This window comes from Tsuneonella flava (assembly GCF_002870965.1).
Lineage (GTDB): Bacteria > Pseudomonadota > Alphaproteobacteria > Sphingomonadales > Sphingomonadaceae > Tsuneonella > Tsuneonella flava.
On sequence record NZ_PHSO01000003.1, the window covers coordinates 55,944 to 171,286 of the forward strand.

General features: G+C 62.1%; 105 protein-coding genes, 1 tRNA gene and 1 pseudogene (2 of these 107 cut by a window edge). 54 read left to right on the plus strand and 53 right to left on the minus strand.

Translation table 11 applies throughout. The annotated features are described in order from the left end of the window. Positions 1–38, minus strand: partial view of a glycerol kinase gene (locus tag CV013_RS02900; protein ID WP_102153897.1) — the 5' portion only. 1,423 nt of this gene lie to the left of the window's left edge; the window shows 38 of its 1,461 coding nt (coding positions 1–38); it begins with the start codon at positions 36–38; the stop codon falls past the left edge of the window. Between the two features lie 73 nt (positions 39–111). Here CV013_RS02900 and CV013_RS02905 point away from each other — a divergent pair, with 73 nt between their 5' ends. The 5 genes from CV013_RS02905 to CV013_RS02925 all read left to right on the plus strand — a co-directional run bounded on the left by CV013_RS02905 (position 112) and on the right by CV013_RS02925 (position 6,294). Beyond that, positions 112–984, plus strand: coding sequence for an MBL fold metallo-hydrolase (locus tag CV013_RS02905; protein ID WP_102153898.1), 873 nt, complete (start codon positions 112–114; stop codon positions 982–984). Then, complete coding sequence (locus tag CV013_RS02910) at positions 969–1,652, plus strand: DUF4230 domain-containing protein (RefSeq protein WP_102153776.1); 684 nt, start codon at positions 969–971, stop codon at positions 1,650–1,652. Before CV013_RS02905 ends, CV013_RS02910 begins: the two co-directional genes overlap by 16 nt. 96 nt (positions 1,653–1,748) lie before the next feature. Further along, complete coding sequence (gene nadA, locus CV013_RS02915; protein WP_102153777.1) at positions 1,749–2,735, plus strand: quinolinate synthase NadA; 987 nt, start codon at positions 1,749–1,751, stop codon at positions 2,733–2,735. Between the two features lie 91 nt (positions 2,736–2,826). Further along, the gene (locus CV013_RS02920) at positions 2,827–4,953 is read left to right on the plus strand and encodes a prolyl oligopeptidase family serine peptidase (RefSeq protein ID WP_102153778.1); all 2,127 of its coding nucleotides are present in this window, start codon (positions 2,827–2,829) and stop codon (positions 4,951–4,953) included. A gap of 24 nt (positions 4,954–4,977) precedes the next feature. Next, positions 4,978–6,294, plus strand: a complete 1,317-nt coding sequence (locus CV013_RS02925; protein ID WP_102153779.1) for a DUF2254 domain-containing protein — start codon at positions 4,978–4,980, stop codon at positions 6,292–6,294. Between the two features lie 6 nt (positions 6,295–6,300). Here the strand turns inward: CV013_RS02925 and CV013_RS02930 are convergent, their stop codons facing one another. Further along, positions 6,301–7,215 (minus strand): DMT family transporter, encoded by a 915-nt coding sequence (locus tag CV013_RS02930; protein ID WP_102153780.1) that lies wholly within the window; start codon positions 7,213–7,215, stop codon positions 6,301–6,303. Positions 7,216–7,268: 53 nt separating this feature from the next. On the opposite strand from CV013_RS02930, the gene CV013_RS02935 reads away from it, so the two are divergent. Continuing rightward, positions 7,269–8,378: an alkene reductase gene (locus CV013_RS02935; RefSeq protein WP_102153781.1), complete on the plus strand. Its 1,110-nt coding sequence runs from the start codon at positions 7,269–7,271 to the stop codon at positions 8,376–8,378. A gap of 16 nt (positions 8,379–8,394) precedes the next feature. Here the strand turns inward: CV013_RS02935 and CV013_RS02940 are convergent, their stop codons facing one another. After that, a complete protein-coding gene (locus tag CV013_RS02940; RefSeq protein WP_102153782.1) occupies positions 8,395–8,751 on the minus strand; it encodes a hypothetical protein in 357 nt (118 codons plus the stop codon). Next, a complete protein-coding gene (gene lipB / locus CV013_RS02945) occupies positions 8,748–9,419 on the minus strand; it encodes a lipoyl(octanoyl) transferase LipB (RefSeq protein WP_408057000.1) in 672 nt (223 codons plus the stop codon). The genes CV013_RS02940 and lipB overlap by 4 nt, the downstream gene beginning before the upstream one ends. 67 nt (positions 9,420–9,486) lie before the next feature. Between lipB and CV013_RS02950 the strand changes: the two genes are divergently transcribed. Continuing rightward, positions 9,487–10,314: a glycerophosphoryl diester phosphodiesterase membrane domain-containing protein gene (locus CV013_RS02950; protein ID WP_102153783.1), complete on the plus strand. Its 828-nt coding sequence runs from the start codon at positions 9,487–9,489 to the stop codon at positions 10,312–10,314. 208 nt (positions 10,315–10,522) lie between these two features. Beyond that, the gene (locus CV013_RS02955; protein WP_102153784.1) at positions 10,523–10,885 is read left to right on the plus strand and encodes a hypothetical protein; all 363 of its coding nucleotides are present in this window, start codon (positions 10,523–10,525) and stop codon (positions 10,883–10,885) included. An 86-nt stretch (positions 10,886–10,971) separates the two neighbouring features. On the opposite strand, the gene CV013_RS02960 is transcribed toward CV013_RS02955, so the two are convergent. Beyond that, positions 10,972–11,589 (minus strand): class I SAM-dependent methyltransferase, encoded by a 618-nt coding sequence (locus CV013_RS02960; protein WP_408057006.1) that lies wholly within the window; start codon positions 11,587–11,589, stop codon positions 10,972–10,974. Positions 11,590–11,713: 124 nt separating this feature from the next. Between CV013_RS02960 and CV013_RS02965 the strand changes: the two genes are divergently transcribed. Continuing rightward, positions 11,714–13,078 carry an MFS transporter gene (locus CV013_RS02965; RefSeq protein ID WP_408057001.1) on the plus strand — a complete coding sequence of 455 codons (1,365 nt, stop codon included), beginning with the start codon at positions 11,714–11,716 and terminating at the stop codon, positions 13,076–13,078. A 67-nt stretch (positions 13,079–13,145) separates the two neighbouring features. Here CV013_RS02965 and arsC read toward each other — a convergent pair whose 3' ends face one another. The 3 genes from arsC to CV013_RS02980 form a co-directional block, all read right to left on the minus strand. After that, positions 13,146–13,490, minus strand: coding sequence for an arsenate reductase (glutaredoxin) (arsC, locus tag CV013_RS02970; RefSeq protein WP_102153786.1), 345 nt, complete (start codon positions 13,488–13,490; stop codon positions 13,146–13,148). Between the two features lie 468 nt (positions 13,491–13,958). Further along, positions 13,959–14,501: a (2Fe-2S)-binding protein gene (locus CV013_RS02975; RefSeq protein ID WP_102153787.1), complete on the minus strand. Its 543-nt coding sequence runs from the start codon at positions 14,499–14,501 to the stop codon at positions 13,959–13,961. A 40-nt stretch (positions 14,502–14,541) separates the two neighbouring features. Beyond that, positions 14,542–15,300 (minus strand): class II aldolase/adducin family protein, encoded by a 759-nt coding sequence (locus tag CV013_RS02980; RefSeq protein ID WP_102153788.1) that lies wholly within the window; start codon positions 15,298–15,300, stop codon positions 14,542–14,544. A gap of 112 nt (positions 15,301–15,412) precedes the next feature. Here CV013_RS02980 and CV013_RS02985 point away from each other — a divergent pair, with 112 nt between their 5' ends. Beyond that, entirely contained in the window at positions 15,413–16,750 is a 1,338-nt protein-coding gene (locus CV013_RS02985) for an MATE family efflux transporter (protein ID WP_102153789.1), read from the plus strand. A gap of 26 nt (positions 16,751–16,776) precedes the next feature. Here CV013_RS02985 and CV013_RS02990 read toward each other — a convergent pair whose 3' ends face one another. From CV013_RS02990 to CV013_RS03005, 4 genes are read right to left on the minus strand one after another with little or no spacing between them, the layout of a single operon-like run. After that, positions 16,777–17,754: a DUF2891 domain-containing protein gene (locus CV013_RS02990; protein WP_102153790.1), complete on the minus strand. Its 978-nt coding sequence runs from the start codon at positions 17,752–17,754 to the stop codon at positions 16,777–16,779. Between the two features lie 35 nt (positions 17,755–17,789). Beyond that, entirely contained in the window at positions 17,790–18,731 is a 942-nt protein-coding gene (locus CV013_RS02995) for a DUF979 domain-containing protein (protein ID WP_102153791.1), read from the minus strand. After that, entirely contained in the window at positions 18,728–19,405 is a 678-nt protein-coding gene (locus tag CV013_RS03000; protein WP_102153792.1) for a DUF969 domain-containing protein, read from the minus strand. The genes CV013_RS02995 and CV013_RS03000 overlap by 4 nt, the downstream gene beginning before the upstream one ends. Next, a complete protein-coding gene (locus CV013_RS03005) occupies positions 19,405–22,992 on the minus strand; it encodes a hydantoinase B/oxoprolinase family protein (RefSeq protein ID WP_102153793.1) in 3,588 nt (1,195 codons plus the stop codon). Before CV013_RS03005 ends, CV013_RS03000 begins: the two co-directional genes overlap by 1 nt. An 88-nt stretch (positions 22,993–23,080) precedes the next feature. Between CV013_RS03005 and CV013_RS03010 the strand changes: the two genes are divergently transcribed. The 3 genes from CV013_RS03010 to CV013_RS03020 all read left to right on the plus strand — a co-directional run bounded on the left by CV013_RS03010 (position 23,081) and on the right by CV013_RS03020 (position 26,428). Beyond that, entirely contained in the window at positions 23,081–24,571 is a 1,491-nt protein-coding gene (locus tag CV013_RS03010) for a flavin-containing monooxygenase (protein ID WP_102153794.1), read from the plus strand. A 33-nt stretch (positions 24,572–24,604) separates the two neighbouring features. Then, a complete protein-coding gene (locus CV013_RS03015) occupies positions 24,605–25,369 on the plus strand; it encodes a competence/damage-inducible protein A (protein ID WP_102153795.1) in 765 nt (254 codons plus the stop codon). Between the two features lie 90 nt (positions 25,370–25,459). Further along, entirely contained in the window at positions 25,460–26,428 is a 969-nt protein-coding gene (locus CV013_RS03020) for a polysaccharide deacetylase family protein (protein ID WP_102153796.1), read from the plus strand. A gap of 9 nt (positions 26,429–26,437) precedes the next feature. Here CV013_RS03020 and CV013_RS03025 read toward each other — a convergent pair whose 3' ends face one another. Beyond that, entirely contained in the window at positions 26,438–27,211 is a 774-nt protein-coding gene (locus CV013_RS03025) for a COG4705 family protein (protein WP_223805146.1), read from the minus strand. A gap of 147 nt (positions 27,212–27,358) precedes the next feature. Between CV013_RS03025 and CV013_RS03030 the strand changes: the two genes are divergently transcribed. Next, positions 27,359–27,883, plus strand: coding sequence for a helix-turn-helix transcriptional regulator (locus tag CV013_RS03030; RefSeq protein ID WP_223805147.1), 525 nt, complete (start codon positions 27,359–27,361; stop codon positions 27,881–27,883). 148 nt (positions 27,884–28,031) lie between these two features. Here CV013_RS03030 and rplA read toward each other — a convergent pair whose 3' ends face one another. From rplA to CV013_RS03055, 6 genes are all read right to left on the minus strand, one after another. Next, entirely contained in the window at positions 28,032–28,724 is a 693-nt protein-coding gene (rplA, locus tag CV013_RS03035; RefSeq protein ID WP_102153798.1) for a 50S ribosomal protein L1, read from the minus strand. A gap of 4 nt (positions 28,725–28,728) precedes the next feature. Further along, positions 28,729–29,160: a 50S ribosomal protein L11 gene (rplK, locus tag CV013_RS03040; protein ID WP_102153799.1), complete on the minus strand. Its 432-nt coding sequence runs from the start codon at positions 29,158–29,160 to the stop codon at positions 28,729–28,731. Positions 29,161–30,070: 910 nt separating this feature from the next. Continuing rightward, positions 30,071–30,607 carry a transcription termination/antitermination protein NusG gene (gene nusG, locus CV013_RS03045; protein WP_102153800.1) on the minus strand — a complete coding sequence of 179 codons (537 nt, stop codon included), beginning with the start codon at positions 30,605–30,607 and terminating at the stop codon, positions 30,071–30,073. 23 nt (positions 30,608–30,630) lie between these two features. Continuing rightward, on the minus strand, positions 30,631–30,825 hold the full coding sequence (gene secE / locus CV013_RS03050) for a preprotein translocase subunit SecE (protein WP_102153801.1): 195 nt from the start codon (positions 30,823–30,825) through the stop codon (positions 30,631–30,633). Between the two features lie 269 nt (positions 30,826–31,094). After that, complete coding sequence (locus CV013_RS15500) at positions 31,095–31,244, minus strand: hypothetical protein (protein ID WP_157935727.1); 150 nt, start codon at positions 31,242–31,244, stop codon at positions 31,095–31,097. Between the two features lie 164 nt (positions 31,245–31,408). After that, a tRNA-Trp gene (locus CV013_RS03055) sits at positions 31,409–31,484 on the minus strand. Between the two features lie 75 nt (positions 31,485–31,559). Here CV013_RS03055 and aat point away from each other — a divergent pair. Then, a complete protein-coding gene (gene aat / locus CV013_RS03060; protein WP_102153802.1) occupies positions 31,560–32,258 on the plus strand; it encodes a leucyl/phenylalanyl-tRNA--protein transferase in 699 nt (232 codons plus the stop codon). A 35-nt stretch (positions 32,259–32,293) separates the two neighbouring features. Here the strand turns inward: aat and CV013_RS15965 are convergent. The 4 genes and pseudogenes from CV013_RS15965 to CV013_RS03080 form a co-directional block, all read right to left on the minus strand. Continuing rightward, positions 32,294–32,698: pseudogene (locus CV013_RS15965) on the minus strand (DUF2155 domain-containing protein); the annotation flags it as partial. A 2-nt stretch (positions 32,699–32,700) separates the two neighbouring features. Beyond that, the gene (locus tag CV013_RS03070) at positions 32,701–33,099 is read right to left on the minus strand and encodes an NADH:ubiquinone oxidoreductase subunit NDUFA12 (RefSeq protein WP_102153902.1); all 399 of its coding nucleotides are present in this window, start codon (positions 33,097–33,099) and stop codon (positions 32,701–32,703) included. A gap of 48 nt (positions 33,100–33,147) precedes the next feature. Next, complete coding sequence (locus tag CV013_RS03075; protein ID WP_321196961.1) at positions 33,148–33,669, minus strand: DUF192 domain-containing protein; 522 nt, start codon at positions 33,667–33,669, stop codon at positions 33,148–33,150. Beyond that, positions 33,666–34,238 carry a regulatory protein RecX gene (locus CV013_RS03080; protein ID WP_102153804.1) on the minus strand — a complete coding sequence of 191 codons (573 nt, stop codon included), beginning with the start codon at positions 34,236–34,238 and terminating at the stop codon, positions 33,666–33,668. The genes CV013_RS03075 and CV013_RS03080 overlap by 4 nt, the downstream gene beginning before the upstream one ends. Positions 34,239–34,381: 143 nt before the next feature. Here CV013_RS03080 and CV013_RS03085 point away from each other — a divergent pair, with 143 nt between their 5' ends. Continuing rightward, positions 34,382–36,121 carry a fatty acyl-AMP ligase gene (locus CV013_RS03085; protein ID WP_102153805.1) on the plus strand — a complete coding sequence of 580 codons (1,740 nt, stop codon included), beginning with the start codon at positions 34,382–34,384 and terminating at the stop codon, positions 36,119–36,121. An 86-nt stretch (positions 36,122–36,207) separates the two neighbouring features. Here CV013_RS03085 and CV013_RS03090 read toward each other — a convergent pair whose 3' ends face one another. The 3 genes from CV013_RS03090 to CV013_RS03100 are packed head-to-tail and all read right to left on the minus strand — an operon-like array spanning position 36,208 to position 38,473. After that, on the minus strand, positions 36,208–36,513 hold the full coding sequence (locus CV013_RS03090) for a polyhydroxyalkanoic acid system family protein (RefSeq protein WP_102153806.1): 306 nt from the start codon (positions 36,511–36,513) through the stop codon (positions 36,208–36,210). Further along, on the minus strand, positions 36,513–37,265 hold the full coding sequence (locus tag CV013_RS03095) for a hypothetical protein (protein WP_102153807.1): 753 nt from the start codon (positions 37,263–37,265) through the stop codon (positions 36,513–36,515). Before CV013_RS03095 ends, CV013_RS03090 begins: the two co-directional genes overlap by 1 nt. Further along, positions 37,265–38,473, minus strand: a complete 1,209-nt coding sequence (locus tag CV013_RS03100; protein WP_102153808.1) for a toxic anion resistance protein — start codon at positions 38,471–38,473, stop codon at positions 37,265–37,267. Before CV013_RS03100 ends, CV013_RS03095 begins: the two co-directional genes overlap by 1 nt. 158 nt (positions 38,474–38,631) lie before the next feature. Here CV013_RS03100 and CV013_RS03105 point away from each other — a divergent pair, with 158 nt between their 5' ends. Continuing rightward, positions 38,632–40,200 (plus strand): TIGR00341 family protein, encoded by a 1,569-nt coding sequence (locus CV013_RS03105; protein ID WP_102153809.1) that lies wholly within the window; start codon positions 38,632–38,634, stop codon positions 40,198–40,200. A gap of 120 nt (positions 40,201–40,320) precedes the next feature. Here the strand turns inward: CV013_RS03105 and ygiD are convergent, their stop codons facing one another. Next, a complete protein-coding gene (gene ygiD / locus CV013_RS03110; protein ID WP_223805236.1) occupies positions 40,321–41,151 on the minus strand; it encodes a 4,5-DOPA-extradiol-dioxygenase in 831 nt (276 codons plus the stop codon). A 31-nt stretch (positions 41,152–41,182) separates the two neighbouring features. Next, positions 41,183–42,418 carry an RsmB/NOP family class I SAM-dependent RNA methyltransferase gene (locus CV013_RS03115; protein ID WP_223805237.1) on the minus strand — a complete coding sequence of 412 codons (1,236 nt, stop codon included), beginning with the start codon at positions 42,416–42,418 and terminating at the stop codon, positions 41,183–41,185. 55 nt (positions 42,419–42,473) lie between these two features. Here CV013_RS03115 and CV013_RS03120 point away from each other — a divergent pair, with 55 nt between their 5' ends. Together CV013_RS03120 and CV013_RS03125 are read left to right on the plus strand one after the other, a co-directional pair. Beyond that, positions 42,474–42,632, plus strand: a complete 159-nt coding sequence (locus CV013_RS03120) for a DUF1674 domain-containing protein (RefSeq protein ID WP_109862132.1) — start codon at positions 42,474–42,476, stop codon at positions 42,630–42,632. Beyond that, positions 42,632–42,889, plus strand: coding sequence for a helix-hairpin-helix domain-containing protein (locus CV013_RS03125; RefSeq protein WP_102153811.1), 258 nt, complete (start codon positions 42,632–42,634; stop codon positions 42,887–42,889). The genes CV013_RS03120 and CV013_RS03125 overlap by 1 nt, the downstream gene beginning before the upstream one ends. Before the next feature lie 254 nt (positions 42,890–43,143). Here the strand turns inward: CV013_RS03125 and CV013_RS03130 are convergent, their stop codons facing one another. The 4 genes from CV013_RS03130 to CV013_RS03145 are packed head-to-tail and all read right to left on the minus strand — an operon-like array spanning position 43,144 to position 48,917. Next, positions 43,144–44,556 carry a cytochrome P450 gene (locus CV013_RS03130; protein WP_102153812.1) on the minus strand — a complete coding sequence of 471 codons (1,413 nt, stop codon included), beginning with the start codon at positions 44,554–44,556 and terminating at the stop codon, positions 43,144–43,146. Positions 44,557–44,592: 36 nt separating this feature from the next. Next, a complete protein-coding gene (gene hemH, locus CV013_RS03135; protein ID WP_102153813.1) occupies positions 44,593–45,624 on the minus strand; it encodes a ferrochelatase in 1,032 nt (343 codons plus the stop codon). After that, entirely contained in the window at positions 45,621–47,930 is a 2,310-nt protein-coding gene (locus tag CV013_RS03140; RefSeq protein ID WP_102153814.1) for a molybdopterin cofactor-binding domain-containing protein, read from the minus strand. The genes hemH and CV013_RS03140 overlap by 4 nt, the downstream gene beginning before the upstream one ends. 3 nt (positions 47,931–47,933) lie before the next feature. After that, positions 47,934–48,917, minus strand: a complete 984-nt coding sequence (locus CV013_RS03145) for an Mrp/NBP35 family ATP-binding protein (RefSeq protein WP_102153815.1) — start codon at positions 48,915–48,917, stop codon at positions 47,934–47,936. Positions 48,918–48,993: 76 nt separating this feature from the next. Between CV013_RS03145 and hflK the strand changes: the two genes are divergently transcribed. The 3 genes from hflK (at position 48,994) to CV013_RS03160 (ending at position 52,709) form a co-directional block, all read left to right on the plus strand. Further along, the gene (hflK, locus tag CV013_RS03150) at positions 48,994–50,187 is read left to right on the plus strand and encodes an FtsH protease activity modulator HflK (RefSeq protein WP_223805148.1); all 1,194 of its coding nucleotides are present in this window, start codon (positions 48,994–48,996) and stop codon (positions 50,185–50,187) included. Continuing rightward, entirely contained in the window at positions 50,187–51,035 is an 849-nt protein-coding gene (gene hflC, locus CV013_RS03155) for a protease modulator HflC (protein ID WP_102153816.1), read from the plus strand. The genes hflK and hflC overlap by 1 nt, the downstream gene beginning before the upstream one ends. 135 nt (positions 51,036–51,170) lie before the next feature. Continuing rightward, positions 51,171–52,709, plus strand: coding sequence for a Do family serine endopeptidase (locus tag CV013_RS03160; RefSeq protein WP_190276502.1), 1,539 nt, complete (start codon positions 51,171–51,173; stop codon positions 52,707–52,709). Positions 52,710–52,817: 108 nt separating this feature from the next. Here the strand turns inward: CV013_RS03160 and CV013_RS03165 are convergent, their stop codons facing one another. The 5 genes from CV013_RS03165 to CV013_RS03185 form a co-directional block, all read right to left on the minus strand. After that, on the minus strand, positions 52,818–53,525 hold the full coding sequence (locus CV013_RS03165; protein WP_102153817.1) for a class I SAM-dependent methyltransferase: 708 nt from the start codon (positions 53,523–53,525) through the stop codon (positions 52,818–52,820). A gap of 116 nt (positions 53,526–53,641) precedes the next feature. Further along, positions 53,642–55,840 (minus strand): transglycosylase domain-containing protein, encoded by a 2,199-nt coding sequence (locus tag CV013_RS03170; RefSeq protein WP_102153818.1) that lies wholly within the window; start codon positions 55,838–55,840, stop codon positions 53,642–53,644. Positions 55,841–55,934: 94 nt separating this feature from the next. Next, positions 55,935–56,606, minus strand: a complete 672-nt coding sequence (locus tag CV013_RS03175; RefSeq protein WP_102153907.1) for a glutathione S-transferase family protein — start codon at positions 56,604–56,606, stop codon at positions 55,935–55,937. Positions 56,607–56,684: 78 nt separating this feature from the next. Then, positions 56,685–57,122, minus strand: coding sequence for a hypothetical protein (locus CV013_RS03180; protein ID WP_102153819.1), 438 nt, complete (start codon positions 57,120–57,122; stop codon positions 56,685–56,687). A gap of 146 nt (positions 57,123–57,268) precedes the next feature. After that, positions 57,269–57,652, minus strand: coding sequence for a hypothetical protein (locus CV013_RS03185; RefSeq protein WP_223805149.1), 384 nt, complete (start codon positions 57,650–57,652; stop codon positions 57,269–57,271). 147 nt (positions 57,653–57,799) lie between these two features. On the opposite strand from CV013_RS03185, the gene CV013_RS03190 reads away from it, so the two are divergent. The 6 genes from CV013_RS03190 (at position 57,800) to CV013_RS03215 (ending at position 62,932) form a co-directional block, all read left to right on the plus strand. Then, positions 57,800–59,230, plus strand: a complete 1,431-nt coding sequence (locus CV013_RS03190) for an NAD-dependent succinate-semialdehyde dehydrogenase (RefSeq protein WP_102153820.1) — start codon at positions 57,800–57,802, stop codon at positions 59,228–59,230. A gap of 81 nt (positions 59,231–59,311) precedes the next feature. After that, the gene (locus tag CV013_RS03195) at positions 59,312–60,424 is read left to right on the plus strand and encodes an S-(hydroxymethyl)glutathione dehydrogenase/class III alcohol dehydrogenase (RefSeq protein ID WP_102153821.1); all 1,113 of its coding nucleotides are present in this window, start codon (positions 59,312–59,314) and stop codon (positions 60,422–60,424) included. Positions 60,425–60,438: 14 nt separating this feature from the next. Then, a complete protein-coding gene (locus CV013_RS03200) occupies positions 60,439–60,813 on the plus strand; it encodes a VOC family protein (RefSeq protein WP_102153822.1) in 375 nt (124 codons plus the stop codon). Between the two features lie 111 nt (positions 60,814–60,924). Then, positions 60,925–61,425: a prolyl-tRNA synthetase associated domain-containing protein gene (locus CV013_RS03205; protein ID WP_102153823.1), complete on the plus strand. Its 501-nt coding sequence runs from the start codon at positions 60,925–60,927 to the stop codon at positions 61,423–61,425. Then, positions 61,425–62,264 carry an S-formylglutathione hydrolase gene (gene fghA / locus CV013_RS03210; RefSeq protein WP_102153824.1) on the plus strand — a complete coding sequence of 280 codons (840 nt, stop codon included), beginning with the start codon at positions 61,425–61,427 and terminating at the stop codon, positions 62,262–62,264. The genes CV013_RS03205 and fghA overlap by 1 nt, the downstream gene beginning before the upstream one ends. A gap of 296 nt (positions 62,265–62,560) precedes the next feature. Continuing rightward, entirely contained in the window at positions 62,561–62,932 is a 372-nt protein-coding gene (locus CV013_RS03215; RefSeq protein WP_123639866.1) for a hypothetical protein, read from the plus strand. A 207-nt stretch (positions 62,933–63,139) separates the two neighbouring features. On the opposite strand, the gene rpoC is transcribed toward CV013_RS03215, so the two are convergent. Beyond that, positions 63,140–67,474, minus strand: a complete 4,335-nt coding sequence (gene rpoC / locus CV013_RS03220; protein ID WP_102153826.1) for a DNA-directed RNA polymerase subunit beta' — start codon at positions 67,472–67,474, stop codon at positions 63,140–63,142. Between the two features lie 71 nt (positions 67,475–67,545). Next, on the minus strand, positions 67,546–71,718 hold the full coding sequence (gene rpoB, locus CV013_RS03225; RefSeq protein ID WP_102153827.1) for a DNA-directed RNA polymerase subunit beta: 4,173 nt from the start codon (positions 71,716–71,718) through the stop codon (positions 67,546–67,548). Between the two features lie 559 nt (positions 71,719–72,277). Here rpoB and CV013_RS15930 point away from each other — a divergent pair. The 6 genes from CV013_RS15930 to rplL all read left to right on the plus strand — a co-directional run bounded on the left by CV013_RS15930 (position 72,278) and on the right by rplL (position 75,905). After that, the gene (locus CV013_RS15930) at positions 72,278–72,403 is read left to right on the plus strand and encodes a hypothetical protein (RefSeq protein WP_267907952.1); all 126 of its coding nucleotides are present in this window, start codon (positions 72,278–72,280) and stop codon (positions 72,401–72,403) included. Between the two features lie 27 nt (positions 72,404–72,430). Then, positions 72,431–72,961, plus strand: a complete 531-nt coding sequence (locus CV013_RS03230; RefSeq protein WP_102153828.1) for a DUF2975 domain-containing protein — start codon at positions 72,431–72,433, stop codon at positions 72,959–72,961. Beyond that, complete coding sequence (locus CV013_RS03235; protein WP_102153829.1) at positions 72,961–73,194, plus strand: helix-turn-helix domain-containing protein; 234 nt, start codon at positions 72,961–72,963, stop codon at positions 73,192–73,194. The genes CV013_RS03230 and CV013_RS03235 overlap by 1 nt, the downstream gene beginning before the upstream one ends. 317 nt (positions 73,195–73,511) lie before the next feature. Further along, positions 73,512–74,396 carry an OmpA family protein gene (locus CV013_RS03240; protein WP_102153830.1) on the plus strand — a complete coding sequence of 295 codons (885 nt, stop codon included), beginning with the start codon at positions 73,512–73,514 and terminating at the stop codon, positions 74,394–74,396. A gap of 547 nt (positions 74,397–74,943) precedes the next feature. Continuing rightward, on the plus strand, positions 74,944–75,459 hold the full coding sequence (rplJ, locus tag CV013_RS03245) for a 50S ribosomal protein L10 (protein WP_102153831.1): 516 nt from the start codon (positions 74,944–74,946) through the stop codon (positions 75,457–75,459). A gap of 68 nt (positions 75,460–75,527) precedes the next feature. Then, on the plus strand, positions 75,528–75,905 hold the full coding sequence (gene rplL, locus CV013_RS03250) for a 50S ribosomal protein L7/L12 (RefSeq protein ID WP_102153832.1): 378 nt from the start codon (positions 75,528–75,530) through the stop codon (positions 75,903–75,905). Between the two features lie 181 nt (positions 75,906–76,086). Here the strand turns inward: rplL and CV013_RS03255 are convergent, their stop codons facing one another. From CV013_RS03255 to CV013_RS03265, 3 genes are all read right to left on the minus strand, one after another. Beyond that, positions 76,087–77,832: a cation:proton antiporter domain-containing protein gene (locus CV013_RS03255; protein WP_102153833.1), complete on the minus strand. Its 1,746-nt coding sequence runs from the start codon at positions 77,830–77,832 to the stop codon at positions 76,087–76,089. Positions 77,833–77,836: 4 nt separating this feature from the next. Next, the gene (locus CV013_RS03260; protein WP_102153834.1) at positions 77,837–78,334 is read right to left on the minus strand and encodes a c-type cytochrome; all 498 of its coding nucleotides are present in this window, start codon (positions 78,332–78,334) and stop codon (positions 77,837–77,839) included. Positions 78,335–78,409: 75 nt separating this feature from the next. Then, positions 78,410–78,943: an acyloxyacyl hydrolase gene (locus CV013_RS03265; protein WP_102153835.1), complete on the minus strand. Its 534-nt coding sequence runs from the start codon at positions 78,941–78,943 to the stop codon at positions 78,410–78,412. Positions 78,944–79,050: 107 nt separating this feature from the next. Here CV013_RS03265 and CV013_RS03270 point away from each other — a divergent pair, with 107 nt between their 5' ends. The 4 genes from CV013_RS03270 to CV013_RS03285 all read left to right on the plus strand — a co-directional run bounded on the left by CV013_RS03270 (position 79,051) and on the right by CV013_RS03285 (position 83,913). Continuing rightward, positions 79,051–80,442: an MATE family efflux transporter gene (locus tag CV013_RS03270; RefSeq protein WP_102153909.1), complete on the plus strand. Its 1,392-nt coding sequence runs from the start codon at positions 79,051–79,053 to the stop codon at positions 80,440–80,442. 165 nt (positions 80,443–80,607) lie between these two features. Beyond that, entirely contained in the window at positions 80,608–80,895 is a 288-nt protein-coding gene (groES, locus tag CV013_RS03275) for a co-chaperone GroES (RefSeq protein WP_102153836.1), read from the plus strand. A 55-nt stretch (positions 80,896–80,950) separates the two neighbouring features. Beyond that, the gene (groL, locus tag CV013_RS03280; protein WP_102153837.1) at positions 80,951–82,600 is read left to right on the plus strand and encodes a chaperonin GroEL; all 1,650 of its coding nucleotides are present in this window, start codon (positions 80,951–80,953) and stop codon (positions 82,598–82,600) included. A gap of 263 nt (positions 82,601–82,863) precedes the next feature. Continuing rightward, a complete protein-coding gene (locus CV013_RS03285; RefSeq protein WP_232806557.1) occupies positions 82,864–83,913 on the plus strand; it encodes a serine hydrolase in 1,050 nt (349 codons plus the stop codon). A gap of 193 nt (positions 83,914–84,106) precedes the next feature. Here CV013_RS03285 and CV013_RS03290 read toward each other — a convergent pair whose 3' ends face one another. Then, complete coding sequence (locus CV013_RS03290; protein WP_102153839.1) at positions 84,107–84,307, minus strand: hypothetical protein; 201 nt, start codon at positions 84,305–84,307, stop codon at positions 84,107–84,109. A 228-nt stretch (positions 84,308–84,535) separates the two neighbouring features. On the opposite strand from CV013_RS03290, the gene polA reads away from it, so the two are divergent. From polA to CV013_RS03305, 3 genes are read left to right on the plus strand one after another with little or no spacing between them, the layout of a single operon-like run. Beyond that, a complete protein-coding gene (polA, locus tag CV013_RS03295; protein ID WP_102153840.1) occupies positions 84,536–87,382 on the plus strand; it encodes a DNA polymerase I in 2,847 nt (948 codons plus the stop codon). A 9-nt stretch (positions 87,383–87,391) separates the two neighbouring features. Continuing rightward, positions 87,392–88,774, plus strand: coding sequence for a sensor histidine kinase (locus CV013_RS03300; protein ID WP_190276448.1), 1,383 nt, complete (start codon positions 87,392–87,394; stop codon positions 88,772–88,774). A gap of 57 nt (positions 88,775–88,831) precedes the next feature. Next, positions 88,832–89,908, plus strand: a complete 1,077-nt coding sequence (locus tag CV013_RS03305) for a mechanosensitive ion channel family protein (protein WP_102153842.1) — start codon at positions 88,832–88,834, stop codon at positions 89,906–89,908. Between the two features lie 119 nt (positions 89,909–90,027). Here the strand turns inward: CV013_RS03305 and CV013_RS03310 are convergent, their stop codons facing one another. Next, entirely contained in the window at positions 90,028–92,364 is a 2,337-nt protein-coding gene (locus tag CV013_RS03310; RefSeq protein ID WP_102153843.1) for a CDC48 family AAA ATPase, read from the minus strand. 489 nt (positions 92,365–92,853) lie between these two features. Between CV013_RS03310 and CV013_RS03315 the strand changes: the two genes are divergently transcribed. The 4 genes from CV013_RS03315 (at position 92,854) to CV013_RS03330 (ending at position 96,397) form a co-directional block, all read left to right on the plus strand. Continuing rightward, on the plus strand, positions 92,854–93,576 hold the full coding sequence (locus CV013_RS03315; RefSeq protein WP_102153844.1) for a CoA transferase subunit A: 723 nt from the start codon (positions 92,854–92,856) through the stop codon (positions 93,574–93,576). A gap of 40 nt (positions 93,577–93,616) precedes the next feature. Beyond that, positions 93,617–94,462, plus strand: coding sequence for a hypothetical protein (locus CV013_RS03320; protein ID WP_123639867.1), 846 nt, complete (start codon positions 93,617–93,619; stop codon positions 94,460–94,462). Between the two features lie 11 nt (positions 94,463–94,473). After that, positions 94,474–95,109, plus strand: coding sequence for a CoA transferase subunit B (locus tag CV013_RS03325; RefSeq protein ID WP_102153846.1), 636 nt, complete (start codon positions 94,474–94,476; stop codon positions 95,107–95,109). Positions 95,110–95,176: 67 nt separating this feature from the next. Then, complete coding sequence (locus CV013_RS03330) at positions 95,177–96,397, plus strand: spinster family MFS transporter (RefSeq protein ID WP_102153847.1); 1,221 nt, start codon at positions 95,177–95,179, stop codon at positions 96,395–96,397. Positions 96,398–96,401: 4 nt separating this feature from the next. Here the strand turns inward: CV013_RS03330 and metK are convergent, their stop codons facing one another. The 6 genes from metK to hisS all read right to left on the minus strand — a co-directional run bounded on the left by metK (position 96,402) and on the right by hisS (position 103,736). Then, entirely contained in the window at positions 96,402–97,616 is a 1,215-nt protein-coding gene (gene metK, locus CV013_RS03335) for a methionine adenosyltransferase (protein WP_102153848.1), read from the minus strand. 55 nt (positions 97,617–97,671) lie between these two features. Continuing rightward, positions 97,672–99,294, minus strand: a complete 1,623-nt coding sequence (lnt, locus tag CV013_RS03340) for an apolipoprotein N-acyltransferase (RefSeq protein ID WP_321196962.1) — start codon at positions 99,292–99,294, stop codon at positions 97,672–97,674. A gap of 19 nt (positions 99,295–99,313) precedes the next feature. Continuing rightward, positions 99,314–100,111 (minus strand): DUF4167 domain-containing protein, encoded by a 798-nt coding sequence (locus tag CV013_RS03345; RefSeq protein WP_102153911.1) that lies wholly within the window; start codon positions 100,109–100,111, stop codon positions 99,314–99,316. A gap of 167 nt (positions 100,112–100,278) precedes the next feature. Beyond that, on the minus strand, positions 100,279–101,121 hold the full coding sequence (gene prmC, locus CV013_RS03350) for a peptide chain release factor N(5)-glutamine methyltransferase (protein ID WP_102153849.1): 843 nt from the start codon (positions 101,119–101,121) through the stop codon (positions 100,279–100,281). After that, positions 101,118–102,188 (minus strand): peptide chain release factor 1, encoded by a 1,071-nt coding sequence (gene prfA / locus CV013_RS03355; RefSeq protein WP_102153850.1) that lies wholly within the window; start codon positions 102,186–102,188, stop codon positions 101,118–101,120. Before prfA ends, prmC begins: the two co-directional genes overlap by 4 nt. 321 nt (positions 102,189–102,509) lie before the next feature. Continuing rightward, positions 102,510–103,736, minus strand: coding sequence for a histidine--tRNA ligase (gene hisS / locus CV013_RS03360; protein WP_102153851.1), 1,227 nt, complete (start codon positions 103,734–103,736; stop codon positions 102,510–102,512). Positions 103,737–103,853: 117 nt separating this feature from the next. On the opposite strand from hisS, the gene CV013_RS03365 reads away from it, so the two are divergent. The 3 genes from CV013_RS03365 (at position 103,854) to ppa (ending at position 107,136) form a co-directional block, all read left to right on the plus strand. Next, positions 103,854–105,815 (plus strand): M61 family metallopeptidase, encoded by a 1,962-nt coding sequence (locus CV013_RS03365; RefSeq protein ID WP_102153852.1) that lies wholly within the window; start codon positions 103,854–103,856, stop codon positions 105,813–105,815. A gap of 16 nt (positions 105,816–105,831) precedes the next feature. Continuing rightward, positions 105,832–106,497: a DUF1345 domain-containing protein gene (locus tag CV013_RS03370; RefSeq protein ID WP_102153853.1), complete on the plus strand. Its 666-nt coding sequence runs from the start codon at positions 105,832–105,834 to the stop codon at positions 106,495–106,497. 99 nt (positions 106,498–106,596) lie between these two features. Continuing rightward, the gene (gene ppa, locus CV013_RS03375) at positions 106,597–107,136 is read left to right on the plus strand and encodes an inorganic diphosphatase (RefSeq protein ID WP_102153854.1); all 540 of its coding nucleotides are present in this window, start codon (positions 106,597–106,599) and stop codon (positions 107,134–107,136) included. 21 nt (positions 107,137–107,157) lie between these two features. Here the strand turns inward: ppa and CV013_RS03380 are convergent, their stop codons facing one another. The 3 genes from CV013_RS03380 to CV013_RS03390 are packed head-to-tail and all read right to left on the minus strand — an operon-like array spanning position 107,158 to position 110,385. Beyond that, on the minus strand, positions 107,158–108,597 hold the full coding sequence (locus CV013_RS03380; RefSeq protein WP_223805151.1) for a mechanosensitive ion channel family protein: 1,440 nt from the start codon (positions 108,595–108,597) through the stop codon (positions 107,158–107,160). Positions 108,598–108,601: 4 nt separating this feature from the next. Next, positions 108,602–109,960, minus strand: a complete 1,359-nt coding sequence (locus CV013_RS03385; protein ID WP_102153855.1) for a TldD/PmbA family protein — start codon at positions 109,958–109,960, stop codon at positions 108,602–108,604. A gap of 44 nt (positions 109,961–110,004) precedes the next feature. Continuing rightward, entirely contained in the window at positions 110,005–110,385 is a 381-nt protein-coding gene (locus tag CV013_RS03390; RefSeq protein ID WP_102153856.1) for a hypothetical protein, read from the minus strand. Between the two features lie 226 nt (positions 110,386–110,611). Here CV013_RS03390 and lptB point away from each other — a divergent pair, with 226 nt between their 5' ends. The 6 genes from lptB to CV013_RS03420 all read left to right on the plus strand — a co-directional run. Continuing rightward, a complete protein-coding gene (gene lptB, locus CV013_RS03395; protein ID WP_223805152.1) occupies positions 110,612–111,391 on the plus strand; it encodes an LPS export ABC transporter ATP-binding protein in 780 nt (259 codons plus the stop codon). 26 nt (positions 111,392–111,417) lie between these two features. Then, positions 111,418–112,899, plus strand: a complete 1,482-nt coding sequence (gene rpoN, locus CV013_RS03400; protein ID WP_102153858.1) for an RNA polymerase factor sigma-54 — start codon at positions 111,418–111,420, stop codon at positions 112,897–112,899. Between the two features lie 197 nt (positions 112,900–113,096). Beyond that, positions 113,097–113,792 (plus strand): response regulator transcription factor CtrA, encoded by a 696-nt coding sequence (gene ctrA, locus CV013_RS03405; RefSeq protein ID WP_102153859.1) that lies wholly within the window; start codon positions 113,097–113,099, stop codon positions 113,790–113,792. 151 nt (positions 113,793–113,943) lie between these two features. Beyond that, entirely contained in the window at positions 113,944–114,645 is a 702-nt protein-coding gene (trmB, locus tag CV013_RS03410; protein WP_102153860.1) for a tRNA (guanine(46)-N(7))-methyltransferase TrmB, read from the plus strand. A 101-nt stretch (positions 114,646–114,746) separates the two neighbouring features. Beyond that, positions 114,747–115,328, plus strand: a complete 582-nt coding sequence (locus CV013_RS03415) for a YfiR family protein (RefSeq protein ID WP_102153861.1) — start codon at positions 114,747–114,749, stop codon at positions 115,326–115,328. 3 nt (positions 115,329–115,331) lie between these two features. Beyond that, positions 115,332–115,343, plus strand: partial view of a diguanylate cyclase domain-containing protein gene (locus tag CV013_RS03420; protein ID WP_102153862.1) — the beginning only. The gene runs 1,221 nt beyond the window's last position; the window shows 12 of its 1,233 coding nt (coding positions 1–12); its start codon is at positions 115,332–115,334; its stop codon lies off the right edge, out of view.

Consider the following 115,343-nt stretch of genomic DNA (forward strand, 5'->3'; position numbering starts at 1 on the left):
GTCGTCCCCGAATCGAGCACCAGAACATAGTCGGTCATAAGCGGCATCTCTCCTCGGCCTTGCAAAAAGGCTCGGGGTGACATGGCGCAGGCTTGCCCCCATATGCAAGCGATGGCTGGACCTCCTCCCAAACCGTGGCCCACCGGGCTGGTCGAACATCCCGAATCGCTAGTGCGGCGCGTACTCGCACCCAATCCGTCTCCTTATACCTACACCGGAACGCAGACGTATCTGGTGGGCGACGACAGCCGGATCGCGGTGATCGACCCCGGCCCGGACGAGCCGGACCATATCGCCGCCTTGCTTTCCGCGATTGGCGATGCCGAAGTCGCCGCGATCATGTGCACCCATACCCACCGCGACCATTCGCCCGCTGCCCGCCCTTTGGCAGAGCGGACCGGCGCACCGATTGTCGGCTGTGCGCCGCTGGTACTCGACGACAGCGGACCGCGGGCCGACGCATCGTTCGACAAGCTGTACGAACCCGATCGCGTGCTGGCCGATGGCGAGGCGATGACCGGCCCCGGCTGGACACTTACCGCCGTTGCGACGCCGGGGCACACATCGAACCACCTTTGCTTTGCGCTCGAACAATCGGGCGCGCTGTTCACCGGGGATCACGTCATGGCCTGGTCCACCAGCGTGGTCGTGCCGCCCGATGGCGACATGTCGGCCTATATGGCCAGCCTCGAAAAACTCTATGCCCGAGAAGATCGCGTCTATTACCCGGCGCACGGTCCCGCAGTGGAGCGGCCACGGCAACTGGTGCGCGGGATGATCGGGCATCGCCGCCAGCGCGAAAACCAGATCGTGCGCCTGCTGAGCGAAAACGCGCAAAGTCCGCATGAACTGGTGGCGGCGATGTACAAGGGGCTTGATCCCAAACTGAATGGCGCAGCGCGAATGAGCGTAACCGCTCACCTGATCGATCTGGAACAGCGAGGCGTAGTTAGCCGTTCGGAGGATATATGGCAGACGAACTAACCCGCGAAGAGACCCGCCCTGACACCCCCGTACAGCGCCAGCAATCGCTGGCCCGAGTGCAGGCTATGCCCTGGCTGATCGTCATCGTGTTGCTGGCTGCGGTCGCATTCCTCACCTGGCGGGCCTATTTCTACAGCGAAGAAGGCGACCCCGTCGGCAGCGCGATGCTCGCCTTCGAAAAGCAGAATTCGCTCAATGTCTTCTCCAGCCGTTTCGAAGTGGTCGCGGAAAGCGAAGATGCGCGCGGCGTGCTGGGGATCGACCTGCTGAAAAGCAGGCAAGCGACTATCCTGCCTGCCACCGTCACCTACACGCTCGACCTGTCGCACGTGGGGCGCGACAGCTTTGCATGGGATGCATCGAACGAAACGCTCGACGTCGTATTGCCCGCGCTGAAGATTTCGCGACCCAATCTGGACGAAGCAGCAGCGCGGGAGTTCACCGACGGCAACTGGGTCACCGCCGGGGCACAGCGCGCACTGTCGAAAAACAATTCGTTGCAAGCCGAACGCAAGGCCGCTGCATTTGCCAAGAACCCGCAGGTTCTGGCTCTCGCCCGGCAAGCAGCGAAGGAAGCCGTGCGGCAGAATCTGGCCATCCCGATGCAGGTTGCCGGATATGGCGATGTGAAGGTGAAGGTCCGCTTCGAAGGCGAGAAACAATCCTGAAGCTATAAGACACAGAGAACGCCCGCGCGGAAGCCCCCTCGCCTCTGCGCCCATTCGAGCTATAAGCGCCGCAAACGCATCGCAACGGGACACGATATGACTGCCGAAACCAAGCTGCCCACGGGCGAAGATCTGCTCGCTGAAATCGATCGTCTGCGTAAAGAGCGCAACGCGGTGATCCTCGCCCACTATTATCAGTCGCCGCAGATCCAGGATCTGGCCGATTTCGTCGGCGACAGTCTGGAACTGAGCAAGAAGGCGGCGGAAACCGATGCCGATGTGATCGCGTTCTGCGGGGTCAAGTTCATGGCCGATACCGCCAAGATCCTCAGCCCGGAAAAGATCGTGGTCCTGCCCGATATGGACGCAGGCTGTTCGCTGGAAGACAGTTGCCCGCCGGAAAAGTTCAAGGCTTTCCGCGAAGCGCACCCCGATCACATCGCGCTGACTTACATCAACTGTTCGACCGAAGTGAAAGCGCTGAGCGATGTGATCGTCACCAGTTCCAGCGCAGAAACGATCATCAGCCAGATTCCTGAAGATCAGAAGATTATCTTCGGCCCGGATCGCCATCTGGGCGGATACATGAGCCGCAAGTTCAACCGCGAAATGCTGCTGTGGCCGGGCGTATGCATCGTCCACGAGGCATTCAGCGAAACCGAACTGCTCAAGCTGAAGGCGCAGCATCCCGGTGCACCGGTTGCTGCACACCCCGAATGCCCGCCAACCATCGTCGATCATGCCGACTATGTCGGATCGACCAGCGGAATCCTGCAATTCGCTCAGACCTTCGAAGGCGACACGCTGATCGTGGCGACCGAACCGCATATCATTCACCAGATGGAAAAAGCGCTGCCGGAAAAGACATTCATCGGTGCGCCAGGTGCGGACGGCAACTGCAGCTGCAATATCTGCCCCTACATGGCGCTGAATACGCTGGAGAAGCTCTATACCGCGCTGCGCGATCTCGAACCCCGGATCGAAATCGAGGAAGGGCTGCGCCTGGCGGCCAAGCGTAGCCTCGACCGGATGCTGGAAATGGCCAGCGGCACCATTGGCAAGGGCGACCTCGGCAAAGTGTAAGCGGCGGATGGGCTGCGGGGGCTGGCCAATGCCGCCCCCACGCCTTAGGAAGTTTCGCCTGATACCAATGCATTGACGAAGGGCCGCATTTATGAAGCCGACTTCCCGCCGTATCCTTGCCCTTGCCGGAGTGGCCGCCGTCGCTCCCCTGCTGATCGCCGCCACTGCCCAGAGCGGCGATCCTTACGTCTGGCTGGAGGATATTCACGGCGAGAAGGCACTGGCCGCAGTCGATAAATGGAACGCGGAAACGATGGCCGCGCTCACCGCCGCGCCGACTTATGAAAAGGACCGCGTCGAAGCTAAGGCGATCATGGACGACGATGCCCAGATCGCTGAACCGGGTCAGGTGATGGGGGATGTCGTCACTAACCTGTGGCAGGATGCCCGGCATACCCACGGCCTGTGGCGCGAAGCCAGTCTGGCGTCGTTCAAGGCAGGCAAGCCCGAATGGAAAACCCTGATCGATCTCGACGCGCTGTCGAAAGCGGAAAACCAGAAATGGGTGTGGCACGGGGCCGATTGCCTTGCGCCGGAATACAAACGCTGCCTGATCTCGCTCAGCCCCGGCGGATCGGATGCCGATGTCGTGCGCGAATGGGATCGCACCACCGGCAAGTTCGTCGACGGCGGGTTCGAATTGCCGCAAGCCAAGAGCGGCGTGACCTGGCAGGATAGCGATACCCTGCTGGTCGGCACCGACTGGGGCGCGGGATCGATGACCGATTCGGGCTATCCCCGTGTGCTCAAGCGGTGGAAACGCGGCACTCCGCTGTCCAGCGCCACCACGGTGATGGAAGGCGCGCCGTCGGATATCTCGGTCGGCAGCTTTGCGATCATGGATGGCGATAAACGCTATGTCTTCGTCACCCGCGCGACCAGCTTTTACACAGGTCGTGCATGGGTGGAAGGTGCTGGCGGCGCGCTGATGCCCGTACCAATGCCCGACACTGCCGATCTGCACGGCATCATCGGCGGAAAGCTGCTGGCATATCTCAACAAACCGATGGGCGAGTTCAAGGCTGGATCGGTCATTTCATGGCCCATCGCCCCGATTGCGGAAGGTAAGGCCCCGGCTCCTTCGCTGGTATTTGCGCCGACCGACAAGCAAGCGGTGCAGTCGGTTTCAACCACCGATCACGCGGTATGGATCAACCTGCTCGACAATGTTTCTGGCAAGTTGCTGGCGCTCAAACCCGATAGCGATGGCGGGTGGACGCAGACCGTTGCCAGCCTGCCGGACAAAGCGACGATCGCGCTGGATGCAGGTGACGACAAGAGCGACACAGTGTTCGCTACAGTGCAAAGCTTCACTGTGCCGCCGACGCTTTATGCCGTTGGCGCCGATGGCAAAGCCAATGCAGTGCAGTCGCTGCCGGCCAAGTTCGATGCCAGCAAGATCGATGTCGAACAGTATTTCGCGACTTCGAAAGACGGCACGAAAGTCCCTTACTTCCTCGCTCGCAAGAAAGGCGCGACAAAGCCTGCGGCAGCGTTCATCCATGCCTATGGCGGTTTCCGCGCGGCACAGTTGCCGACATACCTGACCACGCAACCCTATCGCGCCGGGCCGGTGGCGATGTGGTGGGTGGACGAAGGGCAGGTCTATGTCCTCGCTAACATCCGTGGTGGCGGCGAATATGGTCCTGGCTGGCACGACTCAGCGCTGCGTCAGAACCGGCAGCGCGCATATGACGATCTCTATGCCGTGGCAGAGGATCTCGTCGCGCGCGGGCTGACGACAAAAGGCAAGATCGCGGTGTCGGGCCGGTCCAACGGCGGGCTGATGGCGGGCGTCGCCGTGACGCAGCGGCCCGATCTGTTCGGCGCAGCGATCATCGGTTCGCCGCTGCTCGACATGAAGCGGTATTCGCACTTGCTCGCAGGAGCATCGTGGATGGCGGAATACGGCAACCCCGATGTGCCGGGCGACTGGGCCTTTATCCGCAAATATTCGCCGTATCAGGCCGTGAAGAAAGGCACCAAATATCCGCCGGTGTTCTTCTATTCCTCCACCGAAGATGACCGGGTCCATCCCGGCCATGCGCGCAAGATGGCGGCTAAGCTGATCGATTACGGCAATCCGGTCTATTTCCACGAATATCGCCTGGGCGGGCATTCGGTGGGCGGCGATCACGGGGAAGACGCGGTGCGCGCCGCACTGATCCACGCTTATCTCGACCGGGTATTGATAAAGGGCGACAAGTCGGCACCGTAAGGCGTCCGATGCGTTGAACGGGGGATGACAGCACAAATCCGCTGGCTCTGGAGTCGGCTCAACGCGAACTACTGGTTTTACCCGGCACTGTTTTCGGTGTTTTCCGCGGTGCTGGCGTTCACGCTGATCTGGCTGGATCGGAACGGTTTCGCGGATTGGCTCAATACCATGTCGATCATTGTCCCGGCGCGGCCCGACGGGGCGACCAATATGCTCAGCGTCATCGCCGGATCGATGATCGGCACGGCCGCGACGGTATTTTCGATCACAATCGCCGCGGTTGCTTACGCCAGCGGCAACTATGGTCCGCGCCTGCTGACCAATTTCATGGAAGACAAGGGCAATCAGCTTTCGCTGGCGACCTTTATTGCCACCTTCGTCTATTCGATCATCGTTCTGCGTTCGGTCCGGGCGGAAGACGAAGTTGCAGCGAACGCGGCCGATGCGGCATCGACCGCTCTGCCGGGATTCGTCCCGCAGCTATCGCTTCTGGTCGCATTTGCGCTGATGGCGATTTCGGTCGCAGTGCTGGTATTCTTCCTCAACCACATTCCCAGCTCGATCCGCATCAATACCGTGCTCGAAGGGATCGGCGAACGTCTGCTCAAGCAGGTGCGCGCCGAATTCCCCCAGCGAAGCTGCGAGGCGGAGCCGGATGAGCAGCCCGGTGGTCAACCGCTGCGAGCCGAAGGCACCGGCTATGTCCAGATGATCGATTTCGATGAACTGGGCGAAATCGCGGAGGAATACGGATGCGCGATCTCTCTCAAAGTGCGGACGGGGGATTTCGTGCATCCCGGTGTCACGCTGGCGGAGCTCGATGGCGGTGAACCCGATGAGGATCTGACCGATAAATTGCACTCCGCACTGATTCTGGGTGCGACCCGCACGCCCAAGCAAGACCCCGACTTCCTGATCGACGAACTGGTCGAAATCGCCCTGCGCGCGCTCAGCCCCGGTATCAACGATCCCTTCACTGCGATCACGGCTCTGCACTGGCTGGGCGCCGCCACCGCTGAGCTGGGGAATCGCGATTTGCGTAAGAACGCGCGGCAGGAAGCGAACGAAAAGTGGGTCTATCCCCTGCCCGATGGCTTCGCCCATTTCGTGCGGCGCGGGTTCGGCGCGGTTCGCAGCGCGGTTGCCACCAGCCCGCGTGCATCGCTGGTGATGTTCGACGTGCTGGCCAACGCAGCCAGCACGATCGACGAAACCAAACGCATCGATCTGTTACGCGGGGAAGCGGCCTTGCTGCTGGAACAGGCCCGCACCGCCTTGCAAGGGCCCGATTTGCAGGACGTGGAAGATCACCACAAGGCGTTCCGGGCGCGGTTCGGCTAGACGGTCTTACACCCGCACACGCGGCGCAGCCGGGGCCTGTGTGCGGGCCAGCACCAGCGCGGCAGCCACCAGCACCATCCCGGCGATATCGGGCGCGCCCAGCGTTTCGCCAAATGCAAGCCAGCCTACTGCCGCAGCAATCGCGGGCTGCGTCAGCAGAGCCATCCCGATAATCAGCGGCGAAAAATTCCTGAGCGAATAGACCAGCAGCCCCTGCCCCACGATCTGGCTGGATATGGCCAGCGTCACCACCGGGGTCCACCCTGCGGGGCCGGGCAAGACCGGTTCGCCCAGCGCCAGCGCCACGATCAGCAACAGCGGCGTGGCGGCGAGGCTGACGAGCAGGAGCACACTCCACTGTCCCATTGTCGCCCGCGCGCGCTGCGCCGGGATCAGGTAGAAGGCATAGCACAGCCCCGCGAACAGACAGAACAGATCGCCCGTCAGCGTCTTGGCCGAAATTTCCAGACTGCGCCCCATCAGGATCGCAGCCCCGCCGATGGCCGCTGCCAGCGCCAGCCCTTCGCGGGTATTGGGCAGGCGGCGCAAGGCGACAATGCCCCACACCATCAGGATGATGCTGCCCGCGTTGCCGAACAGCGTGGCATTGCCCAGCCGGGTGCGTTCGATCCCGGTGTGCCAGCTCGCCAGATCGAGCGCGAAGAACGTGCCCGCAGCGAGGACGAGAGCCACCATCCGGCGGTTCACCTTCCCTGGCAGGCGTGTGCGCCAGGCCAGCACAGCGAGCACCGGCAAAGGCAGCAGCATACGCCAGAACCCGGCGGCAACCGGGCCGGTATCGCTCAGCCGCACCAGCCAGGGGCCGAGCGCCAGCACGATATTGCCAGCGATCAACGCAACGAAGTGTCGCACGTCGGGCTGAAAGGCATTCTTGTCTGTCGTGCTGCTTGTCGAGTTCATGAGTCGCCCCTAGCTCCGTTGCAGAACGAAACCAGCAAAAAGGATGGCCATCGATGCACGATGCCCTGTTTACGCCGATCAAGGTAGGCGCAATCGAAGCGAAGAACCGCATTTTCATGGCCCCGCTTACCCGCGGGCGGGCCACTGTTCCCGGCTTTATGCCGAATGCGATGATGGTCGATTATTACCGGCAGCGCGCCGGTGCCGGGCTGATTATCAGCGAAGCCACCGGCATCAGTCGCGAAGGTCTGGGCTGGCCTTCCGCCCCCGGTATCTGGAATGCGGAACAGGTCGAAGGGTGGAAACCGGTGACTCAGGCGGTGCACGATGCAGGCGGCAAGATCATTCTGCAGATGTGGCACATGGGGCGTCTGGTCCACCCCGATTTCCTCGATGGCAATCCGCCGGTCAGCGCCAGCGCGACCACCGCGCCCGATCATGCCCACACCCCCACCGGCCGCAAACCATACGAACAGGCCCGCGAAATGAGCGTGGCCGACATTACCCGTGTGGTCGACGATTACCGCAAGGCCGCTGCCAATGCGAAAGAAGCCGGATTCGATGGTGTCCAGTTGCACGGCGCAAATGGCTATCTGATCGACCAGTTCCTGCGCGATTCATCCAATTTGCGGACCGATGAATATGGTGGCCCGGCAGAAAACCGTGTGCGGTTCCTGCGTGAAGTGCTCGAAGCACTGATCGGCGTGTGGGGCGCGGATCGGGTCAGTGTGCGGCTGTCGCCCAACGGCGATTCGCAAGGGGTAGACGATAGCGATCCTGCGACCACTTTCGCCGCTGCCGCACAAGTGTGCCAGGATCTGGACCTGTCGTTCGTCGAACTGCGCCAGCCAGGGCCGGATGGCACATTCGGCCGGACCGACGTGCCGAAACAGGATGGCGTGATCCGCCAGATCTACACCGGCCCGCTGGTGCTCAACAGCGACTATACCGCCGAAGAGGCAGAAGCAGACGTAACGAGCGGCCGCTGCGAAGCGATCAGCTTTGGCCGCCCTTATATCTCCAACCCCGATCTCGCCGCGCGGATCGCTGCCGGGGCAGAATGGGCGCCGAACAAGGGGGCACCGCAAACCTGGTATTTGCCCGGTGCGGAAGGCTACATCGATTATCCGACGATGGAAGAAGCTGCCGCTGCAGCATCCTGACAAGCGATTGCTACGATCAGTCCTGCGTAGCGGCCGGATTGCCCAGCGATATGCTGGGCTCCGGAGCTGCAGAAGCGGACGGCTTTGCGGATGGCGTGGCAGATGGCGTGGGCGACGCGCCGCTGTCTGCCGCTGCACCGGAGGCGGTGTCGCTGCCGGCTCTGGCGCTGCCTTTATCCGACGGACTCTCCTTCAACGGAGGCGACTGCGATTTCACTTCGTCGAGTGGCAACATTTCGTCACTGATCGAACCGGGCAGGATCTCGCCCACCGCCGTCTGACGCTCTTCATTCGAAGCAGCGCTCTGTTTTTCGCCACAAGCGGCGAGCAGAGCGAGGAGTGGCAGAGCAAAAAGTGCGGGCTTGAGCGTCATCGTGTTTCCGTATCGCATGTGCCGAGCCTGGCAAGAAAGCCACCGGCTTCGGCCAGCAATGCCTCATCGAAGGCACCGGGCGCAAGCGCGATACCCAGTCGCTCCATACTGGTGACACCGAATTCGTCGATCCCACATGGCACGATCCCGGTGAAATGGGTGAGATCGGGCGCCAGATTGACCGAAAAACCATGCATTGTGACCCAGCGCCGCACCCGCACGCCGATCGCCCCGATCTTCGCTTCGCGCCCGTCGATATCGCGGGTCCAGATGCCCACCCGGCCATCGGCGGGCCAGGCTTCCACCCCCAGCCGGGCGAGAGCGGCAATCACCCATTGTTCCAGCCCGTGCACGAAACAGCGCACGTCTTTCCCGCGCCGATTGAGATCGAGCAGGATATAACCAATCCGCTGGCCCGGCCCGTGATAGGTGTAGCGTCCGCCCCGCCCGGCTTCGACGACATCGAATCGCGGATCGAGCAATTCGTCTTTCGCGGCGCTGGTTCCAGCAGTGTAAACAGGGGGATGTTCCAGCAGCCAGATCAGTTCGCGCGCCTGCCCGGCGGCAATCGCACGGTTGCGCGTTTCCATCTCCTCCAGCGAATCGCGATAGGGGATCGGAGCGTCTGACACGCGCAACTCGATCTCGGGCGGAAGATAATTCATCATCAGAGATTGCGTGGCGATGCCCGCAGCGGTTATCAAGGGGCAAGACGCGAAACAGGGAAGACCACGAATGAAATTCGACATGAGCAAAGCATGGGAAGACGCGACCCGGCTGATTTCGGCCAATCGCGATGTCATGCTGGTGGTCGCGGGTGTGTTTTTCTTCCTGCCATATTTCGCATTTGCCCTCCTGATGGGCAATCGCATGACCGAGGTGGAAGCGAGCATGGCCAGTAATGGCGATCCGGAGGCAGCGATGCAGGCGATGACTGCGCTGTACGGTTCGATCTGGTGGGTGATAATTCTGGTCACTATCGTACAGGGGATCGGCATGCTGGGCCTGCTGGCTCTGCTGACCGACCGCCGCCGCCCCACTGTGGGCGAAGCGCTGGCCATCGGGGCGAAGCTGTTCGTGCCCTATCTTGTCGCTCAACTGCTGGTCGGGTTCGCGATGGGTCTGCTGATGATCGTGCCGATTGCCATCGGGGCCGCCGGTTCGGTCGCCGCCGCTGTCATTGTCGGGCTCGCGCTGGTGGTGCTGGCGATTTATGTATTCGTGAAGTTCGTGATGGTCGCCCCGGTGATCGCAATCGAACGGGTATCCAACCCGATTGCCGCGCTGCGCCGCTCGTGGCGCCTGACCAAAGGCAACAGCCTGCGGATTTTTCTGTTCCTGATGCTGCTGATGCTGGCCATCGCAGTGGTCGGTTCGGTGATCGGACTGATCGTGGGCCTGATCCTCGCGATTGGCGGCCCCGAAGTCGCGACCATCGGGCAGGCGATCATTTCCGGCCTGATGAACAGCGTGTGGATCACTCTGCTGCTGGCCGTGCTGGCCGCGATCCATCACCAGCTGACCGGTGGGTCGCCCGAAGCGGTCAGCGAAACTTTCGACTGATCGGCAACCGCCCATACCTTGCGCCCGGCGGAGATGTCCAAAGGGCGCAGAGTTTACCTACCGACCGATAGCCGGATCGGCAGAGCGCACCACGCGCACTTCAGACGATAGCGCCAGATTACCAGACACGCACTGGCGCGACGGTCAGACCAGGCGGCGCGGGCCAATTCCACTGTGAATGACCGGCAGCTATAGGGCGTAACCTCGTATGCTTGCTATGACGGTAATGGGGTGGGAAGCGGACATTGCCGAGCTGCCATTTTCCAGGCATTATCTGCCAATGACGCTCTATCGGAAAGGACAGCTTTTTTTGGGCTGGGTCCTCTGTGTCATGTTCACATTTCCGATTTGGATGTCACTACTGCAACGCGCGTTCGGCAACGCTGGAATGATAGCAGGGATGGCCTTCTGGCTTGGTCACGGTATTATCATGATGGTTGCCTTCCGGTGCCCCAATTGCGGACTATCACCGTTTCTGAGCAACAAGGGTTTCATCGCGATTTCGACACCTTGGCCAAGAAAGATTTGTGGGCATTGCGGTCGGGATCATCAGGAGAACGATGTCTGCTAAGGAGTCGATTCCCGACAGGCCGCTTTCCGGGCCAGAATGCCGGTGAGCAGACATTGACCGAACCCGGCGAATTGTCTCCCCGCAACTTAGTCTTTCCAGCCCCAGAACAACTGGCACGGCAGTACGTTGAGCGGTTCGAACCCACTGTCGATGTGCTTGAAATGCTTCGCCATGAAATCGCGCGCCGCCGCGGAAAACTGATAGACCAGGAACGCGCCGCCGGGGCGGATCACGCGATAGGTGGCGGCGGCAATCGCCGGGCCAACGCCATCGGGCAGGGTCGAGAACGGCAGGCCCGACAGGACATAATCCGCCTGATCGAACCCGTGCGCCTTCACGATATCTTCGACATCTTCGGCTGAGCCGAGCACTGCACGGAACCGGCTGTCGGAAATCGTGCGGTTGAGATAATCGATGTATAGCGGGTTGGTATCGATCACGATCAGCGTGCCATCGCGTCGCAGACGTTCCAGCACCGGCAGGCAGAACGTACCCACACCCGGCCCATATTCGACGAACAGCTTGCATTCGTCCCATTTCACCGGGGCCAGCATCTTGGCGATGGTAAAGCGCGACGACGGGATAATCGAACCGACCATGCGCGGGTGTTCGATAAAGCCGCGAAAGAATACTCCCCACTGGCCAAGATAGCGACTCAGCTTGCGGCCGAGGCCTTCTTCACGGCGCAGCGCCAACTCGTTCACTTCGTTCAAGGTTTATTGTGTCCCGTATCTGCGACCCTGCAAACGACGGGCCGATCGGATAGGTTCGCACTTGCAAATTCGCGCGCGCATTGCAAGCGCTGCCAACCACGGGTAGCCCAGCGATATGCGCGAAGACGCCCCACAGCCACCGCCTCCACCCGTCCCGATGGCCCGGCATATTCCGCCTGCGCGGATGGCATTGCTGTTCATGGTGATGCTGGTGACGGCAGCGGGCAACACCGCGATGCAATCGGTGATGCCATCGATCGGCACCGAACTGGGCGTTGCCGATGTGTGGATCAGTCTTGCTTATACCTGGTCGGCATTGCTGTGGGTGATCTGTGCGCCGATGTGGGCCCGCCGGTCGGACCATCGCGGGCGCAAGGCGATGATGGCCATTGGCCTGATCGGCTTTATCGCCAGCTTCGCCCTGTGCGGCATGGTTTTGTGGTTCGGGCTGGCAGGCGCTTTGCCGGCATTGTGGACTTTGCTGCTGTTTGCTGCGGCGCGCAGCCTCTATGGCGGGTTCGGCTCTGCCGCGCCGCCTGCGGTGCAGGCCTATGTCGCCAGCCGCACACCGCGCGCGGAACGGACACAGGCAATGGCGGTGATCGCTTCCAGCTTCGGGCTGGGCACAGTGATCGGGCCTGCACTGGCACCGTTGCTGGTGTTCCCGACGACCGGGCTGGTCGGCCCGTTTCTGGTATTCGCCATCATAGGCATCGTCGTGCTGATCGCCTTGCGCCTGCGCCTGCCCGACGACGCGCCGAGTTATGCCGCGCGCGGATCGGTCACCGCCGCGCCGTTCAGCGCCAGCGCCAATCCCGGCATGGGCAAAGACACGTCGGACGACGAAGACAGCAACGATACCACCCCGATCCCGCATCTGCGGTGGGGCGATGTGCGCCTGCGCCCATGGATGGTGTCGGGACTGCTGGGCGGCCACGCACAGGCGATGACGTTGGGGATCATCGGGTTTTTCATTCTCGACCGGCTGCATCTGCGGGCCGATCCCGGTGCCGGGGCCAGTTCGATCGGCATCGTGCTGATGTGCGGCGCCGGGGCAACTTTGCTGGCACAATGGGGGCTGATCCCGATGCTGCGGCTCGGCCCGCGCGCATCGACGATGTGGGGCATGGCACTGGCGACGGCGGGGGTAATCATCTTCGCCGCGGCGGACACTTTGCAGCCGATCACGCTGGGCTTCTCCATCGCCTCGCTCGGGTATGGGCTTTACCGGCCCGGTTTCACCGCCGGGGCATCGCTGGCGGTCACCCGGCGCGAACAGGGGCAGATTGGCGGCGTGGTCGCGTCAGTCAACGGCGCGGCCTATGTGATTGCCCCGGCCATCGGAGTGTGGCTGTACGGCCACCACCAATGGCTGGGCTTCACGACGATCTGCGCGCTGTGCCTCAGCGTGTTCGTAGTCGGTTGGCGCTGGCTGGAGCCGGACGCGATACTGGAGGCCCGCCACGAAGAGGCGGACTGACGCGCCCCTCGGCCTGCCCCCCACTGCTCTGCATCACGGCGACAGAGCGGGAGGCCGCCAGGGGCAGTTACAAAATCTCTTCGATTTTCTCCGGCGGCCGGCACAGGCGCACGCCCTTGCCCGTTTCCACCAGCGGGCGCTCGATCAGTCTGGGATCGGCCACCATCGCATCGAGCACGGTATCGTCATCCGCATCGGTCAGGCCACGCTCTTTCGCGTCGGTGCCGGTGGTCCGCAGGCCATCGCGCGCCGCCATCCCGGCATCGCGATAGAGCTGCGCCAGCTTTTCCCGCGTGGGCGGGTTTTTGAGGTACTGGATCACTTCCACCTCCACCCCATCGCGGGCTTGCAGGGTTTCCAGCGCGAGGCGCGATTTGCTGCAATTGGGATTGTGCCAGATGGTGGCTTTCATGCGCGGTTCTCCTTCTCCGCACGCCCTTAGCGAAGCGCCATTTTCACGCAAAGGCGATAATATCTATTGCTATTGCGATTTAATAGCAATAATAAGAACCGCACTACCTGCTTGCCTGCATTCGGGATGCGTGTGGAAATTTGACGCTACCACGCGATACTCCGTCCCGCAGGCAACCCGCGATGGTGCCGTTCCTAGTCCCGGTGCGGTATCATCGCGGGTATTGCCGCCACAACGCACAAAGGTGCCTGTCGGCACTCCGCGTAACGAAACAGGTGCGAAACGGGTGAGACTGTAAACGAATAATGGCGGGCACGGCATTCATGAAATGTCGCCTATCCCGCCAGGGCCGCTGTAGGAAAGCGTTCGTTTCGCGAAAGCTCTGCCCCAGCAGTCTGCAGCTCCCAGTTCGCCCCCGCTAGTCCGCAGCTGGCGATCCGGTCTGCCCGGCTCGGCGCTATGCGCCAGTCAGTCTTTCGGCGGAGCCATCGCGGGCACCGCCTTGCCCGCATCCTGTGTGCTGATGCCGGGTGCCGGGGCCGCGCTGATCGTTTCTTCGCGGCGGGCGACGCGCCCCGCCCGCTGGATCGCCCGCACCAGCCGGGGATAGACGCCGCAACGGCACAGGTTGGGCACCGCCGCGCGAATATCCTCTTCGGTCGGATTGGCGTTCGCCTTCAGCAGCGCCGCCGCCGCCATCACGATACCGGGGGTGCAGAATCCGCACTGGATCGCCTGTTCGGCCACCAGCGCCTGCTGCACCGGATGCGACCGATCGCGGGCCAGCCCCTCTATCGTAGTGATATAGCGACCTTCCGCCTCGGCAATGGTAATCAGGCAGCTACGCAGCGCCTCCCCATCGACGATCACTGTGCAGGCATGGCAATCGCCCACCCCGCACCCGTATTTGGTGCCAGTGAGGTTGGCCGCTTCGCGCAAGGCGTGAAGCAGCGGTGTCTTGGGATCGAGATCGAAGCGCACCGGGCGCCCGTTGACTGTCATGCCAGGCATGGCGCCATCTCTATCCGTTCAAGCCCCCGCGATACCAGCCCTATTCGCGCCAGCTTGGGTCGATCCGGTCGATCTTGCGTTTCCACGCGGCGAAATCGGCCGCGCCCGGCCCGCCGGGCAAGCTGACCTGTCCCAGATCGCGCTGATGCACATCGATCACATGCTGGGGCACATCGATCGGATCTCCCTGCGCCAGAGTCGCCACCTGAATTTCGCACGCCCGCTGCAGCGCCCATGCCTGCACGAACATTTCGGGCAATGTCCGCCCCAGCACCACCGGCCCATGATTACGCAGCATCAGCACGCGTTTCTGGCCAAGATTGGCGAGCAGGCGCTCGCCTTCCTCTGCCCGCACCGTCACCCCTTCGAAATCGTGGTAGCCGATCTGCCCCTGAAAATTGCAGGCATAGAAACTGATCGGCAGCAGACCGCCCTTATGGCTCGATACCGCCATCGCTTCGGTCGTGTGGGTGTGGCAGATCGCGTGCGCCCAATCGAGATGGCGATGGAAATAGGCGTGCTGCGTGAAGCCCGCCTTGTTGACCGGGTAATTGCCCGACAGCACGTTGCCGTCGATATCGATCTTCACCAGATTGCTGGCGGTTACTTCATCGTAAAGCAGCCCGAACGGGTTGATGAGGAAGGCGTTGTCTTCCCCCGGCACTTTCACGCTGATGTGATTGTAAATCGATTCCGACCAGCCGAGCAGATCGAAAATGCGATAGCACGCGGCCAGATCCTGCCGCGCTTCCCATTCAGCGTCGCTGCATTCCATGCGGGATTTCAACTGAGTGGCCACGGCGTCTCTCTCCTTGTGCGCTTATTCGGTTTTCGCTCGATACTTATCCTACCACGGGTGACAGACACAAGCGGCTTGGCCCGGCGGCGGCCACACGCTATCGCGCCTGACAATGAGCAAGGCGGCCAGACTGACACGGGGAAGCATTCGGGGCCACCTGGTAACGCAGACCGTACCGATGATTATCGGATCGGCGGCGATGATGTCGGTCGGACTGGTCGATGCCTATTTTATCGGCCACCTCGGCAGCGCCGAACTGGCGGCGGTATCGTTTATCTTCCCGATCACGATTGCGCTCGCCAGCTTGGGCGTCGGGGTGATGGTGGGGATCAATTCGGTCGTCTCGCGCGCCATTGGCGGGGGTTACATGACCCTTGCCGCCGAACGTGCCCATGCCGGGGCCGCCTTCGCACTGGTGCTGGGCGCGGCGATGGGGCTGGCGCTCTATTTCCTGCTCGATCCGCTGTTCTCTCTGATGCAGGCATCCGATGCGCTGATGCCGCTGATCCGCCAGTACATGGTGCCCTATTCGATCGGGGTGCCGCTTCTGCTGTTCCAGATGGGGCTCAACGGCGTGTTGCGGGCACAGGGGGAAGCGAACCGGGCATCGATTATCGCCATCGGTTATTCGGTGGCCAACTGGGCGCTCGATCCGCTGCTGATCAATGGCGGGTTCGGCATCCCTGCGATGGGGGTGGCCGGGGCGGCGTGGGCCACTGTGCTGGGCTGGGTGATCGGCATCGTGCTGGCGCTGTGGCTGATCCGCAGCACGGCATTGCCCATCGGGTTCAAACTATTGCGCGATGCCCCGCTGGGCGCGTCGATCCGCGAAATTATGAAGGTCGCCGCGCCTGCTTCGTTTTCGAATGCGATCAACCCGATTGGCCTGTCCGTCCTGACCGCGCTGCTCGCGACGCAGGGCGATGCCGCTGTCGCCGGGTATGGCGCGGCAGGCCGGTTGCAAAGCTTCGCTACGGTGCCGTTGCTGGCCCTGTCCGCCTCCATCGGCGCTATCGTCGGGCAGAACTGGGGCGCCAACCAGCCTGAACGGGCGCGGCTGGCGATGCTGGAAGCGGGTGTGTTCTGCGTCGGATATGGCCTGTTGCTCGCGGTGGTATTGTTCGCGGCGGGCCAGTGGTTCGCGCAGATTTTCACCAGCGATCCGGCGGTGATCCACGAATTCGACAGCTATCTGCGGATCGCCGCATGGGGCTATGCCGGGTTCGGATTGCTGATCGTGGCCAATGGCGCGCTCAACGCCGTGGGCAAGGCGACCTATTCGCTGGTGCAAAGCGCGGCGCGGGTGTTCTTTGTCATGCTGCCGGTGGCATGGGTCTTGCGGCCGACGTGGGGGCCGGCTGCGATCTACACCGCCGAACTGGCGGCCAACATATTGGGCGGGGCGCTGGCGGCGGTGGTCGTGTGGCGCATGTTGCGCCAGCGGGGATAGCTGTACTGCGCTGCGCTTCGCCGCAGTCAGCTTTCCAGCGCCAGCAGCGCGAAACTGGCCAGCCAGTGGCTGCCCATATAATCTTCCCCGATATGCGGCAGGCTGGCGGCGATATGCGCCTGCGCCACCGGCTCGAACCGATCAGGCTCTCCCAATGCCAGCCCGATCTGTCGCCAGCACCATGCCCGGCTCAGGTTCAGCCCATCGAGATGCGCGATCTTGCCATCGGTCCGGTCCGACACATGCACCGGTTCGAACAGCATCGCCGGTTCGCCGCGCTGGGCATCGGGCAGAAACGCCGCGAACCATTGCGCGAACGCGTCCCCCTCCATCACCCGGCTCATCAGCAGCGCCGCAGTTAGCGCCGGCGACAGGAATTCGTCGCCGCCAGGTTCCCAACCGCGATAATCGCGCCGGTCGGCAAACCAGTCCATTGCCCGCTGCCGGATCAGTGCCGCCAGATCGGAATCGCGGGTCTCTGCCCATTCCAATGCCAGCACCAGAGCGAAGGCGGTGTTGAAATGTGTGCCGACAGTGATCGTATATGTTAGTTTGGGCAGGTAATCAGTGAAATTGGCGGCAAATCGACGTGCAAGCGGTGAAAGCGCATCGCCCCACCCCGCCGAATGGCGGTCCGCTTCGGCCTGAAGCGCCAGCATCCAGCCCCAGCCATAGGGGCGTTCGAACCCGCTGGCGTAAGGCCGGTCGAGCCGGGCAATCTCACCTGCCACTTTGTCGGGCACGAACATCGCATCGGCCAGCACACGGATATCGGTCGCCTCCGGGATATCGGGATAAAGGCGCGCAATCTTAAGCACTTGCCAATATCCGTGGACGCAGGAATGCCAATCGAAACTGCCGTGAAAGATCGGATGAATCTCCGCCGGTGGCAGGACATCTTCCGGCCCGGACATCACCAGATCGAGCTTGTACGGCCACCGCCGCGTGAGGTGGCTCAGCGTCATCCGGGCGAACTCGCGCGCTTGCGATCGACCGATTTTCATTTGCATTTTAGGAGGTGAAGAAGGTGGTGAAACGATCATAAAAACGACACCAGATAGAGCAGCGCGATATTCGCCAGCAGCAAGGGGACGGCGGTGGGAATCTGCGCTTTTATCACGGCATTCTGGTCCTTTAGCTCCAGCAAAGCGGCGGGCACGAGATTGAAATTGGCCGCCATCGGCGTCATCAGCGTGCCGCAGAACCCGGCCAGCATCCCAATCGCCGCCACTTTGATCGGATCGCCCGACCAGATTCCCACCAGCACCGGCATCCCGACCCCGGCAAACATCACCGGAAACGCAGCGAAGGCATTGCCCATCACCATCGTAAACCCAGCCATTCCAAGGGCATAGACCGCTACCGCGCCCAGCCTGCTGCCGTCGGGAATGATCCCTTGCGCGATCCCGCCCACGACTTCGCCCACTCCGGCCAGCGCGAAAACCGCACCCAGACTGGCCAGCATTTGCGGCAGCACCGCCGCCCAGCCGACCGAATCCATCAACCGGACTCCTTCCGCCAGCGGAGTCAGCGGTCGCGGCCTGAACCACGCGTAACATGCTGCCAATGCAAGCAAAACGCCCAGAGTCAGGCCAACGAGCGTGACCTGTTTGCTGTCGAAAACAGCCGGGATATACTTGAAAGCCAATGTACCAACCAACGCCACCACGGGGATAATCAGCGCGGGCAAAAACACCCGATTGCCCCGTGCCTTAGCCTCCGCCTCACGCTCGGTATCGGTGGTGGTCGCCCGCGTGCCACGCCCCATCAGCTTGAATCCGGCGACAGCCACCAGCCCCAGCACCAGCACACCGTTGCCGATATCACCCAGCAGATCGCCTGCCCAGAAGCTGGTCGCCAGCAAGCCATAGAACGCGGCATTGCCCCACCGCTTGGGATTGCCTCTGTCGCTTGCACTCAGCAACGCGAAGGCAAGAAATGCAGCGCCGCCAACGGCATAGACGAAGTTGAGCCCGATCATGGCTGCACCTCGGTAGCAGCGGCGCTTTCGCGTTTCAGCTTGCGGTCGAACCGCCAGAGGCGCGACCCGTGGATCAGCGTGGCACAAATCGCTGTGGGAATAGCCCATATCGCCAGATGCAGCGGCTCAACCTCTATCCCGAACCCTTCCAGTACCCCTTTCATCAGCAGGATCGAACCGATAGCGATGAAGATATCTTCCCCGAAAAACAGGCCGATATTGTCGGTCGCAGCGGCCAGTGCAGGCACCCGGTCACTATCCGGGTCCGCACCCTGCCGCTCGGCAGCGGCCTGCGCCATCGGGGCTACGAGCGGGCGGACCGTCTGTGCCGGCCCGGCAATCGAAGTCAGGCCCAGCGCTGCGGTCGCCTGCCGAAACAGCAGGTATCCGATCAGCAATCGTCCGACTGTCGCGCCTTTCAGAGCCGAAACCGCCGTGCGGGCGCGTTGCTGCAATCCGTGGCGTTCGAGTATGCCGATCACCGGCAGCACGAGATAGACCACGCTGACATAGCGCGCATCGTTGAACGCCTTGCCGAATGCAGCCAGCACATCGACCGGATTGAGCCCTGCGGCCAGACCGGTAACCAGCGCCGACAGCGCCACCACCAGCAAAGTGTTCAACCGCAAGGCAAACCCGGCGACGATCACAGCAATACCCAGCAGAACCCACATCAGCGCGCACTCCCCCAACCGCCACCACCGGGCGTTTCGATCACGAACACGTCCCCCACTGCCATCTCCGCCGATGCAGTCGAGTGAAGTGCTTCGACCGTGCCATCGGCCCGTTCGATGCGATTTGCCCCCAGCGCACCATCATCGCCGCCTTCCAGCCCGGCAGGCGCCACTATACGGCGATTGGCGAGGATATTGACATGCATCGGTTCGCGGAACGCAATCCGCCGTACCGCACCGTTGCCCCCCTGCCATTCACCTGCGCCGCCCGACCCCGAGCGGATTGCAAACTGTTCCACCAGAACAGGAAAGCGCGCTTCCAGCACTTCGGGATCGGTCAGGCGCGAATTCGTCATATGCGTTTGCACCACGTCCGCCCCGGCAAAGTCCGGCCCTGCGCCCGATCCCCCCGCGATCGTTTCGTAATACTGGCGACGATCGTCCCCGAAAGTGAAGTTGTTCATTGTCCCCTGACTGCCCGCCTGCGCGCGCAATGCGCCCAGCAGGGCGTCGGTAATCACCTGACTGGTTTCGACATTCCCCGCGACCACTGCCGCTGGATATTCGGGACTGAGCATCGAACCATCGGGAATGATAGTTGTGATCGGACGCAGGAACCCGTCGTTCAGCGGGATCGCGCTGTCGAACAGGGTACGGATGGCATAGAGGCACGCCGCGCGCACCACGGGGCGCGGGGCGTTGAAGTTATCCGATAGCTGATCGCTCGTACCGGTAAAATCAATCGTAGCACTGCGCGCTTGCCGATCCACTGAAACTGCGACCTCCACCGCAGCACCGTTGTCCATCGCCACCCGATGATGGCCATCGGCCAGATCGCCAAGCAGATCGCGCACGGCATTGTCGGCAAAGACCAGCAGATGTTCCATATAGGCGCTGACGACATCCGCCCCATAATCGGCCACCAGCCTCAGCAACCCATCGGCTCCGCGTCGGCAAGCAGCCACTTGGGCGGACAGATCCGCAATGTTCTGGTCGATATTGCGCGCCGGATACTCTCCCGCCGCCAGCAAAGCGCGCATCTCATTCTCGCGCAACTGCCCCTCGCTCACCAGCAGAACATCGTCGAGCACGATGCCTTCCTGTTCGATGGACGTACTGCCCGAAGGCATCGATCCCGGCGCGATGCCGCCAATGTCGGAATGATGCCCCCGCGCCGCGACGAAGAAACGCGGCGCCCCTTCGCCTTCGACAAACACCGGCGCAATCACAGTAATATCGGGCAAGTGAGTGCCCCCGGCATAAGGTGCGTTGAGTGCATAGGCATCGCCCGGCTTCATCGATGCACCGCGATTGGCGATGACTGTCCGCACACTGTCGCCCATCGATCCGAGGTGGACCGGAATATGCGGGGCATTGGCGATCAGATTGCCCGCTGCGTCGAATACCGCACAACTGAAATCGAGCCGCTCGCGAATATTGACCGAGCTGGCCGAATGCTGAAGCGCCGCGCCCATCTCTTCAGCCAGCCCCATGAACAGCCCGCCGAAGATTTCGAGCCGAACCGGATCGGCCTCTGTGCCCACCGCTTCGGTGTGAGCGGCGGCATCGCGGGTCATTACCAGCGATCCGCAGTCCGCCAGTCGAGCCGACCAGCCCGGTTCTACCGACAGCGTAGCCACCGGATCGATCACCAGCGCGGGGCCGGTAATCTGCTGATCCGGCGCAAGGTCTTCACGGCGATACACCGGCGCAGACTGCAGTTCCCCGGCCATATAGCAATCCGCCATCGCGGCAGGTTCCGCATCTGCCGCACCGTGGGCGAAGTGCAGCGGATCGCCATGCTCGGTCGGCGCAACTGCTTCGATCCGCAGTGTTTCGAGCACAAGCGGCGCGCTCGTGTCATATCCGAAACGTGCCCGGTGGGCGGCCCTGAAAGCATCGCGCATGGCGGCCATATCGTCCAGCGGAACGGCAATCGCGCTATCGCCCGCGGCGAGCCGGATATGCGCTTCGCCCCGGATTTCGATCCGTCGGGCCGCGATACCCTGTTGCTCCAGTTCGCTACGCGCTTCGTCCGACAAACGGGCGGTGGCTTCCTCAAGCTTACCGGCACAGTCTTCCAACGACACCGCCAATGTCGCTTCGCGCATAGCCCGCCGATCCGCCAGGCCCATACCATAGGCAGACAGCACCCCCGACAGCGGATGCACAAGCACTGTGCCGATCCCCAGCGCATCGGCCACGAGGCAGGCATGTTGCCCACCCGCTCCGCCAAAGCAACTCAGCGCGAACCGCCCCACATCGTGACCGCGGGCGACAGAGATCGAACGGATCGCCCCGGCCATGCTGGCCACCGCGACAGCGATGAAGCCTTCCGCTGCTTCCTGCCTGCTCATCCGGCGGCCAGTGGCGGACTCCACCTGATCCAGCACCGCGTCCATCCGTGCCTCGGCGGCAACACAGTCGAGCGGTTCGTCAGCCTTCTCTCCGAATACCGCGGGAAAGAACGCAGGCTGCAACTTGCCCAGCAGCAGATTGCAGTCGGTCACGGTCAGCGGCCCGCCTTGTCGATAACAGGCCGGTCCCGGCTGCGCCCCTGCGCTTTCCGGTCCGGCAAGGAAGCGCGCCCCATCGAACCGGCACACCGATCCGCCGCCAGCGGCCACGGTGTGAATCCGCAGCATCGGTGCACGCACCCGCACACCGGCCACGCGGTTTTCGTTGTCGCGCTCGTACTCCCCGGCGAACAGCGAGACATCGGTCGATGTGCCCCCCATGTCGAAACCGATGACACGGTCGAACCCGGCGGCCCTGGCGGTCTGTGCCATCCCGACAATCCCGCCTGCCGGACCGGAGAGAATGGCATCCTTGCCGCGCAACGCACTGGCCGCAGCCAGTCCGCCATTCGATTGCATGAACAAAGGATCGTGGCCTGCGCCCAGCGCCTCGGTCAACCGATCGACATAGTCCCGCAGAACCGGCGAGAGATAAGCATCGACCGCCGTGGTATCGGCGCGTCCGATCAGCTTGGCCAGCGCCGACACACGGTGGCTGACCGCAATTTCGGTAAAGCCCGCCTCTGCCGCCAGTTCTGCCAGCGACTCCTCGTGCGCGGTGTAGCGATACCCGTGCATCAGAGCGATCGCCACGGCCTTCAGGCCCCGCGCCCGCGCTGCCTTCAATTCCGCCAGCGCTGCCGCGCGATCAAGCGGTTGCAACACCTCGCCATCGGCGGTGACACGCTCCGCTATCTCCAGCACTTCAGCGGGTAATGGTTGGGGTTTTTCAATCCGACGCGCGAAGATGTCTGGCCGCTCCTGCGTCCCTATTGCCAGTGCATCGCCGAACCCCTGAGTAATCGCCAGCAACACCGGTTCGCCCTTGCGTTCGAGCAAGGCGTTGGTCGCGATTGTCGTGCCGATACGGATATCGGCGGACGGCAGCGACCCTTCGCGTACCCCGATCAGCCGTCGCATCGCTTCGATAGCGGCGTCGCGATAGTGGGCCGGGTCTTCGGACAGCAGCTTTGCTGTATGCACCACACCATCGGTATCGCGTGCGACGACATCGGTGAACGTCCCCCCGCGATCGATCCAGAAATGCCAGCGAGCGGAGGAATCGGTCATGTCCCACGCTATGCAGCAATCCGCCGTGCAGATTCAATTGCACGATGCAACCAATCGAGTTACCTTCTCCTCGATAGGGAGAGACACAATGGCCAAAACGGCTTGCGACCACGATGTATTGATCGTTGGCGCCGGAATTTCCGGCATCGGCATGGCGGCGCATCTGGAAATGATGTGTCCGGGGCGCGATTACGCCATTCTGGAAGCGCGCGATAACCTTGGCGGGACATGGGATTTGTTCCGCTATCCCGGCATCCGTTCCGATAGCGACATGCATACTCTCGGCTTCGTGTTCGAACCGTGGCGGCATGAGAAATCGATTGCCGATGGCCCGTCGATCCTCGAATACCTGCATCGTATCGTTGACGAGCGCGGCATCCGTCAGAAGATTTCGCTGGGCACCAAGGTCGTTTCCGCCAACTGGCATTCGGATCGTGCGTGCTGGGAACTGACCGTCGACCGGGGCGGATCGCGCCAGACGGTTACTGCCAACTGGCTCTATCTTGGCACGGGATATTACGACTACGACGATCCCTATGATGCGGGCTTCGATTTCTCCGCATTTCAGGGGCAGGTGGTCCATCCGCAGTTCTGGCCGGACGATCTCGATTACGTCGGCAAGAACGTGGTCGTAGTAGGTTCGGGCGCGACAGCAGTCACTCTGGTCCCTTCGATGGCGGACAAGGCAGCCAGCGTGACCATGCTTCAACGCACGCCGACCTGGATGTTCTCGCGCCCGGCGAAGGATGCTCTGGCCAATTTCCTTCGCAAGATTTTGCCGGAAGAAACCGCCTACAAGATCACCCGCTGGAAAAACGTGTTCATGCAGGACAAGAGCTTCAAAACGGCGCGCAACAAGCCGGAGAAGGTCAAGCAGTTCCTGCAAAAGAAGATTCAGAAGGCGCTGGGCGATCATTACGATCCCGCCGCCTTCACTCCGCCATACGATCCGTGGGACCAGCGCCTCTGCCTGGTGCCCGACAACGATCTGTTCGAGGCGATGAAACGCGGCAAGGCGCAAATCGTCACGGCGCATATCGACAGCTTCGACGCCACGGGCGTGAAGCTGAAAGACGGACGGCACCTGCCCGCCGATATTATCGTGACAGCCACCGGCTTGCGACTGGCAGTTGCCGGCAAAATCGCCGTCAGTCAGGATGGTGCGCCGGTCGATTTCGCACAGCGGTTCTATTACAAAGGATGCATGTTCTCCAACCTGCCGAATCTGGCAGTTGTGTTCGGGTATCTCAACGCAAGCTGGACGCTGCGGGCCGACATCAATTCCGAATATGTCTGCAAAGTGCTCAATCACATGGATGCCGTCGGCGCCAATGTCGCCACACCTTATCTCGCGGAAAATCATGGGCTGGAGGAAGAGGATCTGTTCGATTTTTCCAGCGGCTATATCCAGCGCGGCAAGCATCTGATGCCCAAGAGCGCCACCACTTTACCCTGGCGGCTCAATCAGGATTACCGCGTCGACAAGAAGGCACTGGCCGAAGCGCCTATCGACGACGGCATCCTTCGGTTCGATCATGTCGACCAGCGCGCGCAGCAGCAGTTGGAAGCGGCAGAGTAGGCAAGCGGCCTGATTTGGGTTAGCGCATCGGGCATGACTGCTGCCGAACGCATCTGGACCGCCGGACTTGTTATCATCGGGGATGAAATCCTGTCGGGCCGCACGCACGACAAGAACATCGCTCAGATTGCCACCTGGTTGCAGGTGCAAGGCATCCGCCTGTCGGAAGTGCGCGTGGTGCCCGACATCGAAGAACGGATCGTGGAAGCGGTCAACGCCCTGCGCGCTGCCAACGATTATCTGTTCACCACCGGTGGCATCGGGCCAACGCACGACGACATCACCGTCGATGCGATTGCCCGGGCGCTGGATGTGCCGGTTGTGATCCATCCGGAAGCACGGGCCATGCTCGAACGGTATTATGCAAGCAAGGGCACCGAACTGACCGATGCGCGCCTGCGTATGGCGCGGGTGCCGCAAGGGGCCGAACTGATACCCAACCGCATGTCGGGCGCACCCGGCATTCGCATCGGCAACCTGTTTATCATGGCAGGGGTGCCGCACATTACCGCCGGGATGCTCGATTCGCTGACCGGAACACTGGAAGGCGGAGCGCCGTTGCTGACCGAGACGGTCGGCTGCTGGGTCGCAGAAAGCGAAGTGGCCGACCTGCTGCGCGAAGTGGAGCAGGCCCACGACAACGCGCAGATCGGCAGCTACCCCTTTTTCCGCGAAGGGCGTACCGGGGCCAATTTCGTAATCCGTTCGACCGACGCAGACACTCTCAAAAGCTGTGTCGACAGCCTGTGCGACGGACTGGCCACCGCAGGGCACGATTTCACCCCCGGCGGGATTTGAAGGTGGCGCAAACCCTCGCTTAACGACTATACGCTAGTCCCCTGCTACCGAGGTTTGGAGAACGAACGGGGCGGCAAGCCTATTTGCGCTATGACTGTGGTCTATCTCACTATCGACACCGAGTACTCCTCGGCATTAGCAGCAGAGCCCGGCGCTGTGTCGCGGGAGGAGAACTTCCGCCGCATGATCGCTGGCGACGTGGCCGGGGGCGAAGCGGGCATTACCTATCAGATGGATGTGCTCGAACGGCATGGCCATCGTGGCGTGTTCTTCGTCGACCCGATGCCTGCGCTGGTCTGGGGCGTACAGGCGATTGCCGATGTGGTTGGCCCGATTGTGGCGCGGGGCCACGATGTCCAGCTCCACTGCCACCCGGAGTGGCTGGCGCTTGCGGGCGATGCCAATCCGCTAGGCAATCGCACCGGCCGCAACATGCACGAGTTTACTTTGGCCGATCAGGTGGAGATCCTGACCTATGCCCGCGATACGCTGATCGCCGCCGGGGCACCTGCGCCAGTCGCCTTTCGTTCAGGCAACTATGGTGCCAACAACGATACGTTGCGGGCGCTGGCCCGGATCGGGATCGCTTACGATACCAGCCATTGCCCCGGTTTCGCCGCCTCCGACTGTCAGATCGCGCTGGGCAGCGAAGACCGGCGCCCTCTCCGCCATTGCGGCGTGATCGAGGTGCCGATCGGTTGTATCGAAGCGGTCAACGGCGACTTGCGCCATGGCCAGCTGACCGCGCTTTCCCTGCGCGAGATGACCGCCGCTATCCGCCACGCGCGCGATCACGATATCGCCAGCCTCACGCTGGTGTCGCACAGCTTCGAACTGCTGTGCCGCGACCGGTTGCGGGTCAACCGCATCCTCTGCCGCCGGTTCGACCGGTTGTGCCACGCCATCGAAACGATGCGCGGCGTATCTGTGGCGACTTACACCTCGCACCCTCCGCAGGTCAGCAAGCGACAGACCCCTGCGCCTGTCCTGCCGCACGACAGCGTTCGTACCACGCTGCGTATCGCCGAACAGGCGCTGTCGAACGCGCTTTACAGCTAGGCTCAGGACTTAGGCGAGCCGTTCCTGATCGCTGATCGTTTCCGCCCGTTGCGGCAACACCGCGACCAGCAGGGCGATAGCGATCACCAGAACTGCCGACGCAGCAACCCGGCTCAGTTCCAGGCCGCCATGCGCCACCGGTTTATCGAGGAAATCCCCGACGACCGCTCCCAGCGGACGGGTCAGGACGAATGCCGACCAGAACAGCGCCACCCGGCTGATCGAGGTAGCGAAATTGGCGGTCGCCACCAGTGCCAGCAATCCGCCGAAAATCGCCGCAGCCCCCAGATATCCCAGCGGTCCGTCTGCCACCCAATCGCCGAGCGCCGTGCCCAGCGTTTGGGAGAAGGTGATCGTGATCCAATAGAACAGCTCTGCTCGCGGATGATGCACCGAAGCCGCCGATATCGAACCCAGGCTGCGGTGCCACGCAGCGAGCGAGGCCAGCACCAGAAACAGCAGCACCAGCGATCCACCGGGATAGCCGATGCCCAGCGAGCGATCGGCAAAGTCGGCCAGCGTGGTGCCCACAGTGGTCGATGCGATGATAGTGGCCCAATATAGCCAGCGGTCGAACCGCTGCGCCCGGATTTGCAGAGCGACAAGCGCGACGAACACCGCCGCGAACAGAGCGGTTCCCAGCAGATATCCCAGGCCCAGCGACATAGAGACGCTGTCGCCCGCGGTCTCACCGAAAGTCGTAGCCAGTATCTTGATAATCCAAAATCCCAGTGTGACTGCGGGGACTTTGGCCAGTTGCCGGGTGGTATCGTTGGCGGTCACTGCATTGCACTCCATCGTTGCGAGCCCTCGGCACGCGACTAGCCGCCGATGGACGTATGACAGGCAGATGTGCGACAAGCCGGAGATTGGCCATAAGCAGCCGCTGATCGGTCGTAACGCCAGCAATTGCGGGGAGCGTATTTGCCCATGTCGAACGGATCGGATCGTGTCTCCGGCAGACTGGAGCGGGTGGCGATGCCAACCATTGCAGCGGTACTGTTGCAGGCGATCGCCGCCGCTTATTTCCTGATTGACGGTGTCGACGATCTGGTGGCGCAATGGCGCACCGGCCCCGGTGGTGAGACGATCATGGAAACCATCGTCGGCATCGCACTTGTCGCCGGGGTTGCGATTGGTGCTGCACACCTGCGCGTATTGCTGCGCGAGACCCGGCGGCAACGCTCTGCACTGGCAGGCGCGCGCGGGGCAATGGCGCAACTGATCGCCAGCCGCTTCGCCGAATGGAACCTGTCTGCATCGGAAGGGGAAGTCGCTCTGTTCGCGTTGAAAGGCAGCACGATCGGAGAAATCGCCACGATGCGCGGAGCAGCGGAAGGGACTGTACGTTCGCAGCTCAGCCAGGTTTACGCCAAGGCCGGGGTGAAGAGCCAGGCGATGCTCGTCGCCCTGTTTATCGACGATCTGATCGATCCGCTGCTGATGCCGGAGTAGCCGCAGCAGGCCATATAACGCGAAGGGCCGGCAAGTTTGCACTCGCCGGCCCCTGGCATTTCAGTTGCGTGTAGGAAACCCCACGCGCTCAAGTAGCGAAGCGATAGCGCCCCCCACCACCCGCCCGGAGCGGGTGGCAGCGTGGGTTTTACGCGCCTTCGACTTCCGACAGGTCGACCTTCAGGCCCGGCCCCATTGTCGAGGTCAGCGAGATCTTCTTGACGTACTTGCCCTTGGCGCCCGACGGCTTCGCCTTGACGATCGCATCGGTCAGCGCTTTGAAGTTCGCCTTGATGTCTTCATCCTTGAACGACAGCTTGCCGATGCCCGAATGGATGATGCCCATCTTTTCCACGCGAAATTCGACCTGGCCGCCCTTGGCGTCCTTAACGGCCTGTTCCACGTTAGGAGTGACGGTGCCAAGCTTCGGGTTCGGCATCAGGCCCTTAGGGCCGAGTACCTTACCGAGACGGCCGACAACGCCCATCATGTCGGGCGTGGCGATCACGCGGTCGTAGTCGAGGTTGCCGGCCTGCATGTCTTCCATCAGGTCTTCGGCACCGACCTTGTCGGCCCCGGCAGCGAGCGCCTTTTCAGCGTTGTCGCCCTTGGCGAACACAGCGACGCGCACGTCCTTGCCGGTGCCCGAAGGCAGCGAAACCATGCCGCGAACCATCTGGTCGGCGTGGCGCGGATCGACGCCGAGGTTCATCGCAACTTCGACGGTTTCGTCGAACTTGCTCTTGTGCGTACGCAGAGTCGCGATTGCTTCGTCGACGGTGTACAGCTTTTCGCTGTCGAGTTCCGCCAGCGTCTTCTGCTTCTTGGTCAGCTTGGCCATGTGATCAGCCCTCCACCACGTCGAGGCCCATCGAACGCGCAGAGCCTTCGATGATGCGGGTTGCCATTTCGATGTCGTTTGCGTTCAGGTCCTTCATCTTCTGCTCGGCGATTTCAGCCAGAGCGGAACGCTTGATGGTCCCGGCAGACACCTTGCCCGGTTCTTTCGAACCCGACTTGAGCTTGGCAGCTTTCTTGATGAGGAAGCTGGCCGGCGGGCTCTTGGTGGTGAACGTGAAGCTGCGGTCGGCATAGACGGTGATCGTCGTCGGGATCGGCATGCCTTTTTCGAGGCTGTCGGTCGCGGCGTTGAACGCCTTGCAGAATTCCATGATGTTGACGCCGCGCTGACCCAGCGCAGGGCCGATCGGGGGCGACGGGTTGGCGGTGCCGGCGGGCACCTGCAGCTTGATATAGCCGTCGATCTTCTTGGCCACGGATGGCCTCCTTTCTCACTGTTGCCGCCTGCCGGAGCAGGTAGCGCATGGTTAGCGGTCAAGCGGAGCGCCGCGGCGATCCTCCCGCATGGATTTCCCGATGCTGAAAGCTGGGAAGGCGCGCACATAGCGCGGGGGCCGTGAAATGCAAGTGATTCGCCATCTGCACACTCGCGCACCTTCAGCTTTCAACCTGCGAAGCTGAACGAGTGTTACACATGTTACACTGTCCTGAAGAAGAAAAACCGCACCTTACGCGCGTCGCCCCGGCCCACCCGCACGAACCGCGGCAGGCTGCGTAAAGGCGACAGGCGAAGCGACAGGAACGGGGCCGGGTCATGCCGGTCACGGTGGCGCAATTGGTGCGTGTAGGAAAGCCACGGGTTGGTGAGCAGGGCATCGTCCGGCCACCGCCTTCTGTCGTCATTGCGGGCAGCGTAGCGGCGGGGCAGTCCATGAGGCAGGACTCGCCTCGATTGCAGCCATTGCGATGGGAGGGGGCGTCGGGTGGAGGCTTGTCACACGAAGGGGCGAAGACACGGAGAGGGCTTGGTTCAGAGGTAGGGCCGCACTGCCGATGGCTGGCCAATACTATTGCGCGCGCCCCTCGTCATTGCGAGGAGCCGTAGGCGACGTGGCAATCCAAGGGCCGCCCTTTGCCCCCGCCACAACCGCCGTGATGGGCAGAACCGTCAGGCTATGGATTGCTTCACTCCGTTCGCAATGACGAAAAAGAGAGGTAAGCGCGGGAAGCTGGCCCCCGGCTCAAGGCCGGGGTGACGACCGCGAGAGGGTGCGTCTGTACGATCCCGACAAAGGAGATATGCGAACACCGGGCTCACCCGGAGACGTCAGTTGTATGAAGATCCCGCCCGGCAAGGCGCGTCGATCGCGCCCGCCGGATAGCGGGTTACTTGACCAGCTCGACCTGTTCGAATTCCAGCTCGACCGGAGTCGCGCGGCCGAAGATCGAGACCGAAACCTTGACCTTCTGTTTGTCGAAATCGAGCTCTTCCACCACGCCGTTGAAGCTGGCGAACGGACCGTCGAGCACTTTGACCTGATCGCCGATTTCGTAATCTACGCTGATCTGCTGCTTCGGTGCGGCCTTGGCTTCTTCCATGCCACCGAAATAGCGCGCGGCTTCGCGTTCCGAAATCGGCTGCGGCTTGTTACCCGAACCGAGGAAGCCGGTGACCTTGGGCGTGTTCTTCACAAGGTGATAGACGTCGTCGGTCATCGTCAGCTTGGCAAGGACATAGCCGGGCATGAACTTGCGTTCGACCTGCACCTTCTTGCCGCGCTTGACCTCGGTCACGGTTTCGGTCGGCACTTCAACCGCTTCCACCGCTTCGGCCAGTCCCAGCCGTTCGGCTTCCGCGATGATCGCGTCGCGCACCTTGTTTTCGAAACCCGAATAAGCGTGGATGATGTACCAGCGAGCCATTGTCGTCCTGCTTGAAAGTGAACTCAGGCGAGCGTCAGCAGCCAGCGCATGATTGCGCCGAACACCGTGTCGATGCCGAGAAAGAACAGCGAAAGCACGACCATCAGGATCCCCACGAAAATCGCAGTCCGCACCGTTTCTTCACGGGTGGGCCATACGACCTTACGCATTTCGGCCTGCACTTGCCGCATGAATTCACCGGGGCTGGTTTTGGCCATGATCGTCAGCTCTCGCCTTCGTAATTGATACTTCGCTTTCCCCAATGGGGCCGTAGCCGCCCCGGTTCAAGTGCCGGGAGGGCTTATATTGCTCCAGATGTCGGAAAGCGAAGTGGCGTGTAGGCGGCGCTGGCGACAAAAGCAAGCGGGTGGCGAGACGCGCAGTCATGCGCCGATTATGCTCGCCCCCCGCTTTGTACCGACGGGCATTATACTGGCGGGACTGCCAGGGGCGCCCCGGCATCACGGCAGCGGAACGCCTCTGTGCGTCAGCGCAACCCAAACAGGCGCGCCAGCAGCCCCGGCTCTTCCATCGGGCGGATCGGCCCGTGTTTGCGAAGACGCAGCGACGCATCGCTATACGGTCGCGGGGAGACCCAGCTATCGGGTCGGCTCGAACGGAATGACAAACTCGACATCGAATCCTCCTTTCGCCTCAGTTTAACGCTGTAAACGAACGGTTCGGCGCAGCGGTTCCCGAAAAGGGGCGATTCGATGGGTGTCAGGCAAGCAACAGCGGCCCCTGTCCCAATGATTGGGCGGTGGCGGCGAAGGGCCAAAAATGCAGATTGTCGGGATACGCTGGCAGGGGTGACAGGATTCGAACCCGTGGCCCTCGGTTTTGGAGACCGATGCTCTACCAGCTGAGCTACACCCCTGCAGCGGATGGGCGCTTTAGGTGCAAATGCGCGGCATCGCAAGCGGGGAAACCAATGCTATAGGGTGAAGCGACCATGCACGCCCCTGCCCCGCCCCCGATTCCCGCCGACATGCTGTTGCTGGCATACCGCAACGGCATCTTCCCCATGTCCGATTCGCGCGACGATCCCGAGGTTTTCTGGGTCGAGCCCAAAATGCGCGCCATTCTCCCGCTCGACGGGTTCGCGATGTCGCGTTCGTTGCGGAAAGTTGTGCGGCAGGGCCGGTTCACCGTCACCTGCAACACGGCGTTCGCTCAGGTGATCGATGAATGTGCCGCGCCGCGCGCCGATCACCCGGAAAGCTGGATCAGCGCGCGAATCGCTGCCAGTTATCGCGCGCTCCACGCAGAGGGACACGCGCATTCGATCGAATGCTGGCGCGATGGCGCGCTGGTCGGCGGGCTCTATGGCGTCGGTTTCAACGGCGTGTTCTGTGGGGAGAGCATGTTCAGCCGCGCCGACAACGCATCGAAAGTGGCGCTGGCCTGGCTGGTCGCGCTGTTGCGGCGCGGCGGAGCGACACTGCTCGATTGCCAGTTCATGACCGATCACCTCGCCTCGCTCGGCGCGGTTGAGATCGCACAGGCGCGTTATTGCGAATTGCTGGCCGTGGCGGGGGCGCTCGATGCGGCATCGTTACCCGAATCGTTTGCCGTGCTGGTGGCAGAGGCCGAGGGTTTGGGCGTTTCGCCCGACCAGCTCATCGCGCAATCTTCCACCCACACATCGTAAACCGGATCCTGCACGACGTTGAGGCTGGGCGATTCCTTGAACAGCCAGCCGGAAAACACCTTGTTCCACTTGGGCGCCTGACCGGCGGAGGCCGCGCGGCGGACGAACACTTGCGTGAACGCGCCGGTCTGCCGCGGCCATTCCCATGGCGCAGTCCGCTCGCAAGCGGCCAGGCGCACGACCACATCGCCAAACCGCTTCGCTTCGCCCGGCTTCATTTCGAAAGTCTGCTGCATGTAATTGCGCTTGTTCAGCACACCGATTTTGGCGATGCGGTCTTTCATCGGTGTCGCTGCACCCGGATCGGCCGGTTGCGGCAGCTTTGGCGCTGCCATATCGGGCAGATCGTCAGGGATGCCGGTGTCCTTCGGCTCCGGCGGAGGCGCGGCCTTGGTACACGCCACCAGCGCGAGCGGCAGGAGGACAGCGACCGCGCGCATTGTCAGGCGTCCGGGCTCCACGCCTCGTAATCGCCCGTGGCGCTGGCGCGCACCCCGCCGCGCTGCAACGCGCCCTGCGGCAGATATGCATCGGCAGTGCCAGTGGCATTGGGTGTGTAATCGGCTTCCCAGATTTTCGGCGGAGGCAGGCGGCTTTCAGGCACATCGTCGAACGCGCCGTGCAGCCAGCCGTGCCATTCGGCCGGAACCCGGCTGGCATCGTTGGCGCCGTTGTAGATCACCCAACGGCGTTCGCGCCCGTCGGGCAAGGGCTTGCGCCCCTTGAAATAACGGTTGCCCTGCGCGTCGGTGCCGACTTCGGTCCCGTTGCGCCAGTTGAACAGCGCGGTGCCGATAGTGGCACCGTTCCACCAGGTGAATATCTTCGCGAGAAAGTTCATGGCCCGCCGGTTAGCCGATTCGTGCGCGAGCGCCAAGCACCAAGGCGATCACCATTTCACCTCTGTCCCCGGCCCGATGCCCAGTTCCGCCGCGCGGCCGCCCGGCAGCTCCAGCACAGCGCTGGTCATCCCGTTGGCAGTGACGGGGGTCAAAGAATAGGGTTCGGTATTGGCCGATATATTCATCACCCGGTGATCGACGCCAATAAACACGATATCGAGGGGAAGCGGCGTGTTCTTCATCCAGAAACTGGCCACATCCGGTGGATTGCGGGGGAAGATCATTCCTTCGTCCGGCCCCAGATGCTTGCGGAACATCAGCCCTTTGGCCTGCTCTGCATTGCTGCTGGCCACTTCGGCATGAATCACATGCGGCCCACTGGCGGTTTGCAGAGTGACGGGGATGACCGACAGGCCCGATTCGGGATGAACTGCATGCGTCGGCGCGGCGGGCTTCGCCTCGGTCGCCCCTTGCGGCGAACAGGCCGCCAGCAGCGCCACCGCCGCAGCCAATGCCATGCAAGGCCGGAAACGGGACTGGCGGGATGAACGGATCGCATGCTGAATCACAGGAAATCGTCCTCTTCGGCTTCGTCGACTTCGGCAGCCCATTGTTCGGCCGCCGCCACCGAATGCGCCTCTACGACCGATCGCGCAACATCGAATCGGTGCCCGGCGCGAACGATTGCGGCGATCTGTTTCTCACGAATTGCCGGATCGGGCACAGCGCGGCTCCACGGCCCGAACCGCCTGCGCGCCGCCAGCTTCACCGCAGCTCGCCGTATCGCTGCCTCATCCGGGCTCAAACCGGCGTGGAGCTGAGCGGATATCCCCGCTGCGTCGAGATCCTGCGCGACCCGGCGCGGACCGTATCCGCGTTGCAGCAAACCGTCGCGCCGCGCCTGCGCCCAGGCGGCGTCGTCGACATATCCCTTGTCTGCAAATCGCTCTACAATTGCATTCAGGTTCGGCTCACCGGCCCCCTCCCAACCCCGTTCGCGCACTTTGCGGGCAAGATAGTCGCGCAGTTTGCCGGTACTGGTGGAAAACCGCGCCACGTAAGAGAGCGCAATTTCTTCAAGGCGTTGCGCGTCAAGCGGGGCCGGTTTGCGGCGGGATCGGGGACTATTGTTGACCATTCTTGCCATAATGGTGCCATACTGTGTAACGAATGGGAAACTTTGAAACACCTGTGCATCGGGGCAATCGTGCTCCGAAGGAACTATAACCATCAACGGATGCGCCCGAACGGGCGCGCTGCAAGCGGGTTTCGCCTCCACACATGAACGACACCACTCTTACCCCTACTCCGAACGATTGCGCTCTTCCGCGCCGCCGGTCGGATTTCGCCACTTTTGCCGAAGCGATCGATTACGCTGCGCGGAGCGAGAAGGGTCTTAACTTCCACGATATGCGCGGCGATCTCGTGCGCCCCTATCCCTATCGCGAATTGCGCGACGATGCGCTGGCGGCGGCCCGCCGTCTGATCGCGTCAGGTATCGGCAAGGGCGATCGCGTCGCGCTGATCGCGGAAACCGGCCCCGAATTCGCTGCGCTGTTCTGCGGCTGCGTCTATGCCGGGGCGTGGCCAGTGCCGCTGCCTCTGCCGACGACATTCGGCGGGAAAGAAAGCTATATCGATCAACTCGCGGTCCAGCTGGAAAGCAGCGATCCGACGATCCTGATCTATCCCGGCGAAATCGCCGAGATGGCGCAGGCCGCTGCCGAACGGCAAGGTTGTGAGGGATCGAGCTGGCAGGACTATGCCCTGCGCGATGCGCCCGATGTCGATCTGCCTACGCCCGACCCGGACGATATCTGCTATTTGCAATATTCCAGCGGCTCGACGCGTTTCCCCACGGGCGTTGCGGTGACGCACCGCGCGCTGCTGCATAACCTGTATGGCCACGCGACCGGCGTGAACCTGGGTGAAAACGACCGGGTGGTGAGCTGGCTGCCGTGGTATCACGATATGGGGCTGGTCGGCTGTTTCCTGTCGCCCATCGCCAATCAGGTAAGCTGCGATTACTTGCGGACCGAACATTTCGCGCGCCGGCCGCTGGCATGGCTCGATCTGATCAGCCGTAACGCGGGCAATACACTGTCGTATTCGCCCACCTTCGGCTACGACATCTGCGCCCGGCGTATTTCCAGCCAGAGCAATGTGGGCGAACGGTTCGACCTGTCGCGCTGGCGCACTGCGGGCAACGGGGCGGATATGATCCGGCCCGATGTGATGCAGAACTTCGTCAACGCCTTCGCCGGTGCCGGGTTCAGGGCCAGTGCCTTCACCCCCAGCTATGGTCTGGCGGAAGCGACGCTGGCGGTCACCGTGATGCCTCCGGGCGAAGGCATCCGCGTCGAACTGGTCGAAGAAGAGCGCCTTTCGGGTGCCGACCGCGATCTCAGCCGCCCGGCCCGCTATCGCGCGATCGTCAACTGCGGCAAGGCCTTGCCCGACATGGATATCGAAATCCGTGGCGAAGGCGACACGATCAGGGGCGATCACCAGATCGGCAAAGTGTGGTGCCGTGGCCCCAGCGTAATGCACTCGTACTTCCGCAATCAGGAAGCGACCGACGAATGCCTCGTCGATGGCTGGCTCGATACCGGCGACATGGGCTATATGGCCGATGGCTATCTGTTCATCGTCGGTCGGGCGAAGGACATGATTATCATCAACGGCAAGAACCACTGGCCGCAGGATATCGAATGGGCGGTGGAACAACTGCCCGGCTTCAACCACGGCGATATCGCGGCATTCGCAGTCGAAACCGAAAACGGTGAAGAAGCGCCTGCCGTGCTGGTCCATTGCCGAGTGTCCGACCCGGAAGAGCGGATCAAGCTGCACGAACAGATCCGCGACAAGGTGCGCGCGATCACCGGCATGAACTGTGTGGTCGAACTCGTACCGCCGCGCACTCTGCCGCGTACCAGCAGCGGCAAGCTGAGCCGGGCCAAGGCCAAGCGGCTGTATCTGTCGGGCGAAATCGAACCGATCAAACTGCTAGAAGCAGCCTGAGGAGCATCGCTGCGGATTGAGCGCGGGAGGGGCGCGGCAGCGTTTGCGCGCCTGCCCTTCCCAGCGCATCCGCACCGGTGAAGCGCTTATTCCTTCGGCGGTGCCAGCAGTTTCTGGCCGCCCTTTTCCACTGCGCCCCGGATCATCGGTTCCAGAAACGACAGCATCATCGGCAATTCCACCTCGAACACCAGCTGGCCGGGTTCGAGATCGACATTGCCCGACACCTGCTGCCCCATCGCACCAATCGTCATGTTCATCCGATTATCGCTGGGCCAGGCTGTCTCCACTGTCGCACCACCGGGCACATAGTCCGCGATTTCATGGCTTTTCGCCTTCATCCGCTGGCGGACGGTGTCGTTATCGAGATTATGCGGGATAGCCACACGCATCAGGTTCGCTCGCTTTCCGGGCTGTCGGGATCGCCGTATTTGTAATCGAGATAGCGGGTCCGCACGGCCAGATCGTCCAGCGCCCCATCGGCAAGCTGGCGGGTAACGTGATCGATTTCTTCGCTGATCTTGCCAAGGCTGCGGGTAATCTGTTCGTCAGGCGTCGCCCCGGCACGCTTCTCGGTACGGAGATGGGCGGGAATCTTGCGATAGCTGTCGACCATTTCGGGCAGGGTTTCGCCCACCAGAGTGCGGACTTCGCGCGCCGCCGGGTGGTTCTGATCCACGCCGTCAAGCTGCAGGCCCAGCGCATCGAGCTGGACCCCGATCTTGCCGACCATATCGGCGGCGGGGGCAGGCAACGCCGGGCGCTGCGCCTCCAGCCATAACTCGGTCCGGCCCACGAGTTGCTTCGCATCGCCGCGATTGAGTTCGGCGCGCTGGGGCACTTTCACTTTCGGGAAATTGCCGAATACCCATGCCGCCACGACAACCGCCAGCGCGATGGCCATCACCCCGGTGAAGCCGATGCCGTTGAGGACAATCCCGGCGACCGAGGCCGCGACCATGATCGCAAACACCGCACCCACGAAATAGGTGATGCGCTTCACGATATTATCGCGCTTGAGCCGCGCCGATCCACGCCCGATAGAGCGCGCCGGGCGGTGCGTGCCGCCGTCGCGCTGTACCGTCAGCGAACGGCGCGCATCGCCCAGAATGCGGTCGCTTTCGCGGGTGCTGTCGCCTGCCATCAGCTCTCCACCGACAGCAGTTTCGATTCACCGACTTTCGCCTGCGCCTTGGCCTGTCCTTCGGCGCGGGCAATATAACCTTTCGACCTTTCGACTTCGCTGGAGAGCGTGTCGACTGTCTGTTTCATGCTGTCGAGCGCGCGCAGCTTAAAGGTATCGACCTCGTCCATCGTGTCGTAGATATTCTGGAACGCGCGCTGCAGCGTTTCCAGCGGGATCGTGCTCGATGCCGCCTGTTCGTGAATCTTGCCGGTCTGTTCGCGCAGCATCGTGCTGGTCGAATCGATGATCCCCGCCGTAGTTTCGTTGAGCGCGGTGATCTGCCCCAGCACGAGCCGCTGATTGGTCATCGCTTCGGCCACGGTAACCGCAGTGCGGAGCGCGCCGACTGTCGTGGTGCTGGCCCGGTCCACGCCCTTCACCAGTTCGACGTTGTTCTTCTTCACCAGATCGAGCGCGAGATAGCCCTGCACCGACACCGCCATCTGCGTCAGCAGATCCTGCGTCCGCTGGCGGACATAGAACAGTGCGGTTTCGCGGATCGCCTTGGCCTTCGCCGGATCGGTCGCGTCGAGTTCGGCGGCCTTGTCTTCCAGCTTTTCATCCAGCGTTTTGGAAATGTGGACCATCTGTTCCAGATTGCCCATCGCTTCCCACAACTTGGTGCGCTCCACGTCGATCGCGGCGTTATCCATCAACAGCTCGTCCTTGCCGCTGGCGAGGTTGGTCAGGATCGACTGAATATGGGTCTGCGCGCTCTGGTAGCTGCGGAAGTAGTTGTTGAGCTTGTTGCCGAAGGGAATGATGCCGAGGATCTTGCGCCCTTTCGACAGCTTGCCCTTGCGGCCCGGATCGAGGTCTTCGACCACGCGCCGCAATTCGGCCAGATTGGCGCCAACGCCTTCATCCTGATCCATTGCCCGCACCGGGCGGTCGAGGAAGCGGTTGGACTGCTGCGCCGCAGCCATGATTTCCTTGCGGCCCATATTGGTGATCTGATCGACCTTCTGGCCGAATTCAGGCGAATTGGCATCCTGCGCCACCAGATCGGCCACGAACAAATCGGCTTTCTCTTCCAGCTTCGATTTCTTCTCGTCGCTCACCGGGACAAGGCCCGCAGCCCGCTCGGCGCTTACCTGCGGCACCGGATCGGGCGGTGTCAGTTCCAGATCGGTGGCACTGGCGGTCTTGGTTTCAGTCGCGGTCATCTGTCGGCTGGCTCCATCGGCGGAATGGGTACAATACTTTAGACTGTATTAGTGCGATAAGACACGGGTTTCAAGCAAATCCCGCCTTCCCGCATTGCCCCGCCCCTGTAGCACAGCGAGGCTTCCCAAGCCCTCTCCTTGCGGATAAGCCCCGCGCGATGAGCGAGACAAACGCCCCTCCGCCCCCACCTGCGGGCACGACTGCGGCCTCCATCCCGCACGAAGGTCACTTCGCCGCTGTCGTCCATAGCTGGCAGCAGTGGTGGCGCACTTCGGTTACCTCCACCGTCGATCAGGCGGCGGTGATCGAGAAGCGGCGCGAAGATTGCGATACTTCCGCCCGCTATCTGTTCCTGACTGCCATGAGCGGCGGGATCGCGATTCTCGGGCTACTTCTTTCCAGTCCGGCGGTGGTGATCGGGGCGATGCTGCTGTCGCCGCTGATGGGGCCGATCATGGGCCTCGGCTTCGCACTGGCGATTGGCGATTACCGATGGCTGCGCCAATCAGCGAAATCGTTGATTTACGGGAGTGTTTTGGCAGTATTCCTCTGCGCGCTGATCGTGTTTCTCTCTCCGATCCAGACAGTGACGAGCGAGATCGCCAGCCGCACACAACCCAATCTGTTCGATCTGCTGGTTGCCCTGTTTTCCGCGCTGGCCGGCGCTTACGCAATGATCCGCGGGCGGGAAGGCACTATCGTGGGCGTGGCCATCGCCACGGCATTGATGCCGCCGCTGGCCGTGGTCGGTTTCGGACTGGCGACCCTGAACTGGACAGTGTTTCAGGGCGCGCTGCTGCTGTTCATCACCAACCTCATCACGATCGCGCTCACCGCGATGGTAATGGCGCGCATCTATGGCTTCCGCACCGAGTTGAGCCAGCGGCAGACCCACTTGCAGAACCTGATCGTGATCCTGGTGTTTATCGCACTCGCGATCCCGCTGGGATATTCGCTGATCCAGATTGGCAAACAGGCGAACGGCGAACGACTGGTACGTGGCGAATTGCAGGATTTGTTCGATAACAATTCGCGGTTGAGCCAGGTCGATATCGACTGGCGAACAGAGCCGGTTTCCATCGACGCCACTGTGCTCACCCCCAAGCTGGAGGCGGACGCCGAAAGCAAAGGCAAACGCGCGCTCACACGCATATTGGGGCAGGACGTCGATCTCAAACTGACGCAGTACAAGGTCGGCACCGGCGCTCAGGCGGCGGAGGCCGCTCAGCTCGCCGCTGCCGAAGCGAAAAAGAGACAGGCAGAACTGGTCAAAGTGGATGAACTGACGCGCGAGCTGGCGCTGGTGGCAGGGGTTTCATCGAAAGACGTGATCGTCGACCGGGAAAACAACCGCGCGCTGGTGCGAGCCAAAGCCCTGCCCGGCGCGACTCTGGCGACATATCACACGCTGGAAACGCGCATCGCCGCCGGTGTGCCCACCTGGCAGGTGCAGATCCTGCCACCGCCGGGCGGCGCATTGCCCGCTATCGCATTCGTGACCGATGGCGATAACAAAGGCCAGCCGACCGAGGCCGGGCGCCGCGCACTGGCTCAGGTAGCATGGGCCGCACAACGTAGCGGCATGATCGTGGCGCTGCGCGGCGGAACAGAGGGAGAGCGGGAAACCGCCGCTGCGATTCTGGCCGATTCCAACGTCACCCCTAAGCTCGAACCCGGCGGCCCGCAGATGACCGTGCACTGGGTAACGAACGCTAGCGAGCCGTAGGCTCAGGACCCATTACTGGCGCCGTTGAGGTTTGAAGCAAAATGGCTCAGCGCAAGGAGAAAGGGCGCAGGAATATGTCAATATTTCAAGACCTTTCGACGCAGCGATGGGCCATTTTGGTCAAATCCCCACGGGACGCCTCAATGGTGCCAGTAATGGGTCCTGAGCCGTAAGACCAAGCCCGAAACTGGTCATCGACAAGCCGCCATATTCGTAGCCGCGCAACAGGATCGCCGGCGTTTCGCCCGCTGCCTGCGCCAGTCCCGCCAGATACAGCAGCGGCAGGTAGTGATCGGGCGTGGGCACCGCCAACGCATAGTCGGGATGCCGCGCCAGCGACAGGATATCGCCCGCCGGATCGCTCATTGCGCTGACGACGGCATCGTCGAACCGTTCGGCCCAGTCGTATCCCTGCCCCGGCATCTTCCAGTCGACCCGGCGCAGGTTGTGTACCACGTTGCCGCTACCCAAAATCAGAACGCCGCGTTCGCGCAATGGGGACAGTGCCGCACCCAGCGCCAGATGATATTCCTGCGGACGGTCGGAATTGAGCGATAGCTGGACGACCGGCACATCCGCATCGGGGAACATATGCGCCAATACGCTCCACGTGCCGTGATCCAGCCCCCACTGATCGCTATCGGCCATCACTTGCTGAGGCCTGATCGCTTCGACAATCTCTTCGAACAGATCGGGCAAGCCGGGTGCCGGATACTGATAATCGAACAGCGCCTGCGGAAACCCGTAAAAATCATGAATGGTGCGCGGATGCGCCATCGTAGTGACAGCAGTCGCGCCGATATACCAGTGCGCCGAAATCGACAGGATCGCCCGCGGGCGCGGTACGCTCTCGCCCAGCGACCGCCACCCTTGGGTATAGCGGTTCGATTCGAGAGTGTTCATCGGGCTGCCGTGGCCGATGAACAATGCTGGCATCGCCTGATCTGTCATAAACAGGCAGATAAGCACCGCGCACGCGATGTCATCCGGCGGCGCGGAACCGGGCGATGAAAAATCCGTCCATTCCCCCTGCGTCGGGCAGCATCGATGGATCGGTACGCACCCATCCTTCCGCCGTGGGCTGCAACCCGGCAGGCAGTTCGTCCGCTGTAACTGGTGCGGGCGGTAGCGCACATTGAGCAGCCTGCTGCTCACCTTCCTCCGGTTCGAGCGAACAGGTCGCGTAAACCAGCGTGCCACCCGGTGTCAGCCACTGCGCCGCCCGCGCGAGAATTGCCGCCTGCAATTCGGCCATCTCTGCGATCTGCGCCGCGTGGATACGGTGCAGCACATCGGGATGGCGGCGGGCAGTGCCGGTGGCGGTACACGGCGCGTCGAGCAGGATCGCATCGTATGTGCAACCCGGCTCCCATGTCAGCGCATCGGCAGCGACCACTTCTGCACTCAAGCCGGTGCGGTCAAGATTGTCGACCAGTCGGTCGAGCCGCTTGGCGCTCTTGTCGATCGCTGTCACTTGCCATCCGGCGGCGGCGAGTTGCAATGTCTTGCCACCCGGCGCAGCGCACAAGTCCAGCACGCGGCGCCCTTCGCCCGCACCCAGCAAGCGTGCGGGAAGCGATGCAGCAATGTCCTGCACCCACCACGCGCCCGCCTCGAACCCGGCCAGCCGCTCCACCGCGCTGCCCCGCGCGAGCCGGACATGGCCGGGCGCAAGGCTGGTGCCGCCCAGTTCCGCAGCCCAATGTTCGGTCTGGCTCCAGTCCTTGATCGCCAGATCGAGCGGAGGCAGTGCAGCCAGCGCAGTGGCGATTGGCCCGGCCCGCTCGCTCCACCGCGCAGCAACCTCTGGCGGCAGAGTGGGGGCATCGGGCAATGTCACGCCCTGCTTCACCAGTGCGGAAAACACCCCATGAGCCAGACGGCGCGGCCCGCCGGTGAGCAGTTCCAACCCGGTGGCGATCACCGCATGCGGCGGCGTATCGAGCCGCAGCCATTGCGCCAGCATCATCCGCAGCACCATGCGCGGCTTGGCATCGTCGGGCAGAATCTGCTGTGTCGCACCGTCGATCATGGCATCGAGATCGCGCAGCCAGCGCAAGCTCTCCCCGGCAATCGCACGGGCCAGCGCCCGGTCGCTCGGCGTCAGCCCTTTCGCAGCGGAGCGTTCCGCGAGATCGAGTGTTTCACCCCGGCGCATCACTGCATCGAGCATACGGAGCGCGGCAGTGCGCGCGGGCAATCCCTGAACTTTGGCCATTGCCAGCCCCCTATCCGCGATTGCATCGGCTGGCCAGCGGGTCCATTCTATGGACATGACTGAAAAGACCACGCCCCCTCGCAAGAAGTTCGAGAAACCCGCCCACTGGACCAACGAGCCCCTGCCGAGGCCGCAAGAGGGCAAAGTGGACGAGGAACTCAGCCCCACCCGTTATGGCGACTGGGTGAAAGACGGGATCGCGATCGATTTCTGATGGCGCACCAGTTCTCTGCCGATGAACGCGCTGCGCTGCTGGCGATCAAGGGTGTTGGGCCGACTGTGATTCAACGGCTGGAGGAAATCGGCGTGGCCAGCTTCGACGATCTGGCGGAAACCTCGGTCGAAACGGTCTGCAACCGCGTGGCCGCCGCGTTGGGTGCATCGTGCTGGAAAAACAGCCCTCAGGCGAAGGGCGCGATTGCCGCCGCAATAGATTATGCGCGAACGCGGACGGGCGCGGTGAGCCAGTAACCGGGATCCCGCTTCTGGCGCCCCACTGCGTTCGCGATGACGAGGGCAGGAGGAAGGCGGCGGCGGCGGCGGTAGCCGGGCCACTCCACCCACCACCCCGTCACCCCGGCCCCCGAGCCGGGGTCCAGCTCCCCTAGGCACAGCGCGGAAGAACAGCGGGGCCCCGGATCAAGTCCGGGGCGACGGCGCGCAGGGGGGAAAGGGCTTATACAGGGATGGCGGGTTTGTGCGTTACGCTGACCGTGGCGCCCACATCACAGCGGCTTGAATTCCACCTTCAGCCCGTCTCTCGGCTTCGGGATCGGCCATGCCTGCCACTCGGGCGAATAGCCCGGTTCGATCTCGATGCGATATTGCTGCAGCAACTGCGCCATCAGGATCTTCACCTGCATATAGGCGAAATGCAGGCCCAGGCACATATGCGCGCCCCCGCCGAACGGCACCCAGGCATATTTATGGCGCGCCTTCTCTGCCTCACGCGTGAAGCGCATCGGATCGAACCGCTCGGGATTGTCCCAGTGTTCTTCCGAATGGTGCACCAGATGGGTGTTGATCCCGATCCCCGCCCCGGCGGGAATGGTATATCCGCCGAATTCGAACGAACGCAGCGCCCGGCGCGGCGTGCTGGGCACCGGGGGCACGATCCGCAGCGCTTCCTTGAACGCCATTTCGGTCAATTCCATCTTGCCCAGATCGCTATATTCCAACGGGCGCGGCCTGCCCTGCGCGTCCGGCCCACCGGTCACGGCAATCGCTTCCTGACGCAATTTTTCCTGCCATTCGGGATGCATGGCCAACTGCCACACCAACGTCGTCGCGCTGGAGGTGATGGTGTCGTGCGCGGCCATCATCAGGAAGTTCATGTGATCGACCACTTCGTCCACCGGCAGCAGGCTGCCGTCTTCGCGCGTGGCAGTGGCGAACTGGCTGAACATATCCTGCCCCCCGCCTTCGGCACGACGGCGGTGGGTTTCGGCGGTGAAAAATTCCACCAGATATTTGCGGCCATCGACCCCGCGCTTCATCATCGTGAACGGCAACGGAGTGCGGATCGGAGCGACCGACGCCTGCACCATATCGACGAACGCGGCATTGATCTTGTCGGCTTCCGGCCCCCACGGGATGCCGATGAAGCTGTCTGCCGCAAGGTCGAGCGTCAGCGACTTGATCGCCGGATAGAATTCGCGCCGCCCTGCCCAGTTCTTCGTTTCCTGCGCGATCCCGCGGTTGAGCGCCCCGGCGTAGTGGCGCATCGGTTCGGGCTTGAACGCAATCGACAGCGCCCGCCGATCCGCCCGGTGGTGGTCGAAATCCATCAGCATCAGCCCGCGCGGGAACAACTGGTCGAGCAATGGGCCCCAGCCCTGTTCGGACGAAAACAGCTTGTCCCGGTCGAACAGCACCAGTTCGTTGGCATCGGCACCAACCAGCATCACGCCCCAGCCACCGAAGGCACGATTTTTGTAAACCGGGCCATATTTGGCGACCATATCGCGCGCAAAGCCGTGCGGATCGGCCAACATGCGGAATGTGTTGCCGACCACTGGCCAGCCGGATTCGCCAGGAATATGCGCGACATCGGCTTCGCTCAGCCGCCCTTCGCTCCAATGCCTGGGCGGTGTGTCGTGATGCGTTTCCGCCGGTGCGGCGGGAGCGAGCGTTGCCATCGAATCCTCCGTAGTTATTTACTTGAATGTAAGTAACTAGGAGCGGTTAATCCAGCCTGATAGTTCACGCCGCATCAGCGCCTCCAGCATGGCCATTCCCGCGTCGCCTGCATTGAGGCAGGCAAGCGGGGCAAACCGTTCGCCCCCTGCGGCCAGAAACTGTTCCCGCCCGCGAATCGCCAGCTCTTCCAATGTTTCGAGACAATCCGCGGAAAAGCCCGGCGCGGCGATAGCAATCCGCTTCGTCCCCTTCCGCGCCTCTTCCTCCAGCACCAGATCGGTAGCGGGTTCAAGCCATTTGGCCTTGCCGAAGCGGCTTTGGAACGTGGTCGCGAAACGCATGCCCGGACGGTTCATGGCCGCCTCCAGCAGACGCGCTGTCTTCTGACAGTGACAGTGGTACGGATCGCCCAGTTCCAGTGTCCGCGCAGGCATCCCGTGGAAACTGAGCAGCAGGAGATCGGGCGCAAAGCCCAGCGCATCGAGCTGCGCCCCCAGATCGGTGGCCAGTGCATCGATATACAGCGGATCGTCGTGGTAAGCAGGCAGCGTTCGCATCGCCGGTTGCCAACGCATTGTCCGCAGGCTGTCCGCAGCTTTGTCCACAACCGTCGCGGTCGTCGCACCACAATATTGCGGGTAAAGCGGGGCCAGCAGAATCCGGTCGCAGCCGGCTTGCTTCAGCCTCGCGAGTTCATCCCCGATAGCGGGCTGACCATAGCGCATCGCCCAGCCGACCTGCACCCCGTCACCCAGCCGCATCTGCAGCCGTTCCGCCTGTTCGGCGGTGATGGCGGCGAGAGGCGAACCTTTCTCGGTCCAGACCTGCCGGTAAGCATGGGCGCTTTTTTTAGGGCGGGTCGTCAACACGATCCCGCGCAGGATCGGCTGCCATACCAATGGCGGAATCTCGACCACGCGCGGATCGGAGAGGAATTCGGCCAGATAGCGTTTCACCGACCGCGCATCGGGCGCATCGGGCGTGCCGAGATTGACCAGCAGAACACCCACCCGACCGGATTTTACCGGAGGATGGTCGGGCGGAAGGGTTTGAGATCGTTCGCTCATATGCCCTCAGAGATGAGCGGCAGGCGCCGCATACGCAAGTCCGTTGCCGATTGCAGAGCGTTGGCAATCGCCGGCGCAGCAACCGCGACACCGATTTCGCCCGGATCGGCCGGTAGCCCGTTGCCTGCGATAAATTCCACAGTCACTTCAGGGGCATCGCCCAGTCTCGGCAAAGCCAGCCCCGCCAGACGCCCGCTGGTGGGAGCTCCTTTGCTGTATGAAAACGCAGAGCCGGTCGCCAGGCTCATTCCGAACAGCAACCCGCCCTCGATCTGCTGGCGGGCAATGTCGAGATTGACGATCCGCCCGAGATCGACTGCCGCCGCCAGCTTACTGACTTTGACGCCGCCATCGCCCGCATGGGCCGTGGCGACACAGGCGATCCGGGCGACGGCTTCTTCCGGCGCTTCGGGATCGGCACTGCCGCCCGTGCCCCCGTCCCCACCGATACGCCAGCAGGCGATGCCTTGCCCGCTCTTGTCCGCGCCGCCATCCCATTGAGCCAGCCGCGCAGCGCGTTGCAGGCATTCGGCCAGCCGGGGATCTTCGCCCAGCAGTTCCATCCGATACGACAAAGGCTCTCGCCCCACGCGCTTAGCCAGTTCATCGACAAAGCACTCGACCGCGAAAGCGAGATAGGCATGGGCGTTCCCCCGCATCCGCCCGCTAGGCAGGCCGACATTCACCGGCACATGATCGATCGCGATATCGGGAATGGCATAGGGCACCAGCGCACCTTCGAACGCCAGCGGATCGGCGGCGCTGTCAGTCACCCGCAAGGCCGCTTCCGCGGTTTTGTTGTCGAACAGCCGTTTGCCGAATTCGCGGACAGTGGCAGGCATCGCCACCCTCAGCCGCAAACCGGTAGCAGTGCCGTTTTCCTTCGCAGTCCACCCACTGGCAAGGCAAGCCAGCGGCGCCCGCGGGCGACCGGCAACCGCCTCCTGCGCGCGCGACCAGATCAGTTGTACAGGGCGGCCCGCTGCCTGCGCCAGCACAGCGGCCTCTATCGCATGATCGTGTTCCAGCCGCCGGTCGAAGCTGCCGCCTGCTCCCATCGGGTAAATCACGACATCGCGGTCTGACAGACCCACCGCGCGGGCCGCAGCGCGCCGCGCATGTTCAGGCGCCTGACTGGCGACCCACAGTTCCAGCCGCCCATCGGCCATCCGCGCAGTGGCACTGGCGGTTTCCAGCGTTGCATGAGTCGCCGGGGCAATGTCGTATCGATAGGTGACCGACGGATCGCCCAGCGCCGCATCGCCGCCACCGCGTGTGGCGATACGCACGGCATCGCCTTTCAGCAGAGCGTTATCCAGCTTCTGTTCGATGGAGTCGCTATCGGGCGCGGCGGAGAGTTTGAAGCGCGGCTTCAGCGCTTTCAACGCCTGTTCCGCCGCCCACCATGTCTCACCCAGCGCGGCAATCCAGCGTGGGTTCTTCACCACTTGCACCAGCCCGCGCACTTTGCGCGCAGCGGCCAGATCGAACCCGGTCAGTTCCTCTGTCCCTACCGGCCCGTGATGGATCGCGGCATAGATCATATTGGGCAAGCGCACGTCGCCTGCGAACAGATAGCTGCCATCGACTTTCGCCGGCAGATCGAGCCGCAGGTATGGCACCGTCTCGTCTTCGGCCAGCAGCCCCGGCCCTTCGCCATAGGGCTGCGGATTGATCGGTGGCGGATCGGGCGGCGAGAAGCGTGACGCGGCCCCTGCCAGTGCCGCGAACGATAGCTGTTTGCCATCGTGGAACACGAACCCGCTGTGCGCGTCGCATTCCTCCCATGCCACGCCCCAACGTTGGGCGGCGGCCATTACCAGCATCGCCCGCGCTGCGGCGGCCGCTTCGCGGGCCGGCCCTTCGAATGCCGCCAGCGACAGCCCCTCGGCCGTGGCGTTGAACGGTTCTTCCTGAGCATAGCGCAACGCCAGCAGCGCATCGGGCCCGTCGGCAAGGCCCGGCAACATCGGCATCCATAACGGCGCCCACTTGGCCGCCAGCGGAACATTGGCATAGGCGCCCGACACCGGCGCAGGCTCCACTGCAATCTGTCGCCAGTCGGCCCCCAGCTCGGCCGCGACCAGTTGCGGCAGCAGAGTCGTGATCCCCTGCCCCATTTCCAACTGCGGCACAGCTACGGTCACTACTCCGTCGTGGGCGATTTTCAGCCAGGCGCCGAACGCCCATTCACCGCGGCCGGGGCTAAGCGGGGTGTCGAATTCGCGTGGCCACAGGCTCCACGCGACAACCAGCCCGCCGCCGACCGCGGCACCTGCCAGCAATCCGCGCCGCGACAGCCGCACCGATCAGCTGCCCCTGCTATCCAGCCACGCGCCCAGACGGCTGGCAATCGCAGTAAATGCGTCAGCCTGCGGCCCGTTGCCAGCAGCGGGCGGCTCCCCCGCGTCGCTCGCCTGCCGGATCGCGAGATCGAGCGGGATACGGCCCAGAAACGGCAGGCCTTCCGCCTCCGCTTCGCTTTCCACTGCACCGCGCCCGAACGGATCGCTGACCTCGCCGCAATGGGGGCAGGCATAACCGGCCATATTCTCGACCATGCCGATCACCGGCACGTGCGCCTGCGCGAACAGTTCGGCAGCACGACGCGCGTCGATCAGCGCCAGATCCTGCGGCGTGGATACGATCACCGCTCCGGCAGGCTTATGCTTCTGGATCATCGTGATCTGCACATCGCCCGTGCCCGGCGGCAAATCGAGCAACAAAATATCGACGCCCGACCAGTCGGCTTCCATCATCTGTACCAGTGCACCGCCCGCCATCGGGCCGCGCCATGCCACGGCCTTGCCCGGATCGACCAGGTGGCCGACCGACAACACTTTGACACCATAGGGGCTGTCGAGCGGGATCAGTTGTTTATCCCGCGCCTTGGGACGCTGCCCTTGTGTATGGAGCAAAGTCGGCTGGCTGGGGCCATAGATATCGGCATCGACCACGCCCACCCGGCGCCCGGCCCGTGCCAGCGCGACTGCCAGATTGGTGGTCAGTGTCGATTTGCCGACCCCGCCCTTGCCCGATCCCACTGCCACGATCACCGGCCCGCCCGGTTCGGCGGCAGGCGCACGGTCGGCCATTAGCGCAACGCGCACATCGGCCACCCCTTCGACAGCCGAAAGCGCGGATTTTGTATCGCTTTCCAGCGCGGAGCGTTCGCGCGGATCCATCCCAGCTGCGTCGAGAACGACTGTAACGGTGCTGTCGCGGGATTTCAGCGAACGCACACGGGCGGCAATTGAGGCCGGTAAGCTGGCTCTGAGCAGGTTTTCATCCATTATGCGGCCCGCACTAGCAGCAAAATCGCTGCCGCAACCCCTGTTTTTCCTGCGATCCCCACCTATAAGAGGTTCCATGAAGATCACTGATGGGTTGGGACGCATGTTTGGCCGGGGTTCCGGCGGCATGGCGATGGCTGGAAAAAATCCCTGGGGCGGCTCCGGTAACGGTGGCGGCTCTAATGGGGATGGCGATGGTTCGGGGGGTGGCACGGATGGCGGCGATGGTTCTGCCCCCGATGGCGACAAATCGCGCGGGCCGCGCAATCCGTGGCTGCCCGGCGGCGGCGAACCGCGCCGCTCGGCATCGATCGAAGACATCTTTCGCCAGCGCGGCCCCGAAGGCCCGCGGCGCGGCGGGCCCGGTGGCCCCGGTTTCCGTATGCCTGGTGCAGGTGGCGGGCGTAACTGGTTCCCTGTCGCAGTACTGGGCATCGCGGCGGTCTGGCTGGGCTTTTCGATGTTCCATCAGGTCGGGCCCAAGGAACAGGGCATTGTTACCACTTTCGGCAAATACAGCCGCACTTTGCAGCCGGGCCTCAACATCACTGCCCCCTGGCCGATTCAGGAAGTCGATGTCGAAGAAGTCAGCGAATTCCGTATCGATCAAATTCCAGAGGGGACCGGGCAGAAACTGATGCTGACCGGCGATCAGAACCTCGTCGACCTCAGCTATATCGTCCGCTGGAATATCAAGGATCTGAAACAGTTCCGTTTCCAGCTCGACGATCCGTCGCAAACCGTGCGCGAAACGGCAGAGGCCGCGATGCGCGCTTCGGTGGCGGAGCGCAGGCTCAACGCGGTGCTGTCTGGCGAAGGGCGCGCGGATATCGAACTGGCGGTGAAAAACCGGATGCAGGCGATCCTCGATGCCTATAACTCCGGCGTTTCGATCCAGGGTGTCGAAATCCGCAAGACCGACCCGCCCAAGGAAGTGGAAGATGCGTTCAAGAACGTGTCCGCCGCCCAGCAGGAAGCGGAAAGCTATATCAATCAGGCAGAGGCTGCCGCGCAGCAGGTGCTGGCCCGCGCGCAGGGCGATGCCGTGGCATTCAACAAAGTCTATGCCCAGTACAAACTGGCCCCCGAAGTGACCCGGCGGCGTATGTATTACGAAACGATGGAGCGTGTCCTGCGCGATACCGACAAGACCGTGGTCGAAGCGCCCGGCGTGACGACATATCTGCCGCTGCCTGAAATGCGCCGCGGTGCGAAACAGTCCGCCAGCAACAGCACTGCGCCGAGCGCCAAACCGGCGGAGGGCCAGTGATGGAAAACTTCTGGGCAAATTATAAGTCGCTGCTGATCGCAGTAGCTGTCGGCGCGATCGTGATTCTGTCGTGCTTCACCATTGTGCCGGAAAACGAAGAGGCAGTGGTGGTCCGCGCAGGCCGCCCCGATCGGGTGATCAACCGCTTCGCCCCCAATGAACCCTATGGCAGCACCGGGGCAGGCATTGTCGCACGCATTCCGTTTTATGAACGACTGGTGCGGATCGATCGCCGCATTCTGAACGTGAACATGGAACCGCAGACGGTGCTCTCCACCGACCAGTTGCGGCTCAATGTCGATGCCTATGCCCGCTATCGGATCATCGATCCGGTTAAGATGGTGCAGTCGGCAGGCACTCTGGACACGGTTGACACACAGCTTTCAGCCATTCTCAGCTCGGTCGTGCGGCAGGAACTGGGGCGGCGCAGCTTCGCCTCGCTGCTGACCGCCGAACGCGGTACGACAATGGCCAATATCCGCAAAAAGCTCGATACGCAGGCGCGCAAATATGGCGCTCAGGTGCTCGACGTGCGGATCAAGCGTGCTGACCTGCCCGAAGGTACGCCGCTGCAATCGGCGTTCAACCGGATGCGGACCGCGCGCGATCAGGAAGCGAAGACGATTCTGGCACAAGGGCAGAAAAACGCCCAGATCATCCGTGCTGAAGCGGATGCTCAAGCTTCCAAAATCTATGCCGATGCATTCAACAGAGACCCCAAGTTCTACGATTTCTATCGCGCCATGCAGAGTTATGACACGACATTCTCCGAGGGGTCGAAGGGGTCGAGTTCGATCATCCTTTCGCCGGATAACGAATATCTCAAACAATTCCGCGGGAAGCAGTAACGATTACAGGTGTGTTCAAACGCCGTTAAGCCCCGCGGGCGTGTGTAGCCGGGCGGGGACGAACCGGGACCTTTCGTCATTCAGGCGCGAAGGCCCGCGACAGATGAAGAAGAGGAAGCAAAGGACGTGAAGCGCGTGCGATACTCTTATGGAATTACTTCCGCGCTGCTGGTGGGCGGCGCAGCCATTTCGCTGATTACCGGGCACCCCGCCGGCGCGCAGGTGGCGCAGAACGACGACAGCCAGATTGCCAAGGTCGTGCCCCGTGCCGGCGCACCCGAAGGGTTCGCCGATCTGACGGCGCAACTGCAGCCGGCGGTGGTCAACATCTCAACCCGGCAACGGATCAAGGTGCAGAGCCAGAACCCGTTTGCAGGCACCCCGTTCGAAGGGATGTTCGGCAATCGCGGCGGCCAGACGCAAACACGCGAGGCGCAGTCGCTCGGTTCGGGCTTCATCATTTCCGCCGATGGCTATGTGGTGACGAACAATCACGTCATCAGCCCCGAAGGGAATGGCGAGATCGAAGAGATCACCGTTACCACCCCCGATGGCACCGATTACCCGGCCAAGATCGTGGGCAAGGATGACGCATCCGACCTCGCCGTGCTGAAGATCAGCAGTTCCAAGCCGTTTCCGTTCGTAAAATTCGGCGATTCGTCCAAGGCGCGCCCCGGCGATTGGGTGATCGCCATCGGCAATCCGTTCGGACTGGGCGGCACGGTCACCTCTGGCATCGTATCGGCGGTCTATCGTGCGACCGGTTCGGGATCGCCCTACGACCGCTATATTCAGACCGATGCCAGCATCAACCGCGGCAACTCGGGCGGCCCGCTGTTCGACATGCAGGGCAACGTCATCGGCATCAATAACGCGATCCTTTCGCCATCGGGCGGCAGCGTGGGCATCGGCCTGGCGATCCCGGCGGAAACCGCCGCGCCGATCGTCAAGAAGCTGATGGATGGCAAGGAAATCGAACGCGGATACCTCGGCGTGCAGATTCAGCCGGTCGCAGGCGATCTGGCGGATTCGCTGGGTCTGCCGCAAAACCGCGGCGAATTCGTGCAGGCGGTTGAGCCGGGTCAGCCCGCTGCCAAGGCCGGGATTCAACCGGGCGACGTCGTGACCAAAGTCGATGGCAAGGATGTGACCAACGATCAGACGCTGTCGTTCCTTGTCGCCAATGTGAAGCCGGGCACGACGATCCCGGTCGAGCTGTACCGTCAGGGCAAGCGTCGCGCTGTCAATGTGACTGTGGGCAAACGCCCCAGCAACGCCGAGCTGGCTCAGTCGCAGATGTTCAACGGCAACGACGGCGACGACGATTCGCAATCGGGTTCCGACAGCAGCAGCACCAGCGAAGCGATTGCCGACAACCTCGGCCTCCAGGTCACGCCAATGACTGCGCGGATCGCCGCCCAGCTGGGCGTGTCCCCCGATACCAAGGGCGTTGTCGTGTTGGGCATCAACCCCAGTTCCGACGCTGCACAGAAGGGGATGAGCCGTGGCGACATTATCATGTCGGCCAATTATCGCGCCATCGAATCGGTCGCAGATCTGGAAGCGGTGGTGAAGAAAGCGCGCAGCGATAACCGCGATTCGGTACTGCTTCAGGTGAAGAAGCGCGGCCGCTCGCCGCAATTCGCCGCGATCCGCCTGCTTCGCAAAGACTAGCCTGTCGGGCACCGCGCCGGATAGCGCAACCCGGCACAAAGGCCCCGCCGTGATCCGATCACGGCGGGGCTTCTTATTGGGGCATGGTTCAGCGGGGGTGTTGGCCAGTCACAATGGCGGTCGCTGTGCGTGCCACCCGCGTATCGCGAAAGCCTGAAAGAACGGCACCGGCTCCGCGAAACCGGCATCCCGCCACAGTCCCTCGGTAATGGCGGGCGATACGACCCCCAATGGATCGCGGAACATCGCGATCAGTGCTTCCACCGGCTTCTCTTCCTGCCCCATCAACGATTGTATCCGCGCCCAATCCTCCACAGTCGTATGAAGCGAGGTATCTTCCAGATCGACACTGATTTCCGCGCTGACAAACAGGCCGCGCGGTTTCAGCCGTCGATGGATCCCGCTGTAGAACGCAGCGCGCTGGTCCAGCTTGATGAAGTGAGCCACGAACAGGCTGACCACAGCGTCGAAATGTGTATCGGCAATATCTTCGACTGTCCCGCGAACAAGCTGGCAACGGCCCAGCAGACCTGCCTCGTCCAGCCGACGGCGGCATACCTCCAGCATTTCGGCAGAGGGATCGACACCCACAAATCGCCAGCCCGGGTTGTCGGTCGCGAGTGCGAATATATCCGCCCCCGTTCCGACACCCACGCACAGAACCGATGCATTGCGTGGCACAGGGGCCAATACAAGATTCGTCAGAAAGTGCAGACAACCGCTGATAGGTTGCAGCGCGCTGTTACGCTGATCGTACGAATCCGCCATTTCCTGATTGAAGAAATTCGGAGTTGCAGGTGTGTTCGCCTGAGTCATTGATACAATGTATCATTGGCTCAGGCTATGTCATCCGATTTCGGCATATAGCGTTCTGCGATGCACCTATCCGGTCACGCATCCCACTCCGCCCAACTGGCAAGGCTCAGGACCCATCAATTCTGGGGCGTGGGCTGGATCGTCACCGAACGCGGGCCGCTCTGGCGTGGCTCTGTGCGCTGCGTGGTGCCGCCGCCGCGACCGGTCGCGCGATTGAGGAAATCGTCGCTCGCCGCCTGCGGGTTGTCGCCAGGCCGGCCATTCGATGGCGGCGCAGGGGTCGGCTGCTGTTGCGGTTGCTGGCCATTGCCGGGGGCACTGCCTTGTTCGCTATCGGGCGGGAACGGCATTTGCCCTGCCTGATCGGGCTTGTTCGGCTCCACCAGATTGCCCTGCTCGTCGATATAGTAATAATCGCCCGGATCGCCGTACATATGCTCTTCATCCGGCTCCATCTGCCATTCGGGCAGTTTGAGGTCGGTCTTGAACTGTTCGACCGGACGATCTTTCACTGCCACTTTCATATAAGCGGAAAACGCCCGCGCCGGGGCAGAGCCGCCGTGAAGGCCCGATACGGGCTTTGCATCGTCCCGCCCCATCCACACACCTGTGGTGATGCCGCTGGAAAAGCCGAGGAACCAGCCGTCTTTGTTGGAGCTGGTCGTGCCGGTCTTGCCAGCAACCGGGCGGCCGATCTGCGCCGCACGGCCCGTGCCGGTGGCAACAGTGGTCTGCAGAAGGTCGGTCATCCCGGCGGCGACATAGTCGGGCACCAGTTGCGCCTTACGGGTGTCTTCGTGCTGATAGAGCACCTGCCCGCCGGTCGTCGTCACTTTCACGATGCCGTAGGGTTCAACGGTGAACCCACCCGCTGAAATCTCTGCAAAGGCGCGGGTCATTTCGATCACACGCACTTCGGAACTGCCCAGCACCATCGATGGGTACGTCGAAATCGGGGTCGTGATGCCAAACCGCTTGGCCATCGACGCGACAGTACCGAACCCGACTTCGTTGCCGAGCTGCGCCGCGACGGTGTTCTTCGAGTAAGCGAACGCGCTACGTACATCCATTTCACCGGCGAAACTGCCGCCCGAATTGCGCGGCGACCAGCCATCGATAGTGACCGGCACATCTTTCACCCGATCATCGGGCGTATATCCGGCCTCCAGCGCAGCGAGATAGACGAACAGCTTCCACGCAGAGCCCGGTTGCCGCATCGCCTCGGTCGCACGGTTGTAATTGCTGGTCACGTAATCGGTGCCACCCACCATCGCCAGGATCGCGCCATCGCGGTCGAGCGACACCAGCGCGCCTTGCGCCCCTTTGGGCACATTGGCCTTGATCGCATTCGACGCGGCGTTTTGCATACCGGGATCGAGCGTCGTCCACACTTCGATCGGCTCTGTCGTATCGGGCAGCAGCACTTCGAGCTGCGGCAGCGCCCAGTCGGTGAAATAGCGCACCGAATTCTGGTTGGTATCTTTCTTCAGCTTCACCGCGCTGGGATCGACCGCCGCTTCGCTGGCGCTGATCCGTCCCTGTTCGCGCATCAGCGACAGCACGACATTGGCCCGGCGCACTGCCGCATCGACATCGGCAGTGGGGGAATAACGACTGGGTGCCTTCACCAGACCGGCGATAATCGCGGATTCGCTCACCGAAAGGTGCGTCGCCGGGTGGCTGAAGAACTTACGACTGGCGGAATCGATGCCATAGGCACCGCCGCCGAAGTAAACCTTGTTGAGATAGAGCGCGAGGATTTCCTGTTTGGAAAACTTCAGTTCCAGCGCCATCGCCAGCACGCCTTCGCGCAATTTGCGATCGAGCGATCGGTTGGAATTGAGGAACAGGTTGCGGGCAAGCTGCTGCGTAATGGTGGAAGTCGCCCCCAACCGCCGGTCACCTGTCATCCAGACATAGACCGCGCGCGCCAGCCCGATGGGATCGACCCCGAAATGCGAATAAAACCGGCGGTCTTCCACCGATACCATCGCGTCTTTCATCGGCTGCGGTATCTGATCGGGATCGAGCCACTGGCCATAACTGGGGCCGAGTTCGATCAGTTCCGACCCGTCGCGTGCGCGCACTACTATAGTCTGGCCCGGCTGGGTCGCCTGCAAAGTGGCATAGCTGGGCAGCGACCGTTCCGCGAACACCACCGCCACGCCCAGAAACAACAGCGCCAGCACCGCCAGCCCGGTTCCCCAGACCAGCGTGCGTTTCAACCACAGACGCCACCCCGCCAGCGGTGGTTTCTGTTTGCCATTGCGTTGCTGTCTGGCCGCCGTCGCTCGCCGGCTACCCCGTTTCGCCATTTGGTTACTCACGATCCATGTTCAGGAAACCGCTGCATAGGGGACTTATAACCCGGGGTGAACGGACAAGTTCTGCCAACTCTGCCAACAGCGTTCAGGCGTCGACCTTGGCATAATGCGATGGCGGCTGGATTACTTCCATCCGCTCGCTCAGCAAAGGGCGGAAGCTGGGTCGGCTTTTGAATACGGCATACCAGCCGCGCGCCGAATCATGCCCGCTCCAGTCGATCCCGCCAAGGTAATCGATCACCGAAATCTGCGCAGCCGCAGCCAGATCGGCCAGGCTCATCGTCGCCCCCGCCAGCCAGGGCCGGGTATCGACCAGCCAGTCGATATAGTCGAGGTGCCCGTGCGCCGCCTTCATCGCTTCGCGCAGAATGCGCGAATCCGGCGACTGACGATGAACGATACGCTTGAGCATCCGTTCGTAGAGCAGCGGGCCGGTGACTTCCGCGAAGAGGTTTTCATCGAACAGCGCGACCAGACGGCGGATCTCCGCACGACCGGTGGCCGTGCCATTGATCATCGGCGCGCGATCGACCGTTTCCTCGAAATATTCGCAGATCGCCCTGCTATCGGCGATAACGATGCTCTTTTCGGGATGTTCGATCACCGGCGTGCGCCCGGCGGCGTTGAGTTTCCAGAACTCGTCGCTCGCATCCCAGGGATTTTCACGCCACAATTCGTAGCCCACGCCTTTCTCGCTCAGCAGCAGGCGCACCTTGCGGCTGAACGGGCAGAGCGGGAACTGATAGAGACGCCACATATGCATCTGCTCATGCACCAGCCGCGCGCCAGCGTCCACCGGGCGCACGTGGGTTGGCGCGGAATTTTGTGGGTGAACTCAATGGGTCGTGCGGTTCTGCGGTTGGTGGGTCGCAGCCGCCAAAGCGCCTTGCATCCGCTCCGCCATCCCGCGCAGAGCGGGCATCATCGCTTCCAGCCCACCGGCCATCCCCGCCATCGTATCCATCATGCGCGGCAGGTTTTTCGCCGCCGCGCCGGGCACGGCAGAGGCACCGGGGGCATATTTCCGCAAAGTCATATCGGGATCGACTGCCGCCGGATCGCCGCCACCTGCCTCCGCCACCGATCGGGCCAGCGGGGCAATCGGCATGTCGAGCAGCATTTCGCCCAGCACAGCCACCGTTCCGGCGATCTGCTGCTGCGTCTGCGGATCGGACAGCTTGCTTTGCAATTGCGACGTCACCGCCGCGCTATCGCTTGCAGCGGGGCTATCCACTGCATCCTGCGCCATCGCAGACACAGGGGCGAAAATCATAGTCGTAGCGATCGCAACAGGCAGAAACGGGCGCACTGGCAGCTTCCTCAACATCGGACGATTCGTTACGGAGCTATAGCGCGGCCCCGATGATCGAAACCTGAATAATCCGCGCGCCTCTCGCCCGCAGAGGTCGCCAGCAAAGGCTACAGGCCCGAACTGTCGAGCATCAGCAAACAAGCGGGCATTGTCCTGTCCAGCTTATCGCCTTCAGCCAGTTCGCTGGCTTTGCGCTGCACCAGATTGCCCACCGCATCGCGGCTCATCCCGGTTTCGTCCATCAATTGCGCCGACGCCCGGACAAAGAATTCGCGCCCGCGTTCGGCCAGCGGCGGCCAGTCCTTGCCCTTCCCCACCTTTTGCAACCCGGCGCCGAGCGCAAAGGCCGCCGAACAGCGCACAGCGGCATTCTGTTGCAACGAGAGCTTTACCTGCGGCGCGGTGTCCGATGTGTGAGACGGTGCCTGCGCGATGGCCGGCACAGCAAGGAACGATATGGCGGCGGCAAGGATTATCGAGATGCGGATCATGGAGATGGCTCCTAATCCCGCGCGGATGAACCTCATCCGACCGACATGCAATCATTGCATTGTGCAACCATTGCCAATCGCGCTGCGAAAGCGCATCGGCATGGTCCGATAATGCCGGCTCGAACACGATACGAGAAAGAGACCACTATGACCGATTATCCCACCCTTTACCTGTCAATTGGCGGCACCAACCTGTCAAATGAAGGGCGCGATGCCGTCAATGTGATCAATCCGGCCACCGGCGAAACCATCGGCAGCGTGCCACATGCCACCGCCGCCGATCTGGATGCCGCGCTCGACAACGCAGCCAAAGGCTTCAAATCATGGCGCAATACCCCGGCGGACAAACGCGCTGCGACCCTCAACAAAGCGGCTGCGCTGATCAGGGAACGCGCTGGCGAAATCGCAGTGTCGCTCACTCTCGAACAAGGTAAGCCGCTGGCCGAGGCAAAGGGCGAAATCATCTACTCCGCGATGCTGCTCGAATTTTATGCAGGCGAAATCAAACGGATATATGGTCGCACACTGGTCCGCCCCGAAGGGCAGCGGGTGGAAGTGCAATATCATCCGGTCGGCCCGGTCGCCGGGTTCGCGGCATGGAATTTCCCCGCACTCAACGTCATGCGGAAAATCGGCGGTGCGCTGGCTGCGGGCTGCTCCACCATTGTAAAGCCTTCGGAAGAAACGCCCGCTACCGGCCTCGCGCTGGTGCAGGCGCTGATCGATGCCGGAGTGCCGGGTGACGCGGTTCAGTGCGTGTTCGGGGTGCCGGACGATGTCAGCCGCCACCTGCTCGCTTCACCGATTATTCGCAAGATCACCTTCACCGGCTCAACAGCAGTCGGCAAGCATCTGGCGAAGCTGGCGGCAGACGATCTCAAGATCGCGACGATGGAGCTGGGCGGGCACGGGCCGGTACTGGTGTTCGACGATGTCGATATCGACAAGACGCTCGATACGATGGTCGCTGCGAAATATCGCAACGCCGGGCAGGTCTGCGTCAGCCCTACCCGCTTTCTGGTACACGAAAGCAAGTTCGAACAGTTCCGCGACGGATTCATCGCGCGGGCGGAAAAGATCAAAGTCGGCAATGGGATGGACGAAGGCACCCAGATGGGGCCGATGGCCAGCGAGCGCGGGCCGGATGGCATTGCCAGGAAGATCGCAGATGCGGTCGAGAAAGGCGCCAAGCTGGGCACCGGCGGCGAACGGATTGGCAATCAGGGGTATTTCTACCAGCCATCGGTCCTGTCCGAAGTGCCGACCGATGCCATCATCATGAACGAAGAGCCATTCGGCCCGATCGCTCTCATCAATCCGATGGCCGGAGAAGAGGCGATGATCGAAGAAGCAAACCGTCTGCCTTATGGCCTGGCCGCCTATGCATGGACCAACGATCCTGCCCGCCGCCGCCGCCTCGCCGCAGAGGTCGAAGCAGGCATGTTGGCGATCAATTCCGCCGGAGTAAGCGCGGTCGATGCCCCGTTCGGCGGGGTCAAATGGTCGGGTTATGGCAGCGAAGACGGGCGCGAAGGCGTGATGGCCTGCATGGTGCCGAAAACAGTTCACGAATCCTGACACCAGAGACACAAAACTTACCTTGAACAGCAGTCAGCAGCCAGCCATGCTGGGCGCCAGCTGACAGGAGACTTCACTGTAATGAAAACACGTGCCGCCGTTGCTTTTGAAGCGAAAAAACCGCTCGAAATCGTCGAACTCGATCTTGAAGGGCCCAAAGCGGGCGAAGTGCTGATCGAAATCATGGCGACCGGCATTTGCCACACCGATGCCTACACGCTCGACGGGCTCGACAGCGAAGGGCTGTTCCCTTCGGTGCTCGGCCACGAAGGGGCGGGGATCGTTCGCGAAGTGGGTGCAGGCGTTACCAGCCTGAAGCCGGGCGACCATGTCATCCCGCTTTACACTCCCGAATGCCGCCAGTGTAAATCGTGCCTTTCGGGCAAGACCAACCTGTGCACCGCGATCCGCGCGACACAGGGCAAAGGGCTGATGCCCGACGGCACTTCGCGCTTCAGCTACAAAGGGCAGACAATCTATCACTATATGGGTTGTTCGACGTTCTCGAACTTCACTGTGCTGCCTGAAATCGCCGTCGCCAAAATCCGCGAAGACGCTCCGTTCCAGACGAGCTGCTACATCGGTTGCGGCGTGACCACCGGGGTTGGCGCTGTGGTCAATACCGCGAAAGTGCAAGTGGGCGACAACGTTGTGGTGTTCGGCCTCGGCGGGATCGGCCTGAACGTGATTCAGGGTGCGAAGCTGGCGGGGGCGAACATGATTATCGGTGTAGACATCAACCCCGACCGCGAGGAATGGGGCCGCAAGTTCGGCATGACCCACTTCCTCAACACCAAAGGGATGAGCCGCGACGAAGTCGTCGCCAAAGTGGTCGAAATGACCGATGGCGGCGCGGACTACACCTTCGATTGCACCGGCAATACCGAAGTGATGCGGACCGCACTGGAAGCCTGCCATCGTGGCTGGGGCACCAGCGTCGTGATCGGCGTGGCCGAAGCGGGCAAGGAAATCGCCACCCGCCCGTTCCAGCTGGTGACGGGGCGCAACTGGCGCGGCACGGCATTCGGCGGTGCCAAGGGCCGCACCGACGTGCCCAAGATCGTCGACTGGTACATGAACGGGAAGATCCAGATCGACCCGATGATTACCCACGTTCTGACACTGGAAGAAATCAACAAGGGCTTCGACTTGATGCACTCAGGCGAATCGATCCGCAGCGTTGTGGTTTATTGAGGAGAGATAGGAATATGTTCAGCCATGTCATGCTGGGGGCCGACGATTTCGATGCGGCCAAGAAATTCTACGACGCGACGCTGGGCGTGCTCGGCGCACGTGAAGGCAGCATCGATCCCAAAGGGCGGTTGATCTACATTCACAATGGCGCGGCTTTCCTCATCACCAAACCGATCGATGGCCAGCCCGCGAGTTGCGGCAACGGTTCGACCATCGGTTTCGCGATGGAGAGCCCCGAACAGGCGAAGGCCTGGCACGACGCCGGTGTTGCCGCGGGCGGCACCTCGATCGAAGACGAGCCGGGCGAGCGCCCCGGTTCGGGGATGTACCTTGCTTACTTGCGCGACCCGTCGGGCAACAAGCTCTGTGGTCTTCACCGTCTGGGGTGAACCGCCTAAAGAACATTCTCCCCTTCTTGTATGAAGGGGCCGGGATCGGGGGTTGCCGCGCAACGAATGCCGGCGCCCCCACCCCTCCTCGCATCGGGAGGGGTTTTTAACATGCGCGGCGAAGTTGGCTTGCGGGCGGATCTGGCCGCATTGGCGATCCCTTTCACCGAGCATGAACATGCGGCGGTGTTCACTGTCGCGGAAAGCCGCCGGATCGATGCCGACTTGCCCGGCAGGCATACCAAGAACCTGTTTCTGAAAGACACCGCCGGAGATTTCTGGCTGGTGACCGTACCCGCAGAGGCGCGGGTGAAGCTGAAGGCCCTGCCCGATTCCATCGGCTGCAAACGGGTCAGCTTCGCCAAGCCAGAGGATATGGAGCGCCTGATCGGCATCACACCGGGCAGCGTCACGCCGCTGGCGATGATCAATGCCGCACCGGGCAGTGTCACACTGGTGCTGGAAGAAGGGCTGGCGGCGGCGGAACGGATCAATGTCCACCCGTTACGCAACACCGGCACTCTGGGTCTTGCCGGGCGCGACGTGCTGGCGCTGTGCCGCCACTGGGGCCATGAACCGCGCATCGCCGCCATACCGATTGAGGAACCATAATGACGTTTGAAACGCAATCCACCAACCGCGCCTTTGGCGGAACACAAGGGGTATATACGCACCAATCGGAAGCGACCGGCACGGCTATGACCTTCTCGGTGTTCGTCCCCGAACATGCACCGGGCACGAAACTGCCGGTGCTGTGGTATCTTTCCGGCCTCACCTGCACCCATGCCAATGTGACCGAGAAGGGCGAATTCCGCGCCGCTTGTGCCGAACACGGCATCATCTTCGTCGCCCCCGACACCTCGCCCCGCGGCGACGATGTGCCTGACGATGACAATTACGATTTCGGCAAAGGCGCCGGGTTCTATGTCGATGCCACGCAGGAACCGTGGGCGCAGCATTTCCAGATGCGCCGCTATATCGAACAGGAATTGCCTGCGCTGATCGCCGCACATTTCCCCGTCGACATGGAGCGGCAGGGGATCACCGGCCACTCGATGGGCGGGCACGGCGCGCTGACTATCGCACTACGCAATCCGGGGCGGTTCCGTTCAACCAGCGCATTCGCGCCGATTGTCAGCCCCCTGGGATGCCCGTGGGGAGAGAAGGCGCTTGGCGGATATCTCGGCCCGGATCGGGCGGCATGGCGCGAATACGACGCCTGCGCCCTGATCGCGGACGGCGCGCGCCTGCCCGATCTGCTGGTCGATCAGGGTACAGCCGACGGGTTTCTGGACGAACAGCTCAAGACCCACCTGCTGACAGAAGCCTGCGCCAAGGCCAATATCCCCGCCACGATCCGTATGCAGGAAGGGTACGATCACTCGTACTATTTCATCTCATCCTTCATGGCCGAGCATGTCGCATGGCACGCGGAGCGGTTGCGGGGGTAATTGTGACCCATCGCCTGACGATATGTTGCGGCAGGTTGCGGCCCAGTTACGGACACTGATGCGGCGAGTTAAATTGCTACATAATAGTATTTGAGGGAAGACAACACTTGCTCAATGCGATGATAGTAGGACTGTTGGCAGCAAGCGCGGGTTCGGCAGAGATCACATGCCCCGCAAATGATCCCCGCCAAGATTATCATTTGGGAAGCGTCTGTGCTGTCCCCTCGGAGGAGGCACCTGCTTACTCGGCTACCTTGATGATCGACATGGCTCCTCCTCCCGCGTCACAGCAGGTTATGATGTATCGTAGTGGGGACCAATGGCTGCTGCGGATTGCCGGCTATCGTTGGATACCTGAGGGCGGAGCTGCGACGAGGCGCCGTGAAATTGCTATCTTGGATGCAGATGCAGAAGAGCTGGCCAGTCGCATCACCGAAGCGGATCTGAACCAGCTTAGCCAACTCCCATTCTACGGGCCAAATGCACTTTTTTGCTTGCACGGAACAACTCTCGCGGTGTCAATTGGGGTAGCCGGGAAAATGTCTAGCGCCACTCAACATAGTTGCGCGGGCAAGACTAAGCTGAATCAGCTGGCCGCGGCGTTCCGTCAACTCGCTCTCAAATACGACCCCGAATTCGAAGGTCTGCTCTCTGGCTTGCTGGAATAGGTTCGTGCACCGCACAGCGGTCGAAAAAGCAGGTCCGCTTTCCACTCTCATTTCCGACATATCCATAGCGTATTCCGCCGGTCAGTCTTGCCAGCACTGCGCCCGCACCGCTGCTGGTCTTTTGCAGGCATAAACGAAAACCCCGCCGGAAGCGGTGTGCTTCCGGCGGGGTCATTCTATGTCGGTCCGGTCAGACCGGAGAGGAGATCAATCCTCTGCCTTGTCTTCGACCACGGTGTCCTCGGTCGCAGTATCTTCTGCAGTTTGCAGGTAATCGCCTGCATCGGCGTCGGTGCCGTGGGTTTCACCTTCGACCGCAGCCAGCGGATCGTTGCCGGTATCGTCGAGCGGATCGCGCAGCGCTTCGGCGGCGCGTTCTTCCGCAGCGGTGTTGGCAGCGATGATCGCGTCCTGCGCCTTCTTCCACTGAGCCCGCAGAGCGGCATCGCGGCTGGAAGCCGTCACGCGCATACGGTTCATACCGGCACCGGTGCCCGCCGGGATCAGGCGGCCAACGATCACGTTTTCCTTCAGACCGATCAGCGAATCGCGCTTCCCTTCGACCGCCGCCTGCGTCAGCACACGGGTGGTTTCCTGGAACGAAGCGGCGGAGATGAACGAGCGGGTCTGCAGGCTCGCCTTGGTGATCCCGAGCAGGATCGGCGTGCCCGTTGCAGGCTGCTTGCCCCTGCCAAGCTTGGAATTGACTTCGTTCATTTCCTCCAGATCGACCTGTTCGCCAGGCAGGAGAACAGTGTCGCCGCCGTCGGTGATTTCAACCTTCTGCAGCATCTGGCGAACGATCACCTCGATGTGCTTGTCGTTGATCTTCACACCCTGCAAACGATAGACTTCCTGGATTTCGTTCACGAGGTATTCGGCCAGCGCCTCGACACCCATGACTTCCAGAATGTCGTGCGGGTTGGGCGAACCGGAGATGAGCGTATCGCCCTTCTTCACGAAGTCGCCTTCCTGCACGTCGATCACTTTGGTCTTGGGGATCAGGTACTCGACTGCTTCACCTTCCTCCGGCACGATCGCGATCTTGCGCTTGGCTTTGTATTCGCGAACGAATTCGATCTTGCCGCTGATCTTGGCGATAACCGCATTGTCCTTCGGCATACGCGCTTCGAACAATTCGGCCACCCGCGGCAGACCGCCGGTGATGTCGCGGGTCTTAGCTGCTTCGCGTGAAGCACGGGCGAGAATGTCACCCGCTTCGACCTGCTGGCCATCTTCCACCGACAGTGTCGTGCCCGGAGCGAGCATATAACGCTGTGCTTCGGTTTCGCCGTCGTCGGTCTGGCCTTCGCCCAACAGCGTAAGCCGCGGACGCAGGTCTTCCTTCTTCTTGCGACCCGATGCACGCAGTTCGGTGACGACACGCTGGGCAATACCCGTCGTTTCATCGACGCGTTCTTCCATCGTCGTGCCGTCGATCAGGTCCTGATAACGGACCATACCCGACTGTTCGGTGATGATCGGCAGAGTGAACGGATCCCATTCGGCCAGGCGATCGCCTTCCTTCACCGCATCGCCATCCTTGAACATCAGGACAGTACCATACGGCACCTTGTGGATTTCGCGTTCGCGCCCTTCGGCGTCGATCACTGCCAGCTCACCGTTACGCGCCATCGACAGGATCTTGCCACGCTTGTCGATGATAGTCGGCATATCGCGGTATTCGATCTTACCGTCGGAGATCGATTCCAGATGGCTGGTTTCGTTGAGCTGCGCCGCGCCGCCGATGTGGAAGGTACGCATGGTCAGCTGCGTGCCCGGTTCACCAATCGACTGTGCCGCGATCACGCCAACCGCTTCACCGATGTTCACCGGTGTACCGCGGGCAAGGTCACGGCCGTAGCAGGTCGCGCAAACGCCCTGTTCGGCTTCGCACACCAGCGGCGAGCGGATCTTCGCCACCTGCACTTCGGCTTCCTCGATGGTCTTGACCATCGGTTCGTCGAGCAAAGTGCCTGCCTTCACGATCACTTCGCCGGTCGCTGCGTTGACGATATCTTCGGCCACGGTGCGGCCGAGGATACGTTCGCCCAGCGACGCAATCACCGAACCACCCTGAACGATCGCGCGCATTTCCAGCGCGTTTTGGGTCTTACAGTCGGTTTCGACGATCACGCAGTCCTGCGACACGTCGACCAGACGGCGAGTCAGGTAACCCGAGTTCGCCGTCTTGAGCGCGGTGTCGGCCAGACCCTTACGGGCGCCGTGGGTCGAGTTGAAGTATTCAAGAACGGTCAGACCTTCCTTGAAGTTCGAGATGATCGGCTGCTCGATGATTTCGCCCGAAGGCTTGGCCATCAGACCGCGCATACCGGCGAGCTGCTTCATCTGCGCTGGCGAACCACGCGCACCGGAGTGACTCATCATGTAGATCGAGTTGATCTGCGCTTCACGACCGTCGGCATCCCTGGGACGCGCACGGATTTCGTCCATCATGGCGTCCGCCACCTGGTCGCCGCAACGGCTCCAGGCGTCGATCACCTTGTTGTACTTTTCCTGCTGCGTGATCAGGCCGTCCTGATACTGCTGTTCGTAATCGGCGACGAGCGACTTGGTCTGATCGACCAGTTCGACCTTCGAATCCGGGATGATCATGTCGTCCTTGCCGAACGAAATGCCCGCACGGAACGCGTGGCGGAAACCGAGCGACATGATCGCGTCGGCAAACAGCACGGTGTCCTTCTGGCCGGTGTGACGATAGACTTCGTCGATCACGTCGCCGATGTCTTTCTTGGTCAGCAGACGGTTGATGACTTCGTAAGGAACCTTGTGGTTCTTCGGCAGGCATTCACCGATCAGCATACGGCCCGGAGTGGTATCCACCCGCTTCATATACTGCTTGCCCGCTTCGTCGGTCTGCGGAACGCGGCTGGTGATCTTCGAGTGGAGCGTCACCGCACCCACTTCGAGCGCCTGATGCACTTCGGCCATATCGGCCAGCAACATGCCTTCGCCCGGTTCGCCTTCGCGATCCATCGACAGGTAATAGAGGCCCAGCACCATGTCCTGCGACGGAACGATGATCGGCTTGCCGTTCGCGGGGCTGAGAATGTTGTTGGTGGACATCATCAGCACGCGCGCTTCGAGCTGGGCTTCCAGCGACAGCGGCACGTGGACCGCCATCTGGTCACCGTCGAAGTCGGCGTTGAAGGCCGAGCAGACCAGCGGGTGAAGCTGAATCGCCTTGCCTTCGATCAGCACAGGTTCGAACGCCTGAATGCCAAGACGGTGAAGCGTCGGCGCGCGGTTCAGCAGAACCGGGTGCTCGCGGATCACTTCGTCGAGGATGTCCCAGACTTCCTTGCGTTCCTTCTCAACCCACTTCTTCGCCTGCTTAAGGGTCATCGACAGACCCTTGGCATCGAGGCGGGCGTAGATGAACGGCTTGAACAGTTCGAGCGCCATCTTCTTTGGCAGGCCGCACTGGTGCAGCTTGAGTTCCGGCCCGGTCACGATGACCGAACGGCCCGAATAGTCGACGCGCTTACCCAGAAGGTTCTGACGGAAACGGCCCTGCTTGCCCTTGAGCATGTCGGACAGCGATTTCAGCGGACGCTTGTTCGCCCCGGTGATCACGCGGCCACGACGACCGTTATCGAACAGCGCATCGACCGCTTCCTGCAGCATACGCTTTTCGTTGCGGACGATAATGTCCGGCGCGCGCAGTTCGATCAGGCGCTTGAGGCGGTTGTTACGGTTGATGACGCGGCGATAAAGGTCGTTAAGATCCGACGTTGCGAACCGGCCACCGTCGAGCGGCACCAGCGGGCGCAGTTCGGGCGGGATGACCGGGATCACTTCGAGGATCATCCATTCGGGGCGGTTGCCCGAATCGATGAAGCTTTCGACGACCTTCAGACGCTTGATGATCTTGGCGGGCTTGAGCTTGGACTTGGTGGTCGCCAGCTCTTCCAGCAGATCGTCGCGCTCACGCTCAAGGTCGAGGTCCATCAGCATGAATTTGACCGCTTCGGCACCGATCCCGGCGCTGAAGCTGTCTTCGCCGTATTCGTCCTGCGCTTCGAGCAGTTCGTCTTCGGTCAGCAGCTGGAATTTTTCCAGCGGGGTCAGGCCCGGTTCGGTGACGATGTAGCTTTCGAAGTACAGCACCCGCTCAAGCTGCTTGAGCTGCATGTCGAGCAGCAGGCCGATGCGCGAAGGCAGCGACTTGAGGAACCAGATGTGCGCGACCGGCGCAGCCAGTTCGATGTGGCCCATGCGTTCGCGGCGGACCTTGGTCACAGTCACTTCGACGCCGCACTTTTCGCAGACGACGCCCTTGTACTTCATGCGCTTGTACTTGCCGCACAGGCATTCGTAGTCCTTCACCGGACCGAAGATGCGCGCGCAGAACAGGCCGTCACGCTCAGGCTTGAACGTGCGGTAATTGATCGTTTCGGGCTTCTTGATTTCACCGAACGACCACGAACGGATGCGTTCGGGCGATGCGATGCCGATCTGGATCTGGTCGAAGGTTTCCGGCTTGGCCAGCTGGTTGGTGAATTTGGTCAGTTCGTTCATTTTGCAAATTCCCTTGGGGGGATCAACAGGGGGTGGCGGGGAGGCGGCCCTTCGCGAGCCGCCGGCCCCTGTTATTCAGCGGCAATCTGGCTGAGGCCGTCGCCATCTTCATCGCCATCGTTAAGCGACGAGAGTTCGACGTTGAGGCCCAGCGAGCGCATTTCTTTCACGAGCACGTTGAAGCTTTCCGGGATACCGGCTTCGAAGGTGTCGTCGCCCTTGACGATCGCTTCGTAAACCTTCTGGCGGCCGACCACGTCGTCCGACTTCACCGTGAGCATTTCCTGCAGCGTGTAAGCCGCGCCGTATGCCTGAAGCGCCCAGACTTCCATTTCCCCGAAGCGCTGGCCACCGAACTGCGCCTTACCACCCAGCGGCTGCTGGGTGACGAGCGAGTACGGGCCGATCGAACGGGCGTGGATCTTGTCGTCGACCAGGTGGTGCAGTTTGAGCATGTAGATATAGCCCACTGTCACCTTACGGTCGAACGCCTCGCCCGTGCGCCCGTCGAACAGCGTGACCTGACCCGAGGTGGGCAGGTTCGCCTTTTCGAGCATGATCGACACGTCGCCTTCGCGGGCCCCGTCGAACACCGGCGTACCGAACGGCACACCGTTCTTGAGGTAGCCCGCCATCTCGACGATTTCAGCGGTCGAGCGGCTGTCGATGTCGGCGTGGTACTGTTCGCCGTACACGTCCTTCAGCTTCTCAACCACGGCTTCCGGCGGCTTGGCAGCAGCCGGATCGGGGTTAGCTTCGCGCCATTCTTCCAGCGCAGCAGTGATCTGCTGACCAAGGCCACGCGCCGCCATGCCGAGGTGGGTTTCGAAGATCTGCCCCACGTTCATACGCGACGGCACACCCAGCGGATTGAGCACCAGATCGACCGGCGTTCCATCTTCCAGGAACGGCATGTCTTCCTGCGGCAGAATGCGCGAGATAACACCCTTGTTACCGTGGCGGCCGGCCATCTTGTCGCCCGGCTGCAGCTTGCGCTTCACCGCGACGAAGACCTTGACCATCTTGAGCACGCCCGGCGCCAGTTCGTCACCACGCTCCAGCTTTTCGCGACGGTCTTCGAACTTGTCTTCGATACCCTTCACGGCTTCGTCGTACTGCGCCTTGATCGCTTCGATCTGGCTCTGGCGATTGTCGTCGGCAACAGCGAACTTGAACCATTCGAACTTCTCGATTTCGTCGAGCAGTTCTTCGGTGATTTCGACGCCCTTCTTCGCACCCTTCGGTGCAGCCGAAGCGGTTTGGCCGATCAGCATGTCTTTCAGGCGGTTGTAGGTCGCGCGGTTAAGAATGGCGCGTTCGTCCTGGCTATCCTTGCGGAGGCGTTCGATTTCCTCGTTCTGGATCGCACGGGTACGGTCGTCCACTTCGATACCGTGGCGGTTGAACACGCGCACATCGACGATCGTGCCCGAAACGCCCGGCGGCAGACGAAGCGAGGTGTCGCGCACGTCGCTGGCCTTTTCACCGAAGATAGCGCGCAATAGCTTTTCTTCCGGGGTCATCGGGCTTTCGCCCTTCGGCGTGATCTTGCCGACCAGAATGTCGCCCGGATGCACTTCTGCACCGATATAGACGATGCCCGCTTCGTCGAGGTTGCGGAGCGCTTCCTCGCCTACGTTGGGGATGTCGCGCGTGATGTCTTCCGGGCCAAGCTTGGTATCGCGGGCCATCACTTCGAAATCGTCGATATGGATCGAAGTGAACACGTCGTCTTTCACGATGCGTTCGGAGATCAGGATCGAGTCTTCGTAGTTATAGCCGTTCCAGGGCATGAACGCGACGAGGCTGTTCTTGCCCAGCGCCAGTTCGCCCAACTCGGTCGAGGGACCATCGGCGATGATGTCGCCCGCTTCCACCGATTCGCCCACTTTGACCAGCGGACGCTGGTTGATGCAGGTCGACTGGTTGGAACGTTCGAACTTCTGCAGGCGATAGATGTCCACGCCCGACTGACCGGGTTCGACATCGCCCACTGCGCGGATCACGATGCGGGTCGCGTCGACCTGGTCGACCACGCCGCCGCGGGTCGCGGTGATCGCAGCGCCCGAATCGCGGGCCACAGTTTCTTCCATGCCGGTGCCGACGAACGGCGCCTCGGCCCGTACCAGCGGCACGGCCTGACGTTGCATGTTCGAACCCATCAGCGCGCGGTTCGCGTCATCGTTTTCAAGGAACGGGATCAGCGATGCCGCAACCGAAACGAGCTGTTTCGGGCTGACGTCCATCAGCGTGATCTGTTCACGCGGCAACATCACGAACTCGCCGCTTTCACGGGCGGAGATCAGTTCTTCGGTAAAGCTGCCATCTTCGTTGGTTTCTGCCGAAGCCTGCGCCACGGCGTGCTTCTGCTCTTCCATCGCCGACAGATAGACCACTTCGCTGGTCACTTTGCCGTCGATGACCTTGCGGTACGGGGTTTCGATGAAGCCGTACTTGTTGACGCGGGCGAAAGTCGACAGCGAGTTGATCAGGCCGATGTTCGGGCCTTCGGGCGTTTCAATCGGGCAGATACGGCCATAGTGCGTCGGGTGAACGTCGCGGACTTCGAAGCCTGCGCGTTCGCGGGTCAGACCGCCCGGCCCAAGCGCCGAAACGCGGCGTTTGTGCGTGACTTCCGACAGCGGGTTGGTCTGGTCCATGAACTGCGAGAGCTGGCTCGACCCGAAGAATTCGCGCACCGCAGCCACCGCAGGCTTCGCATTGATCAGATCGTTGGGCATTACCGTCGAGACATCGACGCTGCTCATGCGCTCTTTCACTGCGCGTTCCATACGCAGCAGGCCGACGCGATACTGGTTTTCCAGCAACTCGCCCACCGAACGGACACGGCGGTTGCCGAGGTTATCGATGTCGTCGACTTCGCCCTTGCCGTCTTTCAGATCGACCAGTTCCTTGACTACGGCGAGGATGTCTTCCTTACGCAGCGTAGTCACGGTGTCTTCGGCATCGAGGCCGAGGCGCATGTTCAGCTTCACGCGGCCCACGGCGGACAGGTCATAACGTTCGGGATCGAAGAACAGGCCTTCGAACAGCGCCTCTGCGGTTTCCTTGGTCGGCGGCTCGCCGGGACGCATGACCTTGTAAATCGCTTCCAGACCTTCGTCGCGGTTTTCGGCCTTGTCGACCTTCAGCGTGTTGCGGATCCACGGGCCGGTGTTGACGTGATCGATATCGAGCAGGACCAGCCGGTCCACCCCGGCAGCATCGAGCTTTTCAAGGTTGTCGGTATCGACTTCGTCGCCCGCTTCGATCCAGATGCGACCGGTCGATTCATCGATCATGTCAGCCGATGCATAACGGCCGAAGATTTCCTCGGTCGGGATCAGCAGGGCTTCGAGACCGTCCTTGGCCGCCTTGTTCGCAGCGCGCGGGCTGATCTTCTGATTGGCGGGGAATACTTCTTCGCCCGTTTTGGCATCGACCAGCGCGAAAGCCGGCTTCTGACCGCGCCATGCATCGGCGACGAACGGGATCTTCCAGCCATCCTTAGCGCGTTCCCACACCACGGTGTTGTAGAAGACCGAGAGAATTTCTTCGCTGTCGAGGCCCAGCGCATAAAGCAGCGCGGTCACAGGCAGCTTGCGCTTGCGGTCGATACGGACGTTGACGATGTCCTTGGCGTCGAATTCGAAATCGAGCCACGAACCGCGATACGGAATCACACGGGCAGCAAACAGCAGCTTGCCAGAGCTGTGGGTCTTGCCGCGATCGTGATCGAACAGCACACCCGGCGAACGGTGCATCTGGCTGACGATCACGCGTTCGGTGCCGTTGATGAAGAACGTGCCGTTCTCCGTCATCAGCGGCATGTCGCCCATGTACACGTCCTGCTCTTTAATATCGAGCACCGAACGGGTTTCGGTTTCCTGATCGACTTCGAACACGATCAGGCGCAGCGTCACCTTCATCGGGGCCGCATAGGTAATGCCGCGCTGGCGGCATTCGGTCACGTCGTACTTGGGATCTTCGAGTTCGTAGTGAACGAAATCGAGTTCCGCCGTGCCCGCGAAATCGCGGATCGGGAAAACCGAACGCAGCGTCTTTTCAAGGCCGGAGACATAGCCGGTCGAAGGATCGGAACGCAGGAACTGCTCGTAGCTTTCGCGCTGAACCTCGATCAGGTTCGGCATCTTCACGACTTCGTGAATATCGCCGAAGATTTTGCGGATGCGCTTCTTGCCGGTGCCGGTCTGCTTGGCCGGAGCCTTCGCCTTGGTCGCCATAGGGAAAATATCGCCTTTGCCTTGATGCCGACCCTGTGGCGGGCCAGCGGATTATCGCTGTTCACGCGCGGGAAGTCAGCCGGGACGCAGGAAACCCGCAGCATATATGCACCCCGTTTGCGAGTGCTGCTGCAGGCAAATATTGCGTCGCGATTATGGCTGTCGCCGCTTCCATCCCGGCAGGACCTTCGCGCCAAGGCCCCGCTTGCTCGAAGCGTTCGATGTGATCGCCATGTAGGAAAGGGGCTTGCCGGAGTCAATGTTTGTGTTGCGGCCGCCCATCCGGGTGGACGTCCTCGGCACTGCTCCCTCCGCTGCGCTGCGGGGCACCTGCGGGCGGGCGGTCGCCCTTGCGGTTCGCAGGGCGCAAACCGTTCATTTGCCTGGTGTTGCGTCCGCCCATCCGAGCGGACGTCCTCGGCACCACTCCCTCCGCTGCGCTGCGGGGCGTCTGCGGGGCGCAAAAAGCAGTAACATATCGTTTTTCGATATTATCGATTGACAATAAACCGACTCGTATTTATTGATTATCGATATTGACCATATCGGAGAACGAAAAATGACTAAGCCAAACCTTCTCGCCGCCGCTCTCGCCCTCGTGCTGACGGCCGTCACCTTCCATCAGGCTATCGCCATCCCCGCCCCGGCCACAACGCCAATCATGGCGCAGCAATTGCTTGCCTGAACTCAGCACGACGCAAAGGACATCGCCATGAACAACCGCCCTAACGACATTCTCCTCCTCATCGGCAAAATCATCTGCATTTTCATGCAAGCAGCCCTTGTGATCGGCGCGATCGCACTGACTATTGCTATCCCTGTCGTGCTGATTTTCGGATCGAGCGTGACCGGGACGGGCGGGCTTCCCGCCGACTTCCCGCTTTGGGCGCTCGCTGCTGTGATGGCGGTCGGCCTCATCATGGTGGCGCTGATGTTCGGTTTCTTCGATCGCCTGCGCCGCATCATCGGCACCGTTGGACAAGGAGACCCGTTTCAGCCCGAAAACGCCACCCGCCTTTCACAGATGGGCTGGCTGATTGTCGGGGCGCAGCTCATGGTCATCCCCGCAGGAATACTGGCAGCGGTGATCGCCCCGTTTGCAGACAAGATGGACAACGTACACTTCACCATCGATAGCGGCTTCGACGCGGAAGGTATTCTGCTCGCTATCGTCCTGTTCATCCTCGCCCGCGTGTTCCGCCACGGCGCCGCGATGCGCGACGATCTGGAAGGAACGGTATAATGGGCGGCGAAACCGAAGGCAGCGCCATCGTGGTCCGGCTCGACGATCTGCTTTACGAACGGCGCATGACGCTGACCGAACTGGCTGAGCGGGTTGGCCTGACACTGGCCAATCTGTCCATCCTCAAGACGGGCAAGGCCAAGGCCATGCGATTCAGCACACTGGAGGCGATCTGTCGCGAACTGGACTGCCAGCCGGGCGACCTGCTTGAATATCGCCCGGATACCGTTTGACGATCGACCCGGAGGAGCCAGATTGCGGCGGCATGCCTTTATGGCGCGCCGCCGCAGCTGTTTCGCCAAACGGATCACCGCACACAAAGCCCGCATTGCCCCCGTTCTCAAAGCGATAGCGCTCCGCGTTCATCTGTCAGACAGGTCAATCTGAACACCCGGCAGCCCTCTGGCATTGTCCCCGGCCTCCCCGCCGGGTTCCCCCGGTGCCAATCGCCACGCCTCGGCTGCCACTTCCGATTATCAGGCGCGAGGCGAACGAAAACAGCAGTCCGGCGCGATCCTGTGCCGGATAACCAGTTTTAAGGAGCGGAAATATGAACGTCATTTCCCGAACGTCCGGTGCTCTTCCCCTGATCGCCCTTGTTGCCATGGCCGCATCGGCCCCTCTTGCAGCGCAGCCTGTTTCTTATGATGAGGGGGGTGAACCCGCCACCACAGTCATCGGCACGCCCCCAGCCGATCTGAGCGAGCTGGAAGCCGGCCCGGAAATCAACGGCATCATTACCGCCCGCGACAACACCCGTTTTAAGGTTACCGCAGAGGACGGCACCGACACGGTCCTCTATATCAGCGACGCCAGCGAAATCCGTTCGAGCGGCGGTTTTCTCGGTCTGGCGCGTGACAAGCTGGGCTCCGAAGCTCTGCTGAACGGTTTGCCGGTGTCGGTCGAAACCAAACAATGGGCCAGCGGTCTGGTCGCCAGCAAGATCGCACTGAAGAGCAAAGATCTCAAAACCGCTCAGATGATCCACAGCGGCACCGCGCAAGGCTTTGCCGAACAGACCGCCGCGACCGAGGCGCTACGTGGCCGGATGGGCGACATCGACAAGTACAACGTCAAAGGCACCACCAACGTCTATTTCGACACCGGCAAATGGAAGCTGACCCCCGAAGCGGAACGCGATCTGTGCGCCGCAGCCTCGCAAGCCGAAGCGATGGACAATGCCCTGCTGCTGGTAGTCGGCTACACCGATTCGGACGGTAGCCAGGAATTCAACCAGACGCTGAGCGAAAAACGCGCCGGGCGCGTGGTCAACTATCTGCAGCAGAACTGCGGATGGAAGCCCTATCGCATGCTGACCCCGACGGGCATGGCCGAAGCCGATCCGGCGGCGGATAACACCACCGCGTACGGCAAAGCTCAGAACCGCCGCGTGTCGGTCAACATCCTCGTCAGCAAAGGGCTCGACGGGATCTGATGACATAGCAGCCTCGGCCCCTCGCGATGTGGTGAGGGGCCGAGGCTGTATTACGGGTAAAGCCAGTCCCCGCCCTCGTCATTGCGAGAAGCCGCAGGCGACGTGGCAACCCATGAACCGCACTTCGTTTCCATCGCAACCACCGCGATGGGCAGCACCCTCACACCATGAATTGCTTCACTCAAATAACGAACAGGCAGGTTTCGAAAACCCGCCATTTGCAGACCGCGAAGGCGAAAGCGCAGCCCACCCCCGCAGGGGTTTCACTTGACTCGCGTCCCCAAATCCCTATTGGTCCGCGCTGACCGTTACGGCGGTCGTCCGTCCGAGACAGCTGGTGGGGGCAATGGCTCCCTTAATTTCCGGCCTAGGCGGGGAACAGAGTTTTATCGGGCAACGCCGTCAGGGTGTTTCCCAATCGCGCTATCGGCGCACCTCCTTCCCTTGTCGATGGACTCGCCTGCGTTGCAGCTTCGGCTGCCACGCGGACAAGCATGAGCCGGTCCTGTCGGAGCCATCCGGCGGGATCATAGTGAAGGAGTAAGGCATGGATCGTTCGCAGAAATCCGAAGCGGTCGCATCGCTGAACGCAGTCTTCCAGGAAGTTGGCGTGGTGGTTGTCACCCGCAACCTCGGCATGACGGTGGACCAGTCCACCGAACTGCGCGGCAAGATTCGTGAAGTTGGTGCAACCTACAAGGTTGCGAAGAACCGTCTCGCCAAGCTCGCCCTCAAGGACACTCCCTACGAAGGGCTGGAAGAATATCTCTCCGGCCCGACGGCGCTCGCCTGGTCGGAAGACCCGGTGGCGGCGGCCAAGGCCGCAGTGGAATATGCCAAGACCAACGACAAACTCGAAATCGTCGGTGGTTCCATGGGCGGGCAGTTGCTCGACGAAGCCGGGGTCCGGGCGCTTGCCTCGATGCCCTCGCTCGACGAGCTGCGCGGCAAGCTGGTCGGTCTCGTCAACGCACCGGCGACGAAAATCGCCCAGGTCGTCAACGCACCGGCTGCCAAGCTCGCTCGTGTCTTCGGTGCCTATGGCGCCAAGGATGCGGCGTAAGCGGTTTTTCGAATTCGATACGAAACATCTGGGGCCATCCGCCCCGCCAATATTTGGAGTAACCAATCATGGCCGATATCGCCAAGCTTGTTGAAGAACTGTCGAAGCTGACTGTCCTGGAAGCCGCTGAGCTTGCCAAGGCACTGGAAGAAGAGTGGGGCGTGAGCGCCGCTGCTGCTGTTGCTGTTGCTGCCCCCGGTGGCGCCGGTGACGCTGCTGCCGCTGCTGAAGAAAAGGATGAATTCGATGTCATCCTGACCGGCGACGGTGGCAAGAAGATCCAGGTCATCAAGGAAGTCCGCGCCATCACCGGCCTGGGCCTGACCGAAGCCAAGGCTCTCGTCGAAGGCGCCCCGAAGGCGCTGAAGGAAGGCGTGAACAAGGCAGAAGCCGAAGACATCAAGGGCAAGATCGAAGCAGCCGGCGGCACCGTCGAACTGAAGTAAGCCTTACGCGCTTACATTCGATCTCGCTTGCGAGACACGCGAAGGGCGGTCCCGATGGGGCCGCCCTTTTTGCTTTAGCCGCTGCGTTGTCCCCGTTCACCCACGTGCGATGAGCCGCGCAAACACTGGCTGCCGCAAATGCGCCGCCCGCGGACCGCCACGTGCCGGTCCGCCAGTCGAACTACCGCTCCTGCTGGCGGATCACCATATCGCGGGCGGCGCGGTAATCGCCCGCTTCGCGCTGGGCCTCCAGACGTTCGCGATCGTTGTCGCGATAGGTATGTTCGGCGCTGTCGATATCCTGCAGGTTGTCGCCCAGCGCCTCCAGCGCGGCGCGCGCCATCGCAACCGCCGATTCCATCACTTCGCGCACGGCATATTCGTGCGGTGCATCGCGCAGGTCGATCAGTGTGCGCCGGTCGTATGCGCGCAGGAACACGCGGGCTTGCGGGAATGCTTCGCGCACCGCCTCCAGCACACCGGCATCGATCTGCTGCCCGTCGATGCAGAAACAGATAATGGTCGCTTCCCCCGCGCCCGCCTGCCGCAACAAGTCGATCCGGGTGCCATCGCCGAAGTAGACCTTGGCCCCGAACTCGCCCGCCGTATCGATCATTCCGGTATCGCGGTCGATCAGCGTGACCGGGATATCGCTGGCGATCAGCATTTGCGCCACCGTTTGCCCGAACCGGCCATAGCCAATCACCAGCGCGCTGGCCCCGTCGGCACGCGGTCCTTCGCGTTCTTCGGAAGAGGCCGGACCGCGGCGCAAAGGGGCGGTGAGCATCATCAGGAACGGGGTGGTCGCCATCGACAGAGTGACAACCGCGCCGAACAGGCTGGCCGCTTCGGGGCTTATCAGCAACCCGTTCTGCGCCTGCGCGAACAGCACGAAACCGAATTCACCCCCCTGACTGAGCAACAGACCGAGCGCGAGCGCGCCACGCCAGTTCATGCCCGCAACCATGCCCAGCCCGCCGATCACCACCGCCTTGGTCGCGATCAGCGCCAGTGCCATGCCCGCGACGAACAGCGGCCGCTCGGCAATTGCATGAAGATCGAGCATCATCCCGACCGACAGGAAGAACAGGCCCAGCAGAATCGAGCGGAACGGTTCGATATCGGTTTCCAGCTCGTGCCGGTAGGGGCTGTCAGCCAGCATTACCCCAGCGATAAAGGCGCCCAGCGCAGTCGACAGACCCAGCCATTGCATCAGCGCCGCCGATGCGACCACCGTGAACAGCGCGGCGACCACGAACATCTCGCGTTCGCCAATATTGCCGATCAGGCGAAACATCGGGCGGATCACGAAACGGCCAGCCAGAATAAGCCCGACGATGGCCGCAACGGTCATCAGGGCGAGCTGCCAGCCCGGCGGCCCTTCCTGCGCCTCGGGATTGCGACTAATCGCGGCAATCACAGTGATAAGCGGGATCAGCGACAAGTCCTGAAACAGCAGGATCGAAAACGCCCGCTCGCCGAACGGGCTACGCAAACGCCCCGCCGATTGCAGCATCGGCAGCACCTGCGCGGTCGAACTCAGCGCCAGCGGCAGGCCCAGCGCCAGCGCAGCCGCCCATGTGAAGGTCGTGGCCAGCCCGATCACCACCGTCAGCGCCAGACCGCACAGCACCACCTGCGCCAGACCCAGCCCGAAAATATCGCGCCGCAATCGCATCAGCCGCGCAGGCGCAAGCTCGAGCCCGACGACGAACAGCAGCAGGGTAATCCCCAGTTCGGCAAACTGGATCTTGGTTTCGGCCTCGCCCGTCAGGCCCAGAACCTGCGGCCCTACGACCGCCCCGGCGACGAGGTAGCCAAGCGTCGCCCCTAGGCCAAGGCGGCGGAACAGCAGCACGAAACCGAGCGCAAAGCCCAGCAGGACCAACCCTTCGTACAGATAACCTGTTCCGCCGCCTTCGTGCATCCGGTCAGGACAACGATTTAAGGTAAGCGATGACTTCCTTGCGCTTCGCTTCGTCTTTCAGACCGAAGAAAGTCATCTTGGTGCCAGGCACGACCGCTTTCGGGTCAGTGAGATATTTGTCCAGCGTGGCATCGTCCCACGTCAGGCCCGATTCTTTCATCGCTGTGCTGAACTGATAGCCGGGAATCTCACCCGCTTTGGTGCCATATATGCCTGCCAGCGACGGGCCGATCTTCATCTCGCCCGGTTTGGTGCTGTGACATGCCTTGCACTGGAGAAACGCAACCGGCTCCTTGCCAGCGGCCGCAGCATCGACTGCCGCCGCGGTATCCTGCGCCGCATCGGCGGCCGCGTCAGTCGCAGGCGCGGCTGTTTCAGCGGGCGTCGCTTCGGGTGCAGCGGTCGCTGCCGGAGCGGAATCGCTATCGTCCGCAGCCTGGCCACATGCAGCCAGCGCCAATGACAAAGTCAGCGCACAAGCGATGGAAAACGTGTGTTTCATAACGGTTCTTCCCCTTGGTATCGTGATACGATGCCCGACACCTAGGCCCACCCCATACCCGCCCAATGATTTCGGTCAAAGATGCAAGTTGGCCCGTACCCCTATCATGTCGATTCCGGGGTTCTGCTCTCTGTCGAACAAGCGGGCGTTGGAAATATGCACCCAGCTTGCCTCCAGCGTCAGGCGCGGGGCGATCTGTGTGCCGACAGCAATCTCCGGCTCGAACAGCACCCGGCTGCCCAGATCGGTGCGATAGCCGGTATCGGGATTGACCCGCGTCGAGGGAGCGTTGTGCACCACCAGCCCGACACCCGGACGCACGTAGAGAGAGCCGAGCGAGAATTTGCGGCCGACCCCCGCGCCGATAAAATCGGTTCCGCCGTCCGAGTTGACCGAGCCGAACACATACGGCTGCAACCGCAGCGGCCCGGCCACGGGATCGAGTCGATAACCCGCCTGAATGTCGGTGCCCGATTCCTGAGTATCCAGCGTAAATGGGGTATCGACGGCATGGGCATATACCCCACCATAGATTTCCCCGGCCATTGCCGGGGACGCGAGCAGTGAAACGCCCGTAACCATACAGGCTGAAAGGATTTTTGCGATCATGTTTGGGCAATGGCTGTGGCAAGCTTGCCGCAAGCTTAAGCGATCTTCGCACCAACCGCATTCCCGGCTTCCCCCGTCACATGCCCCCGCCTATCCGGGGCGGCTTTATGTCTGACGCAAATACTCTTGAGCGCAACAGCGCATGGCGCGGCGAAATTCGCGCAACCTTCAAGCTGGGGTGGCCGCTGGCGGCTGCCAACCTGCTGCAAATGCTGGTGCACGCGGTCGATGTTATTTTCGTTGCCCGTCTGGGAGAGCTGGAGCTGGCCGCTGCCGCGCTGGCGATTGCGCTGTTCGGGCTGATCATGTGGGCGTTTTCCGGGCTGACCGGGATGGTCGCTGCGCTGATCGCAGAGGAATTGGGGCAGCGGCGCCATTCGGTGCGCGAAGTTCGCCGCAGCGTGCGGATGGGCCTGTGGCTGGCGGTGGTCTGCGGGATCGCGGGCATGCTGGTCTGCCTTTCCGGGGAAAGCCTGATGCGGGCGACGGGGCAGGATCCGGCGATCTCCACTATGGCAGGCCGGTTTCTGACGATCATCATGTGGGCAATGGTGCCGATGATTATCGCCAACGTGCTGCGTAGTTTCGTCTCCGCGCTGGGCCGTCCGGTATTTGCCACTGCCATCACCGCGTCGGCCATCGGGGTCAGCGCATTGGCAAACTATATGCTGGTGTTTGGCCACTTTGGCGCCCCTGCGCTCGGCCTCGACGGGTCGGCGCTCGCCAGTGTCCTCACTGCAAGCTTCATCGTACTGGCCTATGTCATTGCGATCGGCACCGACCGTCGGCTGCGCCGCTATCGCATTTTCGGCAACTGGTGGCGCCCGGAATGGAGCCGTTTGCGTGAACTGGTCCGCCTCGGCACTCCGGTTGCGCTGACGATTCTGGCCGAAGCCGGTCTGTTCAGCGCCGCTGCGTTTCTGATGGGGCGCATCGGGCCGGTGGAACTGGCCGGACACACCATTGCGCTGCAAATCGCAGCGCTGGCGTTCCAGATTCCGTTCGGCATCGGACAGGCGGCAACCATTCGCGTGGGATACCATTATGGCGCGGGCGACCGCGATGCAGTGGGCCGGGCAGGTTGGGTCGCCATCGGCATGGCAATGGCCTTTGCCGCGGTCAGCGCCAGCGCGATGGTGCTGTGGCCGATGGCCATGCTGGGCATCTATATCGATCCCTATGCCCCCGCCAACGCGGCGCTGGTCGGCTTCGCGCTTCAGTTCCTGATCGTTGCTGCGGCATTCCAGTTCGTCGACGGGTTGCAGGCGGTCGCCGCCGGTGCATTACGCGGGGTGCAGGATACCCGCATTCCGATGCTGTTCGCGGTGTTCAGTTACTGGGTGCCGGGCATGGGCGTGTCGGTTCTGCTCGGCTTCTATACCCCGCTGGCGGGGGTGGGCGTATGGCTCGGCCTCGCCGCCGGACTGGTCGTCGCATCGATCCTGCTGCTGGGCCGGTGGATGCGGCGCGACCGGCTGAACCTCGACCGCCACCGCTGAGGTATCGCGGGCGCGGTTTGTCCGGGTTGCCGCACAGGCTGCAATTTTTTTGCGCGCGCACCTGTTGACTCGCTGCAACACCATTCTCATATCGCCGCCGCTGGCACTCTCCATGCGGGAGTGCCAGAGTTACAGTTTCATCCACTCATGAGAGAGGTCAGACACATGGCATTCCGTCCGTTGCACGACCGCGTTCTGGTTCGTCGTATCGAAGCCGACACCAAGACCGCCGGCGGCATCATCATCCCCGACAGCGCACAGGAAAAGCCCAGCGAAGGCGAAATCGTTGCTGTTGGCACCGGTGCGAAGGCTGAAGACGGCACCGTCACCCCGCTCGACGTCAAGGCGGGCGACCGCGTTCTGTTCGGCAAATGGTCGGGCACCGAAGTCAAGATCGATGGCGAAGACCTGCTGATCATGAAGGAAAGCGACATCATGGGCGTGATCGGCTGAGCCGACCCGCACTGACGCTTCCCATACAAGACACGAAATTCCAGGAGAAACATCAATGTCTGCCAAGGACGTAAAATTCGGCCGCGATGCGCGTGAACGCATTCTGCGCGGCGTCGACATCCTCGCCGATGCCGTGAAGGTAACGCTCGGCCCGAAAGGCCGCAACGTCGTGCTCGACAAGAGCTTCGGCGCACCGCGCATCACCAAGGACGGCGTTTCGGTCGCCAAGGAAATCGAACTGAAGGACAAGTTCGAAAACATGGGCGCGCAGATGCTGCGCGAAGTGGCCAGCAAGACCAACGACCTCGCCGGTGACGGCACCACCACCGCCACCGTGCTGGGCCAGTCGATCGTGCGCGAAGGCATGAAGTCGGTTGCCGCAGGCATGAACCCGATGGACCTCAAGCGCGGTATCGACCTCGCCGTTGGCAAAGTGGTCGAAAACCTCAAGGCCCGCAGCAAGGACGTGTCGGGCTCCAACGAAATCGCCCAGGTTGGCGTGATTTCCGCGAACGGCGACAAGGAAGTCGGCGAAAAGATCGCGGAAGCGATGGAAAAGGTCGGCAAGGAAGGCGTCATCACCGTCGAAGAAGCGAAGGGCCTCGAATTCGAGCTCGACGTTGTCGAAGGGATGCAGTTCGACCGTGGCTACCTCAGCCCGTATTTCATCACCAACCCCGACAAGATGACCGTGGAACTGGATAACCCCTATATCCTGATCCACGAGAAGAAGCTGTCGAACCTGCAGTCGATGCTGCCGATCCTCGAAGCTGTGGTGCAGAGCGGGCGTCCGCTGCTGATCATCGCGGAAGACATCGAAGGCGAAGCGCTGGCCACGCTGGTGGTCAACAAGCTGCGCGGCGGCCTGAAGGTTGCAGCGGTCAAGGCACCGGGCTTCGGCGATCGCCGCAAGGCCATGCTGCAGGACATCGCGATCCTGACGCAGGGCGAAATGGTTTCGGAAGACCTCGGCATCAAGCTGGAAAACGTCACTGTCGGCATGCTCGGCGAAGCCAAACGCGTCACCATCGACAAGGACAACACCACCATCGTCGATGGTGCCGGTTCGGCGGACGACATCAAGGCCCGCGTTGGCGAAATCAAGGCTCAGATGGAAGCCACGACCAGCGATTACGACCGTGAAAAGCTGCAGGAACGTCTTGCCAAGCTGGCTGGCGGTGTTGCCGTGATCAAGGTTGGCGGCGCTTCGGAAGTCGAAGTGAAGGAACGCAAGGACCGCGTCGACGACGCACTGCACGCAACCCGTGCGGCCGTCGAAGAAGGCATCGTCCCCGGCGGCGGTACTGCTCTGCTCTATGCCAGCAAGGCGCTTGAAGGCATGAAGGGCGAGAACGACGATCAGACCCGCGGGATCGACATCGTTCGTGCCGCGATCCTCTCGCCGATCCGCCAGATCGCTGAAAACGCAGGCCACGATGGCGCTGTGGTTTCGGGCAACCTGCTGCGCGAAGGCGACGAAAGCCAGGGCTTCAACGCTGCGACCGACACTTACGAAAACCTCGTGGCTGCCGGCGTGATCGACCCGACCAAGGTCGTGCGTACTGCACTGCAGGACGCAGCATCGGTGGCCGGTCTGCTGATCACCACCGAAGCAGCGATTGCTGAAAAGCCTGAAGACAAGGCTGCTGCCCCGGCAATGCCCGACATGGGTGGCATGGGCGGAATGGGTGGCATGGGCTTCTAAGCCCGACCACTACCGTTTGCTGAATCGGCCCGGCAGGAGCGATCCTGCCGGGCCTTTTCTTGCGCTATATCAATCTCTCAACGGGCGAGTTGGCGGCGCGCTTACCCCGCGATACGTGATTACCGCAGCTTATGGTTAAGTTATTTTTGACTTAGATTTGTGACGATTCATGCCTAACGTCGGCAACTGGATGTCGCGAAAGCGCCACTTTTCGTCGCCGCTGCGTTGCGAGGCGGGGTCGGGCCGTTAAGTCTGTGACAACCATGAGGGATTATAACGGGGTTATGGGACGCAAGAACAATCTCGGCCGGTGGACTGCCGGTCTCGCACTGGCCCTCGGCCTCACCGCTGGCTCTGTCGCACCGGCACAGGCGGCCGATGCAGTCGATGTCTCCGCTGCATTCGATCAGGTGCTGGGCACCGATCAGCGCGCGCCGCGCGCGTTCGACCTGCAATACGATTCGGCGCTGGAGCGTCTGGTCGGCCAGATTGCCGACGGTTCGCAAGGGCGGATCGGCGTGGCCGCGGTCGATCTGGTCACCGGCCAGCAGGTATCGATCCTCGGCGATCAGCGTTTTCCGATGGCCAGCACCAGCAAGATCGCCATCGCCGCCACTTTCATGGAAGGGGTGGAACAGGGCCGCTGGTCGCTCTCCAGCGAATTTCCGCTGATGGTCCCCGTCCGTTCGGCCCCGCATTCCAGCGCGGTCGCTCCAGTGCGTCCGGGCAAGTATTTCAAAGCGGTCGACCTGATCGAGATGATGCTCACCCGGTCCAGCAATCAGGCGACCGATGCCTTGCTGAAAGTTGTCGGCGGCCCGCGCGCGGTCAACAAATGGGTTCGGGCACAGGGGATTCAGGAGTTTCAGATCGACCGTGACATCGCCACACTGGTGCGCGACGATGGCGATATCGACCCCGCCAAACAGATCGATACGCGCGATTCCGCCACGCCCAAGGCGATGGTGAAACTGCTGACCGGCCTTTATCAGGGCAAATACCTCAGCGAAGCGAGCCGCCGGGTCATTTTGGGCGCGATGGAACGCTGCCGCACCGGTTCGCGCCGGATCAAGGCTCTGCTGCCGGGCACCGCGATCGTGGCGCACAAGACCGGTTCGCTGAACAACACCTCCAGCGATATCGGCGTGATCAAGGCGCCCAACGGGCACGCGATCGCGCTGGCCGTCTATGTCACCGGGCAAGGTTCGCGCCCCGCCCGCGAAGCGAAAATCGCCAGCATCGCCCGCACACTGTACGATGGCTACACCGCCCGCGCCGACAGCGGCCGACAGTACGCCTCAGCCAATTACTGACACCCCATTACCGACACCCCCCTGTCGGTAGCGCCCTGCCCACCGCACACTGGTGGCGGGGCGCAGTTGGTTGCGCGCCAGACGCACGATGGGCAGATCGCGGCAGGCGGATCGCACACATAGAAAAAGGGCGGCACCTTGCGGCACCGCCCCAATTCTATCGCTTTCGCGCCGAAGGCGCGAGCGCCAGCTCTCAGTGAGCGGCTTCCGAAGCAGCGTCGGCAGCGTCCGAAGCGGTGTCCGAAGCAACGTCGGCAACGGCATCGGCATTGGCCATCGTGTCGGCAGCAGCCGAGTCAGCGGTGGTTGCAGCAGCGTCCTGGGTCTTTTCCGAGCAAGCGGCGACCGAAAGAGCGGCACCAGCGACAGCAGCGGCGAGAATGATCTTACGCATAATTCGTTGTTCCTTTGAACAGCGGTTACAAAATGCCCCGGCGTGCTGCCGTGCATGACCGCCCAAATAATGGCAACTTTGTGGCAAAGCAAGCCATTTCCGCCCTATTTGCCCAAATCCCGCCGCATTCTCCATAGAAAATCAGGCACGAATGGCGCAAATCCGCCATTTTGCCAGTTGCAGTAATTGCGGCTGACCCGGCGCTCGCGGACTGCTAGCACCGCGCATATGGCAGACAAGCAGCATCTCTATCTCGTCGACGGTTCAGCCTATATTTTCAGGGCTTATCATCGGCTGCCGCCGCTGACCAATCCCGAAGGGACACCGGTGGGCGCGGTCTATGGCTACACCACGATGCTGTGGAAACTGGCGGAAGATCTGCACACCGCCGATGGCCCCACCCATCTGGCGGTGGTGCTCGACAAATCGAGCAAGTCGTTCCGCAACGATATTTACGATCAGTACAAGGCCAATCGCCCCGAACCGCCAGAGGATTTGCGCCCGCAATTCCCGCTGATCCGCGATGCCACCCGCGCATTCAGCCTGCCACTGGTGGAAGAGCCGGATGTCGAGGCGGACGATATGATCGCCAGCTATGCCCGCGCCGCTGCCGCGCAAGGGTGGGATGTCACTATCGTCAGTTCGGACAAGGATCTGATGCAGCTCGTCGGGCCGGGCAAGGATGGCACCGGCGCCATCGATATGCTCGACACGATGAAGAACGCCCGTATCGGCGTGCCCGAAGTGGAGGAGAAATTCGGTGTCGCCCCCGAACTGGTGGGAGACGTCCTCGCGCTGATGGGGGATTCGGTCGATAACATTCCCGGCATTTTCGGGGTCGGGCCGAAAACCGCCTCTAAACTGATCGCGGAACACGGATCGCTGACCGCCGCGCTCGATTCCGCAGCGGAGATGAAGAAGTCCAAGCTGAAAGAGCGGCTGATCGAACATCGGGCCGATGCCGAACTGAGCCGGGTTCTGGTGACTCTGAAGGAAGACTGCCCGCTGCCGATCCCGCTGGAGGATATGAAGCTGGAAGGCGTGCCCCCCGGCCCGCTGGCCGATTTCCTCACCGCGCACGGGTTCACCAGCCTGCTGCGGCGGCTCGACACCGGCGCAGGCAGCCCTTCGCGCAAGACCGATCTCAATCCTGCGAAGCAGGAAAATGCCGGTACGACGCCCGCCGAAGCCGGGACTGGCAACCGCCAGCCATTGCCCGATATGCCGCCGGTGGACCGCACCGCCTATACCTGTGTGCAGACCGCCGACGTATTGCAGCAATGGATCGATCGCGCGTTCGCCGCCCGTCTGGTGGCGGTCGATACCGAAACCAGTGCGCTCGATGCGATTTCCGCCGATCTGGTCGGCGTGAGTCTGGCGCTGGGGCCGAACGATGCCTGCTATATCCCGCTCGCCCACGGCGGCAGCGATATGTTTGCCGAACGGCCCGAACAGATCGCCCTCGATACCGCCATCGCCATGCTCAAGCCGCTGCTGGAAAGCGATGCGGTGGTGAAAGTGGGCCAGAATATCAAATACGATCTCAACGTGCTGGCCCGGCACGGCATCGCTGTCAGCCCGATAGAGGATACGATGATCCTCAGCTTCGCACTCGATGCCGGGCGCGGCACCGATGGGATCGGCGGCGGGCATGGGATGGACGAGCTGTCGGTCCGCCACCTTGGCCATGCCCCGCTGGCGTTCAAGGACGTGTGCGGCACCGGCAAGAAAGCGATCCCGTTCGGTGAAGTCCCGCTCGACCGCGCCACCGAATATGCCGCCGAGGATGCCGACGTAACCTGGCGGCTGTACAAACATCTGAAACCGCGGCTCGCCATCGAAGGCGGCACCCGCGTTTATGAACGGGTGGACCGCCCGCTGATCCCGGTCGTCGCCCGGATGGAGCGCGAAGGGATCAAGGTCGACCGCGCCGCGCTGTCACGGCTGAGCGAGGAATTTGCCGCGCAGATCGGCACGCTGGAAAAACAGATCCACGAACTGGCGGGCGAGGAATTCACCGTCGGCAGCCCCAAACAGCTCGGCGATATCCTGTTCGACAAGCTGGGCCACAAAGGGGGCAAGAAAGGCAAGAGCGGGCAATATTCGACCGATCAGTCGGTGCTCGAACGGCTCGCCGGGGATGGTGCCGAAATCGCCACCAAAGTCCTCGAATGGCGGCAACTGTCCAAGCTCAAGAGCACCTATACCGATGCGCTGCAGGCGGCGATCAATCCGACGACCGGGCGGGTGCATACCAGCTACAGCCTCGTCGGCGCGCAGACCGGGCGGCTCAGCTCGACCGATCCCAACTTGCAGAATATCCCGATCCGCACCGCCATCGGCCGCCAGATCCGCGAAGCATTTGTGCCGGAAGAGGGCAATGTCCTGCTCGCTGCCGACTATTCGCAGATCGAACTGCGGCTCGCGGCGCATATGGCCGATGTGCCGGCACTGAAAGAAGCCTTCGAAGCCGGGGAGGACATCCACGCCCGCACCGCGAAGGAAATGTACGGCGAAGTCACCCGCGATACCCGCGCCGCCGCCAAAACGATCAACTTCGCCATCCTGTACGGCATCAGCCGCTGGGGTCTGGCAGGCCGTTTGGGGATCGAACCGGACGAAGCGCAGGCAATGATCACTCGCTATTTCGAACGCTTTCCCGGCATTCAGAAGTATATCGCCCATACGCTCGAAAGCGTGCGCGAACGGGGTTATTCCGAAACGCTGTTCGGTCGCAAAACGTGGTTCCCGCGCATCGAATCGAAAAATCAGGCCGAACGGCAGGGCAGCGAACGCGCCGCGATCAACGCCCCGATCCAGGGCACCAGCGCCGATATCATCAAACGCGCGATGGCCCGGATGATGCCCGCTCTGGCCGATGCCGGATTGCAGAACGTGCGTATGCTGCTGCAAGTGCACGACGAACTGGTGTTCGAATTGCCCGAAGGCGATGTCGATGCGGCCAAGCCGGTGATCGAACGCGTAATGGCCGAAGCGGCCCTGCCCTCCGTCAAACTCTCCGTCCCGCTCGGGATCGAGATCGGCACAGGCAAAAGCTGGGACGCGGCGCACTAAGCGATGGCCATGCCCCCTTCTCTTCCATCCGCAACCGAAGATCAGGATGCCGAATCGGTCGCCCGTTTGCGCGCGCGCCATACCAAACGGCGCCGGATGATGCGGCGGTGGGGCAATATGGCGGTGTTCCTCACTGTCGCAGCAGCGCTGATCGGCGCGGTCCTGCTGATCGCGCAAACTGTCGAGGCGGAACGGCATGAACGCGAGCAGGTGCAGAAGACCAATCGCATCCTGCTTCAACTGCGTAACATCAGTCGGGCCGCTTTGAACGCGGAAACAGGTCAACGCGGGTATGTTATCACGCTAGATCGGCGCTATCTGGGTGCATATACTCTCTCTCGCGACACATATCGATCTGAAATCAATAAGTTGCGTGATCTGATTGGAGACAACATTACTGTCAAACAGGCCGAACTGGTCGACCGGATCGAAACCCTCTCCGATGCCAAATTCGCAGAGATGGACGAGACGGTGAAGCTGATGGATCACCGCGATATCTTCGGCGCGCAGAAGCTGATCCTTAGCGACGAAGGCCTTGAAACAATGGGGCTTCTCAGCCAGTCAATCCGCGATCTGGAGGCGATTGAGCAGCAAATTCTCGCGCAGGCCACCGCGCAAAGCACCCGCGCCGAACAGCGGGTGATGCCGTTGCTGGCGGGCCTGCTGGTGTTGCTCACAGTCGCGCTCGTGCTCGGCTACCTGCTGGTCGGCCGCGCGGCACGGGCAGAGGCGGAGGCCGCCCAGGCCGCCCGCCTGGCCGAAGCGCGCGACCGCGCCGACTTGCTGGCGAGAGAGCTTAACCATCGGGTAAAGAACCTTTTTGCGGTCATTCTCGCGATCGTGCGGATGAGTGCGAAAGACGCGCCAGAGGCAAAACCAGTGGTCGATCGCATCGCCGAACGCATCCACGCACTGCTCAGCGCGCACGAAGTCACCCAGGGCAAAGCGCAGGGCGCGACGACCGACCTCCAAAATCTGATTCAAACCGCTGTAAAACCATACCTTTCCAGCGACCGGATAGTGAATCTGGATGGCAACCCGGTGGCGCTCACCGCGCGTCAGGTCACCCCGCTGGGGCTGGTACTCCACGAGCTGACGACCAATGCGGTCAAGTATGGTTGCTGGGCCATCGGGGGCGAACTGACGGTGCGGTGGGAAGTAGAATCCGACCAAGTTACAATTATTTGGGCCGAGGATGGTGCCCGCGCGGTAACGTCGGATACACCCGCCGAGCGCACGCCCGATGCCGCTCCCACCCGCGAAGGGTTCGGAACTCTGCTGATGACCAGCGCCGCCCGCCAGTTGCGCGGATCGATCAACCGCGACCTCTCTCCCGAAGGTATGCGGGTAACGATTGAATTCCCGCACGAAGGCGCACCGGGCGAAGGTTGAGACGGGTGCCCCCACCTGCCCTTGCCAGCACATAGGTCCATCCATAAGTCTCCGGCTATGTTCAGCGAATTCGATCTGTCCCGCTATACCATCGAATGGCCAGAGATGATCCACGCCGTGGTTTATCTCTGCGCGACGATATTGATTGCCTTGCTGTTCCATACAGTAGTGTTTTCAATCCTGCGTCGCGTCGTGCGGCAGACCGAAACCGGGGCAGACGATCTGATCGTCAATCGCCTCTTCCAGCCGAGCCGCTGGGCGATGATGGCAATCGGAGTTTCCCTTGCCGCGCAAGCCGATGGCTGGATTGGCGCGGTGTGGGGTGTTGTCGGCAAATTCATCATGCCCGCTTTGCTGGGCTGGATGGCATTTGCGATTGTCCGCGCATTCGCTCTGGCGCTGGATCATCGTGCGGAAGCGTCGGAAGACCCCGTCTCGGCTCGCAGTCACCGCACGCGGATTGCCATCCTTTCGCGTACAGTCACATTCATCATCGTGTTCATTACTATCGGCCTGATGATGCTGGGAATTCCCGGTGTGCGTCAGGTTGGCGTCACCGTGATGGCCTCTGCCGGTCTTGCCGCTCTGGCGGTGGGTGCGGCGGCACAGCCTGCGCTCAAGTCATTGATTGCAGGCTTGCAAATGGCGATCACCGAACCTCTTCGTATCGGCGATCTCGTCGTGGTCGATGGCTTTACCGGGCGCGTGGAGGAAATCCGCATGAGCTTTGTCGTCGTGCGGATGTGGGATGAACGCGCAGCAATGGTGCCCACCAGCCGATTCCTCGACAACAGTTTTGAAAACTGGTCGCGAGTGAGCGAAAAGCTGTCCGGCCCGGTCTATCTCCATCTCGATCCGGCCACCGACATCGCCCCTGTACGCGCTGAATTTGAACGGTTTCTTTCCGCACAGCCCGAATGGGATCGGCGCATGGGAATTCTGCTCGTCACAGAGGCGCGACCGGAAAGCATAGAGCTGCGTCTGGGAATGAGCGCGACAACCATTGGCGACCTGTGGGAGCTACGCTGCCGTGTGCGCGAACATATGCTCGACTGGCTGCGGCGCGAAATGCCCGGTGCATTGCTGCGCCACAGGCTCGAAGTCGAAGCGGCCAATGCACGGGCGGAGCAGTAGCGGTCGGCCCCTTCAGCCACACCGCGTCCCTCCCGAGTTAAGCCGATAGAACCGGCGCGAAATTCAGCCCCCTCCCATCCGCGCAGAGGCGCAAATGGGAAGGGGAATGGCTGCTGAACTCAACTGCTTTTCGTATCGCCTTCGTCTGATCCGTGTTTGAATTCGCGGGTCGGCTCCAACATCCCATCCGAAATAAACCCGATGGTCGGACGCACGGCGGCAGCACGTTTTTTCAGTTCGCCGCGCATCTTGAGATATTCGTTCTCCATCTCCGGCGTCACCGTCGCACGCGATTCCGCCAGCGCTTCGGTGAAATCCTCCGCCGTAACGCTCTCGACATCGCCACCGCCTCGCCGCAAGGCATTGAGCCCGGCACGGCGAACGATGTCTTCAAGATCGGCACCGGTAAAGCGCTCTGTCTTCCCGGCAATCACGCCCAGATCGACGTCGTCGGCCAGCGGCATATTGCGCGCATGGATACCCAAAATGCGTTCGCGGCCATCCTTGTCTGGCGTCCCGACATAGACCAGTTCGTCGAACCGGCCCGGTCGCAACAATGCAGGATCGACCAGAGTTGGCCGGTTGGTTGCGCCGATCACAACCACCGATTGCAATTCCTCCAGCCCATCCATCTCGGCGAGGATCGTATTGACGACCCGGCCGGTAACCGCCGGCTCGCCCTGCCCCGTACCCCGCGCAGGGACGAGACTGTCGATTTCGTCGATAAAGATCACGCAAGGCGCAACCGACCGGGCACGCTGGAACATGCGGGCGATCTGCTGTTCGCTTTCGCCGTACCATTTCGACAGCAGGTCGCTCGACTTCATCGAAATGAAGTTCGCTTCCGATTCCTTGGCCACTGCCTTCGCCAGCAAAGTCTTGCCCGTTCCCGGCGGCCCATAGAGCAGGAAGCCCTTAGCCGCGCGAATGCCGAGCCGATGGAATGCCTCAGGATTCTTGAGCGGCAACTCGATCCCTTCGCGGAGCTGCTCGGTCGCCTTGGCCAGTCCGCCAATATCGCTCCACCCGACATTGGGCATCTGCACCATCACTTCACGCATGGCGCTTGGCTGCACACGCTTGAGCGCAGCAAGGAAATCCTCGCGCGTGACCTGTAGCTCTTCCAACACTTCGGGCGGAACCGTGCGCTCGTCCAGATCGAGCCGAGGCATGATCCGTCGGACAGCTTCGATGGCCGCTTCGCGCGAGAGTGCAGCGATATCGGCACCGACAAAGCCATGCGTGGTACGCGCCAGTTCGTCCAGATCGACCCTGTCGCCCAGCGGCATTCCGCGGGTATGGATCGCCAGTATCTCGCGGCGACCTTTCTCGTCTGGCACACCGATTACGATTTCACGGTCGAAACGGCCCGGGCGACGCAGTGCTTCGTCAATGGCATCGGGGCGATTGGTCGCTGCGATGACCACGATATTGGAGCGGGACTCCAACCCATCCATCAGAGTCAGGAGCTGTGCAACCAGTCGTTTCTCTGCCTCGCCCGCGACCCGGTCGCGTTTGGGGGCAATCGAATCGATCTCGTCAATGAAGATGATCGCAGGTGCGGCTTTGGCTGCTTCCTCAAACACTTCGCGCAGATGCTTCTCGCTTTCGCCATAGCCCGAGCCCATGATTTCCGGGCCGTTGATGGTGAAGAAATCCGCATCGCTTTCATTTGCGACAGCCTGCGCCAAGCGGGTCTTGCCCGTGCCCGGCGGGCCGTGAAGCAACACACCTTTGGGCGGATCAACCCCCAGTCGCGTGAACAGCTCAGGATAACGCAGCGGCAACTCCACCATTTCGCGCAATTGCTGAATCGTATCGCCAATGCCGCCGACGTCGTCGTAATTCACAACCGCACGGCCATCGCGCGGTTCTTCGAATGCAGGACGCAGTTCGACTTCGGTATTCTCGTCGATATGAACGATGCCCTTGGGGCTGGTGGACACCACAGTCAGGCGGATCTGCGTCAGCGCATAGGCAGGCGCGTTGAACATCCGCCGCACTTCGGGCGGCATATTCTGCACCGGCTGCTGGCCAGTCGTGGCCACGATATCGCCTGCCACCAGTGGCTTGCGGAAGAAGTTGCGCTGCAAGGCCTGCGTCGGTCCCTGCAAACGCATTTCCCGCTGTGCAGGTGCAAACACGACACGTGTGGCCGGGCGCGATTCGGCCGAGCGAATAACGACATGTTCGCCAGACCCGGTTTCTGCATTGCCACGCTGCAACCCATCGAGCCGCACCACTTCGAGCGACTCATCCTCCGGATAAGCCGGTGCGGCAATCGCGGCCGTCGCCCGTTTGCCCACCACTTCGACGACATCGCCCTCGGTAATTCCCAGCGCCTGAAACGCCGAACGAGGCATCCGGGCAATTCCCTGCCCAGATTCCTCCTGCCGCGCCGCCGCAACCTGTAACCTTACTGTCCTGTCGATTGTTGCCGCGCCGTCGTCAGCCATCTGGCATCCGCCTTTCGTATAGTTCTGTCTGCCTGGCCCCAAGAATTAGGAAGCCAAACCTGCTTTGCCAATGAACGGAGAGCGATTCGGTGTCAGAAAGCCGACCGGACAGTCAAATTGGTGACGGCACCTGCAATAAAGGCCTGCAGCGGACGAAAAAAAGGCCCGGTGGAAAACCACCGGGCCTTGGAAGTCTTGGGAGAGGATGCCTGAAAGGCAGGGAGACATATGTCGCTCGCCGCCTTTTTGTGCAAGTGCGAAATGCTCAATCATAGTTGCATAATTTGCAATTTATAGAAATTAACAATTTAATTTCAATTGGATATTTTTCAAATGCAGAGAAATGCCCCATTGCTTTCGCTCGCTATTTTGCAGTGCACAATGAATTTCCTCGCTCAATCCTTTCGCCGTGGACTGAACTTCACACGCTGCCTGCCCGCCGCAATCAGAAGTCGTGACAGCACATAAACTGGTCGCTAAACCTGCCGCATGAACAAGCTCTATCCTTCTGCCGCAGCCGCGCTCGACGGCATTCTGACCAACGACATGGTGATTGCCAGCGGGGGCTTCGGCCTCTGCGGGATACCGGAAAGATTGCTCGATGCGATCCGCGATTCAGGGGTAACCGGGCTCACGTTCGCCAGCAACAATGCCGGGATCGATAACGAAGGTATCGGCAAACTCCTCCGCACCAAGCAAGTGAAGAAAATGATCAGTTCCTATGTTGGTGAAAACAAGGAATTCGAACGCCAATTCCTCTCCGGAGAGCTGGAGGTGGAATTCTCTCCGCAAGGTACACTGGCCGAACGGATGCGTGCTGGCGGTGCGGGCATTCCCGGATTTTACACCAAGACCGGCGTCGGCACTCAGGTGGCGGAAGGCAAGGAAGTAAAACAGTTCCCCAACCGTGACGGGGAAATGGAAGACTACATTCTCGAACGCGGCATTTTTGCCGACCTGTCGATCGTTAAAGCGTGGAAGGCCGACGAAACCGGCAATCTCGTGTTCCGCAAGACAGCCCGCAATTTCAACCTGCCCGCTGCCACTTGCGGCAAAGTCTGCATCGTCGAAGTCGAAGAAGTCGTGCCGGTCGGCGCGCTCGATCCCGATGCGATCCATCTGCCGGGGGTATATGTTCAGCGCCTGATTGTCGGCGCGCCCTACGACAAGAAAATCGAATTCCGTACCGTGCGCGAGCGGGAGACGGCGTGACCGATGTCGACTTCGTCGGTTTTATAGGGGACGCATCGGCTTGATTCGTCCGTTTGCTCCAATCGTTGCTACTGTGATGGCAAGCTGCGCGCTGTCCGGTTGCGTTGCCGCTGTCGTGCCAGCAATGGCAGGGGGCGCCCTTCTGCGCCAGCGGATGGCCAATGCAGAAGAACGGAAAGACGCGCAAGCTACGCCTGCCGCCTCCACTGGGGACGCCATTCGTGCGCCGTCCACCGTCGACACCGCCCCCGCGACGGAAGAAGGCGGCGAAAGCATTGCCGCGATAATCGAGGGTCCGCTACCGCCCCCTTCCGGCGCGCCAACGTCCATCAGGCCCGAAGCCTATGCCGATCTATATGCCTTTGCGAACAAGGCAGGCACCACTCCGCCCGTCGGAACTGTGCGCCATTCGGCGATACTGGCCGATTCCGGAATGCTGGATGCCACGACCGCCGAATGCTCGATTCATCCGGCGGCAGTCCTGATCGATCTCGATCCCGCCGGTACTTTGCTAGACTCAGGCACCGACCCGCACGCCGACCCGGCCTTGGCCGATCGCCTGGCTGCTTTGCGGAGCGAAGATATCACAATTGGCTGGATTTCCGGCAATACTGCCGATCGGGCAGGCGAGATCCGCCGTGCCCTCGTATCCACCGGGCTCGATCCTGACGGCCACGATCCGCTGATTCTGCTGCGCTATCCCGACGATCGTAAGCAAACACGCCGCGCCGATTTTGCGAAGGAATATTGCGTCGTCGCCATCGCAGGTGACGAGCGCGCCGACTTCGACGAATTGTACAAATATCTCAAGGATCCCTCTGCTGCCTTGTCGCTTGAACCGCTGCTTGGCAAAGGCTGGTTCCTGATCCCCCAACCGCTGACCTGAAGGACGATCTGATGCCCTGGACCCGAGACGAAATGGCCGCCCGTGCCGCGCAAGAGCTGGAGGACGGCTTCTATGTCAACCTCGGTATTGGCATCCCGACGCTGGTGGCAAACCACATCCCCGACGGGATGGACGTAACATTGCAGAGCGAAAACGGAATGCTCGGCATCGGCCCGTTCCCCTATGAAGACGAGGTCGATCCCGATCTGATCAACGCAGGCAAGCAGACCATCAGCGAACTGCCACGGAGCGTCTATTTCGACAGCGCTGCCAGCTTTGCGATGATCCGGGGCGGGCACATTGACCTGACTGTGCTCGGCGCGATGGAAGTGTCCGAAAACGGCGACATCGCCAACTGGATGATTCCCGGCAAGATGATCAAGGGAATGGGCGGGGCGATGGATCTTGTCGCCGGGGTGAAGAAAATCATCGTAGTGATGGAACACACCAGTAAATCAGGCGCGCCCAAATTCCTTCCCGAATGCGATCTGCCGCTGACCGGTTGCAACGTGGTGGACATGATTATCACCGATCTGGCCGTGTTCCGGCGGCCCGACCATTCCAGCCCGTTCAAGCTGCTGGAGCTTGCGCCAGGGGTAACCGCAGACGAAGTCGCGGCCAAAACCACTGCTCATTACGTAACCTGACCGCGAACGGACGGAGATATCGCAACTGCGCCGATCATCCCCATCGCTCGCACTAGGGCTGCTGACAATGATCGGCACGATCGGTTTTATCGACCGGATCGTAGTCAACGCACTGGTCGAACCGCTCAAGGCCGAATTCCAGCTCAGCGATGCAGAGATCGGGCTGCTCGGTTTTGCCTATGCCGCGCTGAATATCCTGCTGGGGGTGGCTATCGCACGCATGGCCGAGCGGCGACGGCGGCTGAGTTTTACCGTCGTCGGCACTCTGGCCTGGTCGGTTGCGGCCGCCGCCTGCGGTTTTGTGACCAACTGGGCTCAGCTGCTGATGGCACGCATTGCTGTGGGCGTGGGCGAAGCAGTCGGTCTGCCTGCCAACCAGTCGGTGATCGCCGACTATTTTCCACCCGAACGGCGCGCATCGGCAATGTCGGTGTTGTTGCTCTCCCCCCCTCTTGGTGCGTTTATCGGGCTGGCCGGTGGGGCATTCGTCGCGCAAACGTGGGGATGGCGGATGGCATTCATCGTAACCGCAGCGCCGGGCCTGTTGCTGGCATTGCTCGTCTGGCTGTTCATCAAGGAACCTCCACGCGGCCAGTACGACAAAGTGACAGACGACACCGTCCCGCCGATCAGTGCTGTCGTCCGCCGTTTTGCCGAACTGCCCAGCGCGCGTCATCTGGTGGCCGGATCGGCGCTCGCATCGCTGGTCGGTTTCGGGCTGACAGCTTTCTTCGCCGCGCTGCTGATGCGGCGGTTCGATATCCCATTGGCGCAGGCGGGCCTCTATGCCGGGCTCATCGCCAGCTTGCCCGCCAGCCTGTCGGTCCTCACCGGCGGCGCGCTGGCCGACCGACTGGCAGCGCGAATCCCATCCTCTTACGCGATTGTCCCGGCAATCAGCCTCGCGATAGCCGCACCGTTGTATTGCATCGGCATAACCCGAAGCGATCTGTGGCTGCTGATCGTGCTGGTCGCCCTTTCGACCATGCTACAGTTCATGTATCTGGGAATGACCTTCGGCACATTGCAAAACATGATGCATCCGCGGATGCGGGCGACAGCCAATGCTCTGCTGAATATCGTCTTCGGGTTCGCAGGTGGCATCGGGCCAGTGATAGTCGGCGCGATCAGCGACCGTCTGGCTAGCGACGGAATGGCGGCAGGCCCGGCCCTGTCACTGGCGATGGCAGGTACGGCCATGCTCTACTGGTGGGCCGCCGCTCACTATGGCATCGCTGCCCGCACAGTTGCCAGCGATCTGGCGACCGTGCGTGAGGGACGGATTTAACCGATCAGGCGACTGCTTCGCGCAAGTCGGCCGCCAGATCGGTTTTCTCCCACGGGAATGCATCACCTGCCGCAATCCGGCCGAAGTGGCCATAGGCCGCACTCTGGCGATAGATCGGCTTGTTCAGGTGCAACCCTTCACGAATGCCACGCGGGGTCAGACCGCCCAGCTTGCGCGCGGCCACCTGCCGGATCGCTTCTTCCAGCTTCTCGTCAGCAACGGTGCCGGTGCCATGCGTATCGACATAGAGCGACAGCGGTTCCGACACGCCAATCGCGTAGGCGACCTGGATCGTGCAGCGTTTCGCCAGACCAGCGGCAACGATGTTTTTCGCCAGATAGCGGGTGACATAGGCAGCCGAACGATCGACCTTAGTGGGATCTTTGCCCGAAAACGCGCCACCGCCATGCGGGGCAGCGCCACCATATGTATCGACAATGATCTTGCGCCCGGTCAGCCCGGCATCGCCGTCCGGCCCACCGATCTCGAACTTGCCAGTAGGGTTTATGTGCCACCGCGTTGCGTCTGACAGGAACCCTTCGGGCAGGATTTCTCCGACCACTTTCTTCACGTAAGCCTTAAGTTCGGCTTCTTTCTCACCCTCGTGATAGCCGGGCGCGTGCTGCGTGCTGACGACAACCGCGGTGCAGGCCACCGGCTTGCCGTTTTCGTACTTCAGCGTGACCTGGCTCTTGCTATCGGGTTCGAGGAACGGTGCCGCGCCGCTCTTGCGATCGGCCGCAAGCCGCTGCAGAATCTTGTGACTGTAATCGAGCGTAGCAGGCATCAGGTCGGGCGTTTCGTCGCATGCGAAGCCGAACATGATCCCCTGATCGCCCGCGCCTTCATCCTTGTTGCCGCTGGCATCAACACCTTGCGCGATATGATCGCTCTGCGCGTGGAGATAGTTCTCGAATTCGAACGTTTCCCAATGGAAGCCCGATTGTTCGTAACCGATTTCCTTCACGACATTGCGAACGGTGCGCTCAATCTCTTCCAGCGCACCATCGACCCACGCGCCATTTTCGAACACGCCCTTGCAGCGGATTTCCCCGGCAAGAACCACGCGCTGTGTCGTCGTCAGCGTTTCGCAAGCGACGCGGGCCTGATCGTCTTTCGACAGAAACAGATCGACGATAGCGTCCGAAATCTGGTCGGAAACTTTGTCGGGGTGCCCTTCGGAAACGCTTTCCGAAGTGAACAGGTAATCAGCGCGCATCGAATTCAGTCCTGATATAAAGACAGCTTTATGTCTGCAAATAACCCGCGCAGCACTAGCGGGCGCGACGCCGGGTTGCAAGCAATGACGCGGCCAGCAGCAGCACCGCCCAGCCAAGCGGCAACAGATTGCCCAGTCGTGCAAACAGCGTTGGCGCAAGCGCTTGTGGGACAAGCCCGTCGATGCGTCCGGGCCGGTGTGCGGGCATCGTGTTACGGACCACACCGTGCGCGTCGATTACCCCGCTGATTCCGGTAGTGGTCGCACGCAGAACGGGCAGACCTTCCTCAATCGCGCGCATCCGCGCCTGAGCGAAGTGCTGCGGCGGGCCAAACGCACCGAACCAGCCATCGTTGGATGGGGTAAAGATATAATCGGGGCGATGGGCGGGATCGACCACTTCCCCGCTGAAAGTGATTTCGTAACAGATCTGTATCCCGGCCTGACCCCATGCACCCAGATCAAGCGTCCGCGGGCCGGGGCCGGGGTTGAAGTCAATCGATCCGGCAACCAGCCGCCGGAAGCCCAACGGTTCGAGCAGCCAGGGCAACGCCAGATATTCGCCGTAAGGGACAAGGTGTGCTTTGGCATAGGAGCCCGCGAACTGGCCCTTTGCATTCAACGCGGTGACGACATTATAGGCACCGACAGCGCGGGCATCGGGCGCACCCGGTTTATCGATCTCCAGATCGACAGCTCCGGTCATCAGGAGGCTGCCCGGTCCGATCGCCCGTCCGATCCGCGCACGGGCGAATGCGGGATCGGCCCCAGCAGTCGTCGCGTCATAATATCGCTGCGGATACCCGTCCCGCAGATAGTCGGGCAGGCCGGATTCAGGCCACAGCACCAGCCGCCGTCCTTTGTCTTGCCGGGGCATGGTAAGCTGCTCAAGCTCTTGAAACTGCGCTTCGTACTGGCGCGGATCGTTCAGTTCTTCCTGCGTGAAGTCGGGCTGTACCAGCGTATATTCCAACGTACCGGGGTTCGCCGCCGGACCGGGCAGATACATCCCCACTGCGAGGAGTACAAAGACCGCCACGGCCCGCCACCATGCCCGTGCAATCAGCAACCAGCCGATCCCTCCGGCGACCAACACCGCCAGTCCCGACAGGCCATATGTACCCAGCCAGGGCAGCAGCGCGGCGATCCCCGGCCGGTCGAACCCACCGAGGAAAACGAGACCGAACGGATCCCAGGCATATCCGGTGAAGACCCAGCTTTTCAGCCACTCCGCCACGATCCAGCACCCGGCCAGTGCAAACGCCACCGGCAAAGGGCGCTGCCCGCCAATCGCGCGCGCCGCACCGGCAGCAAGTGCCGGATACACCGCCAGATACAGCGACAGCAGCGGCACCGCCGCCCAGCCCATCGCAGGCGACATCGCCGCCTGATAGGTGAATGCAGTCGCGATCCAGTTATTCGCAAACGTATAGTGTGCGACACCGAAGAGCCAGCCAATCAACATGGCGCGCCGCCAGTCCGGCGCTTGCGCCACCAGCACAGCGAAGCCCGCCATGCCCAACAGCGCGAGCGGCCAGAGATTGAGGGGCGGAAAACCCAGCGCAGCGACCAGCCCGGCGGCCATCACGACAATGCGCGGATGCGCCGCCAGCCAGTGGCCAAAAGGGGCTATCCCGCCCGAAACACGCCCTTGCGAAAGGGCGACGCGATCCTGCACGGCGCCCTCCCGATGTCCGTCAGCCGACTGCCTTCAGGCCGTCGTCGCTCTCCGCTTCGTCGGCCACTTTACGGCGGCGGCGAACGGCGGGCTTGCGCGCTGGCTTTTCCGCTTCGTCGGCTTGCGCGATTGCCGGGGGCAGCGCACTGGAATCGATTCCGCCATCGTTGGAAACGCCGCCATCGCTATCGCCATCGGTTTCTTCGCGACGCTTGCGTCCGCGACGGGCAGCAGGCGCTTTCTCCTGCTTGCTTTCCCGAGTGCCGCGCGTGAACGGATTATCCGCCGGTTCGAACTCGTTATCGTTATCGTCGCTATCGCGGCTGTCGCCGTCGCGATCATTGCGGCGGGTCCGCTGACGTCCCGCATTCCGGCCACGCGGCGCGCTATCGCGATTGTCCCGGCTGTCGTCGCGTTCGCTATCGCGGTTCGAGTCGCGATCATCGTCGCTATCGCTATCTTCACTATCGCGTTCGTCGCGATTGCGATTGCGGGCTTCTTCCTGCCGCGCCTTGTTATCGGCGATCACGCGGAAGTAATGGTCGGCAAATTGCAGGTAATATTCAGCCTGCACCCGATCGCCATTATGTTGCGCGTCCTGCGCCAGCTTTTTATATTTGTCGAGCAATTGCGGGGCGTTACCACGTGCCCGGCTATCGATCCGGTTCTGGCTGTTACCACCGCCGCTTTGCTGACGATTACCGCGCCCGCGACGACGGTTGTTGTTGTTACGGTTGTTATTGTTCAAGGAAAATTCTTCCTTATCGTAGACCTGCCCGGACGATCCATCAGCCGGGTTTCGATCGTATGACCCCATGCCGCGCCCACCATCGGGATCGCGGTGCCCCACCTGCACCTCTGCACGGGCGCAGTGCCCGGCCGGTATGCAAATGTTGGAGCTTTAAGGCGATTTCGGGTGCAGACCATGCCGCCGACCGAAGGCCTTGCATAAGACCTAGTGCCACGGCGGCCATTTGCCAAGCCCTAAGTCAAAATCAGTCCACGGGGCCGCCCGGCAAGGTCGTGACGCAGGGTAACAGCGAAGCCCGCTTCATGCGACATGACAGTTACTTCACCTGCTTGTGTGGCCCCGATTTCGAGCACGGCAACACCGCTCGGTTCGAGCAAATTCTTCAATTGTGGCACGAGGATACGGTAATCATCCAACCCCTCCGGCCCGGCGAACAAAGCCCCTGCCGGTTCGTACATTTGCACGTTTTCATCTAGTAACGCATCAAACTCACCCGGTAACGCCCCCAAACTGACATAGGGGGGGTTCGCGATCACCAAATCGAACCGGCCAAGCCCGTTTGCCCAGCCATCGACCGTCCAGTCTGCCAGTTCGAACCGGGCACGATCCGCCAGATTCAGCCCCGCCGCATTGGCCGTTGCGATTCGCAATGCCGCTTCGGATCGATCGATGCCGATCCCGTGCGCGGCGGGCAGTTCGGCCAGCAGCGTCAGCAGCAACGCGCCGGAGCCGGTTCCGCAATCGAGCACCCGGCGCGCATCGGGTTTCGCCTCCAGCGCAGCGGCGACAACGCTTTCGCTATCGGCGCGCGGGATCAGGACATCGGGGCTGACCGAAAATGGGCGGCCATAGAATTCCGCCGTACCGAGAATGTAAGCCACCGGCTCGCCCGCCAGCCGCCTTTCCAGCAGAGGCGCGAAACCGGCGGGCACCGGATCGCGCATCGCCCCGATCAGCATCGCAGAGCGGGTCAGGCCCAGCGCGTGGGCCATCAGCAGTTCGGCATCGATCCGCGCCCATTCTTCGCCAAGCCGCGCAGTGGCATCGCGCAGCGCGTTGCCGACGGTAGCGGTCATTCGCCCAGCGCGGCGAGGCGTTTGGCTTCGTCTTCCGCGATCAGCGCGTCGATCAGTTCGGCCAGACCCGGCCCGGCCAGCACATCGTCCAGCTTGTGCAACGTCAGGCCGATGCGGTGATCGGTCACGCGGCCTTGCGGGAAATTGTAAGTACGGATGCGTTCGGACCGGTCGCCGCTGCCAACCATTGCCTTGCGCGCCTCGGCCTCTGCTCCATGCACTTCTTCCCGCCGCTTTTCATACAGGCGGGCGCGCAGCACCTGCATCGCCTTGTCGCGGTTGCGATGCTGGCTGCGTTCATCCTGCATGGCGACGACGATGCCCGTGGGAACGTGGGTGATCCGCACCGCCGAGTCGGTGGTATTGACGTGCTGCCCACCCGCGCCGCTGGAGCGGTAGATGTCGATCTTGAGATCCTTGTCCTCGATCGACACGTCGACTTCGCTCGGTTCGGGCAGCACCGCCACGGTCGCCGCGCTGGTGTGGATGCGCCCTCCGCTTTCGGTCACAGGCACGCGCTGCACCCGGTGGACCCCGCTTTCAAACTTGAGCTTGGCGAACACCCCGGTGCCGGTGACGTTAGCGACCACTTCCTTGAACCCGCCGATATCGCTGGCATTCACGCTGATCGTCTCGACCCGCCAGCCCTGCTCGGCGGCATAGCGTTCGTACATGCGGAACAGATCGGCAGCGAACAGCGCGGCTTCATCGCCGCCAGTCCCGGCGCGGATTTCCAGCATCGCCGGGCGCGCATCGGCCGAATCGCGCGGCAGCATCGCCACCGCCAGCGCGCGTTCGACCACCGGGAGTTCTTCGCGCAGGCGGGCGATTTCCTCTTCCGCCAGCACCTTCATCTCCGGGTCGCTGTCGTCGAGCGATTCCAGCTCTGCCAGTTCGGCGCGCATCGTCCGCGCCTGCTCCGCCGCGCGGGCGACCGGCTCCAGCTCCGCATAGTCACGACTGGCCTGGACGAAGGCATCGCCTTCCAATGTGCCCGACGCCATCCGCGCTTCGAGTTCAGCGAAGCGATGGGCGATCTGATCGAGACGTTCGGCGGGAATGGTCAAAGGGGCTGCTCTGTGGTTGCAAAACTCACGCGTGTTTTAAACACCCGGCGCGAGAAGAAAAGCGGGGCCCCGGATCAAGTCCGGGGCGACGATATGGCAGGCGGCCTAACTAAGACGCGGCCGTCGCTGCGGGCCAGCACCCTGCGGGGGAACGGGCAGGGCACTGCTCCAACAAAGCAGCCACTGCCGCAACACAACTCACCAGCACCGCCGTCACCCCGGACCCGATCCGGGGCCCCGCTGTTTTCCCGGCGCAGTGCCTGCAGGCAAGCTGGACCCCGGCTCGTTGGCCGGGGTGACGGGAGGTGTTATGCACCCGCTTCATGAGCCGAACTGGCTCAACACCTGATTGATCCGGTCGACATCCGGGGTATCCGGCGCAGAGCGAATATTGAACCCGCCCGTATTCAAGCTGACAAGCGCCCTGGCCTGCACTTTCGCCGCTTTGTCATAGCGTTTGCGCGGCGATCCGCTGTCGAACACTTCGACCGAGAAACCCGCGGCGCGCAGTGCAGCAGTCGCCGCAATGCCCTTCGCGATCAGCGCGTTGTCTTCTACCGCAAGGCTCACATCCGGCCCGGCAATCTCGCGATCCCCCACCAGCATCGCCAGCCGTTCGATCCCCGCTGCCCAGCCGACTGCCGGGGTCGCCGGACCGCCGAGCGATTCCATCAGTCCGTCGTATCGCCCGCCGCCCAGCACGGTGCCTTGCGCGCCCAGCCGATCTGTCACGAATTCGAACGCTGTGTGGCGATAATAATCCAGCCCGCGCACCAGCGCGGGATTGCGGCTCCACGCCACGCCCGCCGCATCCAGCCCGCCGGTGACGGCAGCGAAGAAATCCTGCGCCTCGGCAGAGAGGTAATCGTCGATCCGCGGCGCATCGGCCACGAATGCCTTGTCGCGCGAATCCTTGCTGTCGAGGATACGTAGCGGGTTGCGTTCGAGCCGATCCTGCGAATCCTCGCTCAGCTCCGCCCTGTGTGCGGAAAAGTACTCGATCAGCGCCGCGCGCCATGCCTCGCGGCTGTCACCATCGCCCAGCGTATTGAGTTGCAGCGTCACGCCATCGGCAATGCCCAGCTCTTTCAGCAACTGATCCGCCATTGTCAGCAGTTCCACGTCCGCCTGCGGCTCGGCCGCGCCGATCACTTCGGCGTCGAGCTGGTGGAACTGGCGATAACGCCCCTTCTGCGGGCGTTCGTAGCGGAACAGCGGGCCGTGGGTCGCGACCTTGAGCGGAGCATATTGCTTCCACCCGTCGGTGAGATAGGCGCGGGCAATCCCGGCGGTAAATTCGGGGCGCAGCGTCAGCGATTCGCCGCCGCGATCATCGAACGAATACATCTCTTTCGATACGACATCGGTCGTTTCGCCCAGCGAGCGGGCGAACACCTCTGTCTTCTCGAACACCGGCATTTCCACCCGGCGAAACCGATAGAGCCGCCGCACGCGTTCGAACGTCTCGACCACGAAGGCGAAGCTTTCCGCATCGGCACCGAAAATATCCTGCGTGCCGCGAATGGGTTGGGGTGTCTTTCCGCTCATGCCGCGCGCGTTAGCGTGTTCGGCGCGCGGCGGAAAGACGGTGTTGAACCGAAAGGGCGCATCGGGCGCTCATCGCTGGCTTGAAACCATCTGCCGCTTCGCGCATTAACCCGTGCCATGAAAAACCGGTTCGCACTGCCGCTTGCAGCTCTCGCCCTGTCGCTCCCCATTGCCGACGCCATCGCAGCCCCCCCGACTTCAGCAGACGAGAACCGCTCGCGCCCGATGCAGGCGGCGCTGAACGATGCCACTCCGTTGCCCGCCGACACCCCCTGGCCCGGCGGCACGATCGATCTGAACATCGATGCCAGCGATACCGTGCGCGGCCTGTATAAAGTGACTGAAACCATCCCCGTCGCGCCGGGCACCAGCGAACTGACGCTGCTGTTCCCCAAATTCATCCCCGGCAAACATGCCGCGCGCGGGCCGATCAACCTGCTGGCCGATGTGCGCTTCTTTGCCGATGGCAAGCCGCTGACATGGATGCGCGATCCACTCGATGTCTATGCCTTCCGCCTCTCGCTGCCCGCCGGGACGAAAGCGGTCACAGCGAAATTCGTTCACACCTCTCCGCTGGAAAGCAAAGAGGGGCGGATTTCGATGACGCAGGAAATGTTCAACCTGCAATGGGATATGATGAGCCTCTATCCCGCCGGGCATTATATCCGCCGCATCGCTTTCAATCCCACAGTGACAGTGCCCGCCGGGTGGACGGTTTACACCGCGCTCGATGGCAAGACCCGCAGCGGCGATACCGTGCACTGGGGCACCGTGGATTATGAAACGCTGGTCGATTCCCCGATCTTCGCCGGGAAATACGCCAAAAGCTGGGAAGTGGGCAAAGATGCCCGGCTCGATGTCGTGGCCGACGATCCCAAGTATCTCGAACTCGCGCCGCAAAACCTGCAATCGTTCAAAAACATGTTCACGCAGGCCGATTACCTGTTCGGCGCGCGCCATTTCGATCATTACACCACTCTGCTGGCCCTGACCGACCGGATGGGCGGCATCGGGCTGGAACATCACCGGTCGAGCGAAAACCAGTATGAACCCACTGCGTTCACCGACTGGGACGATATGGACTGGGATCACAACGTCGTCGCGCACGAGCTGGTCCATTCGTGGAACGGCAAATATCGCCGCCCGGCGGACCTGTGGACCCCCGATTTCCGCACACCGATGCAGAATTCGCTGCTGTGGGTGTACGAAGGGCAGACTCAGTTCTGGGGCTGGGTGCTGGCCGCGCGTTCAGGCGTGCAGACCAAGGAAACCGTGCTGGGCCAGTTTGCCCGTGCCGCGGCGTTTTATTCCGAAGGGCAGCCGGGCCGCGAATGGCGTTCGGTGGCCGACACCACCAACGATCCGATCATCAACAGCCGTCGCCCGCTCCCCTACCCCTCGTTGAACCGCAACGAGGATTATTACACCGAAGGCGCGCTGGTGTGGCTGGAAGCCGACCAGATCATCCGCGCCGGGACCAGGGGGAAGAAAGGGCTGGACGATTTCGCCCGCCGTTTCTTCGGCCAGAACGACGGCGACTGGGGTGTGTCGACTTATACGTTCGACGATGTGGTGGCCGATCTCAACGCAGTCTATCCCTATGACTGGGCACAGTTCCTCACCACGCGCATGCTCACCCCCGGCCAGCCCGCCCCGATCAAAGGCATCGAAATGGCCGGATACAAGCTGGTGTTCCGCGACAAGCCGAATTCTTACGAGAAAGGGCGGATGGCATCGAGCAAGTCGCTCGACCTTACCTATTCGCTGGGCCTGACGCTGGACAAGGATGGCGATGTCACGTCCACTTTATGGGACGGGCCGACATTCAAAGCCGGGATCGTCGATGGGGCACGGATTCTGGCGGTCAACAGCATCGCATACAGCGCCGATGCGATGCGCAATGCGATCAAGGCAGCAGCTAAGGGTAAGGAGCCGATCCAGTTGCTGGTGAAGCGCGGTGAGAACGTGACCACCGTGCCAGTCGATTACCACGGCGGGCTGCGGTATCCGTGGCTGACCCCTGCCAAGCCGGGCGAGCAAGGGCTCGACAACCTGCTCGCCCCGCGCACCGGCAAATGATTGTGGCGCACGCGCTGTGACGCGAGCGGCGCGAACCGGCATCGGTAACCGGATCGCGCCGCCACGCTTTGTGGCGTTCGTGGCGATTTCTGTGTTCGTGGCGGCAGGCTGGCTGCTGCTGGGCGGTGGCCGGGTGGCCGATGCGCTGACCACCGGGTTCGATATTGCCGCCGCGCTCTATCTCGTATCGATGGCGCCCCTGCTCCGCTCTCACGGGGCGGACAGGATACGCCGCCACGCACGCGCCAACGATGCCAACCGGGTGTGGGTGCTCGTACTCGCTTGCCTCAGCGTGCTGGTCGTGCTCGCAGCGGTATCGGGCGAACTGCACGAAGCGGCCACAGGCGACGGTGTGGCCATCGTGCGCCTGCTGGCGACACTGACACTGGCATGGCTGTTCGCCAACACAGTGTTCGCAGTGCACTATGCTCACCTGTTCTATGGGGAAAGCGCAGAGAGGAACAGCGACCGCGGCGGGCTGGACTTTCCCGGCACGAAAGAGCCGGACTATGCCGATTTCCTCTATTTTTCTGCGACGCTGGGGATGACATTCCAGACATCCGATGTCGCGATCACCAATCGCGCGGTGCGGCAGGTGGCGCTGGGGCAATGCCTGATCGCATTCGTCTTCAACCTCGGCATTCTGGCGTTCGTCATTAATACTTTGGGCGGGCTGGCCTGATCGCCATCACCGCTCCGACCGTGCGCGATGCGACCTTGGTAGAACAGTAGCGAATCCTTGTTGCGATGCAGCACTCTGCGCCCTAGAGGCAGCGGCACTATGCAGATCGACAAGATTCCCACCGGGGACAATCCGCCCGAAAGCCTCAACGTTATCATCGAAGTGCCGACCGGCGGCGAACCGGTGAAATACGAATTCGACAAGGACAGCGGCGCGCTGTTCGTCGACCGTATTCTGCACACACCGATGCGCTATCCGGCGAACTACGGTTTCGTGCCACATACGCTGTCGCCCGATGGCGATCCGCTCGATGCACTGGTGATCGCGCGCAGCCCGTTCATCCCCGGCTGCGTCGTGCGTGCCCGGCCCATCGGCGTACTCAATCTGGAAGACGAGCACGGCGGCGATGAGAAGCTGATCTGCGTGCCGATCGACACGACGTTCCCCTATTACTCGGACGTGGCCGAAACCAAGGATCTGCCGTCGATCATCTTCAAGCAGATCGAACACTTCTTCACCCACTACAAAGATCTGGAAGCGGAAAAGTGGGTGCGTATCGGCCAGTGGGGCGATGCGGCGGAAGCGCGCAACATCGTGCAGGAAGCCATCGAACGCTATAACGACGCGAAGAAGGGCTAAGCCCCTTCCTCGCCGGAGCGGTTATTCCACGGGCCTGCTCGAATCGAGCAGGTCCTTTTCCTGCCCCTGATCGGGTTCGCTGCGTTCGCGGCTGACCATGTCGGCCACTTCGTCGCTCGGTCGCACATCCTCGTGCGCCGCACTCGCGGTGACGGATGGCGCGACGGGCTTTCCCTTACCCGGCGCCGGTTGCGCGCTCCCCGCTTCGATCTGTTGTACCGGCAACGGCGGCGTCCGTTCGTCGAACCGCAAGCGGTAGATCGGTTCGGGCAAGGCAAACCCGCCCTGTTCCAGCGCGCCCTTCACAGCGGCAATTGCCCGGCTGCGCGCCTTGGACCAATCGGTTTCGCGCTGATCGATCCAGCCAAGGAAACAGATCACGATATTCGAATCGCCCACTTCTTCGGTGCGCGCTTCGGGCGGTGGTTCGGCCAGTACGAATGGCAGCGCGGCCATCGTTTCGCGACCCAGCGCCCGCGCGGCATCGGGATCGTCGTCGGCATCGATCCCCAGCAGAAAATCGAACCGCCGCGCAGGGTTGCGGGTAAAATTGACGATTACCGCCTTGAACACGGTAGAATTGGGAATCCGCAAGTGATTGCCATCCAGCGTCATCAGCACAGTTGCACGACTGGTCAGACGGATGACCCGCCCTTCATAACTGTCGATCACCACATGATCGTTCGCCCGGAACGGCTGTCGCAGGCTGAGCATTAGCGACGCGACGTAGTTCTCTATCGTGTCGCGCATAGCGAAACCCAGCGCAATGCCGATCACCCCGGCCCCGCCCAGCACCGCGCTGAGCAGCGCCGTCGCCCCCAGCACATCGAGCGCGACCACCAGCCCGCCGATTACGAATACGAAGCGAATCGCACTGGCGATCAGTTCAGCGAGAAAGGAATTGGGCGCGACCCGGTGCCACAATGCTCCGATGCCCGCGATAAGATAGCCGATCAGCGCGATCAGCGCCCAGATCGCCAGCGCCACGCCCGCCAGCGGGATCATCCGCACAAAGCTCTGCGTCCGGTCGGCCAATGTGCCGACGGCATTCGATCCGCTGACCGACAGATCGCGCTCTATGTGGTTTTCGACAGTAACAACGCCCGATATCCGGCCCGCAATCGCCTCTGCCCGCGCGATATCGGCATCTTGCGGGACAGTGCCCGACAGCGTCACGACCCCTTCGCTCACTTGCGCGCGGACATCGCGGAACGCAGGCAGTTCTCCGAAAATCCCCTCGATCCGGCGGACGATGCGGGCATCCGCCCCGGCATCCTGCGTATCGGCAATCGCGCCCGTGGCAGGTGCAGCGGGAGTCGGTGCGACCGAAGGTGCGTCGGCAGGCGATGCCACATCCGGTGCAGGCAACGCAGCACTCAGTGGAGAGGCTGCCAGCAACGATGTCGATGACAGAGCCAGGAACAGGCCTGCCAGCACAACGTAGAGGCGCAATTGCGGCACCAGCCTATCCGCCCGCCACGGTCATGCCGTCTATGCGGATGGTCGGCACGTTGACTGCGCGCCAGTCCTCCAGATCGCTTGCCACGGACATGTGCGCGAACATCTGTAGCAGGTTGCCCGCAATCGTGAAGCCCGCCACCGGGCCAGCGATTGCGCCGTTGACGATCCGGCGCCCCGCCGCGCCCCGGCTGTAATCGCCGGTTACGCCATTCACGCCCTGCCCGATCAGGTAATCGACCAGCACGCCATCTTTAATATCCGCGATCAGGTCGGCCACGCTCATCTCGCCTGCCAGCAGATCGATATTGCTGGCCGCCACGCCCGGCGATCCCCCGATCCCGCGTGTGGCATGGCCTGTCAGCTCCAGCCCCAGTTGCGCGGCAGAGGCGACGTTGGTCAGCCAGCCGGTCAGTTTGCCATTCTCCACCAGAGCGCGCGCTGCAGTCGGCACCCCTTCGCCATCGAACGGGCGCGAACGCGGGCCACGCGCCTTCAGCGGGTCTTCGACAATGCGGATCGCGTCGGGGAACAGCGATTCCCCTTCATGGCCGAGCAGGAACGAGTGCTGGCGAGCAATCGCGGGCGCGCTCATCGCCCCGGCCAGATGGCCGATCAGCGATCCGCCCACACGCGGGGAGAACACCACCGGCATCGGCCCGCTGGGCACTGATGCAGGGTCGAGCCGCGCCACCGCGCGGTCCCCCGCTCGCTGCCCGATTTCCTGCGGCGACTGCAAGTCGGCCAGATGGCGCGCGCTGCGATAGGCATAGTCGCGCTGCATTCCGGCGCCGGTGCCTGCGATCACGCTGGCCGATATGCCATAGCTGGTGCCGTTATAGCTGCGGCAGAACCCTTCGCTGGTGGCCAGCGTGACTTGCGCGTCGGATGTGCTGGCCCCGCCGCCTTCGGAATTGGTCACCCCGACAACCGCGCGGGCGGCATCTTCCGCTTCGGCGGCGCGTTCGCGCAATTCTTCGGGAGCAAGTATGTGCGTATCCGCCAGATCGAGCGCGACTATCTCGCCCGTTGCCAGCGAGGCGGCAGGGGCCAGCCCGGCGTAGGGGTCTTCCGGTGCGATCCGCGCCATATCGACTGCGCGGGCAGCCAGTTCATCGATCCCGGCAGGGGACAGGTCGCTGCCCGAAACGCTGGCCGATCGCCGCCCGACGAACACCCGCAGCCCCGCCTCCGCACTTTCGGAACGGTCGACATCTTCGAGCTTGCCCAGCCGAACAGACACCGATTGCGAACCGGCCACGCGGTGCAATGCATCGGCGGCATCGGCACCGTGGCGGCGCGCGGCATCGATCAGCGCGCTGGCAATATCGAGAGCAGTGTTATCCGGGGCAGCAGTCGTAGTCATCCACCCCGGCTAAGCCCTCGCCCGGAAGCGGGCAAGCAGTGAATTCACGCGAGCGCGGCGATAGCCCGCAATATGCCGGTCAAAGCGAACGGCAGACCGATGGCCATCGCCCACAGCACGATCTGATCGCGGCGATAGGTGCCCCGCAAAGAGAGGTCGGCGGCTTCTTCATCCGACAGATGCATCCACCGCCGCTCGAACGCGCGGCACGCGGGGATGATCGCAGCAACCAGCAAAATCAGAGCGATATAGGGGAGCAACGAAGACGAACCGCTTTTCAGCGCATGGATCGTTACGAAAATCTGCAAACCGGTATAAACCAGCAAGGCATAGGCGACATTGTCGCTCATCCGTTTGCGCCAGTCGAGCTTGTGCCCGTCGGCGGCTTTATCAGCGTGCGTCGTATGATCGATCGCGTTGGGCATTGCCCTTATCTCCCCTGAGTCCCTTCTCCGATGGAAGACTATTTCATACTCAGTGGCTTGCGGCAAGGGCGCTAACCATCGCTGTGTGAGTGGCGGCATTTGGCCGGTATCGGGAAGCCGGGCCCCCACTCCCCGTGGCACCGACACCACCAGCCATGCACGAATCCTGCCAGTTTTCGCGATACGGGGTTTTCACACCGCTCCCGAATGCTACATGGCAAAGCAAATGAGCACGACCGAAAGCGATACCGCCCCTCCGGCCAACGCCGCCCCGCCTATCCCGCAGGGCGGGCTGGAAGTCATCTCCATTGCCAAGAGCTACGACAAGCGCGCTGTGCTGACCGACATCTCGCTCAGCGTGGGAAAAGGCGAAGTGCTCGGCCTGCTCGGCCCCAACGGCGCGGGCAAGACCACCTGTTTCTATTCGATCATGGGCCTTGTGCGCCCCGATGCCGGACGCATCCTGATGGATGGCGAAGATGTCACCCGGCTGCCGATGTACCGCCGTGCAGTGCTCGGCCTCGGCTATCTGCCACAGGAAACGAGCATTTTCCGCGGGATGACCGTGGAACAGAACATCGAATGCGTGCTCGAACTGGTGGAGCCGGACAGGGATACCCGCGCGCAGGAACTCGACCGGCTGCTCGATGAATTCGGGCTGGAGCGCCTCCGCGCGACCCCGGCGATGGCGCTTTCCGGCGGCGAGCGGCGGCGGTGCGAAATTGCCCGTGCACTGGCGGCGAAACCCTCGATCATGCTGCTCGACGAACCCTTTGCCGGGATCGATCCACTGTCGATCAGCGATATCCGCGATCTGGTGAAAGACCTGAAGCAGCGCGGAATCGGTGTGCTGATTACCGACCATAACGTGCGCGAAACGCTCGATATCGTCGACCGGGCCTGCATCATCTATGGCGGTCAGGTGCTGTTTGCCGGCACGCCGGAGGCGCTGGTTGCAGATGAAAACGTGCGCCGCCTCTATCTCGGCGAAGGCTTTACCCTGTGATTGCCGTTACGCTGAAAGGCTGATCGATGGCGCTGGGGCCACGGCTCGACCTGCGACAGTCCCAGTCGCTGGTGATGACACCGCAATTGCAGCAGGCGATCAAGCTGCTGGCGCTGTCGAACCTCGAACTCGAAACCTTTATCGGACAAGCGCTGGAGGCCAATCCCCTGCTCGAAGCGGGCGATATCCGCGCCGACGACGCGCCACTGCAACCGCTGGAAGAATTCCCCTCCGAACCGGGTGCGGACAGCGTGGCGGAAGGCGAATCCGCGCTCGACATCGATCTGTCGGCAATCGACCGCGACCGCGATACCGGCGATGGAGATTGGGGTGATGGCGATTGGGGCGGCTCCCTATCAGCAGGCGGGCCGGGCGAAGACGGCCCGTCGATCGACGAACGCGGTGCAGCCGGAGGGCTGAGCCTCACTGACCATCTCCACACGCAGATTGGCGCTGTGGCCGCCGATGCGCGGGAAGCGCTGATCGCCGCCGCACTGATCGATCTGATCGACGACGCGGGCTATGTCACTGCTTCGCTGAGCGAGGCCGCCGATATGCTGGGTGTTCCGTTAGCGGAAGTGGAACGGGCGCTCGCGCTGGTGCAATCGCTCGACCCCACCGGCGTCGGCGCGCGAACGCTGGCCGAATGCCTCGCGTTGCAGGCGAAAGAGGCGGACCGCTACGATCCCTGCATAGCGCGGCTGATCGACAATCTCGACTTGCTGGCGCGCGGCGAAATCGCCCGGCTGCGGCGAATGTGCGATGTCGATGAAGACGACTTCGCCGATATGCTGGCCGAACTACGCAGTTACGATCCCAAGCCGGGCCTGGCATTCGATAGCGCGGGCGAAGCGGCCATCGCGCCCGATATCCTGCTCTCCCCCGCTCCGAAGGGCGATGGATGGGATATTCAGCTCAACGAAGCCACTCTGCCACGCGCAGTGGTCAATCGCGCCTATTATGTCGAACTGCGCGGCGGCTGCACCGACAAGCAATCGCGCGCATGGCTGAGCGAGCAACTGACCGAAGCGAACTGGCTGATCAAGGCGCTCGACCAGCGCGCGCGCACGATACTGAAAGTGGCCGCCGAAATTGTGAAGCAGCAGGACGGATTCTTCCGTCGCGGCGTATCCGAACTGCGCCCGCTGACTTTGCGGACAGTGGCCGACGCGATCGAAATGCATGAAAGCACGGTCAGCCGGGTCACCAGCAACAAATATATCGCCTGCCCCCGTGGCACGTTCGAACTGAAATACTTCTTCACCAGCGGCGTCGCCAGCGCCGATGGCGAGGGGGCATCGTCCGAAGCGGTCAAGGCTGCGATCAGGGAACTGATCGATGCCGAAGATCCGCGCAAGATCCTGTCGGACGACACGTTGGTAACCATGCTTAAGGATCGCGGGTTCGATCTGGCCCGGCGGACCGTGGCCAAATACCGCGAAGCGATGGGCATCGGTTCCAGCGTCCAGCGGCGCCGCGCAAAAAAGCTTGCCAACTTAAGAGGATAGCGCACCCCGGCCGATTTTCGCACGGGACCGACGCCCTGCCCCGCCCGATCTGTTGCGCGAAAGACTCAACCGCCTTTCTGTTATCCCATTTACGCGCTGTTAACCTTTTTCATTCAGATGTTTTGTGGTTAATCGCTGGCAACACCTTTTTACCGAGGGTTACCAAACGGGTTCTGGGCACAGGGGGGTATATACCCATGCGCGTATTGTTGATCGAGGACGAGCCGACCACCGCCAAGGCGATCGAGCTCATGCTGACCACCGAAGGTTTCAATGTTTACAGCACCGATCTGGGCGAGGAAGGCCTCGATCTGGGCAAGCTGTATGATTACGATATCATCCTGCTCGACCTCAACCTGCCCGATATGCACGGGTATGACGTGCTGAAGAAACTGCGCGTGGCGAAGGTCCAGACGCCGGTCCTGATCCTTTCGGGTATCTCCGAAATGGACAGCAAGATCCGCAGCTTCGGCTTCGGTGCGGACGATTACGTGACCAAACCGTTCCACCGTGAGGAACTGGTCGCTCGCATTCATGCTGTCGTCCGCCGCTCGAAAGGCCACAGCCAGTCGGTTATCCGCACCGGCAAGCTGGCGGTTAACCTCGACACCAAAACCGTGGAAGTCGATGGCGCCCGCGTTCACCTGACGGGCAAGGAATACGCGATGCTGGAACTGCTCAGCTTGCGTAAGGGCACCACGCTGACCAAGGAAATGTTCCTTAACCACCTGTATGGCGGGATGGACGAACCCGAACTGAAAATCATCGACGTGTTCATCTGCAAGCTACGCAAGAAACTCAGCCATGCATGTGCCGGTGAAAACTACATCGAAACCGTCTGGGGCCGCGGCTATGTGCTGCGCGACGCCAACGAAGAGGCTGAAGCGGCCTGAACCCAACCGATTTAGCCCGCCGCTTTCTTCGGGATCGTGGCGGACGGGGCAAGCCGCCCGGTGCAGCGATGCGCCGGGCGGTTTTGTATCGGGCGCGCAACTGCATATCCCCCCTCGACAAAACCCGCCTCAACCGCCTAGCGCGCGCGGCATGAGTGCTTACAAACAAGGCGATCCGACAACCCTGAACCGGCTCTATGGCCGCAGCCAGGGCAAACCCCTGCGTGCCGCGCAGCAGGAACTGGTCGACAACCTGCTGCCGCAAATCGCCGTGCCCGCCGAAGGGCCGATCACGGCAGAGCGGCTGTTCGGGCACGATTGCCCGCTGCATTTCGAAATCGGTTTCGGCGGGGGCGAACATCTGGCCTACCGCGCCGATCTGCTGCCCGATCACGGGTTCATCGGCGCCGAACCGTTCGTCAATGGCGTGGCGCAGGCGCTGACCCATGTGCGCGACGGGGCGCTGGGCAATGTGCGTATCCAGCATGGCGATGCACTGGAGGTGCTGCGCTGCGTACCCGATGGCGCGCTGACGATGCTTTATCTGCTCCACCCCGATCCCTGGCCCAAGGCGAAACATGCCAAGCGACGAATGATGAACGACGGGCCGGTGGACATGATCGCCGCCAAGCTGAAACCGGGCGGCGAATTCCGCTTCGGCACCGACCACGCGGTTTACCTGCGCCACGCATTAATGGTGATGCGCCGCCACCGGCACCAGTTCGACTGGCAGGTCGAATCTCGCAAAAGCTGGGAAGTGCGCCCTTCGGGCTGGTGCGAAACCCGCTACGAACACAAAGCCCGCACCGTTTTCGGCCACGAAGTGTGGTATTTTCGCTTCCGCCGGAAATAAACCTCGCCCACCGTAGCTGCCCCGGCCCCAGTGCCCGCTGGCCCCTTTGCGGGGCAACGGATTGCCTTGCCCGGCCTGCTTTTGTATTAGCTTTTTTATTAATGATGGTTCCGCGTGTTCTTGTCTGCTCTCCTTTGAGGAGGATTGCATGGAAGCGGCGCGGTTTCGCGTTGCTGGCTGCGCCGTTCCTGATCTCGGCGACCGGCGGAATTACTCCCGTGGCCATGCCGGTCGAACCGGCCGATTCACGCGCGGCGATGGCGACGGCTCACCTCGTCCGGTCGATCCTCGAATATACCCGCTGGCCGCAACAACCCGATCCGATCAACGTCTGTGTCGTCGGCCGGTCCCGCTTTGGCCCGGATTATCCCTTATCCACGCTCGGCAACGAGGTGGCGATCGTCCGGCGCAATGTGTCACAGGCAAACGCCAGCTCGATCGCAGGTTGCGACGTTCTGTATCTGGGCGATGTCGCGCTCCATCGCGCGCGTCAGTGGACTGCGGCGGTGCGCGGTACCGCTGTGCTAACCATTGCGGAGCGCGATCCGCAATGCCTCAGCGAGAGCATGTTCTGCCTGGTTTACCGGCAACAGACGATCTCTTTTCGCATAAATACCGATGCCATCGCCCGATCCGATGTCAGGATCGACCCCCGCGTCCTGCGTATTTCACGGGGGGGTTAAGCGATGGAAAAGCAA

Bases quoted from the DNA above. Each gene is read 5' to 3' on its own strand.
- CV013_RS03030 (WP_223805147.1), top strand. From the start codon at position 27,359: ATGTCGAACGGATCGGATCGTGTCTCCGGCAGACTGGAGCGGGTGGCG.
- CV013_RS03365 (WP_102153852.1), top strand. From the start codon at position 103,854: ATGAAAAACCGGTTCGCACTGCCGCTTGCAGCTCTCGCCCTGTCGCTC.
- rplA (WP_102153798.1), bottom strand. From the start codon at position 28,724: ATGGCCAAGCTGACCAAGAAGCAGAAGACGCTGGCGGAACTCGACAGC.
- nusG (WP_102153800.1), bottom strand. From the start codon at position 30,607: ATGGCTCGCTGGTACATCATCCACGCTTATTCGGGTTTCGAAAACAAG.
- CV013_RS03145 (WP_102153815.1), bottom strand. From the start codon at position 48,917: ATGGATGAAAACCTGCTCAGAGCCAGCTTACCGGCCTCAATTGCCGCC.
- metK (WP_102153848.1), bottom strand. From the start codon at position 97,616: ATGCGCGCTGATTACCTGTTCACTTCGGAAAGCGTTTCCGAAGGGCAC.
- CV013_RS03255 (WP_102153833.1), bottom strand. From the start codon at position 77,832: ATGCACGAAGGCGGCGGAACAGGTTATCTGTACGAAGGGTTGGTCCTG.
- CV013_RS02990 (WP_102153790.1), bottom strand. From the start codon at position 17,754: ATGAAAATCGGTCGATCGCAAGCGCGCGAGTTCGCCCGGATGACGCTG.
- CV013_RS03015 (WP_102153795.1), top strand. From the start codon at position 24,605: ATGACTGCTGCCGAACGCATCTGGACCGCCGGACTTGTTATCATCGGG.
- CV013_RS02935 (WP_102153781.1), top strand. From the start codon at position 7,269: ATGCACGATGCCCTGTTTACGCCGATCAAGGTAGGCGCAATCGAAGCG.
- fghA (WP_102153824.1), top strand. From the start codon at position 61,425: ATGACGTTTGAAACGCAATCCACCAACCGCGCCTTTGGCGGAACACAA.
- CV013_RS03240 (WP_102153830.1), top strand. From the start codon at position 73,512: ATGAACGTCATTTCCCGAACGTCCGGTGCTCTTCCCCTGATCGCCCTT.
- CV013_RS02950 (WP_102153783.1), top strand. From the start codon at position 9,487: ATGAAATTCGACATGAGCAAAGCATGGGAAGACGCGACCCGGCTGATT.
- CV013_RS03315 (WP_102153844.1), top strand. From the start codon at position 92,854: ATGAACAAGCTCTATCCTTCTGCCGCAGCCGCGCTCGACGGCATTCTG.
- CV013_RS03000 (WP_102153792.1), bottom strand. From the start codon at position 19,405: ATGTGGGTTCTGCTGGGTATTGCTGTGATCGTCGCCGGGTTTGCCTTG.
- CV013_RS03175 (WP_102153907.1), bottom strand. From the start codon at position 56,606: ATGTGGCGTCTCTATCAGTTCCCGCTCTGCCCGTTCAGCCGCAAGGTG.
- CV013_RS03235 (WP_102153829.1), top strand. From the start codon at position 72,961: ATGGGCGGCGAAACCGAAGGCAGCGCCATCGTGGTCCGGCTCGACGAT.
- arsC (WP_102153786.1), bottom strand. From the start codon at position 13,490: ATGAAAGCCACCATCTGGCACAATCCCAATTGCAGCAAATCGCGCCTC.
- CV013_RS03390 (WP_102153856.1), bottom strand. From the start codon at position 110,385: ATGCCCAACGCGATCGATCATACGACGCACGCTGATAAAGCCGCCGAC.
- CV013_RS03120 (WP_109862132.1), top strand. From the start codon at position 42,474: ATGACTGAAAAGACCACGCCCCCTCGCAAGAAGTTCGAGAAACCCGCC.
- ygiD (WP_223805236.1), bottom strand. From the start codon at position 41,151: ATGACAGATCAGGCGATGCCAGCATTGTTCATCGGCCACGGCAGCCCG.
- CV013_RS02965 (WP_408057001.1), top strand. From the start codon at position 11,714: ATGCGCGAAGACGCCCCACAGCCACCGCCTCCACCCGTCCCGATGGCC.
- CV013_RS02910 (WP_102153776.1), top strand. From the start codon at position 969: ATGGCAGACGAACTAACCCGCGAAGAGACCCGCCCTGACACCCCCGTA.
- CV013_RS03095 (WP_102153807.1), bottom strand. From the start codon at position 37,265: ATGGCAGGCGACAGCACCCGCGAAAGCGACCGCATTCTGGGCGATGCG.
- CV013_RS15930 (WP_267907952.1), top strand. From the start codon at position 72,278: ATGACTAAGCCAAACCTTCTCGCCGCCGCTCTCGCCCTCGTGCTGACG.
- CV013_RS03265 (WP_102153835.1), bottom strand. From the start codon at position 78,943: ATGATCGCAAAAATCCTTTCAGCCTGTATGGTTACGGGCGTTTCACTG.
- ctrA (WP_102153859.1), top strand. From the start codon at position 113,097: ATGCGCGTATTGTTGATCGAGGACGAGCCGACCACCGCCAAGGCGATC.
- trmB (WP_102153860.1), top strand. From the start codon at position 113,944: ATGAGTGCTTACAAACAAGGCGATCCGACAACCCTGAACCGGCTCTAT.
- groL (WP_102153837.1), top strand. From the start codon at position 80,951: ATGTCTGCCAAGGACGTAAAATTCGGCCGCGATGCGCGTGAACGCATT.
- groES (WP_102153836.1), top strand. From the start codon at position 80,608: ATGGCATTCCGTCCGTTGCACGACCGCGTTCTGGTTCGTCGTATCGAA.
- CV013_RS03165 (WP_102153817.1), bottom strand. From the start codon at position 53,525: ATGACTCAGGCGAACACACCTGCAACTCCGAATTTCTTCAATCAGGAA.
- CV013_RS03290 (WP_102153839.1), bottom strand. From the start codon at position 84,307: ATGCGTAAGATCATTCTCGCCGCTGCTGTCGCTGGTGCCGCTCTTTCG.
- CV013_RS03270 (WP_102153909.1), top strand. From the start codon at position 79,051: ATGTCTGACGCAAATACTCTTGAGCGCAACAGCGCATGGCGCGGCGAA.
- rplL (WP_102153832.1), top strand. From the start codon at position 75,528: ATGGCCGATATCGCCAAGCTTGTTGAAGAACTGTCGAAGCTGACTGTC.
- CV013_RS02995 (WP_102153791.1), bottom strand. From the start codon at position 18,731: ATGATCGGGCTCAACTTCGTCTATGCCGTTGGCGGCGCTGCATTTCTT.
- CV013_RS03005 (WP_102153793.1), bottom strand. From the start codon at position 22,992: ATGACCGATTCCTCCGCTCGCTGGCATTTCTGGATCGATCGCGGGGGG.
- CV013_RS03325 (WP_102153846.1), top strand. From the start codon at position 94,474: ATGCCCTGGACCCGAGACGAAATGGCCGCCCGTGCCGCGCAAGAGCTG.
- CV013_RS03125 (WP_102153811.1), top strand. From the start codon at position 42,632: ATGGCGCACCAGTTCTCTGCCGATGAACGCGCTGCGCTGCTGGCGATC.
- CV013_RS03130 (WP_102153812.1), bottom strand. From the start codon at position 44,556: ATGGCAACGCTCGCTCCCGCCGCACCGGCGGAAACGCATCACGACACA.
- CV013_RS03080 (WP_102153804.1), bottom strand. From the start codon at position 34,238: ATGGTCAACAATAGTCCCCGATCCCGCCGCAAACCGGCCCCGCTTGAC.
- polA (WP_102153840.1), top strand. From the start codon at position 84,536: ATGGCAGACAAGCAGCATCTCTATCTCGTCGACGGTTCAGCCTATATT.
- ppa (WP_102153854.1), top strand. From the start codon at position 106,597: ATGCAGATCGACAAGATTCCCACCGGGGACAATCCGCCCGAAAGCCTC.
- CV013_RS03330 (WP_102153847.1), top strand. From the start codon at position 95,177: ATGATCGGCACGATCGGTTTTATCGACCGGATCGTAGTCAACGCACTG.
- nadA (WP_102153777.1), top strand. From the start codon at position 1,749: ATGACTGCCGAAACCAAGCTGCCCACGGGCGAAGATCTGCTCGCTGAA.
- CV013_RS03020 (WP_102153796.1), top strand. From the start codon at position 25,460: ATGACTGTGGTCTATCTCACTATCGACACCGAGTACTCCTCGGCATTA.
- rpoB (WP_102153827.1), bottom strand. From the start codon at position 71,718: ATGGCGACCAAGGCGAAGGCTCCGGCCAAGCAGACCGGCACCGGCAAG.
- prmC (WP_102153849.1), bottom strand. From the start codon at position 101,121: ATGACCGCTACCGTCGGCAACGCGCTGCGCGATGCCACTGCGCGGCTT.
- CV013_RS02930 (WP_102153780.1), bottom strand. From the start codon at position 7,215: ATGAACTCGACAAGCAGCACGACAGACAAGAATGCCTTTCAGCCCGAC.
- CV013_RS03085 (WP_102153805.1), top strand. From the start codon at position 34,382: ATGAACGACACCACTCTTACCCCTACTCCGAACGATTGCGCTCTTCCG.
- CV013_RS03180 (WP_102153819.1), bottom strand. From the start codon at position 57,122: ATGATTTTCGCCCCTGTGTCTGCGATGGCGCAGGATGCAGTGGATAGC.
- CV013_RS03070 (WP_102153902.1), bottom strand. From the start codon at position 33,099: ATGAACTTTCTCGCGAAGATATTCACCTGGTGGAACGGTGCCACTATC.
- hisS (WP_102153851.1), bottom strand. From the start codon at position 103,736: ATGAGCGGAAAGACACCCCAACCCATTCGCGGCACGCAGGATATTTTC.
- CV013_RS02920 (WP_102153778.1), top strand. From the start codon at position 2,827: ATGAAGCCGACTTCCCGCCGTATCCTTGCCCTTGCCGGAGTGGCCGCC.
- hflC (WP_102153816.1), top strand. From the start codon at position 50,187: ATGGAAAACTTCTGGGCAAATTATAAGTCGCTGCTGATCGCAGTAGCT.
- CV013_RS03345 (WP_102153911.1), bottom strand. From the start codon at position 100,111: ATGGGGTCATACGATCGAAACCCGGCTGATGGATCGTCCGGGCAGGTC.
- lipB (WP_408057000.1), bottom strand. From the start codon at position 9,419: ATGATGAATTATCTTCCGCCCGAGATCGAGTTGCGCGTGTCAGACGCT.
- hflK (WP_223805148.1), top strand. From the start codon at position 48,994: ATGAAGATCACTGATGGGTTGGGACGCATGTTTGGCCGGGGTTCCGGC.
- CV013_RS03200 (WP_102153822.1), top strand. From the start codon at position 60,439: ATGTTCAGCCATGTCATGCTGGGGGCCGACGATTTCGATGCGGCCAAG.
- CV013_RS03305 (WP_102153842.1), top strand. From the start codon at position 88,832: ATGTTCAGCGAATTCGATCTGTCCCGCTATACCATCGAATGGCCAGAG.
- rpoN (WP_102153858.1), top strand. From the start codon at position 111,418: ATGGCGCTGGGGCCACGGCTCGACCTGCGACAGTCCCAGTCGCTGGTG.
- CV013_RS03285 (WP_232806557.1), top strand. From the start codon at position 82,864: ATGAGGGATTATAACGGGGTTATGGGACGCAAGAACAATCTCGGCCGG.
- CV013_RS03300 (WP_190276448.1), top strand. From the start codon at position 87,392: ATGCCCCCTTCTCTTCCATCCGCAACCGAAGATCAGGATGCCGAATCG.
- CV013_RS02985 (WP_102153789.1), top strand. From the start codon at position 15,413: ATGAGCAAGGCGGCCAGACTGACACGGGGAAGCATTCGGGGCCACCTG.
- CV013_RS03260 (WP_102153834.1), bottom strand. From the start codon at position 78,334: ATGAAACACACGTTTTCCATCGCTTGTGCGCTGACTTTGTCATTGGCG.
- CV013_RS03105 (WP_102153809.1), top strand. From the start codon at position 38,632: ATGAGCGAGACAAACGCCCCTCCGCCCCCACCTGCGGGCACGACTGCG.
- rpoC (WP_102153826.1), bottom strand. From the start codon at position 67,474: ATGAACGAACTGACCAAATTCACCAACCAGCTGGCCAAGCCGGAAACC.
- CV013_RS02925 (WP_102153779.1), top strand. From the start codon at position 4,978: ATGACAGCACAAATCCGCTGGCTCTGGAGTCGGCTCAACGCGAACTAC.
- CV013_RS03385 (WP_102153855.1), bottom strand. From the start codon at position 109,960: ATGACTACGACTGCTGCCCCGGATAACACTGCTCTCGATATTGCCAGC.
- CV013_RS03205 (WP_102153823.1), top strand. From the start codon at position 60,925: ATGCGCGGCGAAGTTGGCTTGCGGGCGGATCTGGCCGCATTGGCGATC.
- CV013_RS03100 (WP_102153808.1), bottom strand. From the start codon at position 38,473: ATGACCGCGACTGAAACCAAGACCGCCAGTGCCACCGATCTGGAACTG.
- CV013_RS03190 (WP_102153820.1), top strand. From the start codon at position 57,800: ATGACCGATTATCCCACCCTTTACCTGTCAATTGGCGGCACCAACCTG.
- CV013_RS02975 (WP_102153787.1), bottom strand. From the start codon at position 14,501: ATGCCTGGCATGACAGTCAACGGGCGCCCGGTGCGCTTCGATCTCGAT.
- aat (WP_102153802.1), top strand. From the start codon at position 31,560: ATGCACGCCCCTGCCCCGCCCCCGATTCCCGCCGACATGCTGTTGCTG.
- CV013_RS02940 (WP_102153782.1), bottom strand. From the start codon at position 8,751: ATGACGCTCAAGCCCGCACTTTTTGCTCTGCCACTCCTCGCTCTGCTC.
- CV013_RS03195 (WP_102153821.1), top strand. From the start codon at position 59,312: ATGAAAACACGTGCCGCCGTTGCTTTTGAAGCGAAAAAACCGCTCGAA.
- CV013_RS15500 (WP_157935727.1), bottom strand. From the start codon at position 31,244: ATGTCGAGTTTGTCATTCCGTTCGAGCCGACCCGATAGCTGGGTCTCC.
- CV013_RS03185 (WP_223805149.1), bottom strand. From the start codon at position 57,652: ATGATCCGCATCTCGATAATCCTTGCCGCCGCCATATCGTTCCTTGCT.
- CV013_RS03170 (WP_102153818.1), bottom strand. From the start codon at position 55,840: ATGGCGAAACGGGGTAGCCGGCGAGCGACGGCGGCCAGACAGCAACGC.
- CV013_RS03415 (WP_102153861.1), top strand. From the start codon at position 114,747: ATGATGGTTCCGCGTGTTCTTGTCTGCTCTCCTTTGAGGAGGATTGCA.
- lptB (WP_223805152.1), top strand. From the start codon at position 110,612: ATGAGCACGACCGAAAGCGATACCGCCCCTCCGGCCAACGCCGCCCCG.
- CV013_RS02905 (WP_102153898.1), top strand. From the start codon at position 112: ATGGCTGGACCTCCTCCCAAACCGTGGCCCACCGGGCTGGTCGAACAT.
- rplJ (WP_102153831.1), top strand. From the start codon at position 74,944: ATGGATCGTTCGCAGAAATCCGAAGCGGTCGCATCGCTGAACGCAGTC.
- CV013_RS02955 (WP_102153784.1), top strand. From the start codon at position 10,523: ATGCTTGCTATGACGGTAATGGGGTGGGAAGCGGACATTGCCGAGCTG.
- hemH (WP_102153813.1), bottom strand. From the start codon at position 45,624: ATGAGCGAACGATCTCAAACCCTTCCGCCCGACCATCCTCCGGTAAAA.
- CV013_RS03310 (WP_102153843.1), bottom strand. From the start codon at position 92,364: ATGGCTGACGACGGCGCGGCAACAATCGACAGGACAGTAAGGTTACAG.
- CV013_RS03090 (WP_102153806.1), bottom strand. From the start codon at position 36,513: ATGCGTGTGGCTATCCCGCATAATCTCGATAACGACACCGTCCGCCAG.
- CV013_RS03230 (WP_102153828.1), top strand. From the start codon at position 72,431: ATGAACAACCGCCCTAACGACATTCTCCTCCTCATCGGCAAAATCATC.
- CV013_RS03010 (WP_102153794.1), top strand. From the start codon at position 23,081: ATGGCCAAAACGGCTTGCGACCACGATGTATTGATCGTTGGCGCCGGA.
- CV013_RS03215 (WP_123639866.1), top strand. From the start codon at position 62,561: ATGATGTATCGTAGTGGGGACCAATGGCTGCTGCGGATTGCCGGCTAT.
- CV013_RS03115 (WP_223805237.1), bottom strand. From the start codon at position 42,418: ATGGCCAAAGTTCAGGGATTGCCCGCGCGCACTGCCGCGCTCCGTATG.
- secE (WP_102153801.1), bottom strand. From the start codon at position 30,825: ATGGCCAAAACCAGCCCCGGTGAATTCATGCGGCAAGTGCAGGCCGAA.